This window comes from Legionella tucsonensis (assembly GCF_001468035.1).
In the GTDB taxonomy this organism is placed as follows: Bacteria; Pseudomonadota; Gammaproteobacteria; order Legionellales; family Legionellaceae; genus Legionella; species Legionella tucsonensis.
Genome location: NZ_LNZA01000008.1, coordinates 1 through 115,343, shown reverse-complemented (window position 1 = coordinate 115,343; position 115,343 = coordinate 1). Strand labels below are relative to the sequence as shown.

Sequence of the window (115,343 nt, the reverse complement as noted above, 5' to 3'; positions counted from 1 at the left end):
CAGGCAGATTAAAATGACGATGTAGAGAAACCCTTGTCGACATTTAATGATTTCTTTGCGGGTTATATGATTGTATTCAAAACGGAAAGCCCATAAGACATTGAGCAAATTTGCAAGCACCAGAAGGGTATACCAAGAAATAATTAATATAGGGCGTGTCGAATTATAGATTGCAAGAACATAAAGACAACCACCGAAAATATTGGCCAAAGCACCAAGCTTAACCATGCTATGAAATGATTTGGCAGTTTCAAACTCAATTTTTTGATTAATTTCAAGTTGTTCGCTGGAGGTGAGTTGTGGCGCCTCAATAAATTTACGTCCATACATGGGCTTTGACATAAAAGACTCCTTGCTCAATCATAAAAATGATAGAGTCATTCCCAATCCTTATAATATAGTATAATTACTATTTTGTCTTATTGTTCAAAATAATTCAAATTACCAAAATATAAAGCATAACTTCCAAAGAGCGCTGATTTTGTATGCGTGCGGGAATTTTTTCTTGTTTTACTATCTTAAATTGATTTTGTTCTGCTAATTTTTGGATGTAGTCAGGATGATGGCTGAAACGAGCACTTGTTTCAAGCGACCAGAAGGTTGTTACACTGATTTCGGTGGTAAAAATAAAATAACCTCCTCGCTTTAGATGTAGATGAATGTTATGAAATAACGTATCAAGCTCGCCAAAATAAGGGAAAACATCGGCTGCAATGATGAGGTCATATGTTGCTTTATTTTGCACAAGAAATTGACTGATTTCAGCCTCTACTAAGTTATCATAAATTCTCTTTTCTTTGGCTTGGGCCAGCATTTTTCCTGAAATATCTACCCCAGTTAAATGTTTACTTAGTTCACGAAGAACAATACCCGTGAGACCGGTTCCACACCCTAAATCCAAAGTATGAGCATTTGTCGGTAATTCCAATTGGTGGATTACACGCGCGATATGCTGTGGAATAGAGTACTGCAGTGTGCTCTTCATATGTTGATCATAATAAAGTGCATAATTATTAAATAAATTATGAGCGTATTCAGGAGTGGTTGTTGCCTGTTCATCCCCCGTGAGGGCATAGAGCATATGCGCGCTGATTGTATCTTTGGGATTAATTGCCAAAGCCCGTTCTAAGTATTCTTTTGCTTTGTCTCTTTGCTCTAACTTAAGATAAATTGCAGCTAAATTATTTAATGATGAAGTATGAGTGCTCTCAAGCTCAAGGATGTGCTCAAAAAGAATCATGGCTTCATTCAAATGGCCTAAAGCCATTTGTGCTACGCCGGAATTGTATAGATACTCAATATTATCAGGTTCTTTTTGAAGTAATACATCATAATGCATGAGTGCATTCTCAAAACGGTCATGATGCATGAATGTAGCTGCCAAGTTATTACGTGCTTCAATATTTTCATTATCTAAGGCTAATGCCTTGCTGAAATAATCGATTGCCAATTGGTTTTGTTGTCTTTTCAAAGCAATAACGCCCAAATTGGAAAGTGCTTCTATTTGTTTACTGTCTTGCTCCAAAACATTTTGAAATGCTTTTTCTGCTTCAGCAAGCGCGTTTTTTTCCAGATGCAACACACCAAGGTAGAAAAGGGCTTCGGTATGAAATGGATTTAAGGATACTACGTTATTAAATTGGATTTTAGCTGCTTCCAATTGATTATTTTGCAACAATAATAATCCTAAATTAAAATGTGCTGCACTAAAATCAGGTTCAGCATGGACTGCTCGCGTATAATGTAATAGTGCCTGAGCATAATTATTTTGCAATGCATAGACCGTTGCCAGGTTGTTATGAGCCTGGGCATAATTCGGCTGCAATTTAATAGCTTGCTGATAATATTCAATTGCCTTGTTCAGTTGATGTGATTTTTTGTAAGCATTCGCAAGGTTATTCAGCAGACCCGCATTATCAGGGCTTAAGGAGAGTGCTTGTAATAAATAGAGGATTGCATTATCCATGTCACCTAATTGAGCATAAGTGAGTCCTAGAAAATGCAAAGTGTTCAGATGCTTGGGTTCCTGAGACAAGATTTGTTCATAGAGGCTAATGGCTTGTGGCAACTGACCCTCATACTGGAATTTATATGCTTGCGCAAAGAGTGCATTCGTATCCATCATCAATTCTTAATTAGATCGCGCAGTTGCTTTAATGCTTGTGCGCGGTGACTGATATTATTTTTAATTTTAGCAGGTAATTGTGCTACTGTGCATTGAAAGTCAGGGATATAAAATATGGGATCATAACCAAATCCACCTTCGCCAACAGGCATGGTATGAATTATTCCTTTGCATCTGCCTGTTGCAATGACTGGCATAGGATCTTCTGCATGTTGTACCAATGCAATCGCGCAATAAAACCAAACCTCTCGGCGTATTGGGGGTAGATGAGCCATTTTTTCCAATAATAAATGAATGTTTTCTGCATCGGTTGCATTGCTACCCGCATAACGAGCAGAATAAATACCCGGCTCGCCATTTAAAGCAGGAACTACTAAACCTGAATCATCGGCTAAAGCGGGTTTTCCCGCCTGTAAACTGGCGTGGCGTGCTTTGATGAGTGCATTTTCAATAAAACTTAAACCATTTTCTATAGCATCTGAAATTCCTAAATGGGTTTGTGGAATGCACTCGATTGGAGCTAATAAATCACGTAATTCTTTGATTTTACCGGAGTTACTGGTAGCAAGAATAATTTCTTTCATAATTTAGATCACAAAAAGAATCCAGTTTAACGTGATGGATTAAAAATAGAAATTAAATTTTATTGTGCCATGGAGGGTTAAAAGTATTAATAGAGCACAAAGTTTGCTTTTTTTGATCGCTTAAATGTTCAAAAAATAAACTAAATAAATGGCATTATTACAGTACTTGGGCTAAAATATTGTTTTTGGCCGGAGTATGACTATGCCAATTACACATCTTCTATTGGCTCTTTTAGTCGTTGTGATTTGGGGGGTAAATTTTCTTTTTGTTTCCTTCGGACTGGAAGAAATTTCGCCTTTATTACTCTGTGCTTTACGCTTTTTACTGGCAAGTATTCCGGCCATTTTTTTTATTAAAATTCCTCAATCTTCATTCAGAACAATTGTCCTCTATGGTTTTGTAATGTTTGCATTACAATTTGCTTTTCTTTTTATTGGCATGAATATTGGTATGCCCGCTGGAATGGCATCGTTGCTTATGCAAACACAAGTATTTTTCAGTATGTTTTTTGCAGTGATTTTCTTGGGTGAACAGCCTAATACGGGACAGATTCTTGGAGCACTTGTCGCTTTTTCCGGCATTGGTTTGGTTGCTATGCATTTTGATAGTGATATTTCTTTGGTTGGTTTTTTCTTCATTCTTGCTGCTGCAGCAACTTGGGGCCTGGGGAATTTGATCACCAAGAGAATTAAAGGAAGTAATACCAATATGATGGCAATTATTGCATGGGGAAGTTTTGTTGCATGTATTCCTATGTTCCTTCTTTCTTTGATGTTTGAAGGACCTTCGAGTTTTGTATATACCTATGAGCATATAAGTTGGCGTGGAACATTATCGTTGTTTTATATTGTTTTTGCTTCAACTTGGATAGGTTATGGGGTTTGGAACTGGCTCATTGCCCGCTATCCAGTAGGAGTAATAGCACCATTTACTTTATTGGTGCCTATTGTTGCTATTCTGAGCTCTGTTTTAGTTCTGAGGGAACCTTTTCATCTATGGAAGCTTGCTTCCGGATTATTAGTGATAGGTGGTCTGTGTATCAATGTATTGGGTGCTCGTTTCTTTGCAGTGAAAGCGACGCAATCAGAAGCTGTCTAAAATAACGCATAAATAAATACATAAAATCAAATATAGCCTGGGGCATAGCGTTATGTTCCAGGCTACATGTTTACAGTGAAAATGAGATATTATATGTCTTTGCTATAAAGATTGGGTCTTCAATTGTGATTAATTCGAAAACCATAGTGTTGTGTGCAGATGATTTTGGTCTAGATCCTGGAGTTTCGGAGGGGATTTTAAAATTGGCACACATGGGACGTTTGTCCGCCGTAAGTTGTATGGTGAATATGCCCGGCTTTATTCTTTATGCTAAAGAACTATTCCATTTAAAAAAAAGTAAACCAATTAAAATTGGTTTACATTTCAATCTAACAGAAGGTTATTTAGCATCAATTCCAGAAAAATCGTGTTTTACTTTACAGGAATTGCTGATTAAAACGCATATGCGCTCGATAAAACTATCCTTCATTGCAAAAGAATTTTTAGCGCAACTGGACCGATTTACAGAAATCATGCAGCAACTTCCTGACTTTATTGATGGTCACCAGCATGTTCATCAATTTCCTGTAATACGGAACGTTATTTTGGATCTCTATGCACAAAGATTGAAAAGTAATGGAACTTCTATTCGTTCCACTTGGCCTTCTATTGTTTTGCCACAATCTCAGTTTAAAGCGAAAATATTGAGTTTTACAGGAGGTAAGGCTTTATGGAAGCAACTCATTAAATTGGGAATTCCCCACAATTGTTTCTTTTCAGGTATTTATGATTTTGCCCCGGCAACAAATTATAGAGAGTTATTCCGAAAATGGATGAGTTTATCCAGGGAGAATACTCTGATTATGTGTCATCCAGGGGAAAGCCCCAATAGTACAGATCCTATCGCACATGCGCGCCTTAAGGAGCTTCATTATTTTTTAAGTGACGCATTTTTAAAGGATTGCGATGAGTTTCATGTTCACTTAGAGCAGTATAATAATTTATTATAAGACATGTTTAGGTTAAATTTACTCATTTATTTTTTTTATGTATTATCATCAGAGCTTGGATGTAATTGTAATCTGTTTGAATAAAAAGGAAGAAAAGCCTTGAATGACTTTTTTTGGGTCTCTTGTGGTGCAATCATTGGAGCAAATTTGCGTTATCTTGTGAGCCGGTTCTCCGCTAAGTATTTATCGGCAGATATTCCTTTTGGAACATTCATTGTTAATATTACTGGAAGCTTTATTCTGGGTTTTTTTCTTGCCTGGACTTTAGAGCGAGTTGAAGTTGATCCGCGATGGCGCTCGTTTGTTGCGGTTGGGTTTTGTGGGGCTTACACAACGTTTTCAACTTACAGTTACGAAACCTATAAGCTTCTGGAGCAAAGTGATTATGGACTTGCTGCACTAAATTTTATTTGTAATAATCTTTTTTCACTATTAGCAGCTATTGCGGGCATAGTACTCGCTCGGGCAATTTGATATGAATCATGTAAAAGTTTCTATCTATATTAATGAATCGGATAAATGGCAGCATCGTCCCTTGCACATTGAGTTGTTAAGTATGCTTGATAAAAATGAAATTGCAGGAGGTACTGTCTTGCGTGCGGTGGCTGGATTTACATTTAAAAGTCCTGTTGTATCTGCTTCATTGGTAGATATAGGAAGTAAACTTCCTTTAGTTGTGCAATTCATTGATACAGTAGAAAAGATAGATTTTATATTACCTAAAGTGAAGGAAATGGTTGGAAAGCGCCTCATTATTCGCGAGTCTGTAGAAGTGGTTAGTGGGATTTATCCTAACTCTTATTAACATCTATTTTCTAGCATGGCCAAACATTAGAAATATCAATGCAAAAATAAGATGCCCCGCACCTTGAAACTCAACCCGAGTTTAACTGAAACTTTGAAGCGCAAATTTGCAAAATTTTTCTACATGCATGATTTATTTTATGTCACGATTTATTGTAAAAATCTATTTATATACTATAATAATATATAAATAGAGAGATTTTTACCATGAATCATTTGCATTTGGCATCTTTAACATTTCAAGATTTAAGTGAAGACGTTCTAAAACGTAGCACCCAGAATGTGATTGTACTTTTTAAGCATTGGCAATTAAAAAATGAAGAAGAGTGTGAACTTTTAGGTGGGATAAGCCCTGCGCAACTTGCCAAATTTAAAAGAGGAACAGCACACATATCTGGCAGAGACACGATAGAACGGGTAGGTAATCTCTTAGGGATTCATAAAAATCTGAGAATTCTCTACCCATATAATCGGGAAATAGTCTATCAATGGATAAAAGGAAGAAATCAAAAACTCCATAATCTACGTCCATTGGATATTATGTTGGAGCAAGGTTATATTGGAATTGCTCAAATAAGACGACTCACTGATTTTATGCGAGGACAGTAAACGTGTCGTTATTTGATGCTGTCAGAGAATATTCACAAGATATTTTTAGAAATATAAGAGGTATAAAAGTATCCCAGGATTTATTCGATGATCTCAGTGATGATCCTGTAGATTGGGATGCGGCCAATACTATAGAAAGTTATACTCATCCTGTGCTAACCAATCAATCGTTAATTCAACGGGCATTTGATTACAGTAAAAATGATTTTATTGATTATCCATTTGAAAAGATAACGAGCTCGCGTTACAGTGATGGCGTAATTGCTTGCTGGTATGGATCAGAAACGTTGAAAACGACGGTTTATGAAACAAGATATCATTTTATTCAGGAAATCAAAGATTCTTGGGAGATTTTTCAAACCCAAGATACAGTCATTATCGACAGACGAGTTGCGAAAGTTTATTGTCAGGGATTAGGTCTTGATTTGACAGGGAAAAAAGAAGAGTTCCCCTGGCTTGTTGATCCGGATAATTACACTCAATGCCAAGAAACAGGTAGAAGAGTAGCTCACGAAGGACATCCATTATTGATTGTTCCATCTGCCCGTGATCCAGAGGGAATCAATCTCGTAGTTTTTAATCCTGCTTTACTTTCTAATTCCAGGGAGTATTGTAGGTTACAGTATGTCTTTGATGTAAAAAAGAAGAAAATTCAATGTATTAGAGGAGAGGAGGAAATCATACTGGAACAAAATAATGTGGACATCTAAATGTATTGATAAATAAAAGCGAAAATCCTGAATCTTGGTTGAGCGGCCTTATTTGGTGCATCTGGAACGAAAAACTCTCTGAAAAATACTCACATAGCCCACTTATGCTCCGTTTTTTCCAGAGAGCTTTTCATTCAACCTACACTCAAATCACCATTCCCTCATGCAAGGAGAGTTGGTTATTGTTTTAACGACACGCCCAAAATTTTGCTATTACGAAGCTATAAATCGAAACAAATCCCAAAACAATAAATAAAGCAAATAAGTAATTTAGGGTTGTGTAACGTAAAAGCAAGAAATAAAGCATTTCATTAATGATTCCTGCAGAAACTGCTACCAGAAAAAAATGGGGTAAGCTCAAATTTTTTTTATCATGCAGTTGAGAAAAGGTTAAATTTTTGTGCCCTAAAAAGCTGACATTAAAGGCGATCAAAAAGGCAAAAACATTAGCTACGAGTGCTTGGACATGTATAAATTTCACTAAATTGAACACAGTAAAAAGATGAATGAATGCAGCAGTGCCACCAATACCCGTAAAATAAATCAGTCTATGCCTTAATTTAAGTTGTGCTGTCATCAAAACTGGCTTCCTCATCAATAACATAATGAGGCCTGTGTTTCACCTCATCAAAGACCCGGCCTATATATTCACCGACTACGCCCAAGGCAAAGAGTTGCAAACCGCCAAAAAAGGTAATCGTGGTGACTATGGTTGCCCAACCGGGTGTTTCTATGCCGAAAATCAAGGTGCTTATTATAATCCAAATACCGTAAAGAATTGCCAGGGTTGCAACACCAATTCCACCAATAGCAATCATACGTAGGGGAAATGCAGTAAATGATGTAATCCCGGTGATTGCCAAATCCAAAAGTGAGTAAAAATTCCATTGTGAAGCGCCTGTTTTGCGAGGTTGGACTTCAAAAGGAACAGCAATTTGTTTAAAGCCAACCCAGCTATATAAACCCTTCATAAAACGATTTCTTTCGGGCAATTTTTGGAGTGCTTTCACAATCTTGCGATCTAAAAGTCTAAAATCGCCAGCATTTGCGGGAATATTAATGCGATTTATTCGTGAAGTAAGTTGATAAAATGCTTTGGCACAAGTTCTTTTTAACCAGGATTCATCCGAACGGTTTTGTCGAACTGCATAAACCATATCATATCCTTCTTCCCATTTGACAATAAACTGGTTCAAGAGTTCTAGTGGATGTTGGAAGTCGGCATCCAACAGAATCACTGCATCACCTTGGGCATAGTCAAGCCCAGCGCTTATAGCATTTTCCTTGCCAAAGTTTCGACTAAAACAAATACAGCGAAGGGCAAATTGAGTTCTTAATTGCTGAATAATTACCGGAGTATTATCCTGGCTGCCATCATCTACAATCAGTATTTCATAGGCATAGCCAAGTTTTTTTATTGCATCAATCAATGCGGTAATAAATTCGGCAATTCCTGCTTCTTCATTGTAAACCGGGACAATGTAGGAAACGCGTTTTGTATGATTTACTGGTTTTTGGGACATATCTAGGTTTAATAGTTTTGTATATGGCATGTAAATAAATGCTTATATATTAACTTGAATCGAGAATTCCCGTAAGTAGATTTAATTTTTTTTCTTTTTAGAGAATTAAACGGATATTATGTATCCTATTTTTGCTTTCAGCTCTATGGATAAAGCATGAAGTATATTGATCTTGCAGTATTGTGGAAAAATCAGAAGGGATTGATTTTCCTGGATAAAAAAATTGCTAAATTTTTATTTAAGCAAAAAGAGGGTGTTAATTTCTTATCCCCATTGTGTGGTGGTTTGGCTTCAGGGAAATCATCAAAACTAAGTATCTTTAACAATTCTCCCCAATTTACCTTTAGTCATCAATTAGTCCTATCAGGTAAAAATCAGTGGCATATTATTGATAATGCGCACAAAGGAAAGGGTGGTTTTGGTTCGGTTAACGAATCAAAATATAAAATAGTCGTCACTCATGATGCAAAAAATAAGCATTATCAAGCCCAACTAATCCCTGTGAACGATGTAGTCAAAATACAAAAACCTTCTGGGGATACGCCATATCCTGAATTATTGAAGCGAACAGCAAAGGAGGGATTAAGACAAAAAAAAACATGGAGTAAATGTTGTTGGCGTAGTTGGAACAGGAGATAGAGTAATTACCATCCTTGAAGATTGTGGTACCAGTCTTGATAAGCTATTACCTTTTACACCCAGCTCCAATTATTCGTTTCAGTTCCGCTTGGAAGTCGCAGCGCGTATAGCGAGCGAGATGCTTTTGTTACAACAAAAAGGGGTTGTGCATCGTGATCTTAAGCCTGCAAATATTTGTTATAAAAAGTTGAGTAATGGACAATTTCTTATAATTTTTATTGATTTTGGTTTGGCTGAAGATGTTGATTCAAAAAATAATCTAAAATCTTCAGGAACACTGGCTTATATGGCTCCAGAAGTAATTTTGGGGCAAGGTAGCACTTATCAATCAGATATGTATGCATTAGCGGCGATATTGGGAGAAATCTTTGGTGCAAGGGATCTTCTAAAATATAAGGAATTAGCAGTAAATCTAGCTGAGTTAGCTCAGGCTCCTTATTGTTTTGATGGTTTATTTACAGGTTATGACGTATCTGAAATCGATCCTTATCTTTTAGAAGATATAAAGACTCTGCTTAATAGTTTACAAAGTAGAAACCCTGAAAAACGTCCAACGATTGATCAAATCAGTAAGTTTCTTATAACTTTCCCCTCCAGGATGGATGCATATAAGAATTTTAATGAGCAATGGGCAGTTATGACCAAGAATTTTGCAGAATTTGAAGCCTATCACCAACAAATGAAATTATTAAAGTCAAAACATGATTTATTACCATTTAGAAACAAACTATTACATGTTCCTAATCCAGTAAGCCATGTATTTAATGGAAGGATGCTTCATAAAAGAGAGGAAATTTATAAAGAAATTTCAACATGTGCTTTACCTTTATCTCATTACGAATTATCAAAAAAATTGATCGCAGAAAATCGTAGAGCAGATTTTGAAAATGAAGATAACCCTTATCCTAATTTGGAAAAAATAATTCAAATGTTAGAGCAGGAAAATGTGAAATTTAAAAACTCAATGCACAGTTTTAACGAATGCATCAATGTGATTATGGATGGCAAACAGTTGACAAGAAAATTTATTACTACGAACAGCACGGGGATGAGAAAAATTGCCGGTATTTTAAGTTCTAGATTATCTCCTTTAGAACAGTTAGAAAAATTACAGCAAATTGGCCAATCAAAGACAACAGCAGGATTTTTTTACTTTTTCAGTCATTCCAAGTTTTTTGGTAAAGGTCGACATGAGAATATGGAGAAACTTTATCAGAAACTCGCTCGGATTGATCCTCAAAAAGAGCAAACGGAATATTTGGCAAAAACTCAATTGGACGAGATCACCCAATTTATTCAGAACACAACGACGTTTACGCATTGACATCATTTCTCTTTCTTGGCCTCAATTCTTAAGGCGAGTTGAGGTTAGGTATAGCATAGCGAGACCCAGGTTTCGCAGCACTAGACTGAATTATTTATATCCATAAGGGTTTCGCTTTTCGCCGTTCGCCCTTTTTTCAAAATGTTGGTAGTCTTGAATATCATACCAATTTCCAGCCCAATCCCATCCATGTTTTTCAAATTCTTGATAGACAAGATCATCTTTAATAATTTTTCCAGGCGCAGGTGTATTGCGATCCACATAAAGAATACCTTTCGAGGGAAGTATCGTTTTACCATTGACGTAGGGATTAATCAGAGGGTTAATATCAATTGCACGTCCATAACTGTGTTGTGAATATTCTCCAGGGCGATTGGTGACGGGCCGACAATTAAATGATGAGGTGTTATTTGCTCTCATTGAGGCATTATCATCCCCTTGATACGTGTCCATAAGCTCCATACTTTCGATTGGAAATTTATATTGAAAAAGAACCTTAAAAATAGCCACTACTTCTTCGGCAAGTTCTTTGTTTACAATTAAAGTTCCAATATGAGTTTTTTCATCAAAGCCCCAATATGAAAGGCGAATGTATGCTAAATCCTTTATGCTCACTGGACAGCCTTTGCGCCAGGTGAATCGATGCATTTGGTTCTGAATTTTTGGGGGGATGGGATGAATGTTGCTGTGGAACATTGGACTTTTCCCTGTTTTAGCAAAAATAAGTGATGAAAATAACAGTGATGAAAGTAATATGGAATATAAGATTTTCATTTTTTTCTCAAATCGCTTTTTGAGGGAGCTATGTTTGGATGTGCGAGATAATTATCATGATCCAAACTACAAGTGCATTAATAATCGTAATAAAAACTGCAGCTGAGCCGAGATCTTTTGCTTTTTTAGTTAAAGGATTCCAGTCGCGACTCATTCGATTCAAAGTGGTTTCGATTGCTGAATTCAATAATTCAGCAATTAAGACTATGAATAATGTGCTAATTAATAAAGCGCGCTCAACATGAGTTGTCCCTATAAAAAAAGCAAGAGGCAGTGCAATGATGCCAGCCAATAATTCAAGACGAAAGGCGAATTCGTCTTGAAAAGCGGCTTTTAATCCATAAAAAGAATAGCGTGTGGCTTCTTTTAATTTCAGAACTGCTTTAACTATAAGTTTTGGCATTCGAGTAGTCCTACTAAATAACGTGAGTCGACATAAAAGACAGGAAATGTCTTTTATGTCGCTAAACGAAGGTTATCCCGTAAAATGCGCAGCATTTATACGGGATCCAGTACTAAACAGGAATCATGCGATATAAAATTTTTTATATCGAACTCACATTAAATAGACTCTAGTTTGTCTGAGATTGCTGTACTTTTCAAATAGATATTCCATAATAAATCGCACAAGAAAGTACTGATATCAGTTCTCTATGAGATTCAGCGTAATTATCTTAGACTTAGGAGTGGGGTATGGAGGAACGTTTTTACACAAGTTTAGTCGACTTACTGGAAAAAAAAGCAGAGAAAAATCCGGATTTCCCACTCTATACGTTCATAAACAAAAAAATACAGGAGAGTAAAAGCCTAACTTATCGTGAGTTGGCAAACCAGGCAAAGAAAATAGCAAGTGTTCTTTGCGAGGTAACACACCCTGGTGATCGGGTATTAATTATTTATCCTCCTGGTCTTGATTTTATTGCAGCTTTTTTTGGTTGCTTGTATGCAGGGGTTATTGCCGTACCTTCATATTCTCCTACTACTACAGATTGGGCCAAAAAATTCCGACATATTATTCAAAATTCAGATGCACGTGTTGTTTTGACCACAAAAGAGCTTCAGCAACAAATCAAAAAATATAAAGATTATGAGAAATTAAGATGTGTCATCACGGAAGATTGGGTCAATGCAGTTGAGACATGGAGCCACCCTTCTCTTAAGGAAGATCATATCGCTTTTTTACAATACACCTCCGGTTCAACTGGAAAACCCAAAGGAGTGATGATCAGTCATGGTAATTTGCTGCATAATTTATTTGTAATAGATAAAGCAAACAGCCTTACTGAAGAAGATATTAGTGTTTCTTGGCTACCTCATTATCATGATATGGGACTTATTGGGGGGATATTACAACCTGTTTTCAGTTCGATTCCTGTAAAGCTAATGTCGTCATTAACTTTTTTGCAACGCCCAGCAATTTGGTTGGAAACGATGTCCCACTATCGAGCTACAGTAACGGTTGCTCCTAATTTTGCTTATGATTTATGTGTAAGTAAAGTTACTGAGGAAGAAAAAAGTCGATTGAATTTAAGCAGCTTGCAATGCGCAATGAGTGGATCAGAACCTATTCGCAAGGCGACCATCGAACGTTTTCTTCAACGTTTTGCAAGTTGCGGTTTTTCGCCTGAGGCATTTTATCCTTGTTATGGGCTTGCTGAATCGACATTGATGGTTACAGGAGGACGTCGCAAACAAGGAATAAACAGCCAATGGGTAGAGAAGAAAACACTCAATCAGAACAAAGTACTTTCTTGTGATGAAACTCACCCTGATGCCCGCAGTTTGATTAATTGTGGACAGCCCATTGATAGTTGTTATCTTGCCATCGTGAATCCTGAGACTTTGCAGGAGTGTCCAGAACGAGTTGTTGGAGAAATATGGGTAGCAGGTAAAAGCGTTGCCCAGGGGTATTGGCAATTGCCTGAGGAAACAAAACATTATTTCGATGAACGTATCGCTAATAAAGAATATTCTTTTTTACGCACAGGGGATATGGGTTATCTGGATCAAGGAGCACTTTATGTAACAGGGCGTCTCAAAGATTTGATTATTATTCGTGGATGTAATTATTACCCACACGATTTGGAAGATACCATCCATACCTGTCATCCCTATCTGCGTGAGCAGGGTTGTGCCATTTTTTCAGTAGAAGAAAATGACTCGGAATTATTAGTTATTGTGCAAGAAATTAAAAAGAAAGTTCAGGCGCTAAACTCAGAAGAAATCATCAGAGCCATACGGAGTAATCTGCTGCAAATGCATGGGATTGATGCAGATGTTGTGGTTCTTGTTGTTCATAAATCAGTTCCCAAAACAACCAGCGGGAAAACGCAGCGTTTATTATGTAAGAAAAAATATCTGGAAGGGAGTTTAGATATTATCTATATTGATAAGCTCGCAAAGAATGAAGCAGAGAACCCCGTAAAGACAATGAACTCGCGACCTGCAGACATTGCTCAGATGCTCAAACCAATTTTTAATGAAGAGATTACAGTTTTAGATAAAGAAAAAAAGCTAAGCGAATTGGGGTTAAATTCAGTGAAACTGGGGGAGTTACACTATGTCCTCTCAACCCGCTCTGCTAAAGACATATCCATTGAATTCCTGCTCAGGGATCCTAGCTTAAGCGAAATTATGGATTTAATCACCGGAAAAACAGGGCAACAAAAACTGCTTGATCATACCCCGATTGATCTGGTTGCTGAGTTTAATCAATATAAAAACATGACACCTTATATTACCTCTCAGCCCAAGGCTATGCCAGAACATGTATTATTAACAGGGGCTACAGGTTTTTTAGGAGCTTATTTGCTGCGGGAGCTTTTAACCAATACGAGCTGGCATATTACCTGTCTTGTTCAGGCCCGTTCATCTGTTGCAGGAATAAGCAGAGTGATTAAAAACATGGAAAATTATGGTGTTTGGAGTCCTGCTTATCATGATCGAATTAAAATTGTTTTAGGTAACTTGGAAAAAAGCAACTTGGGCCTTGCTAAGCAAGATTGGTACTATTTGGCAGATACTGTCGATCTTATTTTTCATGGCGCTGCAGTACTTAATTTTATTTATCCTTATCAAAAACTGGCAGCAAGCAATGTGTTTGGTACGAAACAACTCATCGAGTTAGCTGGATACAGGCGGCTGAAAGCGCTGCATTATATTTCAACAGTAGGCTATTTTATGTCTGCTGATTTGGCAGATGATGCAGTAATCAGTGAGAAAACTGAACTTGCACCAGAAGATGGGATTTACGGTGGCTATAATCAAACAAAGTGGTTGGCTGAACGATTAGTATTTCATGCCCGTAACTATAATATTCCAACAGTGATTTACAGACCGAGCTTGATTACAGGGGAAAGTCAAACTGGATACTGGAACCAGGAAGACGTGGTATGTCGTATCCTCAAAGGATGTGTTGAACTAGGGGCTCGACCTTTATTGGATGTGGGTTTTAATTTTGTTCCAGTGGATTACGTTGCTAAAGCAATTGCTCGATTTGCTTTGGAAAGACCTTATCAGTCTGATACATATCATTTAATAAATCCGCAGGAAGTCGATATCGAGCAATTGTTTGGATATGTTAAAGCTAAAGGTTTTAAAGTAGATGATGTAACCTATCCTGATTGGGAAAAAATGATTAAGGAGAAAAGTCAATTTGATCTGAATCACCCATTTTCTCCATTACGGCCTTTCTTTACAGAGAAAGTATTACATAAAGACAGTTCATTATTTGATTTATATCTTCATAACAATAAGGCGCAAATTGATTGTACCTATACAAAAACTCAGTTAGGAAATCATGAAATTTATTGTGAAAAAATAGATGAAACAGTATTCAATAAATACCTTAATTATTTGATTCAATGTGGCTATTTAACCCATGCCACGGAAGAGGCAACGAGTTAAAAAGTTCACTGCAGGCTTAAGCAGAGGTTGAGTAAAAATGATGAATAAGTTCATGTGCTATATTTTTACAGGAGAGTGTTGATTAGGAAAAAATATGTCACGTATTCAATACATTACATCATTGCCTAATGATAAAGGGGTTGATGTGTGTGAACTTGTAAAAGAACGTCACTTTGGTTTGTATGAAACCATGGGCGCGCGTCCAAGCCAAGAGGATGCGGCCTATGCATGTTGGTACGCCCGTGATCATTTTAAATACCTCACCCCCCAAGAGATTGGTCGTCGGTTGTGGACGAGTTATCATCTGGTTAATATTTTAGGGCGTAATGTGATGTATGGGGGTACTACCGCATCAACGACTGTATATGACGGCCATGGAGCTTTAATCACCGCAACTTTAGCAGACTCCATCTCTTTTGCAGTGATTTTCGACAAGCAGGGGGAGGTAGTGGGAGTAATGCGTTTAAATAATATTATCCATCATCCCAATGTTGAGCTAGAACGTATTCAAAGAGCAGGAGGAGCAGTCTTTTTCGATCGCATCAATGGTCAGTTGGCTGTATCCCGAGCCATAGGGGATTTTGATTATAATGCCGAGGTAGTTTGTGCTGATGCAAGTATTGACATCAATTACCTCGAAGCAATCTATCAACATATAGTTATCGCCAAAGAAAATGTGGGAAAAGTGCAATTGATTACGACATGTGATGGTTTTACCGAGCCTTTAGCGTCCCAGATTAAAAAAGAGCATGAACAATGGCTGTTAAATTGTTTGAAGGAAATACCATCAGCAAGAACGCTGGAGGAACAGCTCTTAGCAAAAATGCTTGCCAATAAAGCGCTTGAATGGGGCTCACGAGACAATATTTCAATTGCCGTACAAACACTTTCTCTGTCCTGTCCTTTTTTGATGGGAATTTATGATGGTCATGGAGGAAAAGGTGCTGCACGTTACACTGCGGAGAATATTGGCGCTATTTTTGACTATCAGTGTTCTTTAACTCAAGAAGCCTACGCACAGCAACTGTTGAGCGCAGATAAAAAGTTCACAATATATTATCGCGATAATAAAGATCGGGAATGGTATGAACCTTTAGCAGATGCCGCTAAAAAAGAAAGAGAGTCTGAGCTCTCCAAATCTGGAGGTGTGCGAGCGCAAATGCAATTATTGATGGAGCACACTGAAGCATATCTCATCTCAGCTAAAGAAAAAGAAGCGGATAAGGAAGCTGCAATTTTGGAAGCTGCTGTGCAAAATTTTTATGGTGTGATGAATGAACTCTGCCACAACTATACTGATTTAACACTAAGTAAAGAAGAGTTTGGTGAGTGTGTAAACTACATTTTCAGCTACGATACAACGTATCAATTTACGCCTGAGCGGTATTCATTTTTGTCATTAAATTTTAAAGAATGTAAGGAACATGCAGAAATAATTAAAAAGAATGATTCGTTAAGACAAATGATAATGGATTTAACCCGTGTAGTGGACTCGGTAGCATTAGCCGAATAGTTCTGTTTCAATACGTACATTTTTGGGGTATGAAATTTAAATAACAATAAAACTTAACTTTTTGATCCAATTAACAAATAATAAAGAAATCGAATTAAAAGGAAATTGTAAATGCAATCTCAAATGGATAAACCTCATATTCAATTAGCCATTATGTCACGCTGGTATGTCGCTTCACGCGCATTACATGCTGTAGCTAAATTAGGTGTGGCAAATCATCTGTCTTCTGGACCTAAAAGGATTGATGAATTGGCCAAGGCTACAGAAACTAAGCCAGAGTTGCTTGATAGAGTATTAAAGTTTCTAAGTAGTTATGATTTATTTAATTATGATAATGGTTTTTATTCGTTGACTGAATTATCCAAACCGTTGTGTGACGATGACCTTCATTCCATGCGCGATGTATTGTGCATGGTTGATGATACCTGGTGGCAAGCTTTTTCTCAGTTGGATGTGAGTCTTAGTACTGGAAAGCCGGCATTTGAAATACAACATGGAGATGATTTTTTTAGTTTTCTTAGTAAAAATGTAGAGAAACAGCAGAATTTTGATAGAGGAATGGCCAAACTGTCTTCTTATGATGAGGCGGCGATTACCAATGCATTCAACTTCTCTGTATTCTCCAGCTTAGTAGATATGGGTGGGGGACGCGGAGGACTGGTGAATGCAATCACCAACCAATACCCCGCATTAAAGGCCATTCTTTTTGATACCCCGGCAGTTATATGTCAACTGGATCCTAATAAGTTCTCCAATAAAGTCACTCTTCAAGAAGGAGATTTTTTTGCGACGATCCCATCAGCAGATGCCTATATTTTTAAAGGAGTTTTGCACGATTTTAATGATGAAATGATGCATAAAATATTAAACAACTGTGCACATCAAATGTCCAAAAATGCCACCTTATTTATTGTTGAGCAAGTGATGCCAGATGATGACAAACCACATCCAAATAAAACGATGGATATTGTGATGATGGTCTTATTAGGTGGCAGACAACGCACCTTATCCGAATGGCAAAAATCAATTGAACCTGCGGGATTTACTTTTAAAAACAGCTACCCAACGAATAGCTTATTTACTTTAATGGAATTTAAACCTAAGAAGTAAGTTGGGTAAAGGCAGCGAAACTCCATTTATGAGAGGTAGGTATCCTATTTAGAAGATGAGATTTTTTGCGAATACGCTATTCCTATAGCATTGAATTTAATTTGATGATTATTCGCGCTAAATGTAGCCCGGCTCTGAGTGATCGGCGCAAATTAAGCATGATTCAGTTGCTCACACAAGGTTTGAAGTTTATTCAAAGAGAGGTTTAAGGCCCTTTTTGAAAAATTGATCCCACGCCTAACAATTTGACATGCTAAATAAATATTAGATAGGACATCACGATCTTTAATCGAGTTAGCTTGAAAGCCGTGATGTTTTTTTTCGTTTTTTGCAGCGATAGCAATAATCCAACAAAGAAAACAAGCAAGGGTGGCAATGAGTAGAAGAACATTAATACGCTCCATTCTATTTGATTGACAGTATCGCAAACCAAAACCATATTGATGGCTTTTGAGATCTTGAAATTCTTCTTCAATCTGCATCCGTTTTCGATAAATAGTCACTATTTTTTTGCATCATACTCATTTATATCTAACGAGATAACGAGGAGCCAAGGATCTTTTTTATTTCGCGAAGCGCGATTTGATTGGGTATTATTCGAAGGATTCCCCAGCCGATTAAGATGTTTTCGATTCTTTGCTACTTTCTTATAAAGAACAAGAGAGCACGCTAGTTTAACTGACTTAGCCAGTAAAATACGGCCAATAAAGTGAGGGTGTTGGGTCGCCACTTTATAAAGCTCAAGGCAGTCTGATTCCCACTGTTCGCTGTCAACACGTTGGTATCCCGTTTTATTCCGAAGCCTTCCTACATAATCAAACCTCATTTGGATTACAGATTTAAACCACGGACATCTAAAACCCGCATCAGTCACTAAAATAGGCTGACAATCTTTTGGTAGAATGTTTTTTAGCCCTTTCAAATCAAAAAATCCAGATGAGCTTTTGGGGAATTTTCTAATGTTAGGGGGTACGTCTTTTGGTAAATAACTAAGCCTCGACCTTTTAAAGCCAGACTGGCTCTTAAAATATACAGCCCTTTCTTTTTGTTAACACAAGCCCAATCCACATTAAGAATAGGTCGACGAAGAGTTGATAAATAATAATCACTCAGCGTTTTGTAATAGTCGTCCATTTCTGTATGAAGCTTTTCATTACCTAAAAGCCTATCCATTTTTCGAATGCAATGACGTTCTTTTGCGGAACCACGCATTGTTCGACCTAACTGGGTTAATGACAGTTTTTTTCCATGAAGTAGAGAGTTAACTGCGTTAACTAACGCTTTTATACGTTTAATATGAATATGAGGAAGTACTTTAGATAGTATTCCATGTAATAATTCTTGTACGTGCATAAGTCCTCTGGGTTATTTGTTCTCGACAAACAAATTGGATCATATTGTCTTATGCACTTCAATAATTTATTGATAATAAAGAATTCTTTTTTCTTTTTTGCGCCGATTCATCAGAGCCCGGATGCAACGTAGCGGAACTCGGATAGATGTGATGAGCGTCGTTGCGCAACGCTTAGGCTCGATTAATCATGATGTAACACAGAGCAAAAAATATTTTTTGGATCATAGAATTCTTTTAGTTTATGCCAATCCGTATAGTGTTCTTCAAAATGATTTTGCCAAAATTTTTTATCTGTGGATTCTCCTAAATATCCGGAAAGGTAACGTTTGCTTCCTTGAGATAAAAAAAGTGCATCTAACTGTTTTATTGTTTCTAAACAACTCGGAATTAATACTTTTGGTAAACCTGGATTCAGGATCATTAACGCAAAAATATCTTTATCCTTAGGAAGTTGTAAAAAACCAACTGAAGTATTTGACGCGATCCGGGCAAGATGTACTACAGTAGCATAATGTAAAGGCAAAGCAGCCAATAACTTTTCCAGATTATTTAATTGTGAACCGGGTATAAAGCACTCATACCATGGATGTTGCAATTCCCATTGTCCAGTCATTTTCATTGCATTAAAACGCGAATCATGGCGATGCAAATAAGAATGGATTGATTCATCCTGGGTATGAAGTAAACGCCAGGGCTTTAATCCAAAATCGTGAAAATCAGGCGGCAGATTATCATATTCTAGAGCTACATGAAGGGAATAAAACCACTGAGCAAAAGGTAATCGGCCTTTTTCCGATAATTTCGCGCCTTGTAGTGCTGGTGTGCAAAATGATTCCACATAGTCTGCCTTTGTTTGACATAAAAGCAAATCATTAAGCCATTCGTTTTTATCCAAATAGATCAAGAAGAATGTTCTGACATTTTTTAAACAAGGTCTTAAGGCAATGCAGGCTTTGGTAATCAGGCCAAAACGCCCCTGTCCACCCAAACACGCATGCATTAAAGAGGAGTGTTCTTCTGCCTTAACCAATTCTCCATCAGCCTTTAATACTTCCAAGGCTTTGACATGGGCAACCACACTGCCGTATTTGAATGATGAGGCACCCATCCCTCCCGCAGAAAGCACTCCTCCCACTGATAAATTACAATTATGGGGTACTACATAGGGAATGAGGAACTGTTTTAACGAATTATCCAATAAAGAAGCCCAGGAGGTATTTGCTTCTACCCAAATGGATCCTGAATCAGCTTCCGATGTATGATCAAAGTGTTTCATATTTAGGATTACCCCACCTGGAACTGCAAGTGATTGGCCGCTTTGACTCATTCCATTGCCGCGAAGTGTTATAGGTAACTGGTTTTCATGAGCATAGTGTATGAATGATTGTGCATCCTCAGTGGTCTCAGGTTCAAAAACGGCTACTGGTGCAGAATGAATTAATTTGCCAAAATCTTCGCGAAAAAAAACAAGCGAATGCTCATCACTGAGCATCGCTTGTCCAAACTTTTTCTTACACTGCTTTATGTGAAATAAGTTCCACTGGTTCTTTGTTTGCGGCATCTTGTTGATTCCTTTGTTTTGCCAATTCAAGTCTTCGATTACAAGCAATAATCAAGCCATCGAACATTTTGTTAAACGCATCATAGCAACGGTCAACCAATTTTAATGCTTCACGTCGAGTGTGGACTGGTATTTGTCTTGAAAACAAAGAGCGTTCCATTTCTTCTTCAAACAAGGCATGAGCCATTTCTACTTCCAAATGTGATGTGGAAAAATATTGGAGGTTTTTATCTTCCCCAGTTTTTTTCACTTGCTTTGAAACTTTTTCAAAGAAAACGTGTCCGGATGATTCAATAGTTAAGAGGAGAACAATATTCAGAATTTCATCATTTGCTTTATAAACTTCAGCTAAAATAGCATAAGCAGCATCACGAGTTAATTGGGTTTCTTTGCTGTAGAGCCAACTTACATCATTGGTATCATTTACTGAATCGATATTTACTGCCCCCATATATTTTTTATCATGTAGAAACCATTTTTCATGGCCTGCATCTTCGAGTCTGTGATGACGGGCAACTTTTCTTAAGTATGGGTCAGTCACTCGTTCTTCGTTTATTCTTAAAATATCTTGGAAGGTCATAGCCCAAAAAGTGAGTTCAGGAACAAAGTAGCTCAATTCTTTTAAACTTTTCAATTGTTCAAGTATTTCAAAAAAAGGATGATTCATGAATTCTTGTTGTTTGGAATCAATATAATCTTGTATGATTTTCATAGCCATCTCCATGAGAATTTTGTTGGACACTTTGAATAATGCATGTCGCATACCAACTTTTTTCTTTTTTTTCTCATAAAAACGATGAAAAAAGGATGTTTTTTGCTGTTTTTCATAATAATGAAGCGTAAGCCGTCAATAAAAAAGAATAAACAATGGTCTTTATGTCAAATTTTTGACAAAGTAATCCCTTGAATTTTTTATTGATTTTAAAATTCAAATCAATTTTGCCAATTTTTTGTCATATTGTTTAAGTTCTTTCTCTACTTTAGTCCAATCTATCTCTTCAATTCGCTCCACTTGGTCAGATATTTTATTTAAAAATTTTGCTTGTAACTCCCCGTGCGCTTGTGCTTCAGCATAAGGAGTGTTAGTAAACATTACCAAAACATGCTTTGAAACATAGTCTTCTGGATATCGGTGCATTAATTCGAGTTCCAGTTGTTTTTTTAAGTTGAATTTTTTGTCTCTGATGTCGACCTGAATTTCATGGAAGTTATCCATAGACATTTGCGCCACTGCATCAGTATTTACTTTTCTTGATTGATAGAAGGCGGGCATTACTTTCTTCCAATCATCATGATATTTATCTAAAAGCTCATTTAAAATACGACAATCTTCAAATGCACTATTCATTCCTTGGCCAAAAAAGGGTACCACTCCATGCGCCGCATCTCCGATTAACAGGCATTGATCCTGGTAATACCATGGATCACACTTTATAGTACTCATATTACCTGTAGGGTGTTGTGTAAACTCTTCAATTAAATTGGGCATTTGAGCATATGCATCTGGAAATGATTTTTTAAAAAAAGCTTTGATTTTCAAATCATTATCCAATTCCGCAAAGCTATTTTTTCCCTCACAGGACAAGAATAAGGAACCCGTAATTGATTGATTAAGATTAGGATTGCCTAACAACAAAAAGGCATCCCTTGGCCAGAGGTGTAAATGTTCATGGATAAGGTGATTTTGAGCAGGCTCACCAATAGAGAGTTCTTTATATCCATAAGGCAGGTAAGTACGTGATGCATGCACTAAGTGCTCTGCATACAGTTGTTCACGAACTGCTGAACCCGCCCCGTCAGCTCCAATTAGAAGCTCATAGTTTTGTTTTAAAATGGTGTCATCAGGTAATTTAAAAAGTACGATTTTTTTATCGACATCCAAATCGGTGAGTTTCGTATTGAAATGGAGTTTAACTTTAGGATATTTTTCCGCTTCATTAAGTAATAGCTTATTGAGATCATTGCGCTGAATTGCATTAATGTATTCATTTTGATGTCGACCAAATGATTGAAATTTAATCTGACCCTGCATTTCATGAATCGCACGAGCACGCATGGGAACCATGAGTTTTTTCACCTGCGGCATGATGTTTACACCTGCCATGCCGGTAATGCCGCGACATGACAAAGCCAGGTTAATTGACCGCCCATCCTCTGCACGCATGGCTCTTAGATCAGGCCGTGCATCAAATAATTCAAGTTTATATCCTCTTTTTGCCAAATAGAGGGCGAGTAAGCTCCCTGCCAAACCCGAACCAACAATGGTTACTTCTTTCATTCCAGTCTCCCATAGAGCGATTGCAGCCTAGATGAAGGTATCGTTTTAATACGAGTTACAAAATTCTCGAGACAAACTATATTGACCTCATTCCAGGCGACAATTACTACGACTGCATTATGCAAAGTTTCTATTTAATAAATTCAATTCAACATAAAAATACTCTAATACATCGCATCGTAACTTTATAACAGCAAAAATCATACCGACTTGAAAAAGAATTCGAGTTGTGGTTAGGAAAATTTTTTTCTAGGTTTAAATATGATGAATAATAAAATCTTTTAATTCTTCTGCTTTTTGAGGCATTGCAAAATAATAGCCTTGCGCATAGTCACAGCCATGCTGCAAAATAAACTCTCGTTGTAATTCTGTTTCTACTCCTTCAGCTAATACTTCCAAATTTAAGCTATGGCCTAAATTGATAATTGCTTTTGTGATCGCGGCATCATTTTCCCGATTGACCAATTCACTGATAAAAGATCGATCAATTTTTAATTTATCAACAGGAAATTGCTTGAGATAAGATAAACTGGAATAACCAGTACCAAAATCATCAATCACTAATTTTGCTCCCATGTCTTTCAACTCAAACATCGTTTCAACAGCATGCTTTACATTATCAACAAGTAAGCTTTCTGTAAGTTCCAACTCCAGGAATTTAGCAGGTAAACCCGTCTCAAGAAGAATTTTTTCAATTACTTCAGATAAATGAGCTTGACGAAACTGTCGACCAGAGATATTTACAGCGACTGTTAGTTGGTCATAACCTTGCTGATGCCAGCGTACAAGCTGGCTGCATGCTTCTTGCAAAACCCACATGCCAATATCAAGAATTAACCCATTCTCCTCAGCCATGCCTATAAAATCATTGGGTGGAACATCTCCTAAAATATGGCTGTGCCAACGCAATAATGCTTCGAAGCCAATAATTTTATTTGTAGTTAAATTAATAAATGGTTGATACACCAGATGAAATTCATTCCTCTTTAGTGAATCACGCAATGCATTGTCAAGTTGCATGCGATTAATGACGCGCATATTCATTTCTTTATCATAAGTGCGATATGTATTACGGCCATTATCTTTCGCATGATACATCGACAAATCAGCACTTTTCATTAAAGATTCATAATCATCGCCATCTTTGGGATAGTAGCTGATCCCTATACTGCCTGTTATTTTTAAATTATGTTGATCAATCTGGAAGGGTTGAGCTATAGAAGTCAGTATTTCTTCTGCTTTTTGTTGTGCTTGCATCTCGGTGGCAATATCCTGCAACAAAACAACAAATTCATCGCCTCCCAAGCGACAAACAGTATCAAAATCATCAGTAGCAAGAAGCAAACGGTTGGAAACAGCTTGCAACAGCCTGTCCCCGATGCTATGCCCCAAAGTATCGTTTGTCATTTTGAAGTGATCCAGATCAAGGAATAAAAAGCCTAACATGGCCCCTTTCTTCTTGGCTTGTAAGATTGCTTGATCCACTCGGTCGATTAATAAAACGCGATTGGGTAATTCTGTGAGCGAATCATGAGTTGCTTGTTGAATTAATTGTTGTTCCATTTCTCGTCGCTGAGTGACATCATTAAGAATACAGACATAATGTCTCACGTTATCGAATGAATCTCTAACAGGTGCAACACTTAATTCACTCCAAAAAACTTCGCCAGTGCGTCGGTAACTTTCCAATTCTACCGTTTCTTCACGTAACTCTTTAATTGCCAGATTTATCCGTTTCTGGTTCACATGTTCTATCTTACTACCGTGCAATAATGCAAGGTTTTGTCCTAGTATTTGTCTTTCACTATATCCGGTAATGCGTTCAAACGCTTTATTAACATAAATAATAGGCAAATCCGGTTTAGAAATATCAAGAATCGCAACACCATGAGTACTAGCTTCAATGGCGCGCTCTCTGATACGAAGCTCGTCTTCTTCCATCAGTTTCTGGGTTATATCCCTAAAACTGTATACCCTTCCAACAATTTCGGAGCCTATTCGCTGTGGTTGGGTGAAGCGCTCAAAAATTCGTCCATCTTTAAAATGCAAAACGGGCAACTCTCCTTGCCATTCTGGATTTTCATAAAGATATTTCACATCAGCAATTACAGCTTCAGGATTGCTTAGCTGTTGTAGAATATATTCAAAACCGATACTCTCCGTGCCTGATTCCAGCATATGAGAAGGAATACGCCACATTTCTACAAACTTTTGATTCCAATCAACTACTTGTCCTTTTCCGTTTACCATCATGATACCATCTGCGGTTGACTCAAGCGTGGCACGTAAAAGGGATAGGGATTTTTCCAATTCTATATTTTTTTCAAGAATATCATGAGTTTTTACATTAATATTTTCTGAAAGGGGTGCTTTAATAGAACGCTGAAATTCGGGTTGGGTGTGATACCATTTTTCAAGAAGATTAGATAAGTTAGGAGTGGGAGTAACTATTCCTAATTCCTCACATACATTCGTAAGCGATGGTTCACGGCCTTGCTTTTTAACATGTTCGGCAGCATGTGCCACTTTTTGGTAATCTATTTGACGTCTCGCCATGTTCCCTCACCCGTTCCCTCTATACTTTGTAAATGAATCTCTGTTGTTTTAAGTTCAGGTTAATTTAAATTATATACCTTTAATGCATTTTTTGCTTAAACAGAGGTGATAAAGAAATTGCCTCATGTTCAACCTGAAACTTCGTCAAGTTAGAGCCGTTTACGAATTGTATGAAGAACCTAAGAAGCGGTATAAAAGAAGAATCAAACTAGGCGATTCCCGCTTTCGCGGGAATAATACTTGGCCTACTTTATTTTGGTTTTCCTGGAGCGGTCGGAGCAGGCACTGGCTGCATACCTTGTTTACTTGCTAATTGCTGAACCTGTGAATTTACAGTTTGTATTTGGGTCTGTAATTGGCTTTGTGCTGTTTTTATCTGATTTTGCAGTTGAGTATTTACTGATTGTATTTGTTGTTGTAGCTCAGATTGTACTTTTTGAATTTGTGCCTGGAGTTGGGCGTTCATTTGTTGTGTTTGCTGTTGTTGTTGTGCTTGTAATTGTTTTAACTGACTTTGGATTTGCGTATTAAATTGTGATACATCATCAGCAAAAGCAATATTGGCCAAAAAGACAATACAAAAAAGTGATTTTGCTAAAATTTTCATTACTATTCCCTTATGTGAAAAATAACCAGACATAATACTTTAACCTAATAATCTATGAATTGACTAGGGCTTTGGTTCCATTTCTACTATCTTAGTCAAGACTTGAGGTTGTCGTTTCTACTGAGGTTAAATGCGTGAAAGCTTGGAGAATTTGACACATTGTCTAATTACCAGTCTATTAAAACATTCTATTACGATGAATACTAATAGAATCTATAAAATGCATCCCAGGCTGCTATACGAATTTAGGAAGTGTTAGTCTTAGTATACCAACACTTCCTGCCTGTTTTGCTCTTCTTCTGCTATTCTCATCACATTTCGTGGGTTTGGAGGAGGGAATAAGCTTTGGCTTTGAGCATAAGTACGCGCTGCAACATACTCCTCAGTCACTGTTTTTGCACTCTCTACAAGGAATTGAAATTTTTCTGTGAGGATTTTAATCAATTCATCGAAGTTATAATGACTTAATTTGACAAACATAAGCCGATTTTCTAGAGCTTTAGATAAAGGCTGTCTCCCGTGAAATGTAGTTGGGTTCTGAGTGCCAATAAGACAAAAACCTGGTTTTTGAGGAGGATTTCCCTCAAGATCATAGCCTGAAAGCAAGGCATTAAGCAGTTGTTCATGAACCTGAGTATTAAACTCTTCAATGCAAACAACTTGTCCCTTATGGAAGGCATCTAAGAGCTTTGCTTGTACTTCTTTAGGATTGGTTGGGGAAATGGTAATGAATTCAATTCCCTTGGCTTTAAGTAGTGCTTGAACTAATTGACTTTTGCCTAGACCTGGTTCTGCTTCAAGAATGATCCCATTGATTCCTAGTTCTTGATCCCACTCACCTTTTATTTTCTTTTCACGGATACGCAATAACATTTCGATGCTTATGGCAACTTTTTTGCGTGACTCAGTCCAGATAAATTTTTTATCGTTTGTTTTTGGATGGAATTGTTCTAAGATCTCTATGAGTTGTTTTTTCTCTTCTTTCCAAGTTTTTCTCTGCTTAATGTCGCAGCGAATGTGCTGGCTCAGCTTTTTATCCAAACTTATTGTTTTGATTTCACTTAAAATGGCATAGCGCATCAGGAAATCATCAGCCATCAACTTGGTTTGCGAACTTTCTTTTAAGATGAAGAAGAGCAAACACATCATTTGGGCGTTACGGGGGAGTAATATTGAGCCCGGCATCTTGTGCTTTGCTATAGTAGGTTTCAATAAGTTTCAATAAGATCGGTGCATTGTCACAGTGTTCAAGAATTGGGCTTAATATTTTGTCTAGGCGCTGTCCTTCAAAAGGAAAATAATTTGGGAACCGTTTAAATAAATCGGGCTCAAAACGCCCCTCATAATGAGTAGGGTTTCCAGCAAAGATAATTTTATGGTTTTTTAGTGGATAACATGTTCCTTCATACCAAAATTTCTTGTCTCCTCGTGCTAGTGCTTCGAATAAAGCATAATGTTCCTGACTTATATTGGCTTCATCAAGAAATAATATAGGCTGACTCTCACCTTTATGGGTCAGCCAACTGTTCACTCCGGTCAGTTCATGATATATGGTGATGGGTTTATGATGTTCCTTTCCATATTGAGACAGGATTTTCTGAACAAAATAGCTCTTGCCGGCACCTGTTTTGCTGGTAAGAAATACAAATGAATGCTCATCCAGGTAGTGCATCACCATTTCAGGAGTTGTTGGTTTAGCAATGTTGGGAAGAATTCCTGCGCGCCATTCCAAGCGCTGAGTTAAATTATCCAGCCATTTGGCATGGAGGGTTGAGTCATTGGGCAAATCAAGGAAATGGCTATGGTATGGTGTCAGCTTGAGTTTTTGATAAACTTTTTTTAATTGCTCTGCCAAATCAGAACTTAATCGAGCAAAGTCTTCCTCAGGTCTATATACATGGGCCGTTTTATGGAGCGCTTTAAAAGGAGCTGCATTGTCACTGATTACAGTGATATTTTTGGCTGAAACTGGCTCCCCATTGACCCAAAGAGTGGGCGGCTCAATAAAGAGCGTTTGTAATTGTTGGGCAAAAGTTGTTGAAAATCGTCCTTTAAGAAGGATGGGTTTACCTTTTTTGATGGCCTTTAATAATTCGGTTTCTTCACCTTGAAACACTTTATTTTTTAAAGATACGTGGAAGAATAAACTATTAAAATTGGTTTTCGGATCACTATTGATGGTGATGGCATCTGCAGGTTTATAATACTCTTCGGCATCATCTAAATCATTGGAAATAATAAGTCGATTTCCTTCTCCCAATGCTTCGATGGGAATGACCAATTGTTTCAATGGTTCGGGTACAAATACGTTAGGAGTCGTTTTAATTGATAGTGTGCATTGAGCTTTTTTCGCTTCCTTTAAAAGGCTGTACCATTGAATTTCAGTTAAATTATCCGTCACAAGCAATTCGATTTCAGGATCTGCAGCAAAAAATCCGAGGAGCGGTTTAAGCGTACCGTTTTCGGTAATTTTGTATTGATTGGAAAATAAAGGTAATGTCGTTTGATTGACAATTCGTTTTTTCCCAGGAGTTATCCCAGGCCTTATCACATCTGGATAAGTACTTAAATCAGGCTGGGCAAATTGCAGACGAAAATCTTTGGGTAAGTCATGCCATTCACCATTAAAGAAAAAGCGTTTCTTTGCCATTAATTCAGTGATAAAGAAACGAAATTTAGGATCTTCAAACGGAGCATTATGCAAAATTAACTTTGATACTTTATTTTGAGACGCTTTTAAGAGGGCGCCAGGAAGAATATCTAAAGTTCCTTCATCAAAAGTATGCCGACCCAAAAAAATGGATTCCCAATTTAAAGGAGAAGGAAAAAGAACATCATCATCACCAATCGGTTGATTCAGTTTAATTTCTGGTATCGTTGCGGGTGGGATTTCAGGTGCTTGACTAATGGCATCAAAGCGTGAGTAAAAATCATCCCCCATTTTAAATGCAGAGCGCTCATCCATCCCTACGACTATATGTACATTGGGTGGAACAGGTAGACCCCCAAGATTCCGGTCTTCATTGTCAATCACACTATTTAAACTGACATGGCGCGGTTTGGGATCATACCAGTTAATAAACCAGGTAAAGGATTCACTAGGATTAAAGTGGCATTTTTTAAAAACTGACTTATTGGACTATCTACATAATGATCTTTGTTGTGCTCATCTACACGTAGGTTACGAAGAGCCAGCGTGTCGAGGTCACGAGAGAAAAAAGTATTTTTGCAGGCTGATGATGCTTGATGAAGGGCCTCTATCTCCTGGTTATTTTTAAAAATCAGCCATTGTCTTGAGCGGGAGTCTTTAGAAGTAAGTTTTTTTGCAAGTTCCTCGGCATTTGCGGCTTGAATAGGAGAACCTATCCGGTCTATTTAGTGCATCACCAATCTCAAAAAGTGGGGGCATCAGCAAGACTTTTAATTGATCTCTTTAAAAAATATACTTACAACAAGTAAAACTGAGCATTTGTCAAATTGGCATATAAAATAATAGATATAAAGATACCTATTAACAAAGAGAAAAATATGAAAACGTCAAAAGTGTACTTCATACTCAGCGGTTTGATGATTTTGTTTTCCGTTACGGCAAATAGTATGACCGAAATTGTTTCGCAATCTGAATCAAATGCCGCACGAATTTTCATGTTGGAGAAGGTACTGGCCCCGCAAAAGCTGGACGAAGTTGTAATCTTGTTTGCAAAAGCCAATAAAGAGCGTAATGGGGCAGTCCAATTTATGTTATTTTCAGACCAACTTAAAAACAAATTCAAAGACAGTTGGCCTCATTGGGTTTCTGGAGTTTCCAGCCCATGGATTACTGCTTATGAAATTAAGAAAACTGCACAAAGCAAGAATTCCTGGAAATTTAAAATAACTTATCAATGGGCAACTGTTTCTGGACCGTTTTATCCTCCTTTAGTGCAAACGATTGTAGTAACACCTGTTCCAAAAAATATAAACTCGTCACAAAAATTTTGGATAACTTCGTTTAATGAGCAATAGAGGTGAGATATTTTGAAATTAAGAAATTTATTTATCTGAATAAAACAGGAGAAATTCTCATACTATAATTATTTTAGGTATCAGTTTAAGGAATAAACAAAATGTATAACGGAGAGGATGTAATAAAAAAAGATTTTCAAAATATTTTACTGAGAAATGGGTTTTCTGCCCATGAATTTAAAATAACGATAAAGAATGGCTCAAGTTATGATCCCCACCAAATAGTAAGTACGCAAGTGTGGATAACAATTGAAAAGAATTCCATAAAAAAGCGATATGGTTTATACCGAACTAATTGGCCAGACGATTTTGAAACGGACTTAAAAAAGGGTTATTTTAACACGTAGTAATGGAATGGCCTGGGTAAGTCCCCCAGGCGTACCAAAGGTATTAAAAAAAGAGTATTCAATATAAATTTTCTACTTATTCAATGCAATAATTCCTACAGCTGCAGCAGTCATAGCTACTCCCAATACAATATTCGTTGGAGAGAAAAAACTATACCGATTTGCTTCATTTTTACCACTTTTCGAAGAAGATTGCTCTCTTAAAAGCTTTTGTTGTTCTATTTCTTCTTTAGAAGCATAATAAATAGGATCAGTTATAATACATATGGGTTCTGGTATTCCTCGTGCCATAGGTCTGCCTGCCAGAGCTGCGGCCTCAATTTCTGTATAGCCTTTACTAACTAATTTTTCGACTTTAGCATCAAGTTTTTCTTTTCGAAGGCTAGCCGCAGTTCCTGCTGTAAGAGAATTTTTTTCCATTTGGCCTTCAGTCTTTCCATCATTCCACGAAACATTCTTTTTCTCTTTATTTTTTGCTTCCATTGATGTGGATTCGTATTTTGTTTGCATGAAAAACCTCATTACTATTAGCTAAAATTGCAACAATTTTAACAATAAATAATTAAGGAAATATGAAATCGAAATGAAACGAGATCTTTTTTTAATCAATGTGAAATAAAAAAAACATTAATTGATAGGATTTCACATCTTTTTACATATATAATGTCGCAAAGCGAAACCTAGAGATCCTTACCCTACACTTATATCCGGGTTTTCTTATGCTGAATCAGGATATACTGTAAATACCCACCCTGATTGCTTAATTCACTATAATTAGGAAGTAAAATTTTTTATGGTTCTGGTCAAATTATATTCTATTTTGTATGGAGATGAGCCGAGGCATAATAGGGAGGACATCTATGCGTGTCGATAGGGGAGCCTATACTGCGGATACTTTGGTTCACTTACCGCTGTGGCGAGTTTATGGTATTCCTCTGTTTTTCTCTCTAATTTGTATTCTAGCTGAGTATAAAACCAACCTTCTTGTTTTTCATACTCTTACTGAGTTTTTTTCGGTTTTTATCGGCTTAACTGCAATGACAGTAGCAACTACAACCACTCATTTCACAAAAAATCAATTTGTGATTTTTATTTCCTTAGCTGCTGGTTGGTGGTCATTTATCGATATCGCTCATATTCTGGCTTATAAAAAAAGCTTATTGCCTCATGGTGGAGGTAATTTAAGTACTCAACTTTGGATTTCAGCGCGGTTTTTTCAGGCTGCGGTTTTTCTTTTTTCCATTTATTTTTTCAGGCATACGTTGAAAATTTGGATAGTTAATTTTGGCTTTTTTTTAATAACCCTAATTATTTTTGCGGCTATTTTTTCAGGTAATTTTCCTACGACATATATTGATCATTATGGAGTAACTTGGTTCAAACTTTATTGTGAATGGGGCATTATCCTAATTTTAATCATGGCGTTAATATTGTTTTGGTATGAGAGGGCAATGATGCCGAAAGAGTTATTGCTTTATATGTGCCTAAGCATGATTACAATGATATTTTCTGATTTGGCATTGTCCGACTATAAAAATTTATTCGGCTTAGAAAATGTAGCTGGCCAAATATTAAAAATATTCTCAATTTGGTTTATCTATGTTGCTTTAATAGAACAAACTTTGCGTCGACCTTTTGCGATGCTGACACGTGCTGCGACTACTTATGATAATATTCCAGATCCCACTTTTATTGTTAATGGAGAGGGTATAATTCACCAAGCAAACAAAGCTGCAGGAGCATTCACCCATTTAAAACCGGAAGAATTAGTCGGATTATCTTCTCATACACTTTTTCATGATAAGTCTATAAAGAAGCAAGAGTGTCCAGTATGTTCTAATTTTCCCATCTCAAAAGATAAATTTATTAAGGAAATTAAGGCTGGAAAGAGAGGGTGGGTAGAATGTAGTTTGTCCCCCATGGATTCTGTTTCATTCCCCAATTCTTGGATACAAACAATAAGAAATATTACTTCGAGGAAGAGGGTTGAAAAAGAACGGAAAAAATTGACCTACGATTTAGGTGAGCGCGTTAAAGAACTTCAATGTCTTTATCAGATTTCGAATTTAATCGCACTTAGTGACTTAAGTATTGAAGAGCTGCTTACAAAAACAGTCAATCTACTGCCAGATGTATTTCAGTTTCCAGAGTGTATGGCGGCAAAAATAGAAAGCATTTGGGGTGAGTTTTATTCAGACCCAAAAACAAAAAAATTGTCTTATCAATTGGAAAAAGAATTTAGAATTGAGAATGGTTCTCTAGTAAAAATAAGCGTCTATTATCATACTCAACCACCAGTATCAAAAGATATTTTTTTACCCGAGGAATCGGCTTTTTTAGACTCGATAGCTACTCTGTTACAAGATACTTTACCCCGGATTTAATATGAGAACAAATCTTCAGATCGAGGTTACTGTAATTTAGGTCCAGCCGATACATTGTTTAAATGTTTTGCGGGTTTACGCGAAAAAAAAGCGCCCAAATAACTCGAAAGGGAGCGATTAGAACCTGTTTCAGGACTCTCTTCAACTTCTGCTATTTCGGGTTCTGGTTGAGGATACAATCTATCTCGAACTATTCCAAAGCCTGAAAAAACACTTTTGAGAACCAGAGGCAACAAGATCAACATAATAAGCATGCTGGTTAAATTGGTTGACTCGTCAAACAACGCATAATTAGCTAAGGATTGCAAGACCGCAATGATCAAAGAAATTCCTATGGTATTTGAAATCAGTCTTGAGGCATTGATATTTCGATTATCCATGGGTAAATCAGCACTTTGATTAATTTCATAAAACGCAATCCATAACCACAATAAGTCAAAAGCAACGCTATACCAATGTTGCTGATTCATTTCTTTTACGTCTGCTCCTACCGCTTTAGCCAGCTCAAAAGTCATTTTCCCACTTTTAAGTGCTAAGGCCATGCTGGGTTTTTCTTGTGAATTCGCCAGAGGAGCAAATTGTTGTATAAACAAACTCTTGGGAAGATTAATATCAAAAAGCTCATAAAAGGTTTTCTCGGAACCAAATAATCGTTGCAGTTGCTCTTCACTGATATTCGATAAAGCATCTACTCCGGGAGCAAAAGCACCGTCATCTGAATGATGAGCAATGACCACATTTGAATTTTTCATCATCATGACATCATTCGTACCATCTCCATTGGCGACGATAAAATAATGATGGTCTTTGAGATAACAAGCTAAGATACCTTTTCCTTCAGTACTCATTTCTGCAAAAATAATTACAGGGCGTTTTGCTTTGTTTCTATCCATCAATTTTTGAAAGCACGTTAATATCGCTTCATTGATGCCTGAAAATATAACAGTGGAATCAGAGGAGCAATTATCTTCATTTAATACATCCTTGTCTTCAGCTTGATCCGCACGAATGGTCAAGATGTTTTTTGTATTTGTTGGGCATAATACTTTGGCAATATTTACTGCCGCTTTCGTGGTATCACCAGTCGCTACAAATACCGGAACTGATATTTCTCGACATTGAGCAATAAATTGTTCCGCCCCTTTTTTTACCGGATTATCAATAATAAAAGTCCCGTAATATCCTAATCTTTTAAGTAATTTTTTGTTTTTTATAAAAAAGTTCTCAATCTCTTTTTTATCATCCTTATCAAATAATTCCCTTAAAACTGCACACTCAACCTTATTAATCCTAGTGTGTGCAATACACCAATCGCGTGATAAGACTGCTGTACGACTTTGCATCAAAGTATAGGCTTGCAATAAAGGAGTTTCCTGAAATGCATTCGCTTTAGGTACTCCGCAAAAGACAAGAGAAGATTCTTCATCATTCTGTACCAAGGTAAAGCGACCGCCAAATGTACGATACAAACCCAGATGAAACGTCTCGATCTCTTGTTTTGCTTCTTTGATGGCAATTACCTTTTTAAAGTGATTGTTCCCTAGGGTGGTAACTTCTAAACACTGCTGATTAATCAATAAGGATTTGAAAAATTCCAAAATAGCATGCTCTTCTGGTTCTAATTCTTTTTTATTATTGGTAAAGGCATAACAAAATATTTCAAAAGATTTAAGCCATTGTGATTCTTCGGGTAAAAGCAAACTTTCTTTTTTTTCTTTGAGTATGCGCTGTACCTTGGAAGGCATATCAGTAGTCCATAGACCAAGGACATCCATCCGCGTCGTAGTAAGGGTTCCGGTTTTATCGGAAATAATTGCAACCCCATTGGGAAATTTGTCACGATAATATCCTCCTAATGCATTACACAAATCCACGACACGGAGCGCATCGATTGTGTCAAAAGGCTGGTCTCCCAAATTGCTGTTCAGTTTTTTCATCAAACGACTGTTCACTGTTTCGCGTAAAAAAGCTTCAGAAAAAGGAATCATTGTTTGAAAAAGCGTAAACATAAGCTTGAGTGTTTCTGCAGGCATTAAGGTAATATCTCTTTGTAAAAAAGCTGCCATAATAATGGAACCTAAAATAGAATATAAAACATTTTTTTGTTTGCGTTTGGCAATCACTTCATTAATGACGGCTTTTTTCTCATAATTACTATTTAATAAAAGTTCCTTCTCAGGTTTAATCTGAATAAAAATATTGTCATGACCATATATGTTTAATTTATCACCTACTAGCACTCCTGCCTGTTTGCCATCCCTTACCGCATATAAATCCACTTTTTTGTAATTGGAAGTAAAATCAGGTTTGGTGTGATGTTCTATCCATACGTCTTCGCCATTTTGTGCTTTAAGATTGACGCTAAATTTTTTTCGTTCCGGAATTTGCGTAAAATCACTTTCTTCATTGCGCTGTAGTGCAATTAACTCTCCGGAGATTGGCACACAATCTAAATTGACGTTTTCATTACAAAGCACCAAATCTCCAGTACGGAGCTGATATCGAGGAACATGCACAAACAGTGACCTCGTTGTGGTAAATCTTAAAACCTGATGTAACTTATGATTGTATTCATAATCATGATCCAGTTTTTCTTGTTGTACACGCATTTTTTCTATTGTTGATGGAGCTAAATCAGCTAATAATGCAGGGAGGTTACGAAATTTCTGTACTATTCTGTCGGCATAACGAATATTGTGTGCAATCAATCCTAATTGAAAGGCACGCGAACTGACCATCAGTTCACTGGCAATATAGTGATTGATTTGAAAATACAGATTGGACAATGGGGTTAGCCCACTGGAAATCACTGCCGTATCTGAGCGCTGAGCTCCTCGACTATATTGAAAGCGGACCAGTAACTCTTGAACCTTTTGCGTGAAGTAAGCAATTCCACTCGGAACAACTAAGGCACTGGCACCCAATCCGGCAATTAATGAATATTCCTCAGGAATTTGCTCATTAAGTAAAAAAGTAGTCCCTTTAAAAACAGAACGGTACATGTAAATTATTGCAGTCACTTCACTGGCTACTGCAACAGAAAGTGCTGCTCCGGAAGCAAGTTTTTTATCGGTAATTCGGTTTAACGCGCAATATCCTAATACTGCCGCCCCAAAAATAAATTGGACAACAAAATCATATTCAGCGCTTCCTGTTAAGGATTCACTTAGATATGGACTAAGAGAACTCCCAACAAGCAATGCGGCTCCAGAAGAGATTACAGGCCAAATGTATTTTTTAAATGTGCTCCAATCCATAGAGTCCAAAAAGAAAGTCCAGGCCAGGGTGTTATACAGTTCTTTGACGCGCAGGGAAAAAAAATTGCTTATTTCTTTTGCTGTACTTCTTAGATAGTACGTTCGATCCGGTTCGGCATATTGTACTAATTGAAATGGTAAGGCTCTGCTGTCTTTAGGATTTGTATTTTTCACTTTTTTGGATGTGGGTATCTTCGTCTTCATGTCGTATATCCTTTTTGCGCACCAATAAATTCCATTGGATATTTAGGACCCATCTTGATAATTAACTTATCTCTATAAAAGGTTCAAGAGGATTAGGGAAAAAAATTGCAAACTGCGTTTTCGTGAGTTGGCTGATAGGTTATGTTTTAATCATTATGTCCTATAATTAAAGCATGCGCACATTTATTTTGGAGTTGTACTATGAAACGTCGAGCAGAAGTCCAAATGGACATTGAGCTAGTAAAAGCTGAAATAAGGCGGCACATGGATGAGATAAGTAGTGCTCTTGAATTGCGAGACAATGAAAAAGTCACCAAAGCGTTTATTAATTTTGGCGCATTTCTTCAAGACCAATATCCTGATCTACTCTTGGATGATCTGCGTAAGCAAATAGGTACGTTAATGGAAAAAGAGTTCTTTAAGAAAAAAATGCCTCCACTCGATTTTATTGAATATTTTATAAATGGGCGACAAGAGGTATATGAAACTGTAATCGAAGATCAGTGCTTACCTCAAGTGAAGGCAAATCGTATATCTAAAATGGATGCTGCAAACAAGGGGGTAAATATTTTTTCGCATTTATTAGGAGGGAAGCGATGGGAAGAGGGATTGGAGGCATTAAAAGATAAGGAGTTTGACGAATCTATGTTCCGTTCAACCAAAAAATGGATCTCAGAAGCTCCTTACCAAGTTAGTGAAAACCTTTCTGAAGCAGCGCGGCGGAAAAATCTTGCGTTAAGTTTTGTTTCAGAAATATATGAAAATCTCGAGAAAACAATTAATAGTTTAACTCAACAGATAATCGAAGAAGTTCAAAAAAATCGTGATTTATATGGTGACGATCAAGAAATTGATATTGGTGCTTTAGTGAAAAATATTAAAGAGAATTCGTCTGAGGCATATTCTACTGAAATTAAAATGGCAGCTGCGAGTTACGATGCACTGAAAGCACTTACTGCTACCTTAGATGATGCTGGTAAGGGAAATCCTACGCCTCAAGATAAACTTAGAAGATTTCAAGAACACTTAAATGATGAATCTATAAGAAGTGCCTTGGATACAAATCCGGATGATAATGTGACTCAATTTTTAAAAAAAGTGCTCTATATACTAAAATGTGCTGTGACATTGACAGCATACCATTGGGTCACAGAAGGTGAATCCTTAAGATCAACACAGCAACAATCTCTTAAAGAAGCGCTGACAACATTAAAAAAGGCTGACGAGGAGGGAGTTATAGATTCGCCGAAGAATACTGGGTAATTTATTTGGAAGTAGTTAATCTAAGTATTTGAATCAGATCACATTATTCAATGTACTGACTGTAGGTATGATTGATTATCAAGAAAAACAAGCCATAATAATTAAAGGAACAATATGGATGTTAAAATGAATACTTTTGATACCATAGCAATTGAATTTGATTTAACTCATCACACCGTCAAACACGTTGCTCTTGAAGAGTTGCAGGTCGATACTCAAGAGAAAAACAAAATTTATTGGATCCACAGTAATTTAAATCAAGCAGATACTTTTAAGCAATTAGTAAGAAAACTGAGATTACCTGCAGAAGTTGTTCAGTTATGTTCTGAAGAAAAAAATTTATCTAATCTTATTGATAATGATAATGCATTAACATTGCAAATTAAGTGTTTGGCTTCACATGAGTTAAATGAGAATAATGAAATAAATTTAGATAATCTTGTGATTCACCTGACGCCACAGTATTGTTTTACTGCTGCAGATAAGCCTTTGCCTGTTTTATTTGAGTTTTTCAATAATTGTTCTAAATCAGTTCATTATGCTAAAACGTCTTGCTTTATTTTATTTTTATTTCTTGAGGGTATTATTAATGATTATGCTAAAGTTCTTTTTCATTATGAAGAAATTGCAGAGCAGTTTGAATCTGTAGTACAAAAAACGCAGGAGAATATTTATAAAGATGTTGCGGAGGTAAAACACCAAACGTTGCAAATTAAACGTGATATGATCGCAATAAGAGAAATTTTAATGCGAATCACCAACCGAAATATATTAGTTATTTCAGGAAAATGCCGCTCTTCTTTATATAATTTATCAAATCATAGTCATCTTATAATCAATGAAGTGGATTCGATTCGCGAGTTATTAAATAGCTTATTGGGACAAATCGATAATGAGCTGATGCAAAAAATGAGTGAAACCATGGCTGTGCTTACAGCATTTGCGGCTATTTTTTTGCCGTTAAATTTAATTACTGGAATTTACGGAATGAATTTTGAATGGATTCCTGAGTTACGCTGGAAATACGGATATTTTGGTGCCCTTGGATTAATAGTCACCTGCGCCATATTCCTATATTTTCTTTTTAAAAAGAAGAAATGGTTATAATTTTAGTTTCCTATGTTTTTCGCCGTGGTGTTAAAAAAGCCAAGATAATTGCGATGAGAAACAAAGCTGGAACATCTCCATATAAATGAGCAAAATGCTGTGGATAGTAAAGTGCTTGCACAGCCATAATGCCGCCATGCACAATACTGGACCAAACAGTAAACCAAATTAAACTTAAATGCTGTATCGGATTTTTTGCTGCCAAGAGCAAAAACACGCCTAATGTTGCATAGATTCCCATTATCATTTGTAAATAGACGTTTTGCCCAGCATGGTGCCAAGCCCAGCCAGAGGGCCATAAAATAGTTAAAGGATACACCGCAAAGAGAAATATCAATCCAAAAATAACCAAGGATACCCGAAGCATTGTATAATTTTTTTCAGCGTCCATGATATTAGCTCCTCTCGGAAATATCCCCTCTGTTTTTTAATTATAGCAACGAACCTGATTTAAGGAATTTTGGAATGGTTTCTCGATATGAGTATCGTCTGCTGGAATATGGGACCCCCGGGTTTAAGTCACTTTGGTGACTTGCACCCAGGCTTGTTTTTTATTTTGCAGGTTGAGGGTAATTATTTAATTTGCATTTTTACAAGCTTAACAATTGCATCGATCATTTGGTGACCTAATTCAGGACTTTCTGGGAATTGTTTGTAGATGAGATTGGCCAAAAATGCAGATAAAGCTTGAGCTATAACGTTACTGCTACGAAAATGAGGCGGTAGGGCTTTTCCACGGATTGAACTCATGATGACATTTGAATTTACAATTTACTCATAATAAAATGGCTTGTATGAGAGTAATCATTTTCTAGAATTGTATCTGAAATTTGTTTTTCAATCGTTGTACTTAATTCTAAATCACCTAAATTATTAACGGGAGAATAGGCTCCATGCCCTGCTCTTGGCAGTTTGGATTCAATACCCTCATTTAATTGCCCTATAGGATCTAATACAATTAAATCACCTTCCCCTGTTAAGTTAAAAGCCACACTGCTGCCAAATAATGGATTGGGTTTAGCTCCTTCTTGAGTTAATATTTTAAATGTTTGCTTATAACATAAACTGGGTTCATCGGTGTTGCTTCCAGGACCTACTACAGTCACTTGTTCCGCTAAGCCTGACCAAGTAAGCTTTCTGCCTGTAAGCTTTCGCAGGTCAGCAAGAATTCGATCAAGCTCTTCTTTTACTTTTGCATAAGTTACACGTTCGCCGAATATATGGCCTACATAATAACAAGGTACTTCTTCCTTATCCGTTGTAGCAACCAAAACGCCGGTACAGTGTAATAGCCCCTCAGTTCCCAAAACATCTAAATCGCCTTCTTTAAATCCTGCACCTGCATCAGCGCCTACTCGATAACAACTTAGACTCTCCATGCTCAGAAGCTGCTCCGAGTTGGGTATAAATAACAATGAAAAATCATCGCACTGTTCTAAGAGTGAATTGATTTCTTGTGCTTCATCATCTGCTTTTTTTTCTATTAGATGTTTAAGAAGTATCGCTGCCCGCCAATACTCTTCTCCATTAAGACTCGATAGTAATTTTAAAGCTTCATCAAGTTTTTTGTAGTATGATAGGTTTTGATAATATGTTGACATTTCACTTAACCTGATGTTTTCTGTATCCAACAAAACCCGTTCATTGTTATCTTCGGTTACAGTTATCTTGGTCATGATATTGCCTTTCTTACGCATAGGTATAATATTGTACTGGTCTAATGTTATACATGTTGAGTGCTTAAATCGCAAAAAAAATCATTATGTCTAATTAAATTCTTTTTGGTTGCTAAACTAATAGGTGGTGAGGCCAGTGCAATTTTTTTATCTTATGCAAGCGGAAGCTTTTATCCTGAGTTGTCAATTACAACTCCATTGATTATGATTTGAAGCACACTTTAAATGAATTATATATGTCTTATAAACTAAATAATGGTCTAAATTCAGTGGGTTATCCGATACTTTATACTTTTAGACGTTGCCCTTATGCGATTAGAGCAAGAATGACGCTTGCATATTCTAAGATTAAAGTAGAACAACGTGAGGTTGAGCTTAAAAATAAACCTCAGGAAATGCTTCACATCTCTCCAAAAGGGACTGTTCCGGTATTAATTTTAGAAAATGGTCGTGTGATTGATGAAAGCGTTGACATTATGATTTGGGCCTTAACACAATCTGACCCTGATGGTTGGCTATCTATCGAGCAACAAGATAAGTGTTATGAATTAATTCATTTGAATGATATAAAATTTAAACCCATTTTGGACAATTATAAATACCCACAAAAATCAGAGAAAAAAGATCCGCTTTACTATAGAGAGGAAGCCCAAGAATATCTCTATGAATTAAATTCGTTATTAATGCAAAATCACTTCCTTTTAGCAAACCATATCAATATGGCCGATATTGCTCTGTTTCCCTTCATAAGGCAATTTTACATGGTTGATCCAAATTGGTTTGCACAAGGTGACTATAAATATTTACATGCATGGTTACAATTTTTTTTAGATTCAGAATTGTTTTTTACTGTGATGAAAAAACTTTAAATGGTTCCAAAAGATAATTTATGATTTTTTGCTTCTTTTCGTACACCTATCTCAGGATGAATGTTTTGTATAATTGCAGCCATTTCTTGTATGAACACAAGGTTTATTTTCAAATTGTAGTGTTGTGTGGTAAACCGAAAACTTGGTGGCAAGCATTTCTTGAAGCAGGGGTAATAACTCTTCTGAATGATTATATGCACTATCATAAACTACATGAGCAGTAAGGCTGGGTTTCCCGCTAGTAAGTGCCCAAAGGTGGAAATCATGTACACTCAAAATACCGGAAATTCGGTACATTTCAGATTTTATTTCCTCAACATCCATACCTTCCGGCACTCCTTCAAGAAGGATATTAATAGTTTCCTTTAACAAGATCCAAGCACGAGGCAAAACCCATAAACCAATTGCAATGGCAATGAGAGAGTCTACCCATTCATAACCAGTCCAATGAATAATTAGCGCTCCAACCAATACACCAACAGAGCCAAGCATATCGCTCCATACTTCAAGATAAGCACTTTTCACATTCAGGTTTTTGTCTTTTCCGCTTGAAAGTAGTTGCATACTGACTAAGTTAATCAACAATCCAATTGCTGCAATAACAAACATGCCTACCGTCTGTATGCTCGCGGGTGCATAGAGGCGTTGATACGCTTCATATAAAATGTAAAGGGCAACAAAAAAAAGTAAAATTGCATTAAAAGCAGCTGCAAGAATTTCAAAACGATGATAACCAAATGTTTTTCGTAAATTAGCGGGGCGTTCGGAAAGATGGACTGCTGTCAGAGAGATGGCTAGTGCGCTGGAATCAGTTAACATGTGTGCTGCATCTGAAAGAAGGGCTAAGCTTCCCGTGATAAGTCCCCCTACTACTTCAACAATTAAATAGGTTGATGTGAGAATAAATGCCATCCAAAGATATTTTTTATTCTGATTCGTTGGAGTTGCATGACTATGGTCGTGGGACATCCACTTACTCCTGTTTTCAAAACGCTCTTTTCTTACTAATAGAATAGATGAAATATCATATTTGATATCTGAAGCTGAATTGTAACACATCTGAGCCACACTGCTATTTTTAGCAGAAGTATTGGACCTATTTCAAGATTTTCACCGGGATGTTTGAGGTGGCTATTTATTTATTACACCATTGAGCCAACGCATGGATTCCTGCTGTTAAATCCTCTTCACTTCCCCCAAACGATAAACGTACATAACCTTCTGTGCCAAATGCGATACCAGGCACAAGAGCAACATGGGCTTCTTCTAATGCTTGCTTACAAAACTCTGCGGAGTTCTGTTTTTTAAAACCCAGACTACTTAAGGAAATAAATACATAAAGAGAGGAAGCAGGTGGTTGTATGGTGAGATCAAAATACTGAGACAAGGCATTAATGAGAGTATCTCTTCTTTTTTGCATGCATTGCTTCACCCAGGAACGCACATTCTCTAGTTCATTTAATGCCCCAACAGCTGCCCATTGACTTAAAGTAGTCACGCCACTGGTACTTTGGCTTACTAATGCAGTGAGTGGCTGGATAAGGTGCTGAGGAGCAAACACAAAGCCGATTCGCCAACCGGTCATGGCAAAATTTTTTGAACAACTTTGAATGATAATGATATGATCCTGAAATTGGGGAAAGGAACCACAAGAGATATAATTGTGCTCATTGTAGGTCAGAGCGCTATATACCTCATCAGCAATAACTAAAAGTCCCTGCTCATGAGCGATTTGCAATAATTCGGCAAGCTCGGATTCAGTATATAATGCACCGGTTGGATTCGTGGCATTATTCAGAATAAGGAGTTTACTTTTAGTAGTACATGCGTTTTTGAGTGCTTGTGGTGTCAGCTTCCAGCTTGTTGTTTCTTGAGTTTCAACAATAACCGGCACACCACCAAACAATTTGCTCATGGCGGGGTAGGAAACCCAATAGGGAGAGGGGATAATGATTTCATCGTGTTCTTGCACTAATAATTGCATCAATAAGTAAATTCCAAATTTTCCACCATTAACGACAAGGCAGTTTTCTTTTTGGAATGAGCACCCATACACTTCATTCATCCATTCACTTGCCAAAAGACGTAGTTCTGGAATTCCTGATACTGGAGGATAAAGAGTATGTCCTTGCTCTAAAGCGTGTGTCGCCGCAGTGACAATTGATGGATGAGGTGGAAGTTTGGGCTCGCCAGCACTTAGATTATAAATTTTAATGCCCGCATTGATTTTTTGCTGAGCTAATGAGTTGATCACAACTGTTGCTGAATCTTCAGGTAAAATTTTCATTATTTTTGTACCTTTCTTGAGTTTGATATGATTATTTTGAATAAACGATTGATAAATTCCTCTGGTAAATGATATTGCTTGGATAAATGCTCATAAAACTCAAACAATTGTTTTTCTCGCGAGCGGTCTACTATTTTTTTCCTTTCTTTGGATTTTAAAACGCCAATTTGTTTCGATAACTCTTGACGCTTTGCTAAGATTTCAATGATGCACGCATCTGTTTGTTCAATTTGTTTTCTCAATTCTTCGAGCGTATACATTATGTTCTCCTTACTTGAGAAGACTTACGTTATCGCGATACTTTTTTACCAGGATAAAAGCAGTTCGATTCGGATAGCTGTCTTGAATATTTGCTGCTTTTATTTCCAAACCATAGAGTTCGGCACATCGTGCTGGTGCAATGACTGCGGCATGAAATGGCAGTGTTCCTTCTGCTAAATCTTTAGCTGCTTTTGCTGTATCAATCCACTCTATTTGTTCGGTGTCTTTAAATTGTTTTTGTAGAAATTTGTTGCATTGAGCTAATCCTTGAGGATGGGATGCGATGTGAGTAATTTGATTGTCCTGAATTCCAGGATTTACAAGCAAGCATTGATTAATTTCATGCCATAATTCGCCAACAGGAGTAAATAAATGTCTTCCCATTGCTTGGAACGTTGATTTTACTAATCCTCCTAAAAGATTAACAACAGGCACGATACCCAGATCAATGGTTTCATTTTCAATGGCATTGAGAACACCTTCCATATCCAGTAAATGAATAAGAGTCGGGTCAATTCCTTTTTGCTTGGCATAAATTAGGGCCGCTTCTTCAGAAAACGAACCCGCATCACCGGAAATACCAAATAAAGTAGTCATACGAGTTCCTCCATGGGTAATTCTTTTTTTTCTAAAGAGCGTAACTTAGCTAATTCCAATAGAAAAGTTTCTGTTTGCTCCCAGCTTAAACAGGGGTCGGTGATAGATAGACCGCTTAAATCAAGAGCTTCTGAGTTCATTGGATCTACTTTTTGACTGCCTTCTTTGATAAAACTTTCAACCATAAATCCTTTGACCAATGATTTTAAATCAGGATGTTTTTTAAGGTTTTTTAAAACCCTAAAAGCAATCGATGGTTGTAATTGATGATTTTTTTTGCCATCTACCAGACAATTATCATGACTCACGTCAACAATGACAGAAGGGTTGGCTATATGATGTAGATCCATAGAGCACTTCACTTCTTTAAGATGAGCAATGGAATAATTAGGTGCATGGTTTGAGCCGCGTAAAACCAGATGAGCATGATGATTGCCATGGGTTTGCACTTCATAACCATCAAATACAGCGACATGAGCGTGTTGTGAGGCAACAATACTATTTACCCCCACAGCTAACGAACCGTGTGTGGGATTTTTTAATCCTACAGCGCAATCTAGAGCGGAAGCAAAAATTCGATGCTCTTGATCCTCTGAACTGCGGGCACCAATTGCTACCCATGAGAGAAGCTCAAGAAATCCTTTGGCATTATGGGTAAATAAAGCTTCATCAGCAATTGGAAGTCCCATTTCGATGACTTTAATCATCATGTCTCGCGTGTATTTTATTCCAGCTGCGATATCCGGGGGAGAAAATAAATCGGGTTGGTTTACAGGCCCTGTCCATCCTTTAGTTGTTCGGGGCTTTTGAATATATACCCTCATGATTAATTTTAATTCATGTTTTACTTTCTCATTTAATTTCGCTAATTGTTTGGCATATTCCAGAACAGCCTTTTTAGGCCAGGCAGAACAAGGACCCACAATCATTAAAAGACGATGATCACGGCCTTCTAAAATTGCTTTGATTTCTTCTCTATCGCGAGCAATTTGCTGAGAGGCAGCATGAGATAAGGGGATTTCTTGAATAACTTCTTCTACTGGAGGTAGTTTTTTTAAAACCGAGTAGCTCATAATCCCCTCCTACACCCAGTAGGGGCTTTGGATAGATCATGAGAACTACGCCGCGATTGATGATGCATGATGTACACTCCTCTTTGGTTCTATCCAACTCCCATCTTTTTATAGTCTAGGAATTCGGGTACCAAACCCCCAGACTAAGCTGGGGGTTGGAGTGTAAGTTTATTCTACCTAACCACCCAGCGCCGGGCTAAAAAAGCTAAAATAAAAAAAGCAAGCAACGGCTTGTTTAAAAGCTGCTTTTCTATTTAACTTTTGGTGTACGGTAGAATGAGACATGGGAAAATCAAAAAAATTTATTTGTGCTATTAATATACAATTTAGTAGAGGGTTCTGTCAATACCCTAAGAATATTGAAATAATTTGCACAACAGAACTGCTAACTCTCTTTCGATTAAGGCCACATCTAATTTTGCTGCTTTTTTTATGACTTGCCAGCAACTTGCAATAGGGCTATATTTTTTACTTCTCTTCCTAAAACAGTAAAAAATGACCAAAATCGCGCTTTACTTAGCTGGTGGTGGAGCCCGTGGAGCCTATCAGGCAGGGGTGCTTAAAGCGATCAGCACAATTCTTGATACAAAAAAAATTCCTTTCAATATAATTAGTGGAGTGAGCGTTGGCAGTATTAATGCGGCGGTAATCGCTGAAAATGCACTGGATTTTCCTGCCGGCGCAAACAAATTAAATGAATTATGGAATAATATTACGTGTCAGCATATTTTTAAGTCCAGTAATTATGCGCTGAGTATATCGGCTATGCGTAATATGAGCAGTATGCTGACCAAGCAACGTCTTTTGGGCCATATTCTTGATACTTCGCCTTTGCACCAGTTTATTAATAACATCATTAATTTTGAGGTACTAGACAGTGTTATCAAGAATAAGCACTTAGAAATGATGGAAATTATCAGCAATTGCTATGAAATGCAGAAAACCATCTCTTTTTATCAACATCATGCAGAAGATTTTGAGGATTGGGATGATCCACTTCATAGCAGTCAACGCGTTACCCTGCAAATGAAGTATTTTCTGGCATCGACCTCATTACCTTTATTTTTTCCGCCTGCAAAAATCGATGGACTTCATTATGGAGATGGTCATGTGGGATTAGCCGCTCCTCTACGTGGCGCTATCCGTAGTCAGGTAGATAAAATTTTAATTATTGGTACACGTACATTACCAAGTATGGACGCTTCAGAAAAATTACGGAACGGCGATATTGATTTTTCGCGTGTTTTAGGGGGGATGGTTAATGGATTGTTTTTAGATAATCTTGAGCGTGATCTAGAGATGGTAAGTCATATGAATCATATGGCACGCATGGTTCCTGCAAGAGATCATTCTCATTGGCGACCTATCCAAACCTTACATCTACGACCCAGTGTGGATGTAGCCAATCTGGCTCAATCTCAATACAATAATATACCTATGCTCTTGCGCATTCTGCTTAATTTTCTTGGTGCTAAGCGTCACTCTGGTGACTTACTGAGCTTTCTTTTATTTGAAAAAGCATTCACTCGTGAATTAATAAAATTAGGTTTTGATGATACAATGGCAGTACATGATTCTGTTTTAGATTTTTTTAAGACGTAGCTTATCTTGAGCACTACTATTCAAGTACATTGAAGTGTATGGCAATTGATAAAAGTAATACGATTAAAAAGAAAATCCCTGTAAAAGCCATAGTTCCTTTCTTTCTGTCTAGAAAAATCGTATAAGAAATGTAATTCAACAGTTCGGAGCATAAAAATCAAGAAAGACCCTAATCTTGGGTAGTTCAGATCCATGAGGCTGATAAAAAGTAAAAACTTCATATCGTTTAAATTCGATTTCTGGAAGAAGTTGTATTAGTGTTTTTTCCTTAAGTGCATTTTCAACCAATCTATCACCTGTTAAAAAGAGGCCTATTCCGTTTTTACATGCTTGGTTTAGTGCATTAAAATCATCCATAAAAAGTATTGGTTTTGGACAGGGTAGGTATGTTCCATTTTCTAGTGGGAGTTCTGTAGCTGGTTTTCTTAAACTATGCGAAATAAAAGGAAATGACATGAGATCAGAGGCCTGAACAGGCATTCCGTATTTTTCAATTAAGCTTGGGGCTGCACAGAGGATGTTGGTAACAGGCCTCATCTTTCTATATTTTAATTGATCGGTAAATGGTGGAATCTCAGGGAAGCCAACCATCACATCGATGTCTTTTCGTGCTAAGTCATTGTCTTGTTCAGAGAATAAAAGCTCACACTCAATTAAGGGATATTTTTCAATAAAATCAGAAAGCCTGTCTAAAATTAACGCGCTTGCAAGAATGGTCGAAACCAAAACTGTAATTTGACCCTGGGGAACCGTGCGCCGTGATTCAATAAATTGTTCGATGAGTTGGGTTTCTTGAAGTAATCTCTGACATTTTTCCAGAAGCAGGATACCAAATAAAGTCAGCTGAACCTTGCGTGTGTCTCGAATAAAGAGTTTTTCACCCAATTGATATTCCAGTTTTTTGATTTGCTTGCTCACAGCCGTTGCCGTGATATTCAACTCCTCTGCGGCGCGATTGTAATTGAGATACTCTGCAACTTTTATGAAACATCTTAATTGAGAAAGATTAAACATAACAAATAATTAGTTATTAAATATATGTATTATTATAAACTAATGGTTCACAATTGCGGAAATAATGTTGATTAATATTGGAACAATTAATGTATAGAATATAAATAAATCAAAGCAATTAGAGGTTTATTATGAAATATCAATATCATCATGTGGGAATACCGGTCACTGAACCTCGTTCTGGTGAGCGTTATAGTTCTGTTATGGACATGTACACCTCAGGAGGAGAGTTACCTGGTCGAATTCAATATCATCGGTTTGGCCCTAATTGTCCCCTGCATCGATTGATTCAAACTCAACCGCATATAGCCTACAAGGTTGGGAGTATTGATGAAGCGATAAATGGAAAACATGTTCTTTTGGAACCTTATTTTCCATTAAAAAATTTTAGAGTGGCTATGGTAGAGGAGCATGGAGCTATAATTGAGTTCATTGAAACAAGCTTATCTGAAGATGAAATTTGGGATGAATCAAAGCACCAGGATTCAATGTTGTATCCTAAAAAAAACAAAGCAGTGCAGATTAGGCTTTGAAGAAAGGTACAAACAAAATAAGCGTAACCTGGTGCAAGCACTCGCTACCGTACTACACTACTCCAGTTCATCGTATTTTAAATGAAATCAAATATCAGCAATGATAAAAAACGGGTATAAATGTTTACACTGCACGCCCAATGATTTAAAGTTGCTCAATTTGATTTATGTTGAGATTATTTATGTTTGGCAAACTATTAGAAAGTTCAATAGGGTTAAGTATGCGGTATTACTCAAACCAAGCTTATGAAACTGCGGCAGGTATTTTCCTTCAAGTTGAACGATTTGGATTTGGTTACACTAGAGAATTTGTCCAAGATCCTAAAGCGATGCTCCAAAAATTAATCTCTAAAGCTCGAAGCAGTGAAGAGGGATATAGTGTGATCAGCTTGGGATATTTGGGCGGAAACTATGCGGTAATCACACCACGATCTCAATCTCAGCTCATTGAATTAATAAATCAATTTGACAAAGAACAATCGAGTCGCAAGGGACATGCTTCATTTAAATTTTTTTCTGGAAACGATTTTTTTATTATTTCAGATATTGGACATGATGCGATGTTATCGAGAAAAAATCTCTCTCGTTTTCTTACACCATCACGTCTTGCTTACCCCACGATCACAGAAATTGAAAAGACCGTAGTTGTTGATACAGACATTCCAACCAGGCATATAGTCTGCGCTATTGTACGTGCTGTTATGGTAGAAAATATGTTGGGGATCAAACAATTACCGGACAATACTTATGATGTAATGGAGTCTTATCGAAATGACGTAAAGCGGTGGGGCGCATTCCCTTTTCCTGAATTACTTAATTTTATGCCGAGTTTAAGAAAAAAACGAGATGCTTACCGTGCTTTTTCAAGAAGTATTTTAGAGCAAGAATTCGAAAAAGTTGTTGAAGTACTTCATCAAAATGATCATCCAGGAAACGCTAATTTACTTGCTGCTTCAATCGTTAGTTTATTTAAAGAAGAAAATCCAACGCTTACAGGGGAAGAGCTGTCATCTGCCTTAAAATCTTTATCAACGGAGGAGATTAGAAGATATTTTGAAAATCCTATGGTTCAATCATTGCCAATGATCCTAAAAGCTGCAGATAACCTCACGGATGCAATTGTACTATGTCTTGAGCAAATTGCAGCAGACCCCAAAAAATTTGAAATTCTTCGAGATGAAATTGAAAGAGCTCATTTTGCGTTGAGTGAAGAGTTAGATATCAGAACTCTTAAGTCATTGCCTGTATTGGATGCTTTTTATAAAGAGTCAGTTCGGTTTGATGCTCCCGTGGCGGTACCCAGATATACCCAAAATGGATATTCATCTGATTCAATGACCATACCCCCTAATACGATGATTATATTTGATTTACATGCTTTAGCTAAAGGGGAGCAATACTGGACTAATCCAAATGAATTTGACCCGACACGTTTTTTGCAAGCTGAGCAACAACATGTTGATGAAGAGAAGTCGATTGGCATTAAAAATAACCATCATACAATAGGCCAATTCCCATTTGTTCCTTTTTCTGTAGGCATGCGTAATTGCCCAGCATTTGCAGTGACCGAAGTTTTATTTAAAGTAGCTATTGCTAAATTTGTTGCAAGCTATGAACTTCAATTTGTTGAAAAAGACAGTGATGATTCAATATTGCATATTACATCCAGTGATAAATCCTTGAAACCAACAAATTCGGTGTCAATGTGAGTCGTTTATACGGTGCAGATCATGTATCATTTTAATGTGAGGACGACCTCACCCATTATGGTTGCATGCGGGACGGCCCGACTTTTCAAAGGAGGGCTGTATGGCATGGGTTTTATTGGTTTTTGCTGGTGTATTTGAAGTAGTCTGGGCATTTTTCATGAAGCAGTCTCTTGGTTTTACCAGGATTTTGCCTAGTATTATCACAATTGTAACGATGATTGCGAGTTTTGTTCTCTTGTCAATATCAATGAAAACACTTTCATTGGGAACAGCTTACACGATTTGGACTGGTATTGGTGCCGTTGGTGCTTTCCTAGTTGGTCTCATCATTTTGGGTGAACCTGTAAACACCATGCGAATTGTTGCGGCAGTATTGATTGTTTCTGGGCTTTTGATGATGAAGCTGTCTTCATAGATAGGAGGTAGTGTGACTTGGATAAGCTATTTTTGCTACCAATAGGTAAAAACCAATTAACAGAAAATCTGCTAATTGGTTGGAATGTAAATTAAATCAAGCATACATCGTGTGTCGGATTTCTTCGAATCGAGCCTGATCCTGTTCTTGCATTTTTTCAGCTGCATGTAACTCCTCTTGCTCTTGTTCTTGCTGGGTTTTTAATTTCATGAACTCAATCATATTTTGAGTTTTTAATTCTTGCAAAATAGCAGCTAATAAAAGGTCAGTAGTAGTTTGCAAACTGATTTCTTGAGGTTGTTGTGTTTTTTGCGCTCCTTGCATTTCTGATGAGGGAGTAATTTGTTTTTGATTAAAAAAACGTTGTGATCTCGGATTAGAATCAGGTTGTTTTGATTTATTATTTCCATTTTTTAAACGAGCATTTTCTTTTTTATACATGGTGATCTCCTTTTCCTTGTGAGTCCCCTTCAGATTAATATAAATATTGTCTTAAATGCAAATGTTTTTTTCAGTTTTAATAAATTTTGTTTCTTTGTGGTCAATATTACTCATATTGATGTCATACGTCCTATTTGTCCGAAATATAATATAGATTTGCGACATTAAACGAATACTTAAGTGTCAGAATCTATTAAATTTATTAATCGTTCCATATGAAAAATGCTTCAAATTTAAAGTAAAATTTGATCTTAAAATAGAACCTGCCGAGTTGGATCCTTTATAATGCTGTTTTGAAAGTAATGCTGGAGAGCTGGGGATGAGAAGCGCAAGTTGTACAAAAGTACAATCAAATGAGCAGGATCCAAAATTAAATTATAAACAAAAGTTTAATATTGATGTTGCCAGTGGGTTAATTGCAGGTGTATCCAACTCGGGGTTTTTTAATCCATGGGATCGCGCTTTGTATTTATCTGTGAAATATAACCGACCTTTTCTGTCAGTGCAAAATTTTAAATCTCCATATCAGGGTTTTTCGCAAGCAATAGTGCAACGTGCGTTTCTTGGAAGTATTTACTATATTGCTCAAGGAGAGCTCAAATCGTACCTTTTTCCTTATCTGCAGCATAATTTAGGTTTTAGCCAAACAGTCGCTCAATTTTATGTAGGTATGGCAGCAGGAAGCATTGGAGGGGCATTAACCAATAGTATTTCTGCTATCAAATATCATACATGGGGACAAGAGAGTGCATCTTTTCGCTTGAGCGTTCGTGACATGTGGACTCTTGGAGGTATTAAACCCTTTCTAAAGGGAACTACGGCAACGATGACACGCGATATGGTCTTTGGAAGTACATATGAAATGTTACGGAGTTTGATGAAAACAACGAGTAAAAAATCAGGAAATACAGCTCTTGGATCGAATCAATCGTATGTTGAGTTTCTCTATAATGCAAGTGCAGCTGCAGTCGCCACCATTGCATCAAGTCCATTCAATTATGTTCGCAACATGCAATATGCAACACCTCCAAATCTCAAACCGCCATCTGCATGTGAGGTATTCACTAAAGTGTGGAATGAATCAAAAACACCACAGCAATCCTTCTTAAGCCGATTGAGTTTTTTTCAGCAACAATTCAGAATTGGATGGGGTACAGCACGAGTTGCAGTTGGAATGGCTGTTGGTCAAAAATTATTTGATTACACTCAAGCACACCTGAGTAATTTATTCTCAGAGACATCAGAGAACAGTTTGAAAAAATAATCAGCTAAGAAAGCGTAGCTTGGAGTTTACCAGACAAATCAAAATTTGTTCCCTTGGTTTTTTACCAAAGCTGATTACTTAAAAAATAAGGAGAGGTTTTAAATGAATCGATATACAGGGGAATGTTTATGTGGTGCATGTCGCTATGTGATTACTGGGAAAAAGCCTGCAGCAATGTATTTATGTCATTGCAGTCGATGTAGAAAAGAAACTGGCTCGATTCACGGAGCTAATGTTTTTTTTGATGGCTCTCAATTATCTTGGGAAAGAGGTGAAAAAAATATCGGCTATTTCAAACTGCAAGATACCAGAAAGGAACGTATTTTTTGCAAGACCTGTGGAAGCCCGCTCCCGAGACAAAATGGAAAGGGCAACGTGGTTTTACCAGCGGGGACACTTGATAATGATACATACCTAGAGCCAACTGCTCATATTTTTTATGCGAGTAGAGCATCTTGGGAAGACAAGCTTATCAATTTACAACGATTCGATGAGTTACCAAAGTAGACTGAAGTATGCAAATGAAAAGTCAGTATAAGTCTGACTTTTTCTATATTATCAGGTCTTGACCAACATGACCTGATTTTTTTCGATATTCACACATCATTTATATCTTAATTCCAACCCGTAAAAACTATTTTTTAACCATGCACTTTATATTCATAATGGCTAACATATAATCTATAATCTCAAGCTTAGAGCATTTGAGAGAAAAAAATATGCCGAAGTCTGTTATTCTTGCTACTAAAAAAAGCGAATTTTTTATAACCATTGCTAAAAAAGGTATTCATAGTTTCGTCATGCTGGGGATTATGGTAGATGGAAAACCTGAGATTTTAGCGAAGGTAGGTAAGGGGAATGTAATCGACAAAGACTTTGGAACAAGTTGTAGTGACAAATTCACCCTATTTGGAAAAATTGTGGGAAGCCATTCTGATGCTTCATTAATGGATGAAGGACGCGATACAAGTGACTCAGACATTAGCTATCAAGCATACTCTATAACTTATGAACACTATTTAGAATTTTTAGCAATCACTAGAGATATTCATCAGGATCAGCTTGAGTACTATAAAAAAAGAAAAGTTCCAAATGTTCCAGTTAAAAAATTAACCTATCCAGAAAGAGGTGTATTTAACCTTAGAGAAGGCATCAAGTGTTATATTCCTGAGGAAGAACCATCAGAACAAATAACATTGAGATATCAAAAAATTGATACTTTTGATAAGGCAAGCACTTTTAATAATGAACGAATTCGTCAAGGTATCGTTGATGGAGCAAGAGAAATTAGTACATCGAACACATGCCGTACTACAGCATGCGATATTCTTAATTACACCTTACAATATTCTCCTAATGTTCCCTCTTTATTTGTTACTGGGCTTGATTACAAAATAAAACTGATAAAAGGACAACTACCTCAAAATGGGTTTTATATTCTTCCACCTCCACCCAATTGTTTTAAGGTAAATCCTACTCAAATGGAAGTACTCAACGAATTGTATAAAAAAATTGAGGATCTGCCCAAAAATCACCCCAATTTAGATGCTACAAGAAAAAAATTTAACGAATTAAAACGCCTATATCAAGAAATAGCAGGCGAACCTCAATTATCATTGAATCAACTTTTAAAGAAAATTACGGATCACAGAGCAGCCAATAATTCATTATTTAACGTTCGTAGAAGTCAAAGTATTTTTAGCGGTTTAGTTGAGGCGCTTGGGTTTAAAACAGGTACTCAGCAGGCTTATGACCGAATGACAAAAGTTGTAATCGAAGAAATCAAAAGGGGAAAGGAAGGCCAAGTAATAATAGATAGAAGAGAAGATACATCTCAATTGGGTGATTCTCTGCTTTTGCAAAAGATACCATCCATGTAAGTAAGTTCTACGGGCTAATCACGACTGGTCTTTCAAGTCAAAAGAAATTCGCTGTTGGTGTATCAGCCTATGTAGTTGGGCTGCCCCCTTTTTTAATAACCATTGGGCTGATATGCAAATGATTTATCTCATTTGTACAAGTTCATAATAGTAAGGGGATATGGGTTTTCCGCTTCCTTGGCTATGCGACCATAGCTTCTTCGGCGAGTCCAGCACTACTATCTTACTGTTGATGTAAGGTAAATTAAAATCTTTGGGATCTGTAGAAATTAAAATTAAAATCCTGCCAGAAAACATTGTTGCATTTGACCAGTATTGATACATCAAACTATTCATACCAAAAATATGTCTCCCAATAACGGGATAAATGTTTTGGATTTTTCCATGTTCCAATAGTTTTGCTTGATAAAATGCAAGCTCACTTCCTACATTATATGCATCCAAAGGAACAAGGATGGGTTCGATATTTCTTGTGTCGCTCACATTTTTTGCTAAATCATGGAATTGCGCGGCTAAGTTTTCCCAGGAAATCATTTTTTGAAAAAATATTTTTGATGCTTTTTCAGAAACTCCGAAAGCTATCATGACGATTAAGAGAACATAGCAAGGCAATAAAAAAAATGAGCTTAAATGCCATTCCTTGTGGAATTTGTTTTTAGAAATCAGTAGTGCAAGCCAGGGAATAATGGATATTAGTCCTGGACCTATCCAGTCTAATCTAATGGCATGATTAAGACTATATACTCCAAAAAAACCCAAAGGAAACAGCGTAAATATTTGCAAGAAGCGTTGTGTTTTTACTTCAATGTTGATCGATTTTTTATTCCATAAAAGATAAAGACCCATTACGCCAGAAGGCAATAAAAACAGAAAAACCAATCCAATAAAATGATGAAAGGAAAAGCGATGAGCTGGCTTAAATCGACGCACGCTTTGAAATACAAATGAAGCCCATTCATGCATGAAATTCCAATAAATTACTGGAGTAAAAAAGAGAAGGGCTATCAATGCACAAAGATAAGGTTCTTTCTTAATAAACCAATATCGTGCTGAAGGTACTGTGATTAAATAAAGAAGTACAGCTGGACCGAGTAATACAATTGTATATTTGGACAACATTCCTAAACCAAGCCATATACCTGCTTTGTACCAGGAATTAGATTCATCGAAAATAAATATGCGATAAAAATAATAGAGTGTGGCTGACCAACAAAGCAGAACCGGTTGATCAGGTGTTATTAGAGTAGACTGTATAAAATAAAATGGCATTAGTGATAGTAATAATACTGCATACAGACCAGCTCCTCGATGAATTAATTCAGTTAGTTTGAAACTGAAAAAGGCAGCTCCTCCCCAACAAAGCAGCGCGGGAATACGAACAGCAAACTCATTAGTACCAAAAATCAAGGTGGAAATTTTGATAAGCAAAGCGACCATGGGGGGATGGTCCAGATAACCAAAATCGAGATGTTGTGAATAATTCCAGTAGTAGGTTTCTTCAACAAGCAAGTTATGTGAGCCAATGCATAAAAGGCGAATTGCTACGGAAAAAAAAATAATCGAAAATGAGAATAATACCCTGATGTCTTGGCTTACTCCATTATCGGTAACAGTAATATTTTCGGATTTAAGTATGGAAGTCATTATCCCTGTGCTGAAAACTTAAACAGACTACATCTTATCCTTTTTCGTTATATTTTTACAAACACATTCTTCGTTTGCATTAAAAATTTTTAATGCATGAGTACCTTGAGGATATTCAGTTTTCTTTCGCATATCCTCCAAACTTGTAAAGAAATTAAATGTCCAATTGTGATCTTGATAAGAAGCGGTATTACGTCCTGATGTTGTACCTGCATCTCGCTCAAGAAACCCCTTTTCAGAATCAGAATCTATAATATTAACCATGGCATGAATTGGATTGGATGCATCCTTCTTAACCAGACAAACGCCTTGATTTAAACCTATATCTTCAAAATCACAATCAATGATTTTATATTTTGTTTTGCTGGTCAGTGCTTGAATAAGTACTTGAATGTCTGCAATTTGCGTACTCACCTTAATTTCAAAAACAGATTTTTCCTTATTGTAGGTAATACTGACATTATTTCTATTTAAAGTATCATCATATTTTTGTAAGAGCTTTAAAATTACACTTTTTTCATTACGGACATTTACTTTTTTAGTATTGCACGATAATGAAATGAAATACATTACGTTCTGTTTTGTTTGGGGTTCAGTTTCAGATTGAAAATCTTTAACGTCTTCCTGCATCGCGACGACATGCTCTGTTGAAGCCAAGCACGAAACCGGTAAGGTGGGAGCATTAGGTGCTCTTGAAATGAGGTAATGTTCTTTATCTATCTTGCATTTCTTTACCATAGAAGTATTTACGTCAACTTTTCTCCCATGAAACATATAAGCTGAGTAACCTGATTCACGTGATGTATGTGGGGGCGTTTCCGAGTGATGTTTCTTCATGAACTCATCGATTTTTCTTTGCTCATCTTTGTCTTCTATGGGCACAATTTTTTTGCCAATTTCTTTATAATAGTGCTGTTCACGTTGGCTTAATTCACGTTTTCTTTTCAAGGTCATAGTTGATCCAAATGATTCAAATAGAGCAATAATTGCTCAGTATTATATTGAAATAAAATTAAGAAATTATTAAAAGAAAAGTTTTTTAGAGTTTAAGTATTGCTATCATTATTTCCCCCAGGTGAAAAGGATAATCCCGATTCAGACGTTTTTTGAGGTTGGATTACTGGCGCATTCGCTGATGGTTGGAACAATCGATAGGGATTATTATCACTGGGAGGCGGCTGCTGTATTTTTACTGCTTCTTTGACCTTCAAGGCAACTCCCTCAATACATTCCTTAGCGATGGGATAATCGTTCTCTTCTTCAGTTTGCATGAGACTGCTAATTACGTCGATAAAATTATCAATTTCATTAGAAGAAATATGAACCTCATATTTTCCAATACAATCACTCAAGATTGAAAGTAAAGGCACTATTTCTGCTTTTGCTTTTTCTTGAATGGTTGTCGATTTAAATAGTGGAGTATCACTCTCCATTAAAAGGATTTTGTTTAAAATATTGAGAGTAAATTGCGAGTCAGAAACTGCTTTGAGCATCGGTAATACGAGATTGATATGCTGTTTTTTTAATTCCACCTCGATGAGCTGTTTCAGCTGATCTTGATTTTTTTCTGAACCGTTGATGATTGCCCTTAACAATTTGCTTGTAGTCTTTTCATCTGGCGAGCAATCAAAAATGGTTTTATCATCACTCCTAACATAAAGGGGCTTGTATTTTAATAGAATTTTAAAAATATCCACTCGACCATTTTGGGCTGCAAGCATTAAGGGCGTCATCCCAGCGCCATTTATTGCATTGAGTAATTCTTCGTTTTTATAAAGAACAATTTTTAGCATTTCTTTTACTGTTCCTTTATCTTTTGCATTTTTACAAAGAAGATGCAATGCATTATTTCCCATCGTGTCTACCAGATTAATATCTGCCTTACATTGTAAGAACAAGTTTGCGAGCATAGTATTATTAAATACGATGGCAAACATGAGGGGAGTTTGTCCTTTTGCATTTTTTAGTTCAGCCATTTTTTTTATTTCAGCTACCGCTTCTTCTTCTCTTCCAGAATGACTCTCTGCGCGTGTGGAAAGTATATGATATAAAGTATGGTTCATTTCAAAAGTACAGGCCTCATGTATTGCCGTATTCAAACCCTTATCTACAGCATAAATATCCGCGCCTTTCTCAAGTAAATAAGATGCAACAGCGGGATCTTGTAAACCTATAGCTAAAAATAGAGGTGTTCTATCATCGGGAAGAGGAGTTTCCAAGACGCTATGGTCTTTTTCGACAAGCCATTTGACCAGCTCGATGTGGCCTTTTAAGCAAGCATCATGGATCGCACTGAAGCCTTCAGAATCTTGCATTTTTATATCAACGTGGTATTTATTTACAAATAACTCTAAAAGAGGTAAATGCCCTTCTTTCGTAATATATGCAAGCCATTTAGGATCAGTCTTTATAGATTGATTGAAATTAGGACAACAATCCAGCAAATATTCAGCAACATGCGTATGTCCTTGTAGAAGAGCATAAGTCAGGCCACTGTTATCTTTATTTGTAATCGTTTCTATATATTCAGCACCTAGTTTTTCTACAAATAATTTAACGATACCTAAATTACCCGTACTGCATGCAATTAAGAATGCCATCCCAGCGTCAGGTAATTTTAAAATATCAGGGTGTTTTTCGGCAAAGATGCGAGCAATGTTGACGTCTTTGCAAGCAAGTCTAAATAATGGGAGAGGATCATAGTCTATTTTATGTTCAGGAAGTCTAGGTTCAAGAAGTAATTTTACTAAATTTTTGTTACCACTCTTGATGGCTGTTGCAATTAGATTCACATTATTTTCTAAAATACCTGGTGCAAGTTCAAGCAAGACTTCAACAACATTTAAACGGCCTTTGGTACAAGCAAGGTATAAGCCAGCAAAATTCACTTCACTCTTGTTAGCTAATAATAATTTTGCCAATTCAACATCTTCATGCAATGTAATTGCATACATTAAAGGCGAAATCTTTTCAGTATTCGATAGATTAACTAGCTCCGGATTACTGCTTATGATTTGCTGAGCTATGTTAGTGTAACCTTCGATGCATGCATGATGTAATGCACTATTTCCTTTCTTATCTGTTAAATCTGTGTTTGCGCCGTTTTCTAATAAAATTTGGACGATCTCATCAAATCCATGCCTGCATGCAAGCATGAGTGGCGTTAATCCTTGCTTATTAGGTGTATTAAGGTTAACTCCTTTTTCTATAAGTTTATTTATAAGCTCAACGTTTCTTGCTTTAACAGCAGAAAGAAGTAATGTTGTAGTAGAAGTGACATGTAGATTATTTCTTCTAATTTCTTTGTGTAATGCACCTGAGTTAATAGTACCTACTGTTCCAAATTGCAAGTTATCTATTTCTTGCATTACCTCGCTCGATGGATTTTTTAATGGATTGAGTTGCCATTTATTTTCTTTTGATAAGCCATAGATCGTTATCTTATTGCCTTGCTTTATCAAAATTGGATTATTTCCGTGTTCTGTCGATATGCTACTCAATTGTTCTGCCTTCAGAGTTACTCCCTTATTTATTTCTATTAAGATCATGGAGTAGGGTTTTTGTTTTTGATTTTGAAGACGTTTTGCAAAAGTAGCATTTAGGAGGTGATCATATGCTAGTATGTTGAGTTCACTTAATGCTTCTTCTTCTTTTAAAGCATCAAGTTTTTGTATTTGAGCTAGGGCTAAGTCCGGTTTTTCACATAAAATAGCACATTCCAGGAGTTTTAATTCACGAGCTGGTGATTTCAATTGACATACATCGTCCAATAAATAATCCAAAACCAATTTATTGTTGTTTGAAACGGAATTGATTAAACAACGTTCTAAGGTAAGTGCTAACTGTTCTAAGCTCAATTTAGGTGATAATAGCTGATAGAATTGTTTAAAATCATTTAAAGGTTGAGAAGTAAGCTCAACTATAATGGTATCTAGATCCTGCTCACTTAAATTTGTTAATTCAAGTCCATATCCTTTAAGCTTATCGACAAAATAATCATATACGTCTCTTTTTTTCCTTCTTATAGAGGGAGCGAAATTCTCCAGTATTACTTTAATGACGTCGTCATCCTCTACTTGACCAGCCACAATTTTTTTTATGGCAATTAGATTATCTGTTTTTGTTGCGATTTCAGCCCATGTTTTACCATCAGCATCAATTCGACGCAGATCACTAAAATTAGTTGGATGAATATCAGAATTAGCTTGTATTGAATCAATCGCTTCTTTTACTTTAAGTGCATTATCTTTATTATTTACAGACACAGCAAAAGATAAGCCAATGTATTCCCCTTTATTATCTTTCTTAGCAAGAGATATATAGGTTCCAGCTATTAATGCTGCCATTTCTTTGGCAGATGAAGGGTCATTATTAAATAATTTGAATTTACGATTTGGATCAAATACGACCCATTGGTTATTCACATAAGTAAGTTCGACTGCATGCCTGCATGCAGAGATACTAAATGAAATAGGTTGATATTGAGGTGCGATGTTTGCAAAAGACTGAATTAGCTTTTCAAGTGATTCCTGATTATAAACACCACATACATCTCCTGCCGAAAAAATATTTTTTTTCCGAAAATATTCTGGATTAACTTGATGGCCATTTTTTTTCTCAATTAAATCGATAACTTTTTTAAATGATGTATTTAATGTTTTGAATGGTGTTTCATGTTGTTCGCTGGGTTTGAATACACTATTTAGGTCTTCTGCAAGAAGAGTTCCTCTAATCTCATCACCTGTTGGATTTAGGAAAACATAGTCAAGTCCTTCTGGAGTAAACTTAGTGTAGAATTTGCCTTTTTCCAGTACTTGCTCTGACAGTTCTTCAATATTGTACTCATTATTCCATGTATCCAAACCCAATAATGAAAGTGATTCTTCTACGTCCTGAGTTTGAATCGCGAGCTCATTAGGAAACAATTGTGGGTAATACATTGGGTGTTGCAGGATCTCGACCGTTTCACAGAAGCTAGCTACCTCAAGTAACTGTTTTTCTGTTTCGGTGAGTTCTACCTGAGGATTTTTTGCAATCCTTGCCCTTAACGCATCAACCTCTTCTCTTTTGATGAGGTGACGGTTTTCATTTATAAATACTAATATATTAAAGAATGAATCGGCCTTGTTATTTTGACAATAGACCATAAACAAGGTGGCTAACCCATGACATACTCCATTTCGATTTCCTCGATAGCCCAGCCTTTTCATGCTATTGATGAACCATTTTTGTCCATCAGGAAGGCTTTCCATTTTGATTTGCATAAGATCACCTGGATTTATATGCTGCCTATAAGATCAATTATAGATCAATTATAGATCATTTTGATGTGTTAAAGTGAGCAAAATTGAGGCAATATGCAGTCTATAAAGGCCCAAAAATCAGAAGAAAAGAGATTGGCGATTTATTAGGAAATGTAACAATGAAGAAGTCAAGTATAATGAAATCATTATGATTTTAAAGGTGGAGCATAGACGCGTGATATGGTATGGGTTAACTGTCGCACCTCTGTATTTTGTCCTCCACTCTTTCTTTTTCTCATGAGTTACCCATGATATATGAGAAAAATCATTAAGTTTTTGAGGTTGGCGAAAACTTATTGTCCAAGTCTTTTTCTAAGGTTGTGTCATCAGATTTCTTGAATAAAGAATAATAGTTTCGTGCTACTTTTGAAGAGCGCCAAGAAATCTCTTTTTGTTTTCCTATAGCTAAAAATTCTTGTTTAGCTTCTAAATAACTATAATTATTAGCATCCGTCCGAGCCTTTCCTATAACCTTCAATTGTTTATCTACAGTTGCGGGTATTTTCTTCTTTTTATCCCCTACGAGTATTGTATGCTCATTCCATTGAAACCCCACGTCCCAATTTCTAGCACGTAAATATTTCTCTGCTTTATCCAAGAAGAGTTTAGCTTGATATTCATCGGATGATTCAATTTGGCCTATATTCTTTGTTATTTCTGCTGATAATTCAAAGATTTTTTCAACATAATCTACCTTAGGTTGTTTTTTTAAATCATCTACCCTATCTTGCCATGGAATAAGTGGAAGCAAATCTTCGCATAGTTTTATCACGGCAAGCAATTTACCATGGACTGTAACTAATGCATTTTTTTTGCCTGGATTCATCATCTGGGTTGTATAATTGTGAACAGCATCCAAAACCTCGTCTAAAGAAGAATAATTCCCCTTTATAACTCCTTTCAAACCTTGTGCAATATAATGTGTATATTGCTCGGTGATAAATGCTTTATCAAAGACATCAATTTCTTCTAGGGCTGAGTGAGGTGCTCGCAGATAAGTATCGGGGTCTTCCAACATGGATTCGATATAAAACTGTGTGCGTGATTCATCATGAGCTGTTTTAAACTTCACCTCATCAACGCCTGCGTTTAAATGGTCGAGGTTTCCTGAGTCCAAACCCTCAGCAATCATTGCCCGCAACAGCTTCGCTTCAGCACTTAGGAACGTTGGTGAAATGTATCGTGAAAATTTCTTATCCATTTCGAGAATGCTATCGACTTGGCTCTGTAGCTTGGTTAATTTGTCACTAAGTTGAGAAGAAGGGGATGAGATTAACTTTTTAATTTCTTGTTTTATATCGTTTAAAGTTTGGTGCTTATCCTTATAATAAGTTTTCACGAAATCAATTTGCGATGCTTCAGGTAGATGTTTAAAACGTTCAATAGCAGACTTAAAAAATTGCTCCTTATAACGTTGTTGGGCGGCTTCTTCTGAGTTTAACTCAGGTAGTTTCGCAAGTATTGCTGACATTTCTAAATGTAATACAATAGGAGAATGTTGAAATTCACATGGTTTAAAATTAGGAATACCAGTTAAATAAGATGCTAACGTTTTATTAATACAGCCTGGACCATAATTTTTAGGGGCATTTTCTCCGTCACCTTTTAAATAAGCAATAACTCCGTTATATGCCCCCATCTCATAATTAAGATCCACAATGTGTCGAAATGGTTTTTTATCACCATTATCAATCTTAATTGCTCGATAATTACTGCGTTGATGAATTTGATTAAGAATATCCTGATGACTATCAAAAAACACCACATCTTCTTCATTCAAGATGGCTTTTTCGTGTATTCCTTTTTCGTATATTCTTTTTTGGTACGCAAGTCGGTTTTGATAAAATGCTTCGATCTGCGGAATTTGTTGGAGAAAATGCTCTTTATTTTCCTGAATCTGTTGTCTTGCTTCTTCCCATTGATGAAGATCGCCATATTTCTTCTGCAATAGCTTAGGCTTATCCGCATTAAAAATAAGTTCCTTTAATATGGTTTGCAATGAAGGTCTGGCAGTTGAAGGTTTGAGTGTTGGCAGTTGGGGGTACTCCGCTTCCATAATGACTTCTGCTAACTGAAATAAGTCATTCCAAAATTCCGGTCTTGCACCAAATAATTCGGGGTTTTTAAAATCCTTTAAAATACCACCTTCAACTGCTTGATAATAATCAACATCATTGCTCGGTTTTCTAAGTGCATGATGATGTCTTATAGCATCCAAATGTAAGAATTCATCTGAAGTTAATTTAGCTAATTTTTCAGGAATAGATTCAAGCTCTGATTGTAACTTGCTAATTGTTTCTTCTAATTTTTCTTTTTTTGTTTGTAATTTCTTAGTCGCTTTTTCTAATTCGTCCCTATCCTTCTCTTCGGGGAACCGTCTTGCTAATTCGAGTAGTTCTTCTTCCGTAGGTAACTGGTTTTTTAAGATGTTAATTTGTTCTAATAATTGAGCGCGTTTTTTTTGAAAATAGCTGGCTGTAGTCGCTTTTTCATGATGTAAAGAGAGAGTATCTAAGAAAAATACCCTATGTGAAATATCAATTCCTGCATTTTTCTCTACTATTCCTCTTAATTGTGCGAGCGCTGATTGTTCCTCATCATCGAGAGAGGGCGTGTGATTGCAAGCAAGTGCTACTTCCATGCCGCATTTCTTGGCATAGTCCAGTACATTGATCAGTTCCTGCGCTCGTGTCATTTTACCATGATTTAACTCAATGAGTATCTCATCTATATTGAACACAATGAGTTTTGGACGTTTAGGATACCCCGTTTCTTTGGGTATTTTCTGTTCAATACGCGATTCAAAAAAAGGAATTTCATCTTGAGCTTCTCGAGCAGCAGCAGATCTAATGGCTTTGATCCTTAAAACATTTTCCATGGATTCGCGATATTGCTTTATAGGGGTAGGATTTTCTTTCTCTTTATCGAGCTCAACTTCTTTTATTCCTGTTTCCTGTTTTTTTAACATCTCCTCAATAAACACATTCTTTTTATCGTGAGTTTGATATTCTGATTTCAATTGAGCAAAGCGTTTTTTTAATTCCTCAAACTCAAGAGTATTCAATTGATGATTATGTTGAAGACGTACAAAATCTTTCATTAAATTTTCAAGTCTTACTTTAAAATGTGTTGAGGTGATAAGAAATGGAAGACGTTTCTCGATTAATTCAATAACTCCTTGCTTTGCTTCTTCGTACTCTTCTGGAGTGGGGAGGGGGGCACGTTTTTCTGTCGCAGCTAACGCTAAGATATCATCTATTAATAGGTTGATTTCTTTAGAATAAATACCATCCTCACTCGCACCATAATACTCTTGTGGAAGATCTTCGAGCAGAGTATCGATTACAGAATAACCTAAGCCAGCCACAAAATCCTCTAGATTTTCTTTTCTTGGTTTGGCTTCTAAAACCCTCCATTTAAATAAAGAAGAGAGTGGAGTAGCATGTTCTCGTTTTTCTTGGAATAGGTTATTTAAGGTTAAAAATAGGTCAGGAGTTGCTATTTCATCCGGTTTTGTAAAATCAAATATGATTTGATACGCAGTAAACTGTTTTTTTAATGAATCCCACTGTTTCGGACCAAGTTTATTATCGGTAATTAATCCACTTAATTGTTCATAGATCAAATGCATTTTTTTAGTTATATGATCTGGGTCTACTTCAAAATGGTCATAACCTAAAACAAACAATTGCTCTATGAGTGTAATCTGTTGTTTTAGCTCTGGAGCAAGTTCACCATAGACGTCTATACCTATGGTTTTTTCTAATAGTTCTACTTTTTCGAGTAGGTCAATACGTTGTTTATACTGATAGTATTTTTTTTGTAAACGTTTAAATTCTGCTTTTGTGAATGTCTTAGGATCGTGATGTATTAGCGCATCGAATATTGGAGTAATCCCTTCTGAAATATTTGCACGTCCTTCAACGAGGCAGCCTACTTTATCTTCTTCGGATATCTTTTCCCAATTGTTTAAATAGGTATCTTGTACATGAGAAACAAAAGATGAGGCATATTTATCTAGCTTATCTTGTTCTATTTGAGCTGCTTCAGGAGTAATTTCTCCACGCTCTACTCTGCTTGATATCTCCTTTGAACGTCTAATTTGAAGTGTAGCTAACTTTTCAAGAATATCTTGATAGCCTCCATTACTTGTTTGTAAATCAAAAAACATCTCCAGTTCATCGAGATTTTTCTGTTCTGCAAAGCCATGCAATAAGAAATGGGTAGCGTTTTTCATCGACTCGAATAATGTTATTGTAGACTCAGAAAGCATTGAATTTTTACAAACAGCTTCAATCCACTTAGGTAATTGGTGAGGAGGGATCGAATTTAATTCTTGATATTTTTCCATCAAATCAAGAAGTGCTGCATGCTCCGCTTCAGTCAATTTTGGCTTTGGTGTATCAACTAGCTGAAGGAGTTGATCGATTTCTTGTTTTAATAAAGTTCCATAAACAATATAAAGCTCCATATCTTCATCTTCAAGAGCGGCTTCCTCGGCCATATCTTCCTGTAAGTCTGCGGAAACTTCCACAACATAATCTTTTTGTAGGTCTGTTTCTATAAAATATTCTGGTTTTCCTTGGGGAGTTTTTTCTGCTCTCATCTGAGCGAGTTGCTCTTTACGACTAAGTTGACCATATTTGGAATTTAAAGATGCTAAAAGGTAGGCAATTTGGGCACTACTTCCTGTTCCTTTTCGACAATGTGCATGGATATTTTGTTCTGGGGGAGTTGTCTGGCTTACTTCTTGGATATAGGCTAATTCCTCTGGGGTTAATTTCAAGAGTTGCTCATCCCGAAGAGGAAAATGATGCACTTGGATAGGAGTACTTCCATTGATGCTGATTTCATAAGTTATAAATCGCCCTACTTTTCTAATTGGACGCGAAGTAATATGAATATTTTCAAGCTCAGGAATATCAGGTAGCTTCACACGTCCATTGGCATCTGGTATGAAGTAATTCATGAAGTCATTTAAAGCTGCATCTGTTCTTATTTCTCTTTTATCGGGAGTTGCCTCAGGCACTTCAGGATAATAAGGAAACACTCTACCCATAGCAAATATATGCGCTACATTATTTGTTAGTAAGTTATTTAAATATCTTGCAATGTCATGCTCTGCTTTACAAGGATCGGAATTTGGCACAGAGGTAAGTGATCGGGCGGAATTAGGTCCTGGTGAAATTGAAATATTGGTATTTTTAAATTTAAAATAACCCATACCTATCATTTGCCGGGCCGGACCTGCTATTTCCATACTTAAGGGATTTGTAAGCCGAAACAGGGAAGGCGGCTCAAAATCCGCGAAACACTGTCTCGCCAGTCCTGTTGTTTTTTTCTTGGTTTCTTGAGTGAGCTCATTGGTTAAAGAACTGATAGCAGATTCAAAAACGATCATTTCTCTTAAAGAGAGGTGTTTGAACCCATAAGATTCCAGTCGTGTTTTAATTTGACCTTCATCGAATATTATCTCATATTTTGCAGCAATATCTTTATTTATAGAGCCGTCTGAATTAAATACTCCATAAGCATCCAGTTCACGTAACGATGCAAATTTAGATGTTCCAAATGTATTTTTTACTTTCGCTATTTTTCTTTCAAGAACAGCTTTATCTATCTGATTAGGATCTGACAATATTTGACCCAATCGAATTAGAAACTCACGTTGTTCAATTTCTGAAAACGGAACTTCTTCTTCATAATCCTCTCCATAATCCTCTTCGTCATCATCTAGAAGTAGTTCGTCAAATTCCGTTAGACCTGGTATATTCTTTACATTAGTTGTCCAATGCGCATTACTTTCATTATTTAAGACAATAGTGGACCAACCCTTCATAGGTGCCCCATTTAGCTCGCGGGTCACATGGAGATTTACCTCAAGTTGATCTGCAACTTCTTTTAAATCACTATGTGTTGCCCATCTTCCTTGCTCCTTAATCTTTTCTATCCCTTTTAAAATGACAGAATGAGGATTTTTTTTATCAGCAGAGAGAATATCCTTGAGGAACATCTCTTTGACATATTCATTTTCTATTTTTTGTATTTGCGCGAATTCTTTATTTTTAAGCATTGGCTTTAATGACTCAGCCGTTTTCTTTGCTAAGGCTAAAACCTTAGGTGATAAAGCTAACTCATTAAACTGGCTTATTTTATTGATTGTTCCTTCGTTTTTTAAGTAATAGTGCACTAATTCCATAAACTTATGATATACAGGTGAGCTTTCAACCTGGGTGCTTCCATTCTTTCTTGCTTGTTCTACTTTCTTAAAAAGATCATCTTTATATGCATTGGTGGCAATGCTTCTTAAAGACAGTTGTAATTTAAGCAGGGTTTCTTTTTTATAAGTGTATGGGGAGTCATATAACTTATGTAAATCAATGTCCAGAACTTCTTGTAAGCTGACGTTATTAAGACCTTTACTTTTCCATAGGTCAAAAGTTTTGCTTTCGCCATATTCTTTGTATTCTTCTTGAATGGCATTTATTAAACCTATTGAAAACGCATAAAATCCGCAATCACCGCCACCAGGATTATTTATTCTAAAAGGCATTTTATTTTCACTTAGGGTTCAATATATACATAGTATACAACATTAATATTAATTAATTATTATTCTAATTTTGGCATTTGCGTTACGAAATACAGATTTCCCAACTCGCTCTATACAATTGTATAATTAGCATCCCTAGTGGTCAATGTTTTGCGACCTTGTTCTTGACAAGGGCATCATGAATCACAATAATTCGACTGATTTTTTGAAACCTCTTCGCCGCAAGGATTGCCCGGCTCTAACTAGGAATAAATAATGAAAAATAAAATAGTTATGTTGGTGCTCACTTCCTTAACGCTTACTTGTTCTCTAGATGCTTATGCTACTGATTACAGTTTAAATGGTTTGTCATTAAGTACTTCCTTGGGAATTTTATCCGGTAAGGCCCATGAATATGTTTATAATCAAGAAACGGATACTAAACTAAGCCAACTCAATTGGCGCATAAAAAATGCTGCAATAATAAACGGGGAATTCAATTATGATTTCCTACCCTCGCTCAGTATTAATGGTAGGGGTTGGCTAACCTTGGCAAAAAATAAGGCTGCCATGGATGACTATGATTGGCTCAATCCCTATCAAGAAACCTGGACTGACTGGTCGCATCATGACAACACACATCTTAATTATGCTAATGAAGTAGATCTGAGTTTAAGAGCTTGGTTGATGCAGAACCAAGATTATAAGCTGGGTTTGGCGACTGGTTATCAATGGAGCTCCTTTAGCTGGCGAGCAACCGGCGGTTGTTATCAATACAATAATGGTACTGATGTAGGTTGTTTTTCTGGCGATCAGCCAGGAATTGGATACCAACAAAAATTTAGAACTCCTTATGTTGGCTTAGCAGGGAAATACTTCATCAATAATTTTGAATTCAATGCCCTTTTAAAATATAGTGCTTGGGTTTCTGCACGAGATCATGATGAACATTATGCTCGCAACCTAACATTTAAAGAATATGGAAATAACTCCAGATATTATGCTGCGATAATTAATTCTGGCTATCATGTTACACATAACGCGAAAATTTTTGTTGAGGCCTCCTACAATCATTATTCTAATGGGCGTGCTGATACCGAAATAATCGATAATGATACTGGTGAGCATTTCTATGAGAGCGACTCAGCCGGTTTATCTAATAAAAACTATAGTGTTGCCCTAGGCTTACAGTATCTTTTTTAGAATGAGTCGAGCAACCTATATTTGACGAAAAGCCATATTTGGCAGATCTTGAGTGAATATGGTTCTCAATCATGCTACATAGTCATCTATGCTGCGCTTTTGAGAACCATTTTCACTTTTTCCCAAGATTATTGCTAAGGTCACCTGGATTTTTTAACAAAGAGGTTGAGTCATAATGACCCAACACATTGCTTGACCTAATTAGTTTGGTCACTTATTAGAGAACATACTGGTTATTTCATCGTGCATCGCGCCTCCGCCATTGATGATGTTCCTTATGGTATTATCAACTTCGCCAATATTCTCATTGGGTGAGTTTTGGGTAAAGAACATTCCTGAGAAATAAGTTCTTCCCTGATTGATCAGATTGGAACCTGGCCTTCTTTTTTTTCCTATATCATGGAGTTGGGAAATTAGTAATCCATTTATTACCAAACCTGCTGCCAAAGCAAGACGAGAGTCAATTAAGAGCAGGGGGGATAGCATCAAATTTACAACTCCCAATACCTGTAAGGTCTTTTGCATTTTTACTTCAGGAGTGTCTTTTCTAGGCATAGTAAACCTCCTTATTATTTTTGAAAGTCTAGGTGGAAGACATAGAAAATGAGCCAATAATATGCTCGATTATGACACAGAGTGTTTGAGTGTCAATTGATTGATATTAATATTATTTTTCTTTGCTCTCTCCTATACCTAGATATGTCGTTGTATGCCTTTTTATGCTCATCCAACAAACAAAACACCACTGGATATTCCCATTCGTTCTTACATTATGGCTCAGCAGAGAAAGCTTTTTGGGCGTTAAGCTTTGGGTTTGACACAACTTTTTTAGTAAAAAAATCTCGACGAGCGAAACGCTAGTTACTGCAATGTTGGTTCTTCTCTGAAGTCTTTGGTTCTCGCGATGCATAACAGTTTAATCTTATACATTGAAACGAATTAGATCTATGTTAATTGCAATTGATACTTTTTGATTTTTTTTTGATTAAAAGGTATTGAGTAAGTCACTGTGATCTAGTAGATTACATTTTAGGTTAAATAATTACTAAAGGACTAAGATTATGCCAACCTATTTTGATCCAATCATGCTGGAAGACACACTACTAGACGAAGGTACCAATGTTTACATAGTTAAAATTGGGGATAATAAATTCTGTATTAAAGGTGTATCTTCAGGATTAGAGAGACTGCCTGGTGACCCCACTACTCAAGCAATAGAATATTGGCCTATTCCCATTGAAACTTTAATTAGCCTTTCAAGTGATAAGAGCCTTTTTGAGGATGATAAGTTAACAACCAAACCACTCACAAAGGAACAAATTAAAAAATTTTTTGATTTTGATCCGAATGAAATTCCTCCGAAACAGTTTAATAGTTCCATTAAACAAGAATTAACAGATGAATGGGCAGAGCATGTGATGCAAAACACATTTGGACAATCTGGGCTAAATCCTCACTCTTTCTTTGTTCAACCGATTTTTTTACATGCACACCATATTCCCGATGTAGAAAATGATCCTAATCCGATAATTCCTGCCATCCTGTTATTCCATTTGATGCCAGTTCCGGAAAATAATGAAGAAGAAGCAGTACCATTAGCTTTGAACATGCTGATGTTTATGATGGATCAAGAAGATCAAGCAGCAGAAGAAAACGAGCAAAATAGTTCGAATAATTTAAGCGGAACTTCCTAAGCACGTGGTTTTGAGCACAAGGCAGACTTTTGGCTTAAAAATCAACTAAAAATACAATTTGTTTCCAGTAACTGATAATATTTTGAGATTTTTGTGGGAATTATTCTATACTGTACATACGTAAAATGAAAGGGTACTGAAAATATGACACATGGAAGATCTGAGTCCAAACCAATTGATGATGTGATTATCAAAATTCTAAATACATTATTAGAGATTGAGATGGCGGGTGTTGTACGTTACACTCATTACTCTTTTATGATTTTTGGTTTTAATCGCATCCCTATCTGTAAATGGATGCGGGATCAGGCTCAAGAGAGTTTAAACCATGCTCATTTAATAGGTGAACTTATCACCCATTTTTCCCATCATCCTACGCTTAAAATTGGCAAGCTCTTAGAGACTCATGAACATAATATTCGTCATATTTTAGAAGAATCTCTTGAACATGAAAAACAAGGCTTGGAGTTGTATCATCAATTATTAAAACATTCAGAAAAAAAATCTGTATTAGTTGAAGAATTTGCCAGAAAGATGATTCAAGAAGAAGAAATGCATATTGGTGAAATATATAAAATGCTTTGGACTCCCGAATTTTGAAGAAATTGAGGCAACACTCATCTGCTCCTTTTGGGTCATTTATCCTAAAGTGTGTAGTGAAATAAACTCAAGTCTATTCACTGCTGCACTACAGTTTATTATTGAGCAATTACAAATCTAAAAAGTAGGTTTATATTTGATTAATTATACCTTAATTTAACTCATTGAACTTTATATGACTAAATATAAATTTGAACTTACAGAAAAAAATGAAGATATTCTGATATCAGCCAAAGAAAGAACGACAGGGATAAGGTATGGTTATGTTCAAATAAGCTCTTCCATTACCTTAGAAAATAAAAAATTAATAGAAATAGCCCAGATCTTTGTTAATCAAAATATTAGGGGTTCTGGATTAGGAAGTGAACTTGCATCAAGAGCAATCGAGTATGTTCTTAAAAAGAATAAAGGCATTCATATGATGATACAACCTGGATCAGTAGGGTTTTGGAGGAAATATTTTAATAACCGTTTTGATGGAAGGCGTATGACCTTATTTGGTGGAGAAGTCTTAAATTCAAAACTATCTGACGGAGTAGTATTTGAAATATCTATGATTAGCTTAATTAAAAATTATAAGTTTCCTATGGATAAAGATTTACGAGCTCCTGGAATTGAGCGAATATGTCAGCAGGTAAGTCAGAACATTTTGACCAAACAATTTTAAAGCACGTTGTTTTCTGAATAAAAAACCAGGAAATAACAGTGAACCCCTATAATTTTAATGAAAATTTATAGGATTCACTGTTCCATATATTAAAGCATGTTAGAAATTAAAATCTTGTCTCTCATAACAGTACAAAGTATGTTCCTTCTCTCTTGTCATGACAGTGATAGTGGTTGGTGTTGAGAGAACTTTTACTGCTGTAATTTTTTCGAGACTACAAACGCGTTCTGTGGAGTTAATATTTAAGAAATAAAAACCGCTTGTAGGTGTTACGGTTTCTGGTAAGTAGTACACATTATTACGAATTTCTACATTAGTAAAAGTAGGTGCAGTTGTTACTCCAGTAATACTCACTTTGTTATTCACTTCTGTTACATTGGCATTTACATTTGTAACATCCACGTTGGTGGTTTGGTTAATATTTGTATTGGAAGTTCCTTGCCCATTGCTTGAAGGTGTTGTTCCAGAAGCATTTGTATCAGTAGAAGAAGGAGTGTTCGTGTCAGTAGAGGAAGGGGTGCTTGTATCAGTAGAAGGGGTGGACGTTGTGGCGTTTTGCTCATTAGCGTTAATATTTGTGCCATTAGATTGCATGTCCGTATCAGCAAACGCCATAGCGCTGCTTAAAAGAAGAGTTGTACATAAAATAGATCCCTTTTTGCTCATTTTCTTTCTCCTTAAAGTTTGGAAACAATAATAATATTAGACTAAATCCAGAGTTGTGTTGGAAAAAAGGTTTATTACCTGTTCATTATAGGATAATGAAATGAATAGGAATGAGAGATTAAGTGGCTATTTCTCCGCAATTACTTGCTAATATCATTAATCGAGCTAATCTATAAAGTAGAAGAAAAAAGGAGCAAATATTGGAGGGAAACAAATGAAAAAATTAATGATATCTTCCTTACTCACTGTATTGAGTACAGTTGCCCTGGCTGATAGTGTCATCATAACAAAAACCCAAACATGGAAAAGCATACCCATTACAGTAAATACTGAAAGACACATTTATACTGTTAATCAGGGGGACGTACCTATACCTGGGAGTGAATTTTATTATACTTATTCTGGTTATCGATGCCTGACAGAGAAAACAAATATTGTTGGCGTGAATGCAGTTGTATATCATGCAGGTATCACTGGTGGAAGTGATATATATTGCTATCCCGAGTAATGATTAAATAAAGCAAGGTAGTTTGGTTGTAAGCAGTGGGTTTTTCTATCCATGCAATTTTAATTATATCAATAACAACATGCGACCCTAAAAGTCATAGACGCAAAAATTTGCTTTTATTCTAGGATGCTAAAAATTCAAGTTTTTGCGTCTCAAATGAGCAAGTATCTTTCCTATATTAAGGTATAATTAAGTAAGCATAGTAGATGTTGCAATGAACGTTTTATCGATCAATTAAAACCCATTGGATTAGAACTTCTCGTTCAGAACCGGAAAAATCAAAGATTTCTCCGGCTCAATGGGATGGAAAAAGTGACGGAACTGTGAATATTGAATTGTCTCTCGAAACTTACTTTAATAAGTAATCATTTCCTTTTTTGAGGAATCCGAAACCCTCAAACCTGAATAGCTCAGACTTTTCTCAAGCTCAATTCAAAATAGTTTTAGTTGTACTAAATATATGACCAGAGAATAAAGTACGCTAATAACCAAAAATACGGTTAATAAAGTCACTAAGGTCGATTTAATATTAATGCAAATTTTAGGTTTTAGGAAAAAGGAATATGCCCCGAGAAAACCGCAAGAAGCACCGAGTAGGGCACCACCTATTACATCTGTTAGCCAATGAACTTGCAGGATTAAACGAGCAATTGCTTCGAGTATAATTAGAAGACATGCACTGATTATCCCAAACCAACGGTAAGATATTTGGGGAATAATGAGTGCAGACAGAAAGGTAACGTAGGCTGAGCATAAAGTTACATGCCTACTGGGGAAAGCATAACCTGGCAGCGTACTCGTTGAGATTTCGGGTCTGGGATATGCTATAGCATTTTTTAGGACGTGTGCTAAGAGAGCTGCAATTAAAATGACACCAATTAAATGTAAGGCAAGCCACTTATCCTTTTTTCCAAAAAGGATAACACTTGTAATTAGAAAAGTTGGTATAACGATATATCTATCACCGAATAACGAGAAAAAAATGCTCATCCAATATACATAGTCATTTTGTAACTTTTTGATTAATAAATATAAATCAATGTTAATGGATAGATAGGGACTTTGAAGGAAAAGTGATTTCAAGAGTAGAAAAAATAAAAAAATACATATTAAGGCACTAATTAATAAATAGAGCTTATTATTTTTTATTTTATCTAATTCCATTTTGTTCCCTAAAAGAGATATGAGTTTTGTAATTTCCTTTTGATTTAATATTCAGAGACATTTTGATCAGCAGGAAAGTATTTTAATTTTTTATCTATTTTTTCCTTCTTTTAAAAAGTATAGCTAAAGAATTTCATTAAAGAATCTGAGATATAAAATTGTTGAGTCAAAATGACAATCTACTTGTTTGAACCACTTCATCAGAGATTAATTCTCAAATGGAGAAAAAAATCTGCATCACGACATAATGTTGCATTACAATAATAAAAAATGGATCGGGGAATGCAAATTGATAGATGGATTCAATATATATTAAGACCATATCTTGTTCTTATTTTTATATTAACAGCATTAGGAAGCTGGCAAGCTTTTTTAACCCATAGTAAATGGCATATGGGGGATTGGCTTATCAATTATCAAGGAGGATTTGTTCGAAGGGGACTTTTAGGAGAACTTCTTTATCAACTGCCGGAATATTCGTCTGTTAGTCTCGGTTTTTATGCATTCTTATGCCTCATTATTTTTAACGCCCTCTTTTTGCTGTTTTCATTTCTTTTATTAAAGAAGCAAGCTTTTTTATCTCCCTATATCTTGCTTATTTTTTCTCCATTTATATTTGCTTTTCCAGTTAATAGTTTTGATCATTTTGAAAGCCAAGGCGGCTATTTTAAAGACTGTATTTATTGTTGTGCACTGGCTTTTATTGGTTGGTCTGCTGTGGCGCATCAAGAAAAGACGTTTGAAAAAATTTATTATTTCACTTTGTTATGTTATCCCCTGATCATTTTAACCCATGAAGTTTTTGCTATTTTTTTGCCCTATATTGTTGTGGTGTATTTGACAAAAGTGAAACTTAACAGAAAGCGCGTAGTCCTAAATTTAAGCCTGATCAGCTTATCTATCATGAGTTTTGTTTTGTGTATTGTATTTAAAGGAAATGATATACAAGCCACAGCGATTTATAAATCTCTGCTCACTCGATACCCAGTAACAATGAATGGTTCTATAGGTTGGCTAGGAGCACCGATGAAAATTGCTATTGAGCGAGTGCTTATTCAAATCCACTCTAATTCTTATTTTAAAATTTATGGTGTTATTCTTTTGTTTGCGTCTATTGCATTTCTACCTGTTATGCAGCAATTAAAATTTGTTTTTAAAAATAAAATATCTCTCTTTCTATGTTTGATAGCATTAATAGGCACCCTTGTATTATGTTGTATTGCTATTGATTGGGGTCGTTTTATTCGTTTTAATCTTGTTTCCTTATTTATTTTATCATTAGTGGGTGGGGCATTAATGCCCAGGAAAAGTGAGGAGCTCAAACCAAATCATAGGATTAACTCCTATAGAACAGGCTACCTTTTTTATATAGGGGTATTTTTATTTACTATAAGTTATGCCTTGTTGTGGCGTATTCCCAGTTGCTGTAATTATCGTCCGCCCATTTCTGATTTGTCCACCAATAATTTGATTTGGACTTATCAAACCTATAAAAAAATAATTTACGATATCGTTTCACCATTTTAGATTTTGCATGCAGGTGCTAAAAAAATCACGAGGTGGATTTTAAGGGAGTTAAGTAATTAAATGGTGAAATCAGGAGCGTAGCCCACTTGCTTGCAAACGGGCTGCTAGATGAAAGCACTTAAGGCTTTTGCCAAATGGGAGTTCCAGTATGTCTGTTAAGACAGGTAATGTAAGTTTTTGTGCCTTTACGGTCTTTAGAAAAAATAAAAACAAAATCACCTGCAATTTGCCATGATAATATTTTGGCATGGAAGGGGGCATTCCATAAACGCACTCCAGCATAGGTGTAGGCAGTGACGTGGTCCTCACTATCAAAAGTTGAAATAACCATCACTGAATCAGAAGTGAGCTTCATTCGCTCTTGTTGGAAATCATAATCCTCTATCGGAGCAGCCGACGCTTGAGTGATTAGGGCGGTGGAAAATAACAAGCCAAGCAACATCATTCGAAACAATTTCATATTAAAAAACCTCTTGGGGGTAAATGAAGATAGGCCCTCTACGGTCAACATCCCTAAAGGGCAATAGGACAATTCGATTTAATTTGCATATCGTAAAAATCCAAGCGGACAATACAATTATTCTGCATTTTTGTAAACAGCTCGAGATTACAGAATAATACATTGGCTTGAACGACCTTCTTCTCTGGGCTTAACCACTCAGCCAATGCTTATTATATTGAACCTAACTTCATTGCTGCTAAAGTTGATTCTTCCAATTTAGTACCTTCTTTCTTTAAGTTTGAGAGCTTCCTTCCTAAATCATCTTGTTCGACTTTATTGCTCCAAATTAAAAGATGAGTTTTATCAGATATTTCTTTCTTAATAGTATCTATTTGTTCTGTAGTAAGTTCCTGTGTATGACGATAGTAAGCATAAAGTTGTGCACATATCTCTTCAATTTTTGCTTCTTCACTTAAGCCCTCACTCTCAGGCTTTAGGTGAAAATCAATCACGCAACACAATGTGGCGCGTACATTGTTCATATGAAACCAAGACAAAAATGCACGATAATAAGCATTATTGCGAACCAATACAGGAATGAGCGGATTTTGTAAACTCCAGAAACCATCAAGTCTAAGAACATGAATAGGTGTTTTATTCATCAATGCAAGCCTTGCTGCCCCGGCATAGACTCTAGGGGGCTCTTGGCCTAATCTTGCAAAATTACCTTGAGGGAATAGTGCGACACAGCCATGTTCACTAAGCGCTTTACTCGCATGGTCTAACGCATCAGCATTAGCAGATCGGCCACTACCACTTTTAGTTGCGGTTGCTTCTACCGGTATCGCTTTAAACATCTTCAGAAAAGAAGAAACACCGGGTACAGCATTAAAAGCAGTTGTGGCGAAAAACTGAGGTGGCGTGCCCTTCATTTTTGAGGCAACAACAACTGCTTCCCAGCCAGTTCGATGTGGGCCTATTGCGATTAGTTTATTTTCTGTTGCTGCATTAGTAATTTCTAAATCTCCACCTTTTGTATGCATCATACGTGTCATAAGCAACAAAAGACCAGCTATTATACGGGCAAAACGATTTTCATAGTTAAGTTGATTGTTCGACTCAGCAAATCGTGCAATTGCATACGTCGCTACAGCAAGACCAGTAAGTAGGAACAATAAGGTATAAGCACTCGATACAGAGTCATCATGATTATTAAGTGGGTCTATATGAGAATACATATTAATTACTCCTTGTAAAAACTAGAAATATTAAGAGCTAGCCATCCAAAATCTGTTATAGTACCTTTAAAATTGATGTTGTCAATTAAATGCTCAGAAAAGAAAACTGAAGTTTTAGATTTTTGCGAACCGAGGTTGGGTCATTTTAAACACCACTTACCTATCACCCTGTTGTCAACATACCACAAGAAATTCCTGTGACTGTTTTTCTTAGAAGAGGTAAATCCTTCCTTTTCATGGCCTCAATTTGTATGAGATTCAGAGGATGAATTAGGGTGGATCTTAATTGAATACTTTCCCCAAGCCAGGGCTGATGAAAACAAAAGTCTTTTTCACCCGTTATCTGATAGAAGAATAGGATGGTTGATTCGAGTTCTGATTGAAAAGGCTTGAGAGATTCATTGGAGCCAGTCAATTGGTACAAGTATTGTTCCCAGATAGGGAGGTAAACTTTAGAAAGGGTTACGCCTAATTGTTTTACGAAGGAAGCAAAAAGAGCATTTTCTTTATAGAGAACTTTAAGCCTATTTTTTTCAAGGTCATCTCGCTCTAACCAAGTGGAGCCAACCCCCCACCAAGTTGGGAAAAGAAGTCGTGTTTGAGTCCAGCATAGGATCCATGGGATGGCTCGAAGCTTTCTTTGATCGGGATAAAGTCCTGATTTTCGTTTGGTCGGACGAGAACCAATTTTCAGATCCTTCAAAAAATGATAGGGCGAGGCTTGTTCAATTATGGACCAAAACCATTCGCTTTGTATCAGTTCCTTATATTTCTGACTGACGTTTGCAGAAAATAATTGTAGTTCCTCAGGATAATCATCATCCGTGTTTTTATCTTTTTGTGAATAGATATCAAGGAATTTGTCAATTTGACTTTTGAGTATGGAGCTCGAACCAAAGAGTCGTGCAACCATCTCCCCCTGAATAGTTGCTTTATAATTAGCCATCATTTCCTTGGACCAGGCAGCGGTTTGCTCTTTGATATCTCCGCCACCTCGCTCAATACTGCCACCTGAACCATGAAAAAAAATGGGCCGAAGGTTCTTATTTTCTAGAATAGATTGAATACTTCTTAAGCTTTGTGCAATCATAAGTCGAGAGGGCAATACGCCATTTTCTTTAGACGAGTCGGAATACCCCAGCATGACTTCATAGTTTCCATCCCACTGCTTAAGATGCTTCTGCCTAATATCTTCAGTAATCGAATCATTTAAAATAGTATCAGCGCTGGTGAGAGCAAGTTGATTTTCAAACAAAGGCACAACAGGTAGTACGTAGCTTCTAAAAACTCGTTTAACCAGGTTAATTCCATTTTTTATATCCTCAGCAGATTCAACCATGCTAAGGATAAAACCTCGTATATAGTTTTTGGGATCAGTCCCATGAGTTATAGAATAGACGTGTTCAAGCATTCGTGTAATCGTTGTTTTTTTTGTGCTTGTTAAACTCTCTTTTACAACAGCAGAATCCTCTCTGAGCTCTATAGGTATGACCAGAGCAGGATAGAGCTGAAAAATGCTGGAGATGATGGAAAATTGTTCGGGGTCGAACTTTAAAAACTTTAGGGCGTTTGTTTGTAGAGCAGTTAATTCTTTTTTGAATGCAGATACTTTTTCATGATCCTTTGGCTGTATTTTTCTAAGATCGCGCGTTTTTTTAATAAGCTGATTAATCTGATTTGCCAAGGCTTTGTTTTCATTTAATGCGGTTGAGAGCTTAACAATTTCCAGTACTTCTTTTAGGTACTCCTGAATGCAAGTAATAAAAAAAGAACGAGAAAGCTCGAGACTTTTAACCATGATTTGTTCATTAACACCGGAGTGCCCATCTTTATCACCTCCCACCCAAGTGCGTAATTGAATGGGAATGTCTTTAGTTACAAGGGAATGATAAAGTTTGATATTGAGTGGATTGAGGGCGTATTGATAGATATAGCGAGCTTCATCCTCTACGCTTGGTTTTTTTTGATAGGAAATATTAATCTGAAGTGCGATTTTAAGCATTTGATCAAGATGAGATTCATTCATTAGATAGGGAGATTTAAGAGTTTCGACAAGACAGTCACGAATTGCTTTAAACAATGTTAAAAATTCATTTGTGCGGGCTTCTGTTGGATGTGCTGTTAAGACATAATGAATGCCCTGAGGCCTGTCAGAATAGACTTTTTCTTCTCTTTGGTTGATACGAAAAATACGGTAGGCACTTTCACAGGCATTAATGAGCTCCATGATGAGAGAAAACCCATGAGCAATTTGACAAAGCTCATTTCTATCAAACTTGGAAAGCTCTACTTGAAGACTATGAAGCGCATTTCTAAGTGCAAATGGTTCACTCCCAATAGTTTCTTGCATGGACAGTCGAATTTGCTCAATTCGCTCATATGTTTCTTTTCCATAGACTTCTGCAATGGCTTTTCCTAAACGAGTAAGAGACCAGGAAACCATACGACTGAGTTCTCTTGGCAGATGGGAGACATTTTGTTTCATCGAAAGCTCCAATTTCTAAGAAGGTGTCTGGCAAGTCCATTAGCTTGTGCTCTAACCCCGATTCAGTAGACATCTCTATACGAATTTCCTCAGCTGATTCTCAAACGTTTCTGGTGTAATTAAACCAATTGAAGAATGTCTTAGTACATGATTGTAATATACTTATACTGGAAAATACCTTGTTTTGCTAATTCCCTTATTGTATCCCATTCACTAAGCACAGGTACCCCTTATAAAAGTTACAGCAGCCGGATTGATGTTTTACCTGCCTTTTTGTTTGTTCACTATGATCGTAATCTCTCTTTTCATGTTAACTCAGAAATTCATACTATTAGTTGTGTTGCTTTCAGATTAGCAAGCCAGTATGGATCAAGCGGTTTTTACGATTGATATGAAAAGAGCTTCATTGAAATCATTATGATTTTTTAAAAATCCTAATCGCTGATCAAGTTAAACGTGATTCTGTTAAAAATGATCTGAGGCAGCCTGCTATAGAACCAGGATGCTCCTGTTGTACAGTACGAGTTTGAGCCAGTGTTGCATCATACATTCGCTTATAGCCTAATGCTGCAAAAATCCCAGTTAGTTGCGTGGTAATTTTTAGAGCATCTAATAAATCTTGTTCTTGATGCAGATCTAACCATGGCGAAATCCATTGTCGTTGAAAGTCCTCATAAATTTTGTTACTTGGTTTTATTCCATGGAAATAAGTCATATTCCATAAGCAACCGCTTAGCGAGAAAAACGGATGGGTAATGACGGTTTCTCCCCAGTCAATAATACTGATATTTCCAGTTTTTTGATTGAGCACCATATTATTTTCCTGAAAATCACAATGATTCATTGTTTCAGAAATCTGATATTTGGATAGTGATTCACAGAGAGTAGCGCCAAATTCGTAAGCATTTTTCAGCTCTGTAATTTCTTCTTTGGACAGACCATCACTTATTAACAATTCTTCTTGATCTATTAACTCACGATATAGCAAAGGTATTTTTCCAATCCGCCAATCAGGCATATTTAAGTCTATTAATTGGGGTATTGTGTTCTCTACAGTTCTTTGAATTTTTGTGTAATTTAGAACCCCTTTGTTAAGTAGGGCTGAATCAACTTTTTCTTTAAAGAGATGTCGTAAAGTCATATCACCACAAGATATCATCAAAAAACAACATAACTGTTTATTTTCTGCAATGATCGTTGGGATATTATTGCACCCTTGTTCATGCAGGTATATTAATGTTTGAGGCTCAGTGGACAATTTGGGTGGTGTTTGTTTAAGGTAGAATGTGTTTTTTGATGTGGTAATTTTATGTACTACGGAATAGGAAGTTTGTGTAATTTTATCATGGTTGATAATGCTACTGTGATTGTTAGATACCAAATACTGAAGAGCCCATTTTAAAGCAAGTTCAATTTCTATTTGCTCTTGGTTCACTGTTTTCTCAAGCAACTTCCACTTAGTTTGACTTTAATATATAAAATCGTTCTTGAAAACCCAGTGATTTATAAGAGCGTATGGCAGAGTTATCATTGGTGAACAAAATAGCTCTTTTTGACTTGTTTTAAATCTGCTTGCTTTAGCAAAGATACACTGCGGTCAAAATAATGCTTCGAAGCGTGTGACAAAAAAAGGTAGTATGGAGTTAATGAAAAAAACAAATTTTAAAAATGTTTTAGTTGATAAATTTTGTCTCAAAAGAGAAGAGCTCACATTGTTAGATAAATCTATTAATAGTTAAACGGATGGGTCTTTTTCAACTCAAGCTCAGCTATAAAATTAGCGGGGAACATTAATGAATAATAGAAAAGTTATGATGAAAAATATTACTATCCGCGAGCTAGTGTTTGCAGATAAAGAAGAATTTCTAAAAAATATGTTAAGTAGTCAGTCTTTGCATCATCCATGGGTGGAACCTCCTACCACTTCGCAAGTATTTGATGAATATTGGCAACGGTTCCAACAACCGAATCAGAAAAGTTATTTAGTTTGCGGTGAGTTAGAAAATATTGTTGGTGTTTTTAATGTCAGTGAAATTGTGCGGGGTGCCTTTCAAAATGCTTTTTTAGGCTTCTATGGGATTAGTGACTATACAAGCAAAGGCTACATGAGTGCGGGGCTTAAATTAGTACAGAAAAAAGTATTTGAAGAGCTTGGGTTGCATCGATTAGAAGCTAATATACAGCCAGAAAATACACGTTCAATCCAATTAGTAAAAAACAATGGCTTTCGTTACGAAGGTTTTTCTCCTCGTTATCTAAAGATAAACGGAGAGTGGCGTGGGCATGAGCATTGGGCTACAACAGTAGAAGATTATATTGCAGAAAGCGCTGCTTTTTTTTGAGAAATTAGATTTTGTGAATAAATGTTATTATTGGTCAAAAATACAAAATGAATTAGAGATCACGACTGAATTATGAATAACGCAACTTTAAATCAAACACTTTCTACTATTCATAACTTTGAAGATTATGAAAAACTAAAGGCACGTATTGCAGAAGATATGGCAAGAGCGATTATTCATAAACACCAATTACCAGAAGCACCATTAATGCTATTTTCTGAGGGAACAAATATTGTCTTTTCATACGGAGAGAGTAAAGTCATTAAAATTTTTCCACCATTCCATCAAAACCAATTTGAAAGTGAACGACTAATCTTAAAACATGTGAAAAGGAAGCTCTCGGTAAAAACGCCGACGCTTGAGTACGAGGGAGAAATATTTGGTTGGCCTTATTTGGTCATCAGCAGACTTGAAGGAACACTTCTAGAGAGTCTTTGGGAAGCAATGCCCCAAAACAATAAAGTGGTCATTCTTCATGAATTAGGAGAACTTATTCGAGAGGTTCATGCGTTGCCTACTTCTGGGTTGGAGGTAATTGATTGTCATTGGCCGCAATTTCTTGAAAAACAAATAGAGTACTGTGTAGAACAACACCAAACTAAAGGGCTGCCTACAGATTTACTGCAACAACTGCCGACTTATCTTGATTCAATCAAAGAAGCATTACTAAAGATTAGAAAACCAGTGATCTTAACTGGTGAATATACTCCAATGAATTTTTTAGTAAAGCAGATAGATGATGTTTGGCATATTAGTGGATTGATTGATTTTGGTGATGCGATGTTAGGCTTGCCAGAGTATGATTTGCTTGGCCCAGGAGCTTTCCTTATACAAGGTGATAAACAATTGCTACGCACATTTTTAATGGCTTATGGTTATTTACCCCATGAATTAACGAACAGGTTGAGTCATCGATTGACTGCATTAATGCTACTCCACCAATACAGCAATTTGAATATCCAGATAAGAATTCCAAATTGGAAGGATAAAGTAAGTAGCCTGAAAGAGTTAGAAAATTTAGTGTGGGGTTTTTAAGGCAATAATTCTATTATTAACTTTGAGATGATGAAAAAGCGACTTAACCCTTTTGCTTCTCTTAGATTTCGCCGCAGATGAATATTAATTTATGACTAATAAACTATCCTAAAATGAGTATTTATGTTAATAATAAATGAATTGGCGTAATGCCTCACAGTTTTTTTGAATACGTCTTAGAGTACATAACAGGATACTCTATATGTGTGATTGTATATGATGTCGCGAGATACTTTATCTTCCGAAGTTTTTGGGGCATTCACTTTATTATTGTTGGTATTTTTCCAGGTTACTGCGGCTGCAAAAGTGATTGAACTATCTGTTCATGGGGGTGCATTGGGTACCTGGTACGCGGCATAGAAAATACCCAAAATAGTGACTTAATTTTGCCGCAAGGACGTTAATTTCTTTCTTAAATGGATTTTAATGGTGTTAATTGGGATTATTTTAGTATTGTTCATAATAGCATTCTTAATGCTATTAAATTTAAATTTTTTTCGCTCCCACTTTGTGTGGCTGCTCTCAATTATTCCACTTTTTTTATTTTTCTATTTCGCTCATTTTATTCCCCGAGTGATGGACGGGACAATTATTTTCTATACGATAAATTGGTTTCCATTAATAGACGTATCCATTTCGCTCTCTATTGATGGACTTAGTTTATTATTTGCGTTGTTAATTACCGGTATAGGGACATTGATTGTCATTTACAGTATCTCTTATCTTGAGAATAATAGTTATTTGTCACGGTATTTTTGCTACTTATTTTTGTTTATGGCAGCAATGCTGGGTGTAGTACTGGCTGATAATTTGATCACACTCTTTGTCTGTTGGGAAATAACAAGCGTCAGTTCATATTTACTCATCGGATTTAATCATGAAAGAGCCTCTGCAAGAAAAGCTGCATTAAACGCCTTATTAATTACAAGTTCAGGTGCATTATTTTTATTAGTAGGTTTTTTATTAATAGGGATTGCTGCGCATACTTACTCTATTGCAGAGTTACTATCTCAAGGACATGGGTTTGTTGAAAGCAAATGGTATCCCGTTATTTTATTATTGGTATTTATTGGGGCATTTACTAAGTCCGCGCAATTTCCATTTCATTTTTGGTTACCTAACGCGATGGAGGCTCCTACCCCTATTAGTGCCTACCTTCATTCCGCAACAATGGTACAAGCTGGGGTTTATCTTTTGGCGCGATTTCACCCTGTAATGGCAAGTAGTGCGTTGTGGTTTATTACCCTTACCACTATCGGCGCTATCACAATGGTAGCTGGTGTATTGCTTGCCTTCAAACAAAAAGACATGAAGTTAATATTGGCCTATACCACAGTAACAGCGATGGGATCACTCGTTTTCTTATTAGGTTCAGATCAAGAGGCTGTTATAAAAGCCGCTGTTGCATTTCTTATCTCGCATGCGCTTTATAAAGCAACATTATTTATGGTAGTGGGAGATATTCAACATCAAGCAGGGACGCGACAAGTAACCCGAGTTAGTGGATTATATAAGGCAATGCCAGTGACCTTTATGGCTGCTTTAGTTGCTGGTGCCTCTATGGCTGGATTACCACCTTTACTTGGGTTTTATGTTAAGGAATTGGTCTATGAAGCAAATTTAGCCGCACCCATTGCCTCCTATATACTGACAGCTATGGTTGTTTTTGCCAATATGATGGTTGCATCGCTAGCATTTATCTTGATTATTAAACCTTTTTTTGGGAAACAAAAACCAAATGATGTTCTAGAAGCCAACAAAAAGATGTCACTCAATGCGTTAATGCTTGCGGTGTTTACACTCATTATCAGCATTGTGCCATTTATTATTAATAAAGCAATATTGTCGCCAGCGGCGAGCGCCATCCTCGGTCATCCGGTGCAGATGGAATTGACCATGTGGCATGGGTTTACACCATCACTCGCGCTCAGCCTTATTACACTTTTAGGTGCAATTATATTGTATTTGAAAAGAGCGCAGGTTAAACAGTTACTTAATCTATTTGATGTATTTTCTAAATACAGTCCTACATATGGTTGGCAACAGCTCATCCGGGGTACATTAATTATCGCAGACTGGCAAACGAATATTTTACAATCGGGTAAACAGCGTATTTATCTGACTATTATATTTTCTACTGTTGCATTGTGTCTTGTTGTAACCAGTATTACTCAACATGCGATTAAAATTGAACAATTGTTCCCTTCTATTTCTTGGCTGCCCATGTTTTTATTTTCATGGATTTTTGTATCTGCACTTTTTACTGTTTGGGTTGATACTTATTTAAAAGGCTTAATATTCTTAGGAATGTTGGGTTTAGGAGTTGCATTGTTGTTTCTAGTAAACGCAGCTCCTGATGTTGCAATGACACAAGTATTGGTTGAGACGCTGATTGTTATTATTGTGGTGCTTAATTTTTACCGTCAACCCGTATTGCCAAATATAGTAGCTGAAAAAAAGAGCATACGTCTGATAAATATGATCATTGCAATCACAATAGGAATGTCCATCACATTACTATTGCTTACTATTACTCATCAATACTTCGACCCTAAAATAGGAAATTATTTTTTAAAAAATAGCGTTATTCTTGCACATGGACATAACGTAGTGAATGTTATTCTAGTTGATTTTCGTGCATTAGATACTTTAGGCGAAATTATCGTGGTTGCAACAGCAGCCATCGGTATTTATGCCCTGTTAAAAACAGGTAAAAAAGGGAAAAAACTGTGAAGTCACTTATTCTTCAGACTGCATCAAAATGGTTGCTCCTTATCACGTTACTATTCTCTATCTGGGTATTATTTAGAGGACACAATTCGCCTGGTGGTGGTTTTATTGGTGGATTAATTGCAGCAAGTGGATTTGCATTATATTTATTGGCACACGGAGTCAATGCATTACGTGAAGTAATTAAAATAAAATTGTCTTTGTTATTAGCGTTGGGCTTCTTATTTGGGCTGGGTAGCGGATTAATTGCTTTACTGCAAAATAAGATTTTTTTAACAGGGATATGGATTAATATAAAATTTATTCATGTGAAAATTGGTTCACCCATTATATTCGATATAGGCGTTTACCTGGTTGTGTTAAGTAGTGTACTGATTATCATGTTAGCTTTAGAGGAGTCAACATGACGGACATGATTTGCTGGCTAGTTGGAGGCTTAATTAGTATCAGTATTTATCTAATCTTAAGCCCACAAGTTATGCGTTGGTTGTTTGGTATAGTCATTTTAAGCTCAACAATTAATTTAGTTATTTTTGTTGCCGGACGTTTGTATTCTCAAAATCCTGCCTTTATTCCGCAAGAAGGGCAAGCCTCTGGTGCCTTGTTAGCTAATCCCTTACCACAGGCACTTATTCTCACAGCAATTGTCATTGGTTTTGGTTTGTTAGCCTTTGCATTGGTACTTGTACGCAAAGTTTGGCGCACGTTTGATACCACTAATTCAGACTTGCTAAGCTATTCAGAAACCAAGCACTCCAAGGTAGTGGAGGATGAGGCATGAATTGGTTACCCCTTTTGCCATTATTGACCTGTTTTTTTGTTGTGATATTAAATTGTTTGTTTTGGTCCTATTCATTTTTACAAAAATCCGCACATCTAATAGGCGCAATTTTATTATTATGTGTCACTGGTTTACTTTTTTACGTTGTTTCATTTCAAGAGATATTAGTTGTTCAATTAGGTGGATATAAAGCACCGTTTGGTATCACTTTTGTAATTGATAGGCTAAGCGCCATTATGTTACTCATTACTGGAATCATTGGGTTTTGCGTCTCGATTTATGCTACTTATGATATTAAAACTGGGCATCAAAAATCAGGATTCTATCTTGCTTATTGGATATTGTTAATGGGAATATGCGGGGCTTTTTCAACCGGTGATTTATTTAATCTTTATGTCTGGTTTGAAGTCATGTTGATTGCCTCATTTGTTCTATTGGTATTAGGTAATCATAGAATGCAATTGGACGGCGGTATGAAATACGTTAGTTTGAATCTTGTTGCAACTATTTTAATGTTGTTAGCAATTGCGATGCTTTATGCAATGGTAGGTACGCTTAATATGGCTGATTTGGGATTGAAACTTAAAGCATACCCTTTAACGGGCACAGTAACTACTGTTGTTCTTTTATTGGCAATAGCATTTGCCATTAAATCTGCTTTATTTCCGTTGTTTTTTTGGCTCCCGGCGTCCTATCATACAACAAATGTCACGACCGCTGCTATTTTTGCAGGCATGCTGACGAAAGTGGGGGTTTACGCGCTGATACGGTTAACAACCCTCATCCTCCCAGACAGCCACTATATTTTATCACTATTATTATTTATCGCAGGTCTTACCATGTTAACGGGTGTATTAGGTGCCGCGTCAGAATTCCATTTCCGACGGCTTTTGTCATTTCATATCATCAGCCAAATTGGCTATATGGTAATGGGGCTGGCCATTTACACTCCATTTGCATTAGCAGGCGCAATATTTTATATCATTCACAATATTATTGCTAAAACCAACTTATTTTTAATTAGTGGTATTTGCTTAAAGATAGAAAAAACATCAGATATTCGTAAGCTAGGGGGCTTTTATAAACAGTATCCATATTTGGCAATACTCTTTTTTATTTCTGCTTTTTCCTTAGCCGGAGTACCGCCCTTATCTGGATTCTGGGCAAAGTTAATCTTATTAAAAGCCGCTTTAAATTCCTCTCATTATATTATTACAGCCATCGCACTTCTGGTTAGCCTTCTAACCCTATACTCAATGACTAAGATATGGACGCAAGTATTTTGGAAAGAACAGTCATCGCCGTCACAGGAGTCATTTGGCAATATAAAATTATTTGTTATGCTATTCCCTGTTATTATTCTTGCAATGATGACACTCACCATTGGCCTCTTTCCACAACCGGTATTTAAAGTAATGTTGCAAGCGGCTGAACAGATATCCCATCCAGAATGGTATATTCATGCTGTGCTAGGAGTCGAATAAGGATGAAAACTCTATTCATAAAATTGATCTTAATTATAAAATTTATGCTGATTTTTATTTGGGGAATTTTAATCGCAAATCTTCGCGTAGCACATGACGTCATCACGCCGCGTTATCGAGCAAAACCAGGTGTTATTGCAATTCCGCTGGATTGTAACACGGACATCGAAATTGCTTTATTGGCTGTCATTATATCCCTTACACCTGGCACACTGGCATTAGATGTATCTTCTGACAAGAAAAAATTATATATTCATGCGATGTTTATTACAGATAAAGACAGGCTAATTGCTGATATAAAAAATTATTTTGAGAAACCTTTAATGAGAATATTAACATGAACATTCAGTTATGGCATATAGCATGGTATCTTTCTTTATCGCTCGTCATGTTGTCTGTAGTCTTTTGCTTTGTTCGCATAGTCATTGGCCCAATTTTACCTGATCGCGTGGTTGCATTGGATCTAACAGCAAATTTGTTAATTTCATTTATCGCCATATACAGTGTCATCACAAATCAATCTGTTTACATTGACGTTGTTATTGCACTGGCACTTATTGTTTTTCTTACAACAGTTGCATTTGCAAAGTTAATTACATGGCGATCATATCATGAAAAAAAAGATAATAAATAAGGAGACTGTATAATGAATATATTAAGTATTGTTTGTATTCTAATTGGCTCATTGTTCATATTAATTGCTGCGATTGGAATGTTACGTATGCCTGATCTTTTAATGCGGATGCATGCGGCAACTAAAGCGGGCACGTTAGGCACAGGGCTAATATTGATTGGGGTAGTTTTTCATTTTCAAAAATGGAGCGTTACAATCGAAGCGTTTCTTACTATTCTATTTATTTTTATTACGGCACCAATTGCATCACACCTATTAGCAAGAGCCGCTTATTTTCGTGGAATTAAGTTAGCAAAAATTACAATTACCGATGAGTTAAAAGGTTATTACGATCGTAAAATATCATAACCCATGTTCAGATGGTTCAAAAACCGCATGAACACATTTTTTATTGCCACTCTATTTTTTTATAAACTGCTACTTTAATTTGCCGATGCCTTTTTGGCATCCTCTGCAACCGGTTTTATTACTGGCACACCAATTTTGATATTTATGGTGGGTAGTACATGTAATAACGAACAAGTTGATTACTTGATTAAGGATGAATAACTTATGCATCAATTTAAAAATATCTTATTTGTAAGCTATGGAATACGCGATGAGATCGATGGATTAAAGCAGGCTCTTAGTCTTGCAAGAAATAATCAAGCCGCACTTAAAATTTTAATTGTATGCCCAGAGATTCCAAATAGTCATGAAGAGTATAAAAAGTCGTATGAAGAATTTCTGAAAGAGCGAATGGAACAATCTATTCGGGCGACCAAAACGGCATTAAAAATGAATGAAATAGAACTCAAAATTTCTATTGAAATTGATTGCGGAACCGTCCCTGTGGTACGAATTATTCGCTATGTATTACGCAGCGCCCATGACTTGGTAATCAAAGAAGCAGAGCCCAAGAAAGGAGGCAAAGGGTTTGAGCCACTGGATTTGGCTCTGCTACGCCAATGCCCCTGCCCTGTATGGTTATGTCGCTCCATTAGGCACTCACGTGGCGACATCAAAGTCGCGGTAGCAATTGATCCTGAAAATGAAGAGCAAGTAGGACACGATCTTGCATTAAGACTCTTGCAAATTTCCAGGTCACTTGCAGACAATTGCAACGGTGAATTAACCATCATTTCCTGCTGGGTTTATCAGTATGAAGAGTATCTGCGTGATGGAATCTATATTAAAGTATCTAAAAAAGAGTTAAATAAAATAGTCTCACAGACCCAAACAGAACACTTATTAGCATTAGAAACGCTAATAAAAGAAGCTAATATCGGTGGCCGCTATCAAATTCAGCATATTAAAGGTCATCCAGAGAAGGTGATGCAACAGATTATTAAAGATGAAAAAATTGATGTATTAGTTATGGGTACTGTGGCACGAACTGGGATACCTGGCTTTATTATAGGCAATACGGCTGAGAGTGTTGTGCAACAATTAAGTTGTTCCTTACTGGCGTTAAAACCTAATGGCTTTATTTCACCTGTTACAGCTTATTAAACTCAGTTATTTAGGGGGATATGGAGTGTATTAATGAGAATTAATGTACTCTGCTGACATCGAGTAAAAGTAGAATCTCAGTCTCTGGCATTAATGGAATTCAAAAGTAAAGGAAGGATTGATGAATAAGGAATTGATTGTGCAAATTAAACAGAAAAGAATGAGGATACGCCCTAACACATGGTTCAGTAAACTTACCGCTATTTTGATGTTTCTACTTTCTGTTTCATCCAATGCAGCCAAATCGTTGCCTCAGAACATACTCGATGTCATGCACCAATCACGTTACCAAAATGCACAATGGTGGCTTGAAATCAAAGATTTGAATACTCAGGAAACCATTTATCAATTAAATACTGACCATTTGTTAATGCCTGCCTCTGTAACTAAATTATTTTCCACTGCAACTGCTCTGAATGCCTTAGGTGACGACTACCGTTTTAAAACACCCGTTTATTTTATTGGCCAACAGGAAAATGGCAAGTTAAACGGTAAATTAATTCTTGTGGGTAAAGGGGATTTGGAATTTGGCGGCCGTGTTCATAATGACAAACTCACTTATGGGTATATCGATCATATTTATGCCAATGATTTACCGGGGGCATCCATTACTCCCGAAAACCCGCTCAATGGGATTATAAATCTTGCTCAACAAATCAAAGCCAAAGGCATTAGAGAAATTAATGGTGATGTGTTAGTGGACGATCGTTTATTTGATACTGAACAGCTACGTAATTACATCATCTCTCCCATCATGATTAATGAAAACCTGTTTGATGTTCAAATTAAGCCTACCATTGAGGGTCAAAAAGCTGCAATACAATGGCGTCCACAAGCTCCTGGTTATGTGATTGACAATCAAGTCATGACTGTCGGAAATGATGGAAAAACCAATGTTGAAACCTCAGCTAATGATGATAACACCATGCTCACCGTAAAAGGGCAAATTGCTGCCAATGCAGGGGAAATATTAAGAGTTTACCCTATCCTTAAACCCGCGCCTTTTGCCAGGAAAGCCTTTATCGCTGCATTAAAGCAACAAGATATTGCTGTCAATCTTGATAATAAAAACAGTCAGCTACCTAATGCTGATGACTATCATCAACTGACTCCCATTGCACAATATGTTTCGCCACCCTTTTCTGAATATGTTAAAGTCATCTTAAAACTAAGTCATAATATTGGTGCTGATTTAATACCGCTTTTATTAGCCCAGCACTATAATGAAACCTCATTTGCCCAAGGCATGCCTCATATTGCGACATTTTTGATTGATACAGTTGGATTAACTAGAAATGAATTTGTATTCGGTGACGGTGCTGGTGGAGATACAAACAGGCTTCTTCCGAAAGCAGCTATACAGTTATTAACCTATATCCACAAGCTTCCTGAAAACCAATTTAAACTTTTCTATGATGCACTACCAATACTTGGTGTTGATGGCAGCCTTGCTAAAGCGGCCCAAAATATTCCAGCAGTAGGCAAAGTTCATGGTAAAACAGGGACATCGCTGTCCTATGATTTTGCTAACCAGCGTTATTATTCCTTTTCAGAAGCATTATCAGGATATATTGACGCGAAAAATGGCCATTTGCTTGCGTTTATCATTGCGGTATCCAACACTCCCTTGAAAACCATCGATGATACTTTCCTTATCCAAAAAGACGTTAGCAGGATCGCCAGTGAAATTTATAATCACTCTTTTTAACGAGAAAATAATTGAGTATTTTTCTGGCCATAAGGCTTTTTATAGCAGGTCTTGTATTAGTGATTTATTTATTTTGCTGAAAAACTAGTTAAAGATGTCATTGGAACTTCTGTTAATTTTGGGACGTTGATGTTTTACCTGCCTTTTTGTCTACCATGATATTATTCTATAATTTAATAGAGTTTTATAGGACAAACCAAGGAGTCTTGTTATGGAAAACCAACCTTATGATCAAGAAAAGGCTGACGCTTTTGCCGATAATTTACTGAATACTTTTAATAGTGCTGCATCAACCCTAATGATTTCGTTGGGGCATCGAACCGGTATTTTTGACATTATGCAAGACATGCCGCCTAGTACTTCAGGTGAAATAGCCAAAGCTGCATCACTTAATGAGCGATATGTTAGAGAATGGTTAAATGCATTGGTGACAAGTCATATTATTATTTATGATAAAGATACTGCAACTTACAAATTACCTTTAGAACATGCTGCTTTTTTAACACGTCAGTCTTCACCAAATAATATGGCAGTGATAGCTCAATTTATCCCGGTATTAGCATATGTTGAAGATGAAATTGTTCAGGCCTTTAAAGAAGGCGGCGGGGTTCCATATGAGGCGTATAATCGCTTTCACGAAGTGATGTCTGAAGAAAGCGGTCAGACTATCGTTTCATCTCTTTTAGACAGTATACTGCCTTTAGTTGATGGTTTGATGGAGCGGTTAGAATCCGGTATAACTGTATTGGATATCGGATGTGGTTACGGTAAAGCAATAAATATGATGGCAGAAAAGTTTGTAAATAGTACTTTTTATGGCTACGATATCTGTCCAGAAACCATCGAAAAAGCTCAAATGGCGGCTGAATCAAAAGAGCTAAGTAATATCTTTTTTCAACGTCAGGATCTTGCTCAATGGCAAGATAAAGAAAAATTTGATCTCATCACGGCTTTTGATGTTATTCATGATCAGGCCCATCCTGAGGTTGTATTAAAGAATGTTTATAATGCTTTAAAAGCAAACGGTGTTTTTTTAGTCCAGGATATTAAAACTTCCACCTTTGTTGAAAATAATATTGATCATATTTTAGGACCATTAATATATACAATTTCTTGTATGCATTGTATGACAGTATCACTTGCCCAAAATGGCGCCGGCCTTGGAGCAGCATGGGGCGAAGAGCTGGCAGAAGAAATGTTCAAAAAAGCCGGTTTTAAAAGCATTGAAAAGTGTTATTTAAAGCACGATATTATGAACACCTATTATATATTAAAAAAAGAATAATATAGGTTTAACCTCAATATTAAGGCTTGATACACAAGAGTCTTCAAAATGTTTGTTTTAAAAACACTCAGGTCTTGGTTGCATAATCCAATGCAGTAGGTCGCTGGATTAAAGGACTTTATTGGTAGGCCACTAGGACTTGAACCTAGGATCAACGGATTATGGGTCATCCAATTTAAAAATAATAAATTGATTTTATTATAATTTATATTGCAGGAGTCCACTACAAATGTCCTACGATGTATAACAGTGTCGGAGCTCAAGTATACAAATTCCCCAAAGTCATTTCTGTATAGAAATGTGATCTTAATAAGCTTAATTAAAAACAACATTAACGTATTAAAAGCAAGGGTATTTTAGTTGTATGCAGCATATGATTTGTAGTACTACCAACAAAAAACTGATGTATTCGTGAATGCCCATAGGCTCCCATAATTAACAAATCAATAGATTGCTCTTCAATATAGGAACTCAGAGTAGACTCAACCTGTCCTTCTAATAATGAAGCAACTACATTGATTCCCACGTCCTTTAATTGTACTTGAGCTGAGCGGAAATCTTGTTGATAACTTGATTTATTCACCATCACTAAATGGCATCTTAGGTCTTGCAATAATTGGCAGTTTTTAATGATGCTGTTCAGCACTTTGTGCGCAGTCTTACTGGCGTCAAAAGTAATCATTACTTCCTTAGGCTGTTTAAATTCAGGAATTGTTACCAACATAGGACAATGTAGCGTATGGATAATCGTATCTAATTGACTTCCTATTTGAGATGTTCTTTTTTCCGATTGCTCTCCTTTTCGACCAATTACAAGCAATGCTGTTTCTTTTTCAAGTTCCTGGAGTATTTCAATAAGGCTTCCGTGTCGTTGTAAACAAATAGCATCTTTGGCGTTATCAGCAACCACTCGGAGGAGTGCCTCTTCTAAAAGATGTTTTCCTTGTTGTAGTGCTATTTTATTACGTTGTTCATCAAGCGTAGCTAATTCTTCCAATAATTTTTCACGGCTACCCAGACCAATATTTCCTGTAAGATTCGGCTCAGCTACTTTTGATGGATTCTCCAATGCATGTAAAAGGGTCAATGGCTTGTCTAATTTAGTACTTGACCAAGAGGCCCAATCACAGACTGCTGTTGATGATAGTGATCCGTCAATACAGGCAATAATTCGATTTGACATGAGAGACTCCTTATCTCAGTGACCGTTCATTAATTTTTCAAGTTCTTCGGGTTTATCATGTACACCAAAGCGGTCAATTAGTGTAGCCGTGGCTTCATTCATGCCAATTATCGTAACACCTGTGCCTTCTCGACGAAACTTAATAACTACTTTATCAAGCGAAGAAACAGCGGTAATATCCCAAAAATGGGCGTTAGTTACATCGATAATAATGTTATCTATTGCTTCTTTGAAGTCAAATGATTGCATAAATTGTTCTGATGAAGCAAAGAAAATTTGTCCCAGAACTTTGTAGGTGCGAGTATTCTCAGCATCAAAAGCGGAGTGAACAACAATAAATCGCCCCACTTTATTGGCAAAAAACAACGATGCGAGTAATACTCCAATAAAGACACCATATGCCAGATTATGAGTTGCAACCACTACCAGCACGGTTGCTATCATTACGATATTTGACGATAAGGGATGTTTCCTAAGATTTTTTAAAGAGTCCCAGGAAAATGTACCGATTGATACCATAATCATCACTGCTACTAAGGCAGCCATTGGGATGCGTGAGACCCATTCACTTAAAAAGACTACCATGAGTAGGAGAACAAGACCAGCTGTTAAAGTGGATAAGCGTCCTCGGCCACCGGATTTGATATTAATAATGGATTGTCCAATCATGGCGCAACCAGCCATTCCACCTAGAAATCCAGTAACGATATTGGCTACTCCCTGTCCCTTACACTCCCTGTTTTTATTGCTGGGTGTATCCGTTAAATCGTCAATAATTGTTGCCGTCATCATTGATTCCAGAAGCCCAACTACTGCAAGGGCCAAAGAGTATGGGAAAATTATGGATAATGTTTCAAAATTGAATGGGACTTGCGGCCATAAGAATACAGGCAATGTATCAGGCAGCTTCCCCATGTCACCAACTGTGCGAGCAGGTATTTCAAAGAGTATAAAGAGAGCCGTTAAAACAACAATACAAACTAAAGGTGATGGGATTGTTTTATTAAGATAAGGAAATAGATAAATAATTATTAGCCCACCAGCTGTCATAACATAGACATGCCAAGAGACATTCGTTAATTCAGGTAATTGTGCTAAAAAAATAAGTATAGCCAGGGCGTTCACAAAACCAGTGACCACTGAGCGTGACACAAAACGCATTAAACTACCTAGTCTAAAATAACCGGCAATTATCTGAAACATGCCGGTAAGAAGTGTCGCTGCCAGAAGATATTGCAAACCATGTGCTTTGACCAAGGTAACCATAAGCAATGCCATAGCACCTGTAGCAGCAGAAATCATTCCTGGACGCCCCCCTACAAATGCGCTTACTGTTGCGATGGAAAAAGAAGCATAGAGTCCTACTTTAGGATCTACACCTGCAATAATTGAAAAGGCTATTGCTTCAGGAATCAAAGCTAACGCAACTACAATACCTGCTAATAGGTCTGCACGGACATTGCCTAGCCAGTCCTGACGTGTCGAATAAAATAACATAAAATTTTGTCCTGTTCTTTGATGATAGTAAGAATTGAAATTACTAAATTTGGTTGGGAATACTTTAGTAACTAAAAGATTTCTATTAAATGTGAGTTTAGAGATCGTGGCTAAGGTGGCGTAACTAACATATATTTCAAAATAATTTTATTTGCCTAATAAATAGGCATGTATTGTATAAAATAACATAAAAAAACACAAGTTATCTAAAATATGTGAGGATAAATCATAAGAGATAGAACCTTTAAAAAATTATGCTCTTTCTTGCTAAATTGATATTCCCACGAACCAACGTTGTCTTAACCAAAATGCAACATTTACAAGTAGAATAAGAACAGGTACTTCAACCAGTGGACCAATGACTGTTGTAAAAGCAATGGCAGAGTTGAGTCCGAACGTGCCAATTGCTACAGCAATAGCCAATTCAAAATTATTGCTTGCTGCGGTGAATGAAGCAGCTGTTGTTTTTTCGTAGTTCGCACCTATAATTTTTCCCATTACAAAACTGATAAAAAACATAATTACAAAATAAATCGTCAGTGGAATAGCAATGCGAATTACATCAAATGGAAGTTGTAAAACCATAGATCCTTTCAAAGAAAACATCGCCAGAATTGTAAACAGCAGGGCAACCAGGGTGATAGGAGAAATTTTTGGTAAAAAATTGGTTTCATACCAATACAGTCCTTTTTGTTTTATCAATACAAAGCGGGTTAGAAAACCAGCAAAAAAGGGAATCCCAAGATAAATAAAGACACTTTCTGCAATAGTCATGAAATTGATATGAACTATTTGTCCAGCTAAGCCTACTAGTGGTGGTAGGACTGTGAGAAAGAACCAGGCATAGATACTAAAAAACAACAGTTGAAAAATGCTGTTAAAGGCCACCAAGGCTGCAACGTACTGATTATCTCCCTCAGCAAGCTGATTCCAGACAATCACCATGGCAATGCACCGTGCCAAACCAATGAGAATAAGTCCCGTCATGTATTCGGGATAACCATGCAAGAATAACGCAGCAAGCCCAAACATGAGAAATGGCCCAATAAGCCAATTTTGAATTAAAGACAATAACAGGATGCGCCAATCTTTAAATACCAGCGGTAATTCTTCATATTTCACCCGAGCCAAGGGAGGGTACATCATTAAAATTAGTCCAAGTGCAATGGGAATATTGGTGGAGCCAATAGATAAGGAATTGATAAATTGTGGTGCTCCAGTAAAGAGTGAGCCGATCCCAACACCTGTGGCCATGGTTAGGAAAATCCAGAAGGTTAAATACCTGTCTAAAAAAGAAAGACGTCTGGTGCTGCACGTGCTCATGACAGCAACTCCTTTTCTATCCGTTGTTTCAGTTGCCTAAATACCTCTTCAAATGCGGTATTAATTTGCATTTCAGAGCCTTTTACTTTAGCTGGATCAGGAATACTCCAATGGAGTTTTTTGGGATGTCCAGGGAAAATGGGACAATTTTCGCGAGCTGCTTGGTCACATACTGTAATCACTAAATCAATTGACTCTGACTTAAATTCATTCCAGGATTTACTACGAGGCGCATTTGGTTTTATACCATGATTGGCAAGTGTTTCTGCTGCTTTGGGATGTACGCTTCCAGTCGGATCGCTACCTGCACTGAAAGCCAGATAGCGTCCATTGGAGTAATGATTGGTTATAGCTTCAGCCATAATAGACCGACAGGAATTACCAGTACAAAGAAATAATAATCTTATCGGTTGGGTATTCATCAGCCACAACATCCAGTTGTTTTTGTATCACAGCAGGAGGTTGATGTGCTTTTTTCTGGCATGCAACAAGAGCTTTCTGTTGCTGCTCCACCAGAAAAAAATTGGGCATCTTCCATAGTATGATAGGCTTCCCATGCAATTCCACTTGGATCATTGACCCATGATTTTTCTGATTTAGCATAGCAACAGGTTGTTTCACCATCGCTATGAGTTGAAATATTGGCTTCTGAAAATTGTTTTCTTAATGTCTCTAATTCAGCGGCATCATCTACTTGAATGCCTAAGTGTTCAACCCCATGCTTGCCAGCACGTGTTGAAATTGCAAAATTGATGCGTGGATCGTCCAACATCCATTTGGCATAATCCCTTTTTTCTTTGACAGGCTTGCTTCCAAACAAAGCATTATAGAAACGGATGCTATCAGCGAGGTTATTCACGCCAATATGAATATGAAAACGTTTCATGATTTACTCCTTAGTAGAAGGACAACAACTATTTAATTCAATAACCAGACAATTTTTTGTATCAGGTTGTTGAATTTTGACTTGTTGTTTGCTGCAACAATCCTGAACCATGAAGGCGATAAAATCGCGCATTAACTCAAAATTGGCTGAATAAAAAACATAACGCCCTTTACGGCACGAGGTGACAATCCCAGCATTCGACAAATGGCTTAAATGAAATGATAAAGTATTGTGTAAGATACCTAATTCATCACCAATCGCACTTGCTGATAACCCTTCAGACCCAGCCTGAACAAGTAATCGAAATACTTGCAAGCGGGTTTCTTGCGATAGGGTGTCAAATATTTTTAGAGATTCTTTTATGTCCATACTTCTAGAATAGTGGAATTATTTGATTTGATCAAGTGATCTTTGTGTCAAGTTGAATTCTGCCCTCGAGTTGTTCTCATGAGTTTAGCGCAATTTTTCTTTTTCATTTGACAAGTAAAACGATTTTTTATAGCTTAAAGGGTAACGCTTTTCCTAAGCGAGCTCCCTTCCAGTGCAAAACTCTCAGAGAGTAGGAAATTCGATTTTTATATTTAGAAAAATAAATATTAGGAAGGGAGTGTTTATTTTTCGCTAATATAAGGATCGAAATGATGTCATTGTCCATTCCTTCAATAAAGTCTCTTAAATTATCAGCAAAACAAATAGCTTCAGCAAAGAATATTTCACTAAGCCAAGCCCTTAATCTTATTGCCAATGATTATGGGTTTACCCATTGGGCATTAATGCATAAATATTTTAAATCAGTGCGCATGAATAATGTTGAATCCATTTGGCAGTCATTTCTTCCTGGAGAAATGTTATTGTTATCTGCTGCAGAAGGTGCAGGAAAACTCTCTTTTGCTCTTAACCTGGCTTTATATGCAGCACAGATTAAATTACCGGTTAAATATTACTCTATGCATGTTAATGCCTCTTTCATTTTTGAGCGTTTAAATAAAATTTCAGGTTCAAATTCAAGTGATTGGCAACAAGGGAAATGTATCGAGATCGAGGAAAAATGTTTTGACCAAAAAACTTTAATAGAAAAAATTAAAGAAGAGAGGCCTGGATCTTTATTAATTATCGACTATTTACAAGCAATCACATCTCATCAAGAAAAAAGAGAGCCATATCATGTTTTTTTGCAAGAACTGAAATTAATAACAAAACAGCGTACACTAAGGGTATTAATACTCAGTCAGGTTAATAAAGAAATTAATCTCGAATCTTTGGATTACATTGCAGGCGGGCGATCCATCAGTAAACATTTCACCCATGTGATTTATATAGAGCCACAGCAACAAAAAAACAACGACGAACGCGAAATTCTTCTGGTAAAATCAATACATTATCAAAAGCAAAGATCGCTTTTTCAGTTTAATAAAGTTAATTATCGTTTTGTTTAATCATTTTTATATTGTAAGGGTAGCCAAGACTTATCTTTGCTACCTTTATTTAATAAATGGAATCTGATTGGTTATGATTTATTTTACGAATTAAATGTTCTTAGCCTGTACATTTATGGCGAGGAGGATGTCAAATCTGTTCTTCTCTCTAAAGTAGGGCTACAATTGGGGTTAAGAATACACTCCCCACTCAGCCTCGCATCAAAAAATCTTAGTCCAGTTTGCCTAATTTTAGAATTATTAGGTTTGGGATTTTTTTCTGATGTGGGTAATAGAGTATTATTTTGAAGTGCATCTGGAGTATGGTTTTGACTCATTTTTTCTATCAATGGCTTCTCCATCTGTGAAGGATATTGAGTCGATTTTTTTCTATGAAAAACGGTAGGCCAAGTAAAAGCTATCGATACGAATACTAAAATGACTGGAGACAATATTGCCATGGTAATGGTTAATGCAAGTTTTGCCCCTATTGCTTCTCCCAGCGTTTCACCAACATGAATTCCGCTTCGGATTCCACCGGCAACAGAATAAGCAAGAGAATCACCTATCAAAGCAAATAATTTGAGCATATTGATGGCTCCATGCTTTATCTTTTGTGCTTTTGTTTGGTTTTCTTCCGGTGGTTGATATATTGATTCAAATTTTTCTTTTAGATCGACATATGTTTTGGGGTTAAAGACCTTATATACTTGTGAGAAAGTATTAACAACCATGGTTGTTGAAGTACATATCATAGCAATAACATGTGCTAAAAGGGTACCAGGAGTTGCACCTAGAGCATTAAAAAGCTTATTAACCCCTGATACAGTAGTAAACCAAGTTAGCGTCGCATAAACAGCTAAAAAGACCGTACTTACTACTCCTAATAAGACACATCGCAAAAGACCATAGGGTTTTTTATAATCTTCAATAAAAAGATTTTTAAATTTTGCATAATTTTCACGTATGCCTACAGCTTGAAACGAATAAAAAGAAATCGCTGCAATCACAGATAACCCAATCGTAACTGCCAAAACTAGAGGGTTAGAGGCGAGCAAACCTGCCCCCAAAAAAGTGAGAAGTCCTACGAGACCAGCATATCCAGAAATGCCCGCAGAAATACATGCCAACAAGGTCACGATACCAAAAAATAATTTCTGACCTCTATCGGATATCGTTTTTTCTTTTATATTTTCTTCAAGGGTCTTAAACGTTTTTTGTTTTTGAGGCTGAAAGCCAGCACTATCAAGCATGGCTTGCCCACGACTTAATAAACAAACTATTCCATTACAGAAGGAAAGTACTACCGCTAAGGCGAGGCTAACGCCAAAGGGAGCTCCTAAAGTACTTAATAATCCCAGGCAAAATACCATACATAGCGCCATGGAGGTAACGACTTTGCCAATGACTAATGGCACTCCTTTTAGCAGCCTATTTCTATTTTGAATGGGGGTTCTTGCAAATTCTTGGCCAGTGCTAGAGTAGGTAGCAATTTGTAAGACGTGTTCCTTAGATAATCTTTTGCCACCCGAAAGGATCTCTCCCCACTTAAAGGTAAGAAAACTCCAAAAATGGTGGGAAAACGGACGTTCTAGAAGATCTGTTATTCGAAGATCCCCATTTAGAATGGCTTGTTGGACTTTTTGCGATTCTTTTTCAGTAAATTGATATTGGTTAAAAGAAGCAATAATCCAATCTTTTTGAGTACGAAATTTTCTCCTTAAAACCATTAAGACTTCAGGACGTTTATGAATAGAAAAATCGATGTGATCTTGTTCTAATAAACTAACTATTTCTTTCATTGTCGACAAATCCCTTTTAATGCAAAACCAGGGTAGCTTATTTATAATTTCACAAGAATTCCATTTAAATTTTTAAAAAATTATCAATAAGTAGGATAACGCTATCTTTTTCATTTGACATACTTTGCGAGTTCCATTCTAATCTTATTTTTTATCATGATATGGACCATCATGGCATTTTTGAATTTTCTAAAACCAGCTCCTTATCTTCATCAAATTCAGGATAAAACTATTGTTACACGGCAATATCGTTATTGGCGTATTCGCACCTTTTATGCGATGTATATAGGGTATGTTTTGTTTTATTTTACGCGAAAAAGCTTTACCTTCGCGATGCCTGCATTACAAAGCACTTTGGGGATGACGAAAACTGAATTGGGAATGATTGCTAGCATTTTGAGCTTAAGTTATGGCATCAGCAAATTTTTGAGTGGAATTCTTGGCGATAAGTCAAATCCTCGTTATTTAATGGCGATTGGGCTAATTTTGACAGGTATTTTTAATATTTTGTTTGGTTTGTCTTCCACTTGGTGGTTATTTGCTATTTTTTGGGGATTAAATGGTTGGTTTCAAGGGTGGGGATGGCCAGGATGTACTAAATTATTAACACATTGGTATTCTCAATCCGAACGTGGTCGTTGGTGGAGCATTTGGAATACATCGCATAACGTTGGTGGTGCATTAATTCCATTGATTGTTGCTATGTGCGCGCAGTATTTTGGCTGGCGTTCAGCCATGTTTGTGCCTGGGATCATCTGCATTTTAGGAGGTGTTTTTTTAATCAATCGTTTAAGAGATACTCCGCAGTCGCTTGGTTTACCTGCGATAGAGCAATATCGAGAAGATTCTTCTGGTTTATCAAATCACCACCAAGAAAAAACAGAACTCTCAGTCAAAGAAATTCTTTGGAGTTATGTGTTAAGCAACCCATATATTTGGATACTGTCCATTTCTTATTTGTTCATTTACATTGTCCGAACAGCAATTAATGATTGGAGCATGATGTACTTAACGGAAGCGAAGGATTATTCCTTAATCACAGCAGGAAGTTGTGTCATATGGTTTGAGGTTGGTGGTTTTTTTGGAAGTCTGGTGGCCGGCTGGCTTTCTGATAAAATATTTCAAGGAAAACGCAATCCAATCAATGTTCTCTTTACTGCAGGTGTATTTGCCACTTTGTTGCTATTTACGTTGACTAGGGGATATACACCATTCCTCGATTCTTTATTTCTTTTTTTCTTTGGTTTTTTTATCTTTGGACCACAAATGATGATTGGTATGGCGTGTGCGGAGTTATCACATAAAAAAGCAGCGGCGACTGCAACAGGCTTTGCCGGATTTTTTGCTTATTGTTTAGGAGCTGTTTTGGCAGGAGCTCCTTTGGGTGCAATTATCAAAAATTACGGTTGGGATAATTTCTTCCTTACATTGTTTATTTGCTGCTTGATTCCATTTTTTATGATGCTGCCACTCTGGCACGTGAAAGCCCGTCCAGAGTATCGTGAATCAGAGTTTTCAGGAAAATCTGAGTTTGCTTAGTGACTGGTTTTCCTAAAAAACGCGCAAGGATCTTAAACCACGTACCTTAACCGATTATCACCGCGTGTTGCATGAGTCCTTTACCAGCGTAATCAACCGTTGCATAAAACCCTGGATAAGCACGTCCTTCTTACAATTTCGCTGGCATTAAAAACTCCCACGATTTTTTCATAGGCAGTGATGAGAAGATAAGATTCGTTGTTAGCTATCTGGCTTTTCTTCAATAGAACCTGAAAATTTTTTGAAGTACAGAGAACTGTAAGATAAGGGTAATGAAAGTCTTTACCCTGTCTATAGCAGAAATAAATTGATTTCTATTTTCTTGCCAAGTTTTTTTAAATAAAGCATTACTGAATCTTATATTGTCAAATTATAAGTCGTTATTAACACTTCTACAGGATTTATCTATCCACAATAAATTTTATGTCTTGCTAACATTCAGGTATCTTTATGCATGGGTGGGAATGTCACTGTCAGTTGTCTTCATCAAGCCATTTCTGGGTTTGCTTTTTCCATTCAGCGTAACATTCATTACCACAAAAATATCGGACATAATCATCCCCCTCAAACGAATTGGCCGCTGATTTTGGAACCTGTTTAAGGCAGGTATAACAGCTTTCTGTTTCACAGTTTTCCTGAAGATTAAATTGCTCAAAAGAAGTTAATATGGGCAAGATTTTTCTATCTTCTTCGGCATGGGTTTTCAGAGGTTCTTTATGATGCCCCAGAGCCAGTCCTCCGATGATGGCATGCTCTTTAGGGATTGAGATTTGCTCTTTAGTAAATGCTTCATCCAGACTAACCCAACAACAACCAATATCAAGGGCAACAGCCGCCAGCCACATATTTTGCATGGCAGCTGCACCGCTGTATAAGTGCTGGTTATGCTGTTTTAACCACTTATCAATATCAACGCTGGTATCAACAGTTACAATAATTAAAAGCTGAGCTTGTGAGAGAAATGAAGCATGTTGGGCCTTGTCAGCCAATATCTTGAGTTTGTCTTTATTGCGAATCAGCGTGAAATGCCAGGGTTGTGAATTTAAAGGGCTTGGTGCGTATTGACCGGCTTGAAGGATGGATTCAATATCCTTCTCTTTTAATTCTTTATTAGTATAAGCGCGAACAGCACGTCTTTGCTTGATTAATTCTAAAATATTCATATTAATAATCCTCGTTGTTATTTATATTAGCTACCTATTGCAGCTTTACAAGTGCTTCTGAGCAAGCAGATGGCCAAAGACACCTTGTTTCGGCTTGCCATGTTCATCCAGTTTATGCAGTTGGCCTGGTTTTTCTTTGTATTCCAGAATCGACCAGCCACTGTCTTGATAAAAATGATACAGCTCATTTGTTTCTCCCAGATAGGTAAAACTTTCAGGATAGCTATAGGGTTCAGCCTTGATGGGAAAAACCAGAAAATTAACTCCACCTGTTGAAGTTAGTGATTGCAACTGCGTCAGCAATGGTTTAATACTTGACGGATTTAAGAACTGAAGGGTCACAGTGGAGTAGATGAAATCAAACGATTTATCTTGGATTGGAAACGGTTGATTCAAATCATGAATATGGGTTTCAATGTTCGATAATTGCTCTTGTGCTGCGATATGTCGAATATTCTCAATAGCCTCTTCATTCTTATCTACACCGATAATGTCGTGTCCAGACAAGGCAAAATATAATGGATTTCGACCTGAACCGCAACCAACATCTAAAATTGCCATTTTCTCCTGTTCATACAGATATGTTTGATGAATGGTCCATAAGTCGTGATGGATAGGTGCAAGACGATATTTTTTCTCAAAATAGCGATGCGGGTGGCAGAAAAAATGCAAGGAAGCCATGAAATTGGCGCTTGTCGAGGCAATTTTATGCCATGATGCAGGTGGTATCATAAGCGTTGGCGACTTCGGAGTTAATATATGATGGGACAATTCATTCGCATGCCCATCTAGAAAAACAAAGTCAATAGTACCTTCATGGACCGTCAAGTGGCCCCAGGTACCTTCTTTGGTGCTGTGTTTATCAAGAAAAAATTGAAGGTTCTTCTCGCTATTGATCTCGATTTGTTTGTATGCCTTTAAGGTTGTGATGGTTTGTTGATGAATGTTCATGATGATGCCGGAGGTTTTGATGAGTTTAATAAGCCTAACTGGTTCATTAGCAGATTGTCCAATGACCAGCGTCCCGCTCCTACAACCAACAAATAACAAGCCCCCATTAACATTGCCCAGTCGGTTCTGGATTCATGCATAAAGCTCCAGAAGCCATAACGATTGAGATTGCGAACATGAAAAATCCACCAATCGGTCCCTATCCAGATGGGAATTTTGGTGGAAATAAAAGCAACCACCATGATAATTATTAGCGGAATACTGGCAAGCCGTGTGAATAAACCTAACAATATCAATAAACCACAAGTGAGTTCAACCCAACCAACGAACGGCCCCATGAGATAAGGAAAGGGGATGCCGATTCCCATAAAGCGACTGGCACCGAGTATATCGGGGTATATCAATTTTTGGATACCTTCTGGTAAGAAAACCAGGCCTACGGAGAGACGAATAAATATCACCCAAGGGGAGGCAGCGCTGTATAACACGCATTGGAATAGATTTTTAGTCATTCGATAATCTCCCATTTATTGACCTTTTAAATAGTAGCGATGAAAACGGTGCCACAGTAGACCCAACACGATTAATAACAAACCCGAAAGCCAAATGACGAAGGGTACCCAGAAAGCCAGAAATAAACAGGAAATAAGGCCAGTCAGCGCGATAAAATTTGGGTAGAGTCGTTGTTCTTTGGGTAAGTACAGGGCTGAGAGATTGGTAATTGAATAATAGATTAAAACCGTGAAAGCGCTAAAGGACCAGGTGGTTTCAACGCTGCCAAACAAAGCAAGACCGGCAATGGCAAGACCAATACCAACGACCGCTGCAACAGGTGTGCGATGTTTGCTGGAAACAAATGCAAACATATCTGGTAAATCCTGTTGACGTCCCATAGCCAATGCTATTCGGGAAAGTCCTAAAATGAGATTCAACAATACACCTAGCATAGCGGTGCATGCACCGACAGAAATAAGGATAACCAATCCAGGCTGGTTCATGGCACTGGCTGCTATTTCAAGCGGGGTGGCCCTACTTTCTGTGGCGGTTGCCAGTTGGGTTGAGCCGACAGAGCCAATGGCCACCACAGCGACTAAAATATAAATGACAGCACTTACAATCAGGGTGATGATAATGGCTTTGGGGATGGTACTTTTAGGTTCTTTAACCTCTTCACCCATGGTGGCAATCCGGCCATAGCCGGTATAGGCGACAAACATCAATGCAGTAGCATATAAAAAATGACCAAATCCCCCGTCAGTTGTTTTGGGAAAAAAGGGTGTTAGATTTTGTCCGCCATGTTGCAGCAGGCTGGGTAAACCTAAAATAACAAAGACTAACAAGGATAGCAGTGTTATCGATACGATAATCATGTTGGTTTTGTTGGAACGCCTGATACCGCTTAATACAATCAGAATTAAAACAATCACAACCGTGACAGCAACAGGGACAATGGATATTGCTCGAAATCCAAACAAATGTAAGAAATACCCGGCAAAACCTAATGCAGCCGTTGCGGCCGAAGCGGTTTTGGCGCATAAAAACATCCAGCCAGCGGTAAATCCTAGAGACGGGTGAAGATAGCGATAACCGTATTCATAAGTTCCACCGCTCACCGGATGACTGGCTGCAAGTTGTGCGCTCGATAAAGCATTACAGGTTGCAACCAATGCGGCAAGCATAATAGCAAAAATAACTGATGGTCCGGTCACTCCGGCTGCAACACCAATGCTGACAAACACACCTGTGCCGAGGATAGAACCTAAACCCATCAATGTTGCACCCGACAAGCTAAGATCACGGCGAAGTTTACGGTGAATAATTTTATTGCTCATACACAGTCCCTGTGTAATTTGGTTTAATTCCCATAGGATTTTTAATATAAAACCCACGGCTTTTTATATCAACTACCTAAATTATAAATAAATTTTGGCGATTCCGATACGGGAATGGTCAAGTTCACGGCTGATAAGTTATCTTACTTTGAGATCAATCTTCTTTTGGTCCATGATGGCTTTATTTCAAATAATCACTTTAAAGTGCGCGCTAACAATGCCATGCGGGTATTAAGAGCCATTTTTAATTGCGCCATGTATGAATATCAAGATGGCAATGGCCATCCCATCATTACTATTACCCGGTCAAATCGCTATCGCACACCCTGGTATGGTATCGAGTGGATCGAAAACAAACCGTCATCAAACCGCATCAATTATCTGATTGGTAAAGCGGTTGTTATATTGGTGGAAACCGATAACTATCGCAACGCCTTACTGTGGCATGATTATTTTTATTACTCTTGTTTACCGGCATGCGAAAAATGGAAGCCGCCTCTTTGCATTGGGAGGATATGATCTCAAATCCAAAACCATCACTCTGCAAGACACCAAAAACCACGAAATTCATACACTGCCTATATCTGATTTTGTCTATGAGCTAATGGAACGCAGAAGCCCTAATAAAACCAGTGAATTTGTATTTCCGGCTGATAGTAAAACCTGCTACATCTACGAAGCTTATATGATAGAGCGTTTACGTGTACAATTTGACATGAGATCGACTGAATTGAATTCTTCGAACATTTCTAACCCTTTTTAAATCGAATTCTAAATAGTATGCGTTGAGTTAAATAAACTGTGCGCCTCAATAATTAAGAAAAGCTGATAATGAAAACAATAAATAATAATATAGAGTTTAATACAGGTTTTTTACTCTTTTTTTTTGGATACTATTTTCTAGTTATATTTTTAATCATGATATCTCGAGGCCAATATATACCTGCACACACAGCTGAGTCCTTATATTTGGGTCTTGAAATGCAACTTGGTTATGCCAAACATCCTCCATTACATGCAGTAATACCTTATATGTTTTGGAATTTATTTAATTATTCCTATTATTCCCTTTATATTTTTACAGCAGCGCTATTAACATTCGGTATTATTAATTCTTACTTCTTAAGTAAAGAGATTTTAACCAAGCAAAAGGCGATTATTGCAACACTTATATATTCGGGTGTTCTAGCCATAAATTTTTCTCAATTAAAAATAAACGCAAACACAATATTATTTCCAATATATCCATTAATAGTGCTTTTTTTTTATAAGGCCATCAAAACTCAAAAATGTTACTATTGGATGTTTTTTGGTGTTTTTGCAGCCCTTGGCATGTTGGGAAAATACAGTACCCTCGTTCTATTGTTTTGTTGTTTCCTTGGCTCTGTATTTACTCAAGAAGGAAGATGCTCATATAAAAAACTAGGAATATATATTGGTTTATTAACTTTTTTAATTGTTTTTGGATCTCATGTCATTTGGCTTTTCTTTCACTACCAACCTGCATTAAATTATTTTTCCAATAACGCGCTACAAGCTCGCAATATACCGGCTCAACTATATCTGGGAATGTTGGGGACAACGTCAATTGCTATTTTGTATTGGCTATCTTTTGTGGTGAATTGGAAAAAACCTTTTGTTACAGTCTGCATGAATTTTGAAGCAAGATTTCTATTATTCTGTTGCATTGTCCCAATCATGATTATCATGCTACTACCAATATTAGGTATTCATACTAAAGCAAATTGGTTAAGCGCGTTTTATTTTGGAATTGGAACAGTGCTGGTTTACTTTTCCAGGATTGATTTATCGCAGGGTCTAAAAATAAAACGGAATGTAATTTACGTCTTGTTTACCTACACTTTACTCGGCCTTTTATGCATATTCGGTATTAATATGTCTGGTTACAGCGATAAATATGAGTTTAATCGGGTATCAGAATTCCTTTACGATAATTGGCACAAAAATTTTAACACCAACCCTAGTTATATATGTCATTCAGGAGACTTGGAAGCTATTGCTGCAATTAAACTCATGAATGATATTTATAAAAAAACAAAAGTTAAGCACAAGATACACCTTATTTTAGATTGCAAATTTGATAATAGGCCTGAAATTGATCTTAATGATGTGCGTGAAAAGGGATTAATTACTTTTAGCGATAAGGATGCTGATATTGCTAAACAGATTTTTGACAGAGATCCAATATACAACCAGACTTTACAGTTAAAAGAATATCCTAAACTAAAATCCTCAAAATTAATTAACATGACTATTAAGTTTTATGCTTAAAGAAATTGTTGTTAATTGGTGAGTGCCCCCCGTAATTGCACATCATTACCCATAAGTTATATCTCTAAGAGTTTGTTGTGCTAAAAGAAAATCCTTGAGACGCTGCAAACCAATCCAAAGTGTAGTAGGTCCTGGCTCTGGGTCATTTTTTCTATTCATGTATCCTCTCATAGAAGCAAGGATTTTGATCATTACTTTTAATGGCGGTGGTTTAGCAGGAGGCGCTTCTTTTTTAACGATGAGATGAGCCATTTTCAACTCTTCGGTCGAGAAGATTAACTCACAACTTACATCCGGGAATGCGCGACCCAATATAGAGAATTTTCCAGGAAATAACCATGTATAAAGTTAAGCAGGGATCAAAATGATGCTTTTCAGTAAGCTGTAATTGTTCAACTCGGCAACCGTTTTTTAAAATACGAAAGTACATTTAGCTTATGGTTTTAGAAATTTTGAAAATTATAGAGTGCGTGTTAAGGTGCTCTGCGGGTGATTATAGCTGCCCCCTTAAATGGGAAAGAGCCGCATTTAGGTGTTTAGCATATGGAGCCATGCTTCAACGATCAAAACCATGGCCAAGGTATCTAATTCACAGTATCTCAATAAAGCATTTCTAAGCTCTTCTCGTTCAAAACCACTCATATTTGTAAATTGTAATTTTTCATAAGCTACGCTTGCTATGCGATTTTTTTCTTAGAAATTTGATTGAACGATCACATTATTTATATTCTTTTTAATGAAATTCCATTGTTCAAATAGTTTTTCCTGCATACTTGGATTTATCTGAATTTCTAGCTCCTTCGCATTTTCTTTGGTGTAAAACACATTTAAAACCAGTAAATCATTCCGGGTTGCAAAGGATTTATTCATAGAGTCTATATTTTTTTTTGCATCGTCGACAAAAATAATAGTTCTAATATCTTGCTTTGTATTAGCTAAAATACAAAGCAAGGCTTCACCTTTGTCTTCCCCATCAAGAAACATTATCCCTTGTTGATAAATTACTTCTCGACTAAATTGTGGACAATCAAAATTGCCAGCTATCGATGTTTGATTATTGTTTAATTTTAGTCCGTGTTCACTGAACAAGAACTTCTTGTCAATTATGAATTGATTATCTTTAAGTTGCATCAGAGTAGCACTTAAATGTTCTTTTCCACGTGCGGTTAATCCCATGACTGTTGAGCCTTGCTTTGCAGCGTCCTTTAGAAAGGGCATGACATATTCATCAGTTACTTCCATTTTAACTAATTGAAATAAAATATTCTGGATACGCACTAATTGCTGGTAGTCTTTAGTAAATAATTTATCTGAATTACCCCCCTGTATTTGTAATTCATGTTGCCAGTCCCACCAACCAACGCTGCCTAGGGGTTGTGTCATAGTTATTAATGTGTCATCTAAATCAAATACCATTAAAGTAGTCTTTGGCTCTGCGCCTAGCAATTTATACTGTGCCGCAATATCTGCAAAGGTATCAGTTTGATAATTAATTACTTGAGCAAGAACGGGATTAATAAACAATGAAAAAATGAAAATTATTATAAAACGCATGATAGCTCCTGGTTGTTGTATATCAAGCGTTAATGGTATAGGTTAGACAACTAATTGATTAGACCAAATAATATAAACATATTGTTCGCTATGATAAACAATAAACTTAATCTCAATGATTTAGCCATTTTTGCCTTAGTGGTAAAAAATCGAAGTTTTACTCAGGCAGCATTAGAGGCGGGAATTTCCAAAGCTTGGGTTAGTCAAAAAATTTCTCAGATGGAAACTATTCTTGGTATCAAATTACTAAATAGAACAACACGTTCCCTAAGTCTTACTCTTGGTGGTGAAATTTTATTTGAACATTGTGAAACTATGTTGAAAGAAGTAGCTCATGCAGAAAATCATTTGCGAGAATATGCTGAGGCACCCTCAGGTAAACTAGTTATTACTTGTCCTGAGATTTCAGGTTTGCAGATATTTCCCCGTTTATTACATGAATTTAAATTACTCTACCCCCAAATCAGAACACACTTAATAATTACTGATCTTTTTTTGGATTTAACTCAACAGGGTATTGATTTCGCTTTTAGAACAGGAAAGTTGTCTGATTCAGGATTGGTATCACGCTATATTGGAGTAGTACCACGATGTTTAGTTGCTTCGCCTGAATACCTATCCAAAAATTCACCAATCAAAAGTCCAGAAGATTTATTAGATCATCAACTGTTAAAACATAGCTCTTTGCCTAACTGGCCTTTAAAAAATAGAGAAGACGAATATAAAATTCATGTTAAAAATCCTGTAGTCGAAAGTAATTCTTTAATCTATTTGCATAAAATGGCATGCCTTGATTTTGGTATTGCTTTTCTACCTTACTATTTGTGTTCAGATGCTTTGAATAATAAAATGTTGATTAAGGTATTACCTGATTGGTTTAATGTGGATAATGATTATTATATGGTTTATCACAAAGATAAAAGTGTTCTTTATATAAATCAATTATTTAAAGATTTTATACTGAAATCGGATTTAAAAGAGATGATTTCAAGATAGATATTAGCATAGCTATCCACACACTACCTATGTCTGATTTTGCTTATGAGTTAATGGAGCGTAGAAGCCGGAATAAAACCAGTGAATTTGTATTTCCAGCGGAAAGTAAAACTGGTTATATCTATGAACCTAAAAAAGCGGTGAATAGGGTAGTGGAGTTATCTGGCGTACCATTTACTTTGCATGATCTGAGAAGAACATTCGCCACTATTGCTGATAGCCTTGATTTACCTGCTTATGCTTTGAAGCGATTACTCAATAAAATGAATAATGATGTTACAGCCGGGTATATTATGAAAGATGTGGAGCAGTTACGAAAACCTATGCAACAAGTAGCGAATTTTATACTTGAGCATATGATGGAGACGGCTGAATTATGAATATCAATGAACTAATAGAACACTGGAAATATATCTCACCAATAATACGTGCGCCTCAAAGTACGGAGGATTATAATCAGTTGGCTAATGTCCTTGATCAGCTGTTGGATATAGTCAAGGATGATGAGTCTCATGAATTAATGGGATTAGTTGACATTATCAGTCACATGATTTCACTGTATGATGAAACTCATGACTATTAATAACTTGAATAAAATTAAGATAATGAGCTTCTGATGCGTAAAACTCTATTAATCAGCGATACTCATGGTAATTTGGATATCATCAACGAAAAAGTGAACCAGACACAAGCCGATATGGTCATTCATGCTGGTGACTTTGGATTTTATGATGAACAGAGCATTTATCGACTAAGCCCAAGGGAATTACGCTTGTTAGTATCCCACTCACCAGTGTGGCGACAATATGAAGTTGATAAACAAACTAATCGTGAAAGGTTAATAGAAATCGTCAAAAAAAATCGATTACTAGGTGATTTTCCAGATTATATCTCAGGTGAAAAGAAGTTCTCAGTTCCTGTATATGCTGTTTGGGGAAATCATGAGGATGTGCAAGTTTTAAGGCAATTAAACACCCATCTCAATGTTGAGAATCTGCATTTGCTTGACGAACATCACTTTTATCAATTCCACAACAGTGACAATGAACTTGAATTTTCTCTTTATGGCGTGGGAGGAAATTTTTTGGTCAGTAAAAAGCTATTCGATAAACCTATTGCAGGTAATGGAGGCAAGGTATGGACAGTATTGCACCAATTTGGCGTTTTATATCAGCAAATTAAAAATAAAAGCAAACCTTCAATATTTGTTTCACATGTCAGTCCAGGGAAGGAGCCGCTTTTATCTCGTCTAATTATGCATTTTATGCCTAACTTCTGGATCAGTGGTCATATGGGTGCACCGTTTACCTGTACTTGGAATCAATTTACTATCCGGGAGATGAATGAATCCTTAGATTGGCTAGAGAGCGATATTAATTTAATAGAAGAACAATATCGGCAAGGTCGCCTTACAGAAGAGGCCATATTGGCTTATGAGATAATAAAAAGGCCTATCGATAGGGATGAGTGCTGGTATAAAAAATTGTGGAATATTAATCTTCCAGATGTGGTTGATGGACATGCACTTTTAATTATGAAGGAGAATAGATTTTCATTGGAGACCTATTCAAACGGAATTAAGTTCAATAATTGAATACTGCTATTTGCAGACATAGAGGAAGCCATCTCGGAACGACAAAACACTCTTTAAATATAAAACTCCTCTTGTTCTGGTTTACCATCGAATAATGCCATTAATTCGAATAACAATAATTGAGTTTCGGTAATCAAGAAATCTTTGAATTTATCTTTTTTTAGAGTTCTTTCCTGAACATCTAAGGGAATAAAGCGTGATAGTTCATTGTGGAACGCTTCGCTATAGATAATTTTTTCAATATTGGCAATCATGTGCTCGAGTTTTTCCGGGTAATCACTAATTTTATAATCATTGATTTTGGATAAAACGAACTGTTTGTTGATAGAACTTCCGCGTTGCTGTAACCAGCGTAAATCCCAAATATCTCTATGACGTACATATTTGGTTGTATTAACCAAGGAGATTAATTTATCTGCCATAATTTCATCTGGGCTTTCTGTCAGGATCAGCACATCGCCATAACCATCAGGTAAAAAATCATAATTAGCATTTAGAGCCTGTGGCGTTCTTGTATATGCGGGAATATTGCATACCTCGATTTTAATTTTTTGTTTTGGTAAGTCCTTTCGAGTTGGTGATGTAGTAATGGCAATTTGCCATTTATCAACTTTAATATCTTGATACTCAGGCTCAATAGACATTTCTGCCGGTTCTTTCACCGATACATCCAAACCGTATCGAGAAGCGATATAGCCTTCAATACACTCTTTCATATCCAGTAGTTTTGAAGTGGTAAAATCATAGCCTCCAGCAAAATCGAGATCTTCACTAAAACGTGAAGAACCATAACATAGACGAAGTGATGTACCGCCTTGAAAGGTTAATTTATCCAATAACCCTTGTTTATCCAGAGCAAAAAGCAAATCATAGTGTAATAATTCTTTTTCAATGACAGGCCTCATATGAGAATAGCCTTCTTCCCGCATGGCAAGTTCTACTAATAAATTAAAATCTTCCCTGTTTATGGCGGTAGGTTTAATCATACTAATTCATCCAAATTAACTAAATTCATATTGCGACCAACTCGTTTTAGGTCTCTTAACGCGGCTTGTTTAGTGGCCATTCTAAGCGGTCGCTCATTGATTTTGGTAGTGTTATTGAGAATATCTTTAACTGTCCGCTTAGTATGTGTAAATTCAATAACACCATAGGCTGTCTTGTAGATGCCTTTTCTGCCTGTTGTCATGATCGTTATTCTATCGATAGGAATTTGTGAGATGACGCCATATTCGGATAGCATGGATTCCAAACTGACATAATTGTACTCACCTCGTCTAAGTGTTTTTACAATATGTTCGATGACATAACTGTCAAATTGCTTGGCATCTTCATTAACATATACGTCTCGGCAAGCTCGCTTAAGTATTCCTGATTTTACCAGTCGTTTCAGTCCTTCATTGAACGTTTTAAAGGAGTCCTCTGGAAATAACTTGGATAGATCGCGATTAGTAAAGATGTATTTGCCTTGTCTATCTTGTTCTCTTAGTACATTAATAGCGTGTTCTTTATTCATAAGCGAATCTAAGTGGACGTTTATTCCATAAAATTATAGTATAAATGTCTACTTAAAGCGATTATTTAATTAAGTTTACGGCAATCCTATAATCATATAGTATTTATGTATACTTAAGGCTTATCTCGATGCGCAAAATCTTATTAATCGGTGATTCTACAGTGATGGATCGTGGGATAAAAAGTTTTGGTTATTAAAAACCCGCACGATTTGAGCTTAAAGACAGAGGTCTCCATAGGCTTGGCGGGTGTGTTATCTGCAATTGTAATTAGATAAATATAGCTTTGCAAATATATGCAATTATAGTATTTTGATTTCAAATTGACTTATAGGTTGTGTTAGGATACTTATTTCTCATGTTACGCACATGGACTTGCAGATTGACTAAAAAGCATTAGAGTTCTTCCCTTAATTTTAGGGAGG

The 115,343-nt window shown here is 36.6% G+C and carries 105 protein-coding genes and 1 pseudogene (1 of these 106 running past the window's edge); 51 read left to right on the top strand and 55 right to left on the bottom strand.

The genetic code is table 11. The features are described 5' to 3' along the window. The 3 genes from Ltuc_RS13285 to rdgB all read right to left on the bottom strand — a co-directional run. Nucleotides 1-342 carry the 5' end (the start) of a putative bifunctional diguanylate cyclase/phosphodiesterase gene (locus Ltuc_RS13285; protein WP_058521844.1) on the bottom strand. The gene continues 1,740 nt to the left of window position 1, outside the view, so only the first 342 of its 2,082 coding nucleotides appear in the window; its start codon is at nucleotides 340-342; its stop codon lies beyond the left edge, outside the window. A gap of 94 nt (nucleotides 343-436) precedes the next feature. After that, nucleotides 437-2,122, bottom strand: coding sequence for a tetratricopeptide repeat protein (locus Ltuc_RS13280; protein WP_058521843.1), 1,686 nt, complete (start codon nucleotides 2,120-2,122; stop codon nucleotides 437-439). Between the two features lie 2 nt (nucleotides 2,123-2,124). Continuing rightward, nucleotides 2,125-2,709: an RdgB/HAM1 family non-canonical purine NTP pyrophosphatase gene (rdgB, locus tag Ltuc_RS13275; protein ID WP_058521842.1), complete on the bottom strand. Its 585-nt coding sequence runs from the start codon at nucleotides 2,707-2,709 to the stop codon at nucleotides 2,125-2,127. Between the two features lie 202 nt (nucleotides 2,710-2,911). Between rdgB and Ltuc_RS13270 the strand changes: the two genes are divergently transcribed. The 6 genes from Ltuc_RS13270 to Ltuc_RS13245 all read left to right on the top strand — a co-directional run bounded on the left by Ltuc_RS13270 (nucleotide 2,912) and on the right by Ltuc_RS13245 (nucleotide 6,881). Next, nucleotides 2,912-3,808 (top strand): EamA family transporter, encoded by an 897-nt coding sequence (locus Ltuc_RS13270; RefSeq protein ID WP_058521841.1) that lies wholly within the window; start codon nucleotides 2,912-2,914, stop codon nucleotides 3,806-3,808. A 125-nt stretch (nucleotides 3,809-3,933) separates the two neighbouring features. Further along, nucleotides 3,934-4,758 carry a ChbG/HpnK family deacetylase gene (locus Ltuc_RS13265; RefSeq protein WP_058521840.1) on the top strand — a complete coding sequence of 275 codons (825 nt, stop codon included), beginning with the start codon at nucleotides 3,934-3,936 and terminating at the stop codon, nucleotides 4,756-4,758. Between the two features lie 99 nt (nucleotides 4,759-4,857). Next, a complete protein-coding gene (gene crcB / locus Ltuc_RS13260) occupies nucleotides 4,858-5,232 on the top strand; it encodes a fluoride efflux transporter CrcB (protein ID WP_058521839.1) in 375 nt (124 codons plus the stop codon). Between the two features lies 1 nt (nucleotide 5,233). Next, nucleotides 5,234-5,563: a DUF190 domain-containing protein gene (locus Ltuc_RS13255; protein ID WP_058521838.1), complete on the top strand. Its 330-nt coding sequence runs from the start codon at nucleotides 5,234-5,236 to the stop codon at nucleotides 5,561-5,563. A 206-nt stretch (nucleotides 5,564-5,769) separates the two neighbouring features. Beyond that, nucleotides 5,770-6,171: a hypothetical protein gene (locus tag Ltuc_RS13250; RefSeq protein WP_058521837.1), complete on the top strand. Its 402-nt coding sequence runs from the start codon at nucleotides 5,770-5,772 to the stop codon at nucleotides 6,169-6,171. A gap of 2 nt (nucleotides 6,172-6,173) precedes the next feature. Then, entirely contained in the window at nucleotides 6,174-6,881 is a 708-nt protein-coding gene (locus Ltuc_RS13245) for an RES family NAD+ phosphorylase (RefSeq protein ID WP_058521836.1), read from the top strand. Between the two features lie 187 nt (nucleotides 6,882-7,068). On the opposite strand, the gene Ltuc_RS13240 is transcribed toward Ltuc_RS13245, so the two are convergent. Both Ltuc_RS13240 and Ltuc_RS13235 read right to left on the bottom strand, forming a co-directional pair. Continuing rightward, nucleotides 7,069-7,458 carry a GtrA family protein gene (locus Ltuc_RS13240; RefSeq protein ID WP_058521835.1) on the bottom strand — a complete coding sequence of 130 codons (390 nt, stop codon included), beginning with the start codon at nucleotides 7,456-7,458 and terminating at the stop codon, nucleotides 7,069-7,071. Then, on the bottom strand, nucleotides 7,442-8,404 hold the full coding sequence (locus Ltuc_RS13235; RefSeq protein ID WP_083498115.1) for a glycosyltransferase family 2 protein: 963 nt from the start codon (nucleotides 8,402-8,404) through the stop codon (nucleotides 7,442-7,444). The genes Ltuc_RS13240 and Ltuc_RS13235 overlap by 17 nt, the downstream gene beginning before the upstream one ends. Nucleotides 8,405-8,560: 156 nt before the next feature. Here Ltuc_RS13235 and Ltuc_RS15735 point away from each other — a divergent pair, with 156 nt between their 5' ends. Together Ltuc_RS15735 and Ltuc_RS13230 are read left to right on the top strand one after the other, a co-directional pair. Then, complete coding sequence (locus Ltuc_RS15735) at nucleotides 8,561-9,043, top strand: hypothetical protein (protein ID WP_238584155.1); 483 nt, start codon at nucleotides 8,561-8,563, stop codon at nucleotides 9,041-9,043. 4 nt (nucleotides 9,044-9,047) lie between these two features. Then, nucleotides 9,048-10,367, top strand: coding sequence for a protein kinase domain-containing protein (locus tag Ltuc_RS13230; protein WP_338011342.1), 1,320 nt, complete (start codon nucleotides 9,048-9,050; stop codon nucleotides 10,365-10,367). Between the two features lie 90 nt (nucleotides 10,368-10,457). On the opposite strand, the gene Ltuc_RS13225 is transcribed toward Ltuc_RS13230, so the two are convergent. Further along, nucleotides 10,458-11,141 carry a M15 family metallopeptidase gene (locus Ltuc_RS13225; protein WP_058521833.1) on the bottom strand — a complete coding sequence of 228 codons (684 nt, stop codon included), beginning with the start codon at nucleotides 11,139-11,141 and terminating at the stop codon, nucleotides 10,458-10,460. Nucleotides 11,142-11,169: 28 nt separating this feature from the next. Further along, the gene (locus tag Ltuc_RS13220) at nucleotides 11,170-11,544 is read right to left on the bottom strand and encodes a diacylglycerol kinase (RefSeq protein ID WP_058521832.1); all 375 of its coding nucleotides are present in this window, start codon (nucleotides 11,542-11,544) and stop codon (nucleotides 11,170-11,172) included. Nucleotides 11,545-11,834: 290 nt separating this feature from the next. Between Ltuc_RS13220 and Ltuc_RS13215 the strand changes: the two genes are divergently transcribed. The 3 genes from Ltuc_RS13215 (at nucleotide 11,835) to Ltuc_RS13205 (ending at nucleotide 17,670) form a co-directional block, all read left to right on the top strand. Further along, nucleotides 11,835-15,047, top strand: a complete 3,213-nt coding sequence (locus Ltuc_RS13215) for a thioester reductase domain-containing protein (RefSeq protein ID WP_058521831.1) — start codon at nucleotides 11,835-11,837, stop codon at nucleotides 15,045-15,047. Between the two features lie 94 nt (nucleotides 15,048-15,141). Further along, a complete protein-coding gene (locus tag Ltuc_RS13210; protein ID WP_083498112.1) occupies nucleotides 15,142-16,560 on the top strand; it encodes a PP2C family serine/threonine-protein phosphatase in 1,419 nt (472 codons plus the stop codon). 111 nt (nucleotides 16,561-16,671) lie between these two features. Further along, nucleotides 16,672-17,670: a methyltransferase gene (locus Ltuc_RS13205; RefSeq protein ID WP_058521830.1), complete on the top strand. Its 999-nt coding sequence runs from the start codon at nucleotides 16,672-16,674 to the stop codon at nucleotides 17,668-17,670. Nucleotides 17,671-17,822: 152 nt separating this feature from the next. On the opposite strand, the gene Ltuc_RS13200 is transcribed toward Ltuc_RS13205, so the two are convergent. The 10 genes from Ltuc_RS13200 to Ltuc_RS15725 form a co-directional block, all read right to left on the bottom strand. Continuing rightward, on the bottom strand, nucleotides 17,823-18,173 hold the full coding sequence (locus tag Ltuc_RS13200; protein WP_058521829.1) for a hypothetical protein: 351 nt from the start codon (nucleotides 18,171-18,173) through the stop codon (nucleotides 17,823-17,825). Next, nucleotides 18,173-18,592, bottom strand: a complete 420-nt coding sequence (locus Ltuc_RS13195; protein WP_058521828.1) for a hypothetical protein — start codon at nucleotides 18,590-18,592, stop codon at nucleotides 18,173-18,175. The genes Ltuc_RS13200 and Ltuc_RS13195 overlap by 1 nt, the downstream gene beginning before the upstream one ends. After that, complete coding sequence (locus tag Ltuc_RS13190) at nucleotides 18,589-19,023, bottom strand: hypothetical protein (protein WP_058521827.1); 435 nt, start codon at nucleotides 19,021-19,023, stop codon at nucleotides 18,589-18,591. The genes Ltuc_RS13195 and Ltuc_RS13190 overlap by 4 nt, the downstream gene beginning before the upstream one ends. Nucleotides 19,024-19,205: 182 nt before the next feature. Next, entirely contained in the window at nucleotides 19,206-20,585 is a 1,380-nt protein-coding gene (locus Ltuc_RS13185) for an FAD-binding protein (RefSeq protein WP_058521826.1), read from the bottom strand. Further along, nucleotides 20,536-21,297: a hypothetical protein gene (locus tag Ltuc_RS13180; protein WP_058521825.1), complete on the bottom strand. Its 762-nt coding sequence runs from the start codon at nucleotides 21,295-21,297 to the stop codon at nucleotides 20,536-20,538. The genes Ltuc_RS13185 and Ltuc_RS13180 overlap by 50 nt, the downstream gene beginning before the upstream one ends. Before the next feature lie 216 nt (nucleotides 21,298-21,513). Continuing rightward, the gene (locus Ltuc_RS13175; protein WP_058521824.1) at nucleotides 21,514-22,863 is read right to left on the bottom strand and encodes an FAD-dependent oxidoreductase; all 1,350 of its coding nucleotides are present in this window, start codon (nucleotides 22,861-22,863) and stop codon (nucleotides 21,514-21,516) included. Between the two features lie 255 nt (nucleotides 22,864-23,118). Beyond that, nucleotides 23,119-25,419 carry a bifunctional diguanylate cyclase/phosphodiesterase gene (locus tag Ltuc_RS13170; protein WP_058521823.1) on the bottom strand — a complete coding sequence of 767 codons (2,301 nt, stop codon included), beginning with the start codon at nucleotides 25,417-25,419 and terminating at the stop codon, nucleotides 23,119-23,121. 250 nt (nucleotides 25,420-25,669) lie between these two features. Further along, nucleotides 25,670-26,026 (bottom strand): hypothetical protein, encoded by a 357-nt coding sequence (locus tag Ltuc_RS13165; protein ID WP_058521822.1) that lies wholly within the window; start codon nucleotides 26,024-26,026, stop codon nucleotides 25,670-25,672. A 261-nt stretch (nucleotides 26,027-26,287) separates the two neighbouring features. After that, nucleotides 26,288-27,106 carry a hypothetical protein gene (locus Ltuc_RS15730; RefSeq protein ID WP_238584154.1) on the bottom strand — a complete coding sequence of 273 codons (819 nt, stop codon included), beginning with the start codon at nucleotides 27,104-27,106 and terminating at the stop codon, nucleotides 26,288-26,290. Nucleotides 27,107-27,182: 76 nt separating this feature from the next. Next, nucleotides 27,183-29,060, bottom strand: a complete 1,878-nt coding sequence (locus Ltuc_RS15725) for a hypothetical protein (protein ID WP_238584153.1) — start codon at nucleotides 29,058-29,060, stop codon at nucleotides 27,183-27,185. A gap of 494 nt (nucleotides 29,061-29,554) precedes the next feature. On the opposite strand from Ltuc_RS15725, the gene Ltuc_RS13155 reads away from it, so the two are divergent. Continuing rightward, nucleotides 29,555-30,031 carry a hypothetical protein gene (locus Ltuc_RS13155; RefSeq protein WP_058521821.1) on the top strand — a complete coding sequence of 159 codons (477 nt, stop codon included), beginning with the start codon at nucleotides 29,555-29,557 and terminating at the stop codon, nucleotides 30,029-30,031. A 101-nt stretch (nucleotides 30,032-30,132) separates the two neighbouring features. After that, nucleotides 30,133-30,378, top strand: coding sequence for a hypothetical protein (locus Ltuc_RS13150; RefSeq protein WP_058521820.1), 246 nt, complete (start codon nucleotides 30,133-30,135; stop codon nucleotides 30,376-30,378). Nucleotides 30,379-30,450: 72 nt separating this feature from the next. On the opposite strand, the gene Ltuc_RS13145 is transcribed toward Ltuc_RS13150, so the two are convergent. Beyond that, nucleotides 30,451-30,888, bottom strand: a complete 438-nt coding sequence (locus tag Ltuc_RS13145) for a hypothetical protein (protein ID WP_083498111.1) — start codon at nucleotides 30,886-30,888, stop codon at nucleotides 30,451-30,453. Between the two features lie 350 nt (nucleotides 30,889-31,238). Between Ltuc_RS13145 and Ltuc_RS13140 the strand changes: the two genes are divergently transcribed. Then, the gene (locus Ltuc_RS13140) at nucleotides 31,239-32,762 is read left to right on the top strand and encodes an MASE3 domain-containing protein (protein WP_058521818.1); all 1,524 of its coding nucleotides are present in this window, start codon (nucleotides 31,239-31,241) and stop codon (nucleotides 32,760-32,762) included. Between the two features lie 26 nt (nucleotides 32,763-32,788). Here Ltuc_RS13140 and Ltuc_RS13135 read toward each other — a convergent pair whose 3' ends face one another. Next, nucleotides 32,789-36,223: a calcium-translocating P-type ATPase gene (locus Ltuc_RS13135; protein ID WP_058521817.1), complete on the bottom strand. Its 3,435-nt coding sequence runs from the start codon at nucleotides 36,221-36,223 to the stop codon at nucleotides 32,789-32,791. Nucleotides 36,224-36,424: 201 nt separating this feature from the next. Between Ltuc_RS13135 and Ltuc_RS13130 the strand changes: the two genes are divergently transcribed. Together Ltuc_RS13130 and Ltuc_RS13125 are read left to right on the top strand one after the other, a co-directional pair. Then, nucleotides 36,425-37,486 carry a hypothetical protein gene (locus Ltuc_RS13130; RefSeq protein ID WP_058521816.1) on the top strand — a complete coding sequence of 354 codons (1,062 nt, stop codon included), beginning with the start codon at nucleotides 36,425-36,427 and terminating at the stop codon, nucleotides 37,484-37,486. 126 nt (nucleotides 37,487-37,612) lie between these two features. Continuing rightward, nucleotides 37,613-38,593 (top strand): magnesium transporter CorA family protein, encoded by a 981-nt coding sequence (locus tag Ltuc_RS13125; protein ID WP_193786863.1) that lies wholly within the window; start codon nucleotides 37,613-37,615, stop codon nucleotides 38,591-38,593. Between the two features lie 10 nt (nucleotides 38,594-38,603). On the opposite strand, the gene Ltuc_RS13120 is transcribed toward Ltuc_RS13125, so the two are convergent. The 3 genes from Ltuc_RS13120 to Ltuc_RS15155 all read right to left on the bottom strand — a co-directional run bounded on the left by Ltuc_RS13120 (nucleotide 38,604) and on the right by Ltuc_RS15155 (nucleotide 40,269). Next, nucleotides 38,604-38,984: a DUF6632 domain-containing protein gene (locus tag Ltuc_RS13120; RefSeq protein WP_058521814.1), complete on the bottom strand. Its 381-nt coding sequence runs from the start codon at nucleotides 38,982-38,984 to the stop codon at nucleotides 38,604-38,606. A gap of 182 nt (nucleotides 38,985-39,166) precedes the next feature. Further along, nucleotides 39,167-39,343 (bottom strand): hypothetical protein, encoded by a 177-nt coding sequence (locus Ltuc_RS15400; protein ID WP_157064626.1) that lies wholly within the window; start codon nucleotides 39,341-39,343, stop codon nucleotides 39,167-39,169. A 14-nt stretch (nucleotides 39,344-39,357) separates the two neighbouring features. Next, nucleotides 39,358-40,269 (bottom strand): 2-hydroxyacyl-CoA dehydratase, encoded by a 912-nt coding sequence (locus Ltuc_RS15155; protein ID WP_083498110.1) that lies wholly within the window; start codon nucleotides 40,267-40,269, stop codon nucleotides 39,358-39,360. Between the two features lie 236 nt (nucleotides 40,270-40,505). Here Ltuc_RS15155 and Ltuc_RS13110 point away from each other — a divergent pair, with 236 nt between their 5' ends. Further along, entirely contained in the window at nucleotides 40,506-41,138 is a 633-nt protein-coding gene (locus Ltuc_RS13110) for a glutathione S-transferase (protein ID WP_058521813.1), read from the top strand. 51 nt (nucleotides 41,139-41,189) lie between these two features. Here Ltuc_RS13110 and Ltuc_RS13105 read toward each other — a convergent pair whose 3' ends face one another. The 5 genes from Ltuc_RS13105 to Ltuc_RS13085 all read right to left on the bottom strand — a co-directional run bounded on the left by Ltuc_RS13105 (nucleotide 41,190) and on the right by Ltuc_RS13085 (nucleotide 45,356). Continuing rightward, nucleotides 41,190-42,107 carry a cation diffusion facilitator family transporter gene (locus Ltuc_RS13105; RefSeq protein ID WP_058521812.1) on the bottom strand — a complete coding sequence of 306 codons (918 nt, stop codon included), beginning with the start codon at nucleotides 42,105-42,107 and terminating at the stop codon, nucleotides 41,190-41,192. 166 nt (nucleotides 42,108-42,273) lie between these two features. Further along, nucleotides 42,274-43,425 (bottom strand): pyridoxal phosphate-dependent aminotransferase, encoded by a 1,152-nt coding sequence (locus Ltuc_RS13100; protein ID WP_058521811.1) that lies wholly within the window; start codon nucleotides 43,423-43,425, stop codon nucleotides 42,274-42,276. Beyond that, a complete protein-coding gene (locus Ltuc_RS13095) occupies nucleotides 43,425-43,685 on the bottom strand; it encodes a chorismate mutase (protein WP_058521810.1) in 261 nt (86 codons plus the stop codon). Before Ltuc_RS13095 ends, Ltuc_RS13100 begins: the two co-directional genes overlap by 1 nt. A 10-nt stretch (nucleotides 43,686-43,695) precedes the next feature. Continuing rightward, nucleotides 43,696-44,283, bottom strand: coding sequence for a prephenate dehydratase domain-containing protein (locus Ltuc_RS13090; protein ID WP_058521809.1), 588 nt, complete (start codon nucleotides 44,281-44,283; stop codon nucleotides 43,696-43,698). Beyond that, nucleotides 44,280-45,356, bottom strand: coding sequence for a 3-deoxy-7-phosphoheptulonate synthase (locus Ltuc_RS13085; protein WP_058521808.1), 1,077 nt, complete (start codon nucleotides 45,354-45,356; stop codon nucleotides 44,280-44,282). Before Ltuc_RS13085 ends, Ltuc_RS13090 begins: the two co-directional genes overlap by 4 nt. Nucleotides 45,357-45,851: 495 nt before the next feature. Between Ltuc_RS13085 and Ltuc_RS13080 the strand changes: the two genes are divergently transcribed. Further along, the gene (locus Ltuc_RS13080; protein ID WP_058521807.1) at nucleotides 45,852-46,958 is read left to right on the top strand and encodes a patatin-like phospholipase family protein; all 1,107 of its coding nucleotides are present in this window, start codon (nucleotides 45,852-45,854) and stop codon (nucleotides 46,956-46,958) included. A gap of 135 nt (nucleotides 46,959-47,093) precedes the next feature. Here Ltuc_RS13080 and Ltuc_RS13075 read toward each other — a convergent pair whose 3' ends face one another. After that, a complete protein-coding gene (locus Ltuc_RS13075; RefSeq protein ID WP_058521806.1) occupies nucleotides 47,094-47,972 on the bottom strand; it encodes a LysR family transcriptional regulator in 879 nt (292 codons plus the stop codon). Nucleotides 47,973-48,103: 131 nt separating this feature from the next. Between Ltuc_RS13075 and Ltuc_RS13070 the strand changes: the two genes are divergently transcribed. The 3 genes from Ltuc_RS13070 (at nucleotide 48,104) to Ltuc_RS13060 (ending at nucleotide 50,629) form a co-directional block, all read left to right on the top strand. After that, complete coding sequence (locus Ltuc_RS13070) at nucleotides 48,104-48,505, top strand: hypothetical protein (RefSeq protein WP_058521805.1); 402 nt, start codon at nucleotides 48,104-48,106, stop codon at nucleotides 48,503-48,505. Nucleotides 48,506-48,726: 221 nt separating this feature from the next. Beyond that, nucleotides 48,727-50,214 carry a cytochrome P450 gene (locus Ltuc_RS13065; RefSeq protein ID WP_238584152.1) on the top strand — a complete coding sequence of 496 codons (1,488 nt, stop codon included), beginning with the start codon at nucleotides 48,727-48,729 and terminating at the stop codon, nucleotides 50,212-50,214. 100 nt (nucleotides 50,215-50,314) lie between these two features. Continuing rightward, nucleotides 50,315-50,629, top strand: coding sequence for a DMT family transporter (locus Ltuc_RS13060; protein WP_058521803.1), 315 nt, complete (start codon nucleotides 50,315-50,317; stop codon nucleotides 50,627-50,629). Between the two features lie 96 nt (nucleotides 50,630-50,725). Here Ltuc_RS13060 and Ltuc_RS13055 read toward each other — a convergent pair whose 3' ends face one another. After that, a complete protein-coding gene (locus Ltuc_RS13055; protein WP_058521802.1) occupies nucleotides 50,726-51,070 on the bottom strand; it encodes a hypothetical protein in 345 nt (114 codons plus the stop codon). A 319-nt stretch (nucleotides 51,071-51,389) separates the two neighbouring features. On the opposite strand from Ltuc_RS13055, the gene Ltuc_RS13050 reads away from it, so the two are divergent. From Ltuc_RS13050 to Ltuc_RS13040, 3 genes are all read left to right on the top strand, one after another. Then, nucleotides 51,390-52,334: a hypothetical protein gene (locus Ltuc_RS13050; RefSeq protein WP_058521801.1), complete on the top strand. Its 945-nt coding sequence runs from the start codon at nucleotides 51,390-51,392 to the stop codon at nucleotides 52,332-52,334. 102 nt (nucleotides 52,335-52,436) lie between these two features. Beyond that, nucleotides 52,437-52,841, top strand: a complete 405-nt coding sequence (locus Ltuc_RS13045; RefSeq protein WP_058521800.1) for a GFA family protein — start codon at nucleotides 52,437-52,439, stop codon at nucleotides 52,839-52,841. A 212-nt stretch (nucleotides 52,842-53,053) separates the two neighbouring features. Then, a complete protein-coding gene (locus Ltuc_RS13040) occupies nucleotides 53,054-54,214 on the top strand; it encodes a hypothetical protein (protein WP_058521799.1) in 1,161 nt (386 codons plus the stop codon). Nucleotides 54,215-54,337: 123 nt separating this feature from the next. Here Ltuc_RS13040 and Ltuc_RS13035 read toward each other — a convergent pair whose 3' ends face one another. The 4 genes from Ltuc_RS13035 to Ltuc_RS13020 all read right to left on the bottom strand — a co-directional run bounded on the left by Ltuc_RS13035 (nucleotide 54,338) and on the right by Ltuc_RS13020 (nucleotide 67,714). Continuing rightward, nucleotides 54,338-55,858 carry a glycosyltransferase family 39 protein gene (locus Ltuc_RS13035; protein WP_058521798.1) on the bottom strand — a complete coding sequence of 507 codons (1,521 nt, stop codon included), beginning with the start codon at nucleotides 55,856-55,858 and terminating at the stop codon, nucleotides 54,338-54,340. 27 nt (nucleotides 55,859-55,885) lie between these two features. Further along, nucleotides 55,886-56,812 (bottom strand): hypothetical protein, encoded by a 927-nt coding sequence (locus tag Ltuc_RS13030; RefSeq protein ID WP_238584151.1) that lies wholly within the window; start codon nucleotides 56,810-56,812, stop codon nucleotides 55,886-55,888. A 92-nt stretch (nucleotides 56,813-56,904) separates the two neighbouring features. Then, the gene (locus Ltuc_RS13025; RefSeq protein ID WP_058521797.1) at nucleotides 56,905-61,122 is read right to left on the bottom strand and encodes an ankyrin repeat domain-containing protein; all 4,218 of its coding nucleotides are present in this window, start codon (nucleotides 61,120-61,122) and stop codon (nucleotides 56,905-56,907) included. 307 nt (nucleotides 61,123-61,429) lie between these two features. Beyond that, a complete protein-coding gene (locus tag Ltuc_RS13020; RefSeq protein ID WP_058521796.1) occupies nucleotides 61,430-67,714 on the bottom strand; it encodes a coiled-coil domain-containing protein in 6,285 nt (2,094 codons plus the stop codon). Nucleotides 67,715-67,969: 255 nt separating this feature from the next. Between Ltuc_RS13020 and Ltuc_RS13015 the strand changes: the two genes are divergently transcribed. Continuing rightward, nucleotides 67,970-68,896 (top strand): omptin family outer membrane protease, encoded by a 927-nt coding sequence (locus Ltuc_RS13015; RefSeq protein WP_058521795.1) that lies wholly within the window; start codon nucleotides 67,970-67,972, stop codon nucleotides 68,894-68,896. 210 nt (nucleotides 68,897-69,106) lie between these two features. On the opposite strand, the gene Ltuc_RS13010 is transcribed toward Ltuc_RS13015, so the two are convergent. After that, nucleotides 69,107-69,451, bottom strand: a complete 345-nt coding sequence (locus Ltuc_RS13010; protein WP_058521794.1) for a hypothetical protein — start codon at nucleotides 69,449-69,451, stop codon at nucleotides 69,107-69,109. Nucleotides 69,452-69,957: 506 nt separating this feature from the next. Here Ltuc_RS13010 and Ltuc_RS13005 point away from each other — a divergent pair. The 3 genes from Ltuc_RS13005 (at nucleotide 69,958) to Ltuc_RS12995 (ending at nucleotide 71,857) form a co-directional block, all read left to right on the top strand. Then, nucleotides 69,958-70,590 (top strand): hypothetical protein, encoded by a 633-nt coding sequence (locus Ltuc_RS13005; protein WP_058521793.1) that lies wholly within the window; start codon nucleotides 69,958-69,960, stop codon nucleotides 70,588-70,590. Between the two features lie 144 nt (nucleotides 70,591-70,734). Further along, nucleotides 70,735-71,190, top strand: a complete 456-nt coding sequence (locus Ltuc_RS13000) for a ferritin-like domain-containing protein (RefSeq protein WP_058521792.1) — start codon at nucleotides 70,735-70,737, stop codon at nucleotides 71,188-71,190. Between the two features lie 175 nt (nucleotides 71,191-71,365). Then, nucleotides 71,366-71,857 carry a GNAT family N-acetyltransferase gene (locus Ltuc_RS12995; protein WP_058521791.1) on the top strand — a complete coding sequence of 164 codons (492 nt, stop codon included), beginning with the start codon at nucleotides 71,366-71,368 and terminating at the stop codon, nucleotides 71,855-71,857. 99 nt (nucleotides 71,858-71,956) lie between these two features. Here Ltuc_RS12995 and Ltuc_RS12990 read toward each other — a convergent pair whose 3' ends face one another. Then, the gene (locus Ltuc_RS12990; protein ID WP_058521790.1) at nucleotides 71,957-72,523 is read right to left on the bottom strand and encodes a hypothetical protein; all 567 of its coding nucleotides are present in this window, start codon (nucleotides 72,521-72,523) and stop codon (nucleotides 71,957-71,959) included. Nucleotides 72,524-72,737: 214 nt separating this feature from the next. Between Ltuc_RS12990 and Ltuc_RS12985 the strand changes: the two genes are divergently transcribed. After that, nucleotides 72,738-73,031 carry a hypothetical protein gene (locus tag Ltuc_RS12985; protein WP_058521789.1) on the top strand — a complete coding sequence of 98 codons (294 nt, stop codon included), beginning with the start codon at nucleotides 72,738-72,740 and terminating at the stop codon, nucleotides 73,029-73,031. A 432-nt stretch (nucleotides 73,032-73,463) separates the two neighbouring features. On the opposite strand, the gene Ltuc_RS12980 is transcribed toward Ltuc_RS12985, so the two are convergent. Continuing rightward, on the bottom strand, nucleotides 73,464-74,195 hold the full coding sequence (locus Ltuc_RS12980) for a phosphatase PAP2 family protein (RefSeq protein WP_058521788.1): 732 nt from the start codon (nucleotides 74,193-74,195) through the stop codon (nucleotides 73,464-73,466). 282 nt (nucleotides 74,196-74,477) lie between these two features. Between Ltuc_RS12980 and Ltuc_RS12975 the strand changes: the two genes are divergently transcribed. Next, nucleotides 74,478-75,722 (top strand): hypothetical protein, encoded by a 1,245-nt coding sequence (locus Ltuc_RS12975; RefSeq protein ID WP_058521787.1) that lies wholly within the window; start codon nucleotides 74,478-74,480, stop codon nucleotides 75,720-75,722. Nucleotides 75,723-75,840: 118 nt separating this feature from the next. On the opposite strand, the gene Ltuc_RS12970 is transcribed toward Ltuc_RS12975, so the two are convergent. From Ltuc_RS12970 to Ltuc_RS12955, 4 genes are all read right to left on the bottom strand, one after another. Then, nucleotides 75,841-76,182, bottom strand: a complete 342-nt coding sequence (locus Ltuc_RS12970; RefSeq protein ID WP_058521786.1) for a hypothetical protein — start codon at nucleotides 76,180-76,182, stop codon at nucleotides 75,841-75,843. A gap of 212 nt (nucleotides 76,183-76,394) precedes the next feature. Beyond that, nucleotides 76,395-77,402, bottom strand: a complete 1,008-nt coding sequence (locus tag Ltuc_RS12965; protein ID WP_058521785.1) for a lysophospholipid acyltransferase family protein — start codon at nucleotides 77,400-77,402, stop codon at nucleotides 76,395-76,397. 163 nt (nucleotides 77,403-77,565) lie between these two features. Then, entirely contained in the window at nucleotides 77,566-79,887 is a 2,322-nt protein-coding gene (locus tag Ltuc_RS12960) for a phosphoenolpyruvate carboxylase (protein ID WP_058521784.1), read from the bottom strand. A gap of 445 nt (nucleotides 79,888-80,332) precedes the next feature. Continuing rightward, nucleotides 80,333-81,322, bottom strand: coding sequence for a protein kinase family protein (locus Ltuc_RS12955; protein WP_058521783.1), 990 nt, complete (start codon nucleotides 81,320-81,322; stop codon nucleotides 80,333-80,335). 358 nt (nucleotides 81,323-81,680) lie between these two features. On the opposite strand from Ltuc_RS12955, the gene Ltuc_RS12950 reads away from it, so the two are divergent. The 13 genes from Ltuc_RS12950 (at nucleotide 81,681) to Ltuc_RS12895 (ending at nucleotide 93,377) form a co-directional block, all read left to right on the top strand. Beyond that, nucleotides 81,681-82,229: a GNAT family N-acetyltransferase gene (locus Ltuc_RS12950; protein ID WP_238584150.1), complete on the top strand. Its 549-nt coding sequence runs from the start codon at nucleotides 81,681-81,683 to the stop codon at nucleotides 82,227-82,229. Nucleotides 82,230-82,301: 72 nt separating this feature from the next. After that, nucleotides 82,302-83,264, top strand: a complete 963-nt coding sequence (locus Ltuc_RS12945; protein ID WP_058521782.1) for an aminoglycoside phosphotransferase family protein — start codon at nucleotides 82,302-82,304, stop codon at nucleotides 83,262-83,264. 216 nt (nucleotides 83,265-83,480) lie between these two features. Next, nucleotides 83,481-83,624 carry a hypothetical protein gene (locus Ltuc_RS15395; RefSeq protein ID WP_157064623.1) on the top strand — a complete coding sequence of 48 codons (144 nt, stop codon included), beginning with the start codon at nucleotides 83,481-83,483 and terminating at the stop codon, nucleotides 83,622-83,624. 66 nt (nucleotides 83,625-83,690) lie between these two features. After that, a complete protein-coding gene (locus Ltuc_RS12940; RefSeq protein ID WP_274519412.1) occupies nucleotides 83,691-85,997 on the top strand; it encodes a putative monovalent cation/H+ antiporter subunit A in 2,307 nt (768 codons plus the stop codon). Continuing rightward, nucleotides 85,994-86,401 carry a Na+/H+ antiporter subunit B gene (locus Ltuc_RS12935; RefSeq protein WP_058521781.1) on the top strand — a complete coding sequence of 136 codons (408 nt, stop codon included), beginning with the start codon at nucleotides 85,994-85,996 and terminating at the stop codon, nucleotides 86,399-86,401. Before Ltuc_RS12940 ends, Ltuc_RS12935 begins: the two co-directional genes overlap by 4 nt. Continuing rightward, a complete protein-coding gene (locus Ltuc_RS12930) occupies nucleotides 86,398-86,775 on the top strand; it encodes an NADH-quinone oxidoreductase subunit K (RefSeq protein ID WP_058521780.1) in 378 nt (125 codons plus the stop codon). The genes Ltuc_RS12935 and Ltuc_RS12930 overlap by 4 nt, the downstream gene beginning before the upstream one ends. Beyond that, a complete protein-coding gene (locus Ltuc_RS12925) occupies nucleotides 86,772-88,259 on the top strand; it encodes a proton-conducting transporter transmembrane domain-containing protein (RefSeq protein ID WP_058521779.1) in 1,488 nt (495 codons plus the stop codon). Before Ltuc_RS12930 ends, Ltuc_RS12925 begins: the two co-directional genes overlap by 4 nt. A 2-nt stretch (nucleotides 88,260-88,261) precedes the next feature. Further along, nucleotides 88,262-88,600 carry a Na+/H+ antiporter subunit E gene (locus Ltuc_RS12920; RefSeq protein WP_058521778.1) on the top strand — a complete coding sequence of 113 codons (339 nt, stop codon included), beginning with the start codon at nucleotides 88,262-88,264 and terminating at the stop codon, nucleotides 88,598-88,600. Beyond that, nucleotides 88,597-88,893 (top strand): cation:proton antiporter, encoded by a 297-nt coding sequence (locus tag Ltuc_RS12915; protein WP_065236236.1) that lies wholly within the window; start codon nucleotides 88,597-88,599, stop codon nucleotides 88,891-88,893. The genes Ltuc_RS12920 and Ltuc_RS12915 overlap by 4 nt, the downstream gene beginning before the upstream one ends. A 12-nt stretch (nucleotides 88,894-88,905) precedes the next feature. Continuing rightward, entirely contained in the window at nucleotides 88,906-89,241 is a 336-nt protein-coding gene (gene mnhG, locus Ltuc_RS12910; RefSeq protein ID WP_058521777.1) for a monovalent cation/H(+) antiporter subunit G, read from the top strand. 204 nt (nucleotides 89,242-89,445) lie between these two features. Beyond that, the gene (locus tag Ltuc_RS12905; RefSeq protein ID WP_058521776.1) at nucleotides 89,446-90,384 is read left to right on the top strand and encodes a universal stress protein; all 939 of its coding nucleotides are present in this window, start codon (nucleotides 89,446-89,448) and stop codon (nucleotides 90,382-90,384) included. Between the two features lie 121 nt (nucleotides 90,385-90,505). After that, nucleotides 90,506-92,092 (top strand): D-alanyl-D-alanine carboxypeptidase/D-alanyl-D-alanine endopeptidase, encoded by a 1,587-nt coding sequence (gene dacB / locus Ltuc_RS12900; protein WP_058521775.1) that lies wholly within the window; start codon nucleotides 90,506-90,508, stop codon nucleotides 92,090-92,092. 211 nt (nucleotides 92,093-92,303) lie between these two features. Beyond that, a complete protein-coding gene (locus Ltuc_RS12895; RefSeq protein ID WP_058521774.1) occupies nucleotides 92,304-93,377 on the top strand; it encodes a class I SAM-dependent methyltransferase in 1,074 nt (357 codons plus the stop codon). A gap of 331 nt (nucleotides 93,378-93,708) precedes the next feature. Here the strand turns inward: Ltuc_RS12895 and Ltuc_RS12890 are convergent, their stop codons facing one another. The 6 genes from Ltuc_RS12890 to Ltuc_RS12865 form a co-directional block, all read right to left on the bottom strand. Continuing rightward, nucleotides 93,709-94,560, bottom strand: coding sequence for a universal stress protein (locus Ltuc_RS12890; RefSeq protein ID WP_058521773.1), 852 nt, complete (start codon nucleotides 94,558-94,560; stop codon nucleotides 93,709-93,711). Nucleotides 94,561-94,575: 15 nt separating this feature from the next. Continuing rightward, the gene (locus tag Ltuc_RS12885; RefSeq protein ID WP_058521772.1) at nucleotides 94,576-96,057 is read right to left on the bottom strand and encodes a SulP family inorganic anion transporter; all 1,482 of its coding nucleotides are present in this window, start codon (nucleotides 96,055-96,057) and stop codon (nucleotides 94,576-94,578) included. A gap of 267 nt (nucleotides 96,058-96,324) precedes the next feature. Next, nucleotides 96,325-97,380, bottom strand: a complete 1,056-nt coding sequence (gene arsB, locus Ltuc_RS12880) for an ACR3 family arsenite efflux transporter (RefSeq protein ID WP_058521771.1) — start codon at nucleotides 97,378-97,380, stop codon at nucleotides 96,325-96,327. Further along, nucleotides 97,377-97,802: an arsenate reductase ArsC gene (locus Ltuc_RS12875; protein ID WP_058521770.1), complete on the bottom strand. Its 426-nt coding sequence runs from the start codon at nucleotides 97,800-97,802 to the stop codon at nucleotides 97,377-97,379. The genes arsB and Ltuc_RS12875 overlap by 4 nt, the downstream gene beginning before the upstream one ends. Next, the gene (locus tag Ltuc_RS12870) at nucleotides 97,802-98,266 is read right to left on the bottom strand and encodes an ArsI/CadI family heavy metal resistance metalloenzyme (protein WP_058521769.1); all 465 of its coding nucleotides are present in this window, start codon (nucleotides 98,264-98,266) and stop codon (nucleotides 97,802-97,804) included. Before Ltuc_RS12870 ends, Ltuc_RS12875 begins: the two co-directional genes overlap by 1 nt. A 3-nt stretch (nucleotides 98,267-98,269) precedes the next feature. After that, a complete protein-coding gene (locus Ltuc_RS12865) occupies nucleotides 98,270-98,635 on the bottom strand; it encodes an ArsR/SmtB family transcription factor (protein ID WP_058521768.1) in 366 nt (121 codons plus the stop codon). 269 nt (nucleotides 98,636-98,904) lie between these two features. On the opposite strand from Ltuc_RS12865, the gene Ltuc_RS12860 reads away from it, so the two are divergent. Then, nucleotides 98,905-99,702, top strand: a complete 798-nt coding sequence (locus Ltuc_RS12860; protein WP_133138290.1) for a P-loop NTPase family protein — start codon at nucleotides 98,905-98,907, stop codon at nucleotides 99,700-99,702. A gap of 113 nt (nucleotides 99,703-99,815) precedes the next feature. Here Ltuc_RS12860 and Ltuc_RS12855 read toward each other — a convergent pair whose 3' ends face one another. Further along, on the bottom strand, nucleotides 99,816-101,483 hold the full coding sequence (locus Ltuc_RS12855) for a hypothetical protein (RefSeq protein ID WP_058521766.1): 1,668 nt from the start codon (nucleotides 101,481-101,483) through the stop codon (nucleotides 99,816-99,818). A 171-nt stretch (nucleotides 101,484-101,654) separates the two neighbouring features. Here Ltuc_RS12855 and pgtP point away from each other — a divergent pair, with 171 nt between their 5' ends. Next, a complete protein-coding gene (pgtP, locus tag Ltuc_RS12850; protein WP_058521765.1) occupies nucleotides 101,655-103,022 on the top strand; it encodes a phosphoglycerate transporter protein PgtP in 1,368 nt (455 codons plus the stop codon). Nucleotides 103,023-103,495: 473 nt separating this feature from the next. Here the strand turns inward: pgtP and Ltuc_RS12845 are convergent, their stop codons facing one another. Genes Ltuc_RS12845 through Ltuc_RS12830 form a run of 4 tightly spaced genes read right to left on the bottom strand, consistent with a single transcriptional unit; the run spans nucleotide 103,496 to nucleotide 106,968 of the window. Then, complete coding sequence (locus Ltuc_RS12845) at nucleotides 103,496-104,185, bottom strand: DUF3330 domain-containing protein (protein ID WP_058521764.1); 690 nt, start codon at nucleotides 104,183-104,185, stop codon at nucleotides 103,496-103,498. 45 nt (nucleotides 104,186-104,230) lie between these two features. Next, the gene (gene tehB / locus Ltuc_RS12840) at nucleotides 104,231-105,136 is read right to left on the bottom strand and encodes an SAM-dependent methyltransferase TehB (RefSeq protein ID WP_058521763.1); all 906 of its coding nucleotides are present in this window, start codon (nucleotides 105,134-105,136) and stop codon (nucleotides 104,231-104,233) included. After that, nucleotides 105,133-105,648, bottom strand: a complete 516-nt coding sequence (locus Ltuc_RS12835) for a DoxX family protein (protein WP_165480986.1) — start codon at nucleotides 105,646-105,648, stop codon at nucleotides 105,133-105,135. Before Ltuc_RS12835 ends, tehB begins: the two co-directional genes overlap by 4 nt. Nucleotides 105,649-105,663: 15 nt before the next feature. Then, nucleotides 105,664-106,968: an APC family permease gene (locus tag Ltuc_RS12830; RefSeq protein ID WP_058521761.1), complete on the bottom strand. Its 1,305-nt coding sequence runs from the start codon at nucleotides 106,966-106,968 to the stop codon at nucleotides 105,664-105,666. A gap of 114 nt (nucleotides 106,969-107,082) precedes the next feature. On the opposite strand from Ltuc_RS12830, the gene Ltuc_RS12825 reads away from it, so the two are divergent. Both Ltuc_RS12825 and Ltuc_RS12820 read left to right on the top strand, forming a co-directional pair. Beyond that, nucleotides 107,083-107,487 (top strand): hypothetical protein, encoded by a 405-nt coding sequence (locus Ltuc_RS12825; RefSeq protein ID WP_238584147.1) that lies wholly within the window; start codon nucleotides 107,083-107,085, stop codon nucleotides 107,485-107,487. Between the two features lie 312 nt (nucleotides 107,488-107,799). Continuing rightward, nucleotides 107,800-109,260 carry a glycosyltransferase family 39 protein gene (locus tag Ltuc_RS12820; protein WP_058521760.1) on the top strand — a complete coding sequence of 487 codons (1,461 nt, stop codon included), beginning with the start codon at nucleotides 107,800-107,802 and terminating at the stop codon, nucleotides 109,258-109,260. 45 nt (nucleotides 109,261-109,305) lie between these two features. On the opposite strand, the gene Ltuc_RS12815 is transcribed toward Ltuc_RS12820, so the two are convergent. Both Ltuc_RS12815 and Ltuc_RS12810 read right to left on the bottom strand, forming a co-directional pair. Beyond that, entirely contained in the window at nucleotides 109,306-109,572 is a 267-nt protein-coding gene (locus Ltuc_RS12815) for an IS4 family transposase (protein ID WP_162264367.1), read from the bottom strand. Between the two features lie 381 nt (nucleotides 109,573-109,953). Then, nucleotides 109,954-110,814, bottom strand: coding sequence for a DUF2608 domain-containing protein (locus Ltuc_RS12810; protein ID WP_058521758.1), 861 nt, complete (start codon nucleotides 110,812-110,814; stop codon nucleotides 109,954-109,956). Nucleotides 110,815-110,904: 90 nt separating this feature from the next. On the opposite strand from Ltuc_RS12810, the gene Ltuc_RS12805 reads away from it, so the two are divergent. The 4 genes and pseudogenes from Ltuc_RS12805 to Ltuc_RS12790 all read left to right on the top strand — a co-directional run bounded on the left by Ltuc_RS12805 (nucleotide 110,905) and on the right by Ltuc_RS12790 (nucleotide 113,404). Beyond that, nucleotides 110,905-111,810, top strand: coding sequence for a LysR family transcriptional regulator (locus Ltuc_RS12805; RefSeq protein ID WP_058521757.1), 906 nt, complete (start codon nucleotides 110,905-110,907; stop codon nucleotides 111,808-111,810). Nucleotides 111,811-111,824: 14 nt separating this feature from the next. Next, a pseudogene (locus tag Ltuc_RS12800) lies at nucleotides 111,825-112,190 on the top strand (site-specific integrase); the annotation flags it as partial. After that, nucleotides 112,187-112,393, top strand: coding sequence for a hypothetical protein (locus Ltuc_RS12795; RefSeq protein ID WP_058521755.1), 207 nt, complete (start codon nucleotides 112,187-112,189; stop codon nucleotides 112,391-112,393). The pseudogene Ltuc_RS12800 and the gene Ltuc_RS12795, both read left to right, overlap by 4 nt. Nucleotides 112,394-112,426: 33 nt before the next feature. Beyond that, on the top strand, nucleotides 112,427-113,404 hold the full coding sequence (locus Ltuc_RS12790) for a metallophosphoesterase family protein (protein WP_058521754.1): 978 nt from the start codon (nucleotides 112,427-112,429) through the stop codon (nucleotides 113,402-113,404). Nucleotides 113,405-113,457: 53 nt separating this feature from the next. Here Ltuc_RS12790 and Ltuc_RS12785 read toward each other — a convergent pair whose 3' ends face one another. Together Ltuc_RS12785 and abiEi are read right to left on the bottom strand one after the other, a co-directional pair. Continuing rightward, entirely contained in the window at nucleotides 113,458-114,390 is a 933-nt protein-coding gene (locus Ltuc_RS12785) for a nucleotidyl transferase AbiEii/AbiGii toxin family protein (protein ID WP_058521753.1), read from the bottom strand. Next, nucleotides 114,387-114,920 carry a type IV toxin-antitoxin system AbiEi family antitoxin gene (gene abiEi / locus Ltuc_RS12780; protein WP_058521752.1) on the bottom strand — a complete coding sequence of 178 codons (534 nt, stop codon included), beginning with the start codon at nucleotides 114,918-114,920 and terminating at the stop codon, nucleotides 114,387-114,389. Before abiEi ends, Ltuc_RS12785 begins: the two co-directional genes overlap by 4 nt. Nucleotides 114,921-115,343: the final 423 nt, after the last annotated feature.

Coding starts and splice junctions, on each gene's coding strand:
- Ltuc_RS13280 (WP_058521843.1), bottom strand. CDS start 2,122: ATGGATACGAATGCACTCTTTGCGCAAGCATATAAATTCCAGTATGAG.
- rdgB (WP_058521842.1), bottom strand. CDS start 2,709: ATGAAAGAAATTATTCTTGCTACCAGTAACTCCGGTAAAATCAAAGAA.
- Ltuc_RS13270 (WP_058521841.1), top strand. CDS start 2,912: ATGCCAATTACACATCTTCTATTGGCTCTTTTAGTCGTTGTGATTTGG.
- Ltuc_RS13255 (WP_058521838.1), top strand. CDS start 5,234: ATGAATCATGTAAAAGTTTCTATCTATATTAATGAATCGGATAAATGG.
- Ltuc_RS13250 (WP_058521837.1), top strand. CDS start 5,770: ATGAATCATTTGCATTTGGCATCTTTAACATTTCAAGATTTAAGTGAA.
- Ltuc_RS13240 (WP_058521835.1), bottom strand. CDS start 7,458: ATGACAGCACAACTTAAATTAAGGCATAGACTGATTTATTTTACGGGT.
- Ltuc_RS13235 (WP_083498115.1), bottom strand. CDS start 8,404: ATGTCCCAAAAACCAGTAAATCATACAAAACGCGTTTCCTACATTGTC.
- Ltuc_RS15735 (WP_238584155.1), top strand. CDS start 8,561: ATGAAGTATATTGATCTTGCAGTATTGTGGAAAAATCAGAAGGGATTG.
- Ltuc_RS13225 (WP_058521833.1), bottom strand. CDS start 11,141: ATGAAAATCTTATATTCCATATTACTTTCATCACTGTTATTTTCATCA.
- Ltuc_RS13220 (WP_058521832.1), bottom strand. CDS start 11,544: ATGCCAAAACTTATAGTTAAAGCAGTTCTGAAATTAAAAGAAGCCACA.
- Ltuc_RS13215 (WP_058521831.1), top strand. CDS start 11,835: ATGGAGGAACGTTTTTACACAAGTTTAGTCGACTTACTGGAAAAAAAA.
- Ltuc_RS13210 (WP_083498112.1), top strand. CDS start 15,142: ATGTCACGTATTCAATACATTACATCATTGCCTAATGATAAAGGGGTT.
- Ltuc_RS13205 (WP_058521830.1), top strand. CDS start 16,672: ATGCAATCTCAAATGGATAAACCTCATATTCAATTAGCCATTATGTCA.
- Ltuc_RS13190 (WP_058521827.1), bottom strand. CDS start 19,023: ATGCACGTACAAGAATTATTACATGGAATACTATCTAAAGTACTTCCT.
- Ltuc_RS13185 (WP_058521826.1), bottom strand. CDS start 20,585: ATGCCGCAAACAAAGAACCAGTGGAACTTATTTCACATAAAGCAGTGT.
- Ltuc_RS13180 (WP_058521825.1), bottom strand. CDS start 21,297: ATGAAAATCATACAAGATTATATTGATTCCAAACAACAAGAATTCATG.
- Ltuc_RS13175 (WP_058521824.1), bottom strand. CDS start 22,863: ATGAAAGAAGTAACCATTGTTGGTTCGGGTTTGGCAGGGAGCTTACTC.
- Ltuc_RS13170 (WP_058521823.1), bottom strand. CDS start 25,419: ATGGCGAGACGTCAAATAGATTACCAAAAAGTGGCACATGCTGCCGAA.
- Ltuc_RS13165 (WP_058521822.1), bottom strand. CDS start 26,026: ATGAAAATTTTAGCAAAATCACTTTTTTGTATTGTCTTTTTGGCCAAT.
- Ltuc_RS15730 (WP_238584154.1), bottom strand. CDS start 27,106: ATGCGCTATGCCATTTTAAGTGAAATCAAAACAATAAGTTTGGATAAA.
- Ltuc_RS13155 (WP_058521821.1), top strand. CDS start 29,555: ATGAAAACGTCAAAAGTGTACTTCATACTCAGCGGTTTGATGATTTTG.
- Ltuc_RS13150 (WP_058521820.1), top strand. CDS start 30,133: ATGTATAACGGAGAGGATGTAATAAAAAAAGATTTTCAAAATATTTTA.
- Ltuc_RS13145 (WP_083498111.1), bottom strand. CDS start 30,888: ATGCAAACAAAATACGAATCCACATCAATGGAAGCAAAAAATAAAGAG.
- Ltuc_RS13140 (WP_058521818.1), top strand. CDS start 31,239: ATGCGTGTCGATAGGGGAGCCTATACTGCGGATACTTTGGTTCACTTA.
- Ltuc_RS13135 (WP_058521817.1), bottom strand. CDS start 36,223: ATGAAGACGAAGATACCCACATCCAAAAAAGTGAAAAATACAAATCCT.
- Ltuc_RS13130 (WP_058521816.1), top strand. CDS start 36,425: ATGAAACGTCGAGCAGAAGTCCAAATGGACATTGAGCTAGTAAAAGCT.
- Ltuc_RS13125 (WP_193786863.1), top strand. CDS start 37,613: ATGAATACTTTTGATACCATAGCAATTGAATTTGATTTAACTCATCAC.
- Ltuc_RS13120 (WP_058521814.1), bottom strand. CDS start 38,984: ATGGACGCTGAAAAAAATTATACAATGCTTCGGGTATCCTTGGTTATT.
- Ltuc_RS15400 (WP_157064626.1), bottom strand. CDS start 39,343: ATGAGTTCAATCCGTGGAAAAGCCCTACCGCCTCATTTTCGTAGCAGT.
- Ltuc_RS15155 (WP_083498110.1), bottom strand. CDS start 40,269: ATGACCAAGATAACTGTAACCGAAGATAACAATGAACGGGTTTTGTTG.
- Ltuc_RS13110 (WP_058521813.1), top strand. CDS start 40,506: ATGTCTTATAAACTAAATAATGGTCTAAATTCAGTGGGTTATCCGATA.
- Ltuc_RS13105 (WP_058521812.1), bottom strand. CDS start 42,107: ATGTCCCACGACCATAGTCATGCAACTCCAACGAATCAGAATAAAAAA.
- Ltuc_RS13100 (WP_058521811.1), bottom strand. CDS start 43,425: ATGAAAATTTTACCTGAAGATTCAGCAACAGTTGTGATCAACTCATTA.
- Ltuc_RS13095 (WP_058521810.1), bottom strand. CDS start 43,685: ATGTATACGCTCGAAGAATTGAGAAAACAAATTGAACAAACAGATGCG.
- Ltuc_RS13090 (WP_058521809.1), bottom strand. CDS start 44,283: ATGACTACTTTATTTGGTATTTCCGGTGATGCGGGTTCGTTTTCTGAA.
- Ltuc_RS13085 (WP_058521808.1), bottom strand. CDS start 45,356: ATGAGCTACTCGGTTTTAAAAAAACTACCTCCAGTAGAAGAAGTTATT.
- Ltuc_RS13080 (WP_058521807.1), top strand. CDS start 45,852: ATGACCAAAATCGCGCTTTACTTAGCTGGTGGTGGAGCCCGTGGAGCC.
- Ltuc_RS13075 (WP_058521806.1), bottom strand. CDS start 47,972: ATGTTTAATCTTTCTCAATTAAGATGTTTCATAAAAGTTGCAGAGTAT.
- Ltuc_RS13070 (WP_058521805.1), top strand. CDS start 48,104: ATGAAATATCAATATCATCATGTGGGAATACCGGTCACTGAACCTCGT.
- Ltuc_RS13065 (WP_238584152.1), top strand. CDS start 48,727: ATGCGGTATTACTCAAACCAAGCTTATGAAACTGCGGCAGGTATTTTC.
- Ltuc_RS13060 (WP_058521803.1), top strand. CDS start 50,315: ATGGCATGGGTTTTATTGGTTTTTGCTGGTGTATTTGAAGTAGTCTGG.
- Ltuc_RS13055 (WP_058521802.1), bottom strand. CDS start 51,070: ATGTATAAAAAAGAAAATGCTCGTTTAAAAAATGGAAATAATAAATCA.
- Ltuc_RS13050 (WP_058521801.1), top strand. CDS start 51,390: ATGAGAAGCGCAAGTTGTACAAAAGTACAATCAAATGAGCAGGATCCA.
- Ltuc_RS13045 (WP_058521800.1), top strand. CDS start 52,437: ATGAATCGATATACAGGGGAATGTTTATGTGGTGCATGTCGCTATGTG.
- Ltuc_RS13040 (WP_058521799.1), top strand. CDS start 53,054: ATGCCGAAGTCTGTTATTCTTGCTACTAAAAAAAGCGAATTTTTTATA.
- Ltuc_RS13035 (WP_058521798.1), bottom strand. CDS start 55,858: ATGACTTCCATACTTAAATCCGAAAATATTACTGTTACCGATAATGGA.
- Ltuc_RS13030 (WP_238584151.1), bottom strand. CDS start 56,812: ATGACCTTGAAAAGAAAACGTGAATTAAGCCAACGTGAACAGCACTAT.
- Ltuc_RS13025 (WP_058521797.1), bottom strand. CDS start 61,122: ATGCAAATCAAAATGGAAAGCCTTCCTGATGGACAAAAATGGTTCATC.
- Ltuc_RS13020 (WP_058521796.1), bottom strand. CDS start 67,714: ATGCCTTTTAGAATAAATAATCCTGGTGGCGGTGATTGCGGATTTTAT.
- Ltuc_RS13015 (WP_058521795.1), top strand. CDS start 67,970: ATGAAAAATAAAATAGTTATGTTGGTGCTCACTTCCTTAACGCTTACT.
- Ltuc_RS13010 (WP_058521794.1), bottom strand. CDS start 69,451: ATGCCTAGAAAAGACACTCCTGAAGTAAAAATGCAAAAGACCTTACAG.
- Ltuc_RS13005 (WP_058521793.1), top strand. CDS start 69,958: ATGCCAACCTATTTTGATCCAATCATGCTGGAAGACACACTACTAGAC.
- Ltuc_RS13000 (WP_058521792.1), top strand. CDS start 70,735: ATGACACATGGAAGATCTGAGTCCAAACCAATTGATGATGTGATTATC.
- Ltuc_RS12995 (WP_058521791.1), top strand. CDS start 71,366: ATGACTAAATATAAATTTGAACTTACAGAAAAAAATGAAGATATTCTG.
- Ltuc_RS12990 (WP_058521790.1), bottom strand. CDS start 72,523: ATGAGCAAAAAGGGATCTATTTTATGTACAACTCTTCTTTTAAGCAGC.
- Ltuc_RS12985 (WP_058521789.1), top strand. CDS start 72,738: ATGAAAAAATTAATGATATCTTCCTTACTCACTGTATTGAGTACAGTT.
- Ltuc_RS12980 (WP_058521788.1), bottom strand. CDS start 74,195: ATGGAATTAGATAAAATAAAAAATAATAAGCTCTATTTATTAATTAGT.
- Ltuc_RS12975 (WP_058521787.1), top strand. CDS start 74,478: ATGCAAATTGATAGATGGATTCAATATATATTAAGACCATATCTTGTT.
- Ltuc_RS12970 (WP_058521786.1), bottom strand. CDS start 76,182: ATGAAATTGTTTCGAATGATGTTGCTTGGCTTGTTATTTTCCACCGCC.
- Ltuc_RS12965 (WP_058521785.1), bottom strand. CDS start 77,402: ATGTATTCTCATATAGACCCACTTAATAATCATGATGACTCTGTATCG.
- Ltuc_RS12960 (WP_058521784.1), bottom strand. CDS start 79,887: ATGAAACAAAATGTCTCCCATCTGCCAAGAGAACTCAGTCGTATGGTT.
- Ltuc_RS12950 (WP_238584150.1), top strand. CDS start 81,681: ATGAATAATAGAAAAGTTATGATGAAAAATATTACTATCCGCGAGCTA.
- Ltuc_RS12945 (WP_058521782.1), top strand. CDS start 82,302: ATGAATAACGCAACTTTAAATCAAACACTTTCTACTATTCATAACTTT.
- Ltuc_RS15395 (WP_157064623.1), top strand. CDS start 83,481: ATGATGTCGCGAGATACTTTATCTTCCGAAGTTTTTGGGGCATTCACT.
- Ltuc_RS12940 (WP_274519412.1), top strand. CDS start 83,691: ATGGTGTTAATTGGGATTATTTTAGTATTGTTCATAATAGCATTCTTA.
- Ltuc_RS12930 (WP_058521780.1), top strand. CDS start 86,398: ATGACGGACATGATTTGCTGGCTAGTTGGAGGCTTAATTAGTATCAGT.
- Ltuc_RS12925 (WP_058521779.1), top strand. CDS start 86,772: ATGAATTGGTTACCCCTTTTGCCATTATTGACCTGTTTTTTTGTTGTG.
- Ltuc_RS12920 (WP_058521778.1), top strand. CDS start 88,262: ATGAAAACTCTATTCATAAAATTGATCTTAATTATAAAATTTATGCTG.
- Ltuc_RS12915 (WP_065236236.1), top strand. CDS start 88,597: ATGAACATTCAGTTATGGCATATAGCATGGTATCTTTCTTTATCGCTC.
- mnhG (WP_058521777.1), top strand. CDS start 88,906: ATGAATATATTAAGTATTGTTTGTATTCTAATTGGCTCATTGTTCATA.
- Ltuc_RS12905 (WP_058521776.1), top strand. CDS start 89,446: ATGCATCAATTTAAAAATATCTTATTTGTAAGCTATGGAATACGCGAT.
- dacB (WP_058521775.1), top strand. CDS start 90,506: ATGAATAAGGAATTGATTGTGCAAATTAAACAGAAAAGAATGAGGATA.
- Ltuc_RS12895 (WP_058521774.1), top strand. CDS start 92,304: ATGGAAAACCAACCTTATGATCAAGAAAAGGCTGACGCTTTTGCCGAT.
- Ltuc_RS12890 (WP_058521773.1), bottom strand. CDS start 94,560: ATGTCAAATCGAATTATTGCCTGTATTGACGGATCACTATCATCAACA.
- Ltuc_RS12885 (WP_058521772.1), bottom strand. CDS start 96,057: ATGTTATTTTATTCGACACGTCAGGACTGGCTAGGCAATGTCCGTGCA.
- arsB (WP_058521771.1), bottom strand. CDS start 97,380: ATGAGCACGTGCAGCACCAGACGTCTTTCTTTTTTAGACAGGTATTTA.
- Ltuc_RS12875 (WP_058521770.1), bottom strand. CDS start 97,802: ATGAATACCCAACCGATAAGATTATTATTTCTTTGTACTGGTAATTCC.
- Ltuc_RS12870 (WP_058521769.1), bottom strand. CDS start 98,266: ATGAAACGTTTTCATATTCATATTGGCGTGAATAACCTCGCTGATAGC.
- Ltuc_RS12865 (WP_058521768.1), bottom strand. CDS start 98,635: ATGGACATAAAAGAATCTCTAAAAATATTTGACACCCTATCGCAAGAA.
- Ltuc_RS12860 (WP_133138290.1), top strand. CDS start 98,905: ATGATGTCATTGTCCATTCCTTCAATAAAGTCTCTTAAATTATCAGCA.
- Ltuc_RS12855 (WP_058521766.1), bottom strand. CDS start 101,483: ATGAAAGAAATAGTTAGTTTATTAGAACAAGATCACATCGATTTTTCT.
- pgtP (WP_058521765.1), top strand. CDS start 101,655: ATGGCATTTTTGAATTTTCTAAAACCAGCTCCTTATCTTCATCAAATT.
- Ltuc_RS12845 (WP_058521764.1), bottom strand. CDS start 104,185: ATGAATATTTTAGAATTAATCAAGCAAAGACGTGCTGTTCGCGCTTAT.
- tehB (WP_058521763.1), bottom strand. CDS start 105,136: ATGAACATTCATCAACAAACCATCACAACCTTAAAGGCATACAAACAA.
- Ltuc_RS12835 (WP_165480986.1), bottom strand. CDS start 105,648: ATGACTAAAAATCTATTCCAATGCGTGTTATACAGCGCTGCCTCCCCT.
- Ltuc_RS12830 (WP_058521761.1), bottom strand. CDS start 106,968: ATGAGCAATAAAATTATTCACCGTAAACTTCGCCGTGATCTTAGCTTG.
- Ltuc_RS12825 (WP_238584147.1), top strand. CDS start 107,083: ATGGTCAAGTTCACGGCTGATAAGTTATCTTACTTTGAGATCAATCTT.
- Ltuc_RS12820 (WP_058521760.1), top strand. CDS start 107,800: ATGAAAACAATAAATAATAATATAGAGTTTAATACAGGTTTTTTACTC.
- Ltuc_RS12810 (WP_058521758.1), bottom strand. CDS start 110,814: ATGCGTTTTATAATAATTTTCATTTTTTCATTGTTTATTAATCCCGTT.
- Ltuc_RS12805 (WP_058521757.1), top strand. CDS start 110,905: ATGATAAACAATAAACTTAATCTCAATGATTTAGCCATTTTTGCCTTA.
- Ltuc_RS12795 (WP_058521755.1), top strand. CDS start 112,187: ATGAATATCAATGAACTAATAGAACACTGGAAATATATCTCACCAATA.
- Ltuc_RS12790 (WP_058521754.1), top strand. CDS start 112,427: ATGCGTAAAACTCTATTAATCAGCGATACTCATGGTAATTTGGATATC.
- Ltuc_RS12785 (WP_058521753.1), bottom strand. CDS start 114,390: ATGATTAAACCTACCGCCATAAACAGGGAAGATTTTAATTTATTAGTA.
- abiEi (WP_058521752.1), bottom strand. CDS start 114,920: ATGAATAAAGAACACGCTATTAATGTACTAAGAGAACAAGATAGACAA.